General features: G+C 61.6%; 111 protein-coding genes, 1 tRNA gene and 1 pseudogene (2 of these 113 running past the window's edge). 53 read left to right on the top strand and 60 right to left on the bottom strand.

Annotated elements, in window-relative coordinates; all coding sequences use genetic code 11:
• The 5 genes from JO965_RS06735 to JO965_RS06715 all read right to left on the bottom strand — a co-directional run.
• Nucleotides 1-154: the 5' end (the start) of a tRNA-binding protein gene (locus JO965_RS06735; RefSeq protein ID WP_203442921.1), read on the bottom strand. It extends 206 nt beyond the left edge of the window; the window shows 154 of its 360 coding nt (coding positions 1-154); it begins with the start codon at nt 152-154; its stop codon lies beyond the left edge, outside the window.
• An 18-nt stretch (nt 155-172) separates the two neighbouring features.
• On the bottom strand, nt 173-898 hold the full coding sequence (locus JO965_RS06730; protein WP_246776766.1) for a TetR/AcrR family transcriptional regulator: 726 nt from the start codon (nt 896-898) through the stop codon (nt 173-175).
• 46 nt (nt 899-944) lie between these two features.
• Entirely contained in the window at nt 945-1,772 is an 828-nt protein-coding gene (proC, locus tag JO965_RS06725; protein WP_203442919.1) for a pyrroline-5-carboxylate reductase, read from the bottom strand.
• 163 nt (nt 1,773-1,935) lie between these two features.
• A complete protein-coding gene (locus JO965_RS06720) occupies nt 1,936-2,436 on the bottom strand; it encodes a YbjN domain-containing protein (protein WP_203442918.1) in 501 nt (166 codons plus the stop codon).
• A 243-nt stretch (nt 2,437-2,679) separates the two neighbouring features.
• Nucleotides 2,680-2,958 (bottom strand): accessory factor UbiK family protein, encoded by a 279-nt coding sequence (locus JO965_RS06715; protein WP_203442917.1) that lies wholly within the window; start codon nt 2,956-2,958, stop codon nt 2,680-2,682.
• A 137-nt stretch (nt 2,959-3,095) separates the two neighbouring features.
• On the opposite strand from JO965_RS06715, the gene lgt reads away from it, so the two are divergent.
• Genes lgt through pgeF form a run of 3 tightly spaced genes read left to right on the top strand, consistent with a single transcriptional unit; the run spans nt 3,096 to nt 5,803 of the window.
• Nucleotides 3,096-3,953, top strand: coding sequence for a prolipoprotein diacylglyceryl transferase (gene lgt / locus JO965_RS06710; protein ID WP_203442916.1), 858 nt, complete (start codon nt 3,096-3,098; stop codon nt 3,951-3,953).
• Nucleotides 3,950-5,026: a class I SAM-dependent methyltransferase gene (locus tag JO965_RS06705; RefSeq protein ID WP_371826840.1), complete on the top strand. Its 1,077-nt coding sequence runs from the start codon at nt 3,950-3,952 to the stop codon at nt 5,024-5,026. Before lgt ends, JO965_RS06705 begins: the two co-directional genes overlap by 4 nt.
• Before the next feature lie 9 nt (nt 5,027-5,035).
• Nucleotides 5,036-5,803, top strand: a complete 768-nt coding sequence (gene pgeF, locus JO965_RS06700) for a peptidoglycan editing factor PgeF (RefSeq protein WP_203442915.1) — start codon at nt 5,036-5,038, stop codon at nt 5,801-5,803.
• Here the strand turns inward: pgeF and JO965_RS06695 are convergent.
• A complete protein-coding gene (locus JO965_RS06695) occupies nt 5,793-6,548 on the bottom strand; it encodes an SDR family oxidoreductase (RefSeq protein WP_203442914.1) in 756 nt (251 codons plus the stop codon). The genes pgeF and JO965_RS06695 overlap by 11 nt on opposite strands.
• Nucleotides 6,549-6,841: 293 nt before the next feature.
• Between JO965_RS06695 and JO965_RS06690 the strand changes: the two genes are divergently transcribed.
• Complete coding sequence (locus JO965_RS06690) at nt 6,842-7,489, top strand: outer membrane protein (protein WP_203442913.1); 648 nt, start codon at nt 6,842-6,844, stop codon at nt 7,487-7,489.
• A gap of 55 nt (nt 7,490-7,544) precedes the next feature.
• On the opposite strand, the gene JO965_RS06685 is transcribed toward JO965_RS06690, so the two are convergent.
• The 10 genes from JO965_RS06685 to uvrC form a co-directional block, all read right to left on the bottom strand.
• Nucleotides 7,545-8,150, bottom strand: a complete 606-nt coding sequence (locus JO965_RS06685) for a glutathione S-transferase N-terminal domain-containing protein (protein WP_203442912.1) — start codon at nt 8,148-8,150, stop codon at nt 7,545-7,547.
• Nucleotides 8,151-8,215: 65 nt separating this feature from the next.
• Entirely contained in the window at nt 8,216-9,064 is an 849-nt protein-coding gene (locus JO965_RS06680; RefSeq protein ID WP_203442911.1) for a 23S rRNA (adenine(2030)-N(6))-methyltransferase RlmJ, read from the bottom strand.
• 89 nt (nt 9,065-9,153) lie between these two features.
• Nucleotides 9,154-9,720 (bottom strand): ribonuclease T2, encoded by a 567-nt coding sequence (locus JO965_RS06675; protein WP_246776765.1) that lies wholly within the window; start codon nt 9,718-9,720, stop codon nt 9,154-9,156.
• A 92-nt stretch (nt 9,721-9,812) separates the two neighbouring features.
• A complete protein-coding gene (locus tag JO965_RS06670; protein WP_203442909.1) occupies nt 9,813-10,244 on the bottom strand; it encodes a hypothetical protein in 432 nt (143 codons plus the stop codon).
• 82 nt (nt 10,245-10,326) lie between these two features.
• Nucleotides 10,327-11,370 (bottom strand): extensin family protein, encoded by a 1,044-nt coding sequence (locus tag JO965_RS06665; RefSeq protein WP_203442908.1) that lies wholly within the window; start codon nt 11,368-11,370, stop codon nt 10,327-10,329.
• Nucleotides 11,371-12,665: 1,295 nt separating this feature from the next.
• The gene (locus tag JO965_RS06660) at nt 12,666-12,920 is read right to left on the bottom strand and encodes a hypothetical protein (protein WP_203442907.1); all 255 of its coding nucleotides are present in this window, start codon (nt 12,918-12,920) and stop codon (nt 12,666-12,668) included.
• 66 nt (nt 12,921-12,986) lie between these two features.
• On the bottom strand, nt 12,987-13,442 hold the full coding sequence (locus tag JO965_RS06655; RefSeq protein ID WP_203442906.1) for a molybdenum cofactor biosynthesis protein MoaE: 456 nt from the start codon (nt 13,440-13,442) through the stop codon (nt 12,987-12,989).
• 22 nt (nt 13,443-13,464) lie between these two features.
• The gene (gene moaD / locus JO965_RS06650) at nt 13,465-13,716 is read right to left on the bottom strand and encodes a molybdopterin converting factor subunit 1 (protein WP_203442905.1); all 252 of its coding nucleotides are present in this window, start codon (nt 13,714-13,716) and stop codon (nt 13,465-13,467) included.
• A gap of 5 nt (nt 13,717-13,721) precedes the next feature.
• Nucleotides 13,722-14,318, bottom strand: a complete 597-nt coding sequence (pgsA, locus tag JO965_RS06645; protein WP_246776764.1) for a CDP-diacylglycerol--glycerol-3-phosphate 3-phosphatidyltransferase — start codon at nt 14,316-14,318, stop codon at nt 13,722-13,724.
• A 127-nt stretch (nt 14,319-14,445) separates the two neighbouring features.
• The gene (gene uvrC, locus JO965_RS06640) at nt 14,446-16,449 is read right to left on the bottom strand and encodes an excinuclease ABC subunit UvrC (protein ID WP_203442903.1); all 2,004 of its coding nucleotides are present in this window, start codon (nt 16,447-16,449) and stop codon (nt 14,446-14,448) included.
• Between the two features lie 111 nt (nt 16,450-16,560).
• Between uvrC and JO965_RS06635 the strand changes: the two genes are divergently transcribed.
• The 3 genes from JO965_RS06635 (at nt 16,561) to JO965_RS06625 (ending at nt 19,392) form a co-directional block, all read left to right on the top strand.
• Nucleotides 16,561-17,721, top strand: a complete 1,161-nt coding sequence (locus JO965_RS06635) for a benzoate/H(+) symporter BenE family transporter (protein WP_203442902.1) — start codon at nt 16,561-16,563, stop codon at nt 17,719-17,721.
• Nucleotides 17,722-17,783: 62 nt separating this feature from the next.
• Entirely contained in the window at nt 17,784-18,305 is a 522-nt protein-coding gene (locus JO965_RS06630) for a hypothetical protein (protein ID WP_203442901.1), read from the top strand.
• 154 nt (nt 18,306-18,459) lie between these two features.
• Complete coding sequence (locus JO965_RS06625; RefSeq protein WP_203442900.1) at nt 18,460-19,392, top strand: ribose-phosphate pyrophosphokinase; 933 nt, start codon at nt 18,460-18,462, stop codon at nt 19,390-19,392.
• Nucleotides 19,393-19,447: 55 nt separating this feature from the next.
• Here the strand turns inward: JO965_RS06625 and JO965_RS06620 are convergent, their stop codons facing one another.
• Nucleotides 19,448-20,350, bottom strand: coding sequence for a DMT family transporter (locus tag JO965_RS06620; protein WP_203442899.1), 903 nt, complete (start codon nt 20,348-20,350; stop codon nt 19,448-19,450).
• Nucleotides 20,351-20,444: 94 nt separating this feature from the next.
• On the opposite strand from JO965_RS06620, the gene JO965_RS06615 reads away from it, so the two are divergent.
• The 5 genes from JO965_RS06615 to JO965_RS06595 all read left to right on the top strand — a co-directional run bounded on the left by JO965_RS06615 (nt 20,445) and on the right by JO965_RS06595 (nt 23,879).
• On the top strand, nt 20,445-20,984 hold the full coding sequence (locus JO965_RS06615) for a MarR family winged helix-turn-helix transcriptional regulator (RefSeq protein WP_203442898.1): 540 nt from the start codon (nt 20,445-20,447) through the stop codon (nt 20,982-20,984).
• A 202-nt stretch (nt 20,985-21,186) separates the two neighbouring features.
• Nucleotides 21,187-21,804, top strand: a complete 618-nt coding sequence (locus JO965_RS06610; RefSeq protein ID WP_203442897.1) for a 50S ribosomal protein L25/general stress protein Ctc — start codon at nt 21,187-21,189, stop codon at nt 21,802-21,804.
• An 86-nt stretch (nt 21,805-21,890) separates the two neighbouring features.
• Entirely contained in the window at nt 21,891-22,502 is a 612-nt protein-coding gene (gene pth, locus JO965_RS06605; RefSeq protein ID WP_203442896.1) for an aminoacyl-tRNA hydrolase, read from the top strand.
• A gap of 52 nt (nt 22,503-22,554) precedes the next feature.
• A complete protein-coding gene (gene ychF, locus JO965_RS06600) occupies nt 22,555-23,652 on the top strand; it encodes a redox-regulated ATPase YchF (RefSeq protein ID WP_203442895.1) in 1,098 nt (365 codons plus the stop codon).
• A 74-nt stretch (nt 23,653-23,726) separates the two neighbouring features.
• Nucleotides 23,727-23,879, top strand: a complete 153-nt coding sequence (locus JO965_RS06595; protein WP_203442894.1) for a hypothetical protein — start codon at nt 23,727-23,729, stop codon at nt 23,877-23,879.
• Nucleotides 23,880-23,886: 7 nt separating this feature from the next.
• Here JO965_RS06595 and JO965_RS06590 read toward each other — a convergent pair whose 3' ends face one another.
• Nucleotides 23,887-24,312, bottom strand: coding sequence for a group III truncated hemoglobin (locus JO965_RS06590; RefSeq protein ID WP_203442893.1), 426 nt, complete (start codon nt 24,310-24,312; stop codon nt 23,887-23,889).
• A gap of 273 nt (nt 24,313-24,585) precedes the next feature.
• Here JO965_RS06590 and nfi point away from each other — a divergent pair, with 273 nt between their 5' ends.
• From nfi to JO965_RS06575, 3 genes are all read left to right on the top strand, one after another.
• On the top strand, nt 24,586-25,254 hold the full coding sequence (nfi, locus tag JO965_RS06585; protein ID WP_203442892.1) for a deoxyribonuclease V: 669 nt from the start codon (nt 24,586-24,588) through the stop codon (nt 25,252-25,254).
• Nucleotides 25,255-25,386: 132 nt separating this feature from the next.
• Entirely contained in the window at nt 25,387-28,341 is a 2,955-nt protein-coding gene (locus tag JO965_RS06580; RefSeq protein ID WP_203442891.1) for a PQQ-dependent sugar dehydrogenase, read from the top strand.
• A 106-nt stretch (nt 28,342-28,447) separates the two neighbouring features.
• Nucleotides 28,448-29,458, top strand: coding sequence for a MaoC family dehydratase (locus tag JO965_RS06575; RefSeq protein ID WP_203442890.1), 1,011 nt, complete (start codon nt 28,448-28,450; stop codon nt 29,456-29,458).
• Here the strand turns inward: JO965_RS06575 and JO965_RS06570 are convergent.
• Nucleotides 29,455-30,033 carry an HD domain-containing protein gene (locus JO965_RS06570; protein WP_203442889.1) on the bottom strand — a complete coding sequence of 193 codons (579 nt, stop codon included), beginning with the start codon at nt 30,031-30,033 and terminating at the stop codon, nt 29,455-29,457. The two genes, JO965_RS06575 and JO965_RS06570, sit on opposite strands and share 4 nt — an antisense overlap.
• A gap of 12 nt (nt 30,034-30,045) precedes the next feature.
• Nucleotides 30,046-30,591: an adenine phosphoribosyltransferase gene (locus JO965_RS06565; protein ID WP_203442888.1), complete on the bottom strand. Its 546-nt coding sequence runs from the start codon at nt 30,589-30,591 to the stop codon at nt 30,046-30,048.
• A 52-nt stretch (nt 30,592-30,643) separates the two neighbouring features.
• Here JO965_RS06565 and JO965_RS06560 point away from each other — a divergent pair, with 52 nt between their 5' ends.
• Nucleotides 30,644-30,832, top strand: a complete 189-nt coding sequence (locus JO965_RS06560; protein ID WP_203442887.1) for a hypothetical protein — start codon at nt 30,644-30,646, stop codon at nt 30,830-30,832.
• A gap of 1 nt (nt 30,833) precedes the next feature.
• Here JO965_RS06560 and JO965_RS06555 read toward each other — a convergent pair whose 3' ends face one another.
• A complete protein-coding gene (locus JO965_RS06555) occupies nt 30,834-31,709 on the bottom strand; it encodes an S-methyl-5'-thioadenosine phosphorylase (RefSeq protein ID WP_203442886.1) in 876 nt (291 codons plus the stop codon).
• A gap of 185 nt (nt 31,710-31,894) precedes the next feature.
• Here JO965_RS06555 and JO965_RS06550 point away from each other — a divergent pair, with 185 nt between their 5' ends.
• A complete protein-coding gene (locus JO965_RS06550) occupies nt 31,895-32,395 on the top strand; it encodes a cupin domain-containing protein (protein WP_203442885.1) in 501 nt (166 codons plus the stop codon).
• On the opposite strand, the gene JO965_RS06545 is transcribed toward JO965_RS06550, so the two are convergent.
• The 4 genes from JO965_RS06545 to petA all read right to left on the bottom strand — a co-directional run bounded on the left by JO965_RS06545 (nt 32,396) and on the right by petA (nt 35,855).
• Nucleotides 32,396-33,004 carry a hypothetical protein gene (locus tag JO965_RS06545; protein ID WP_203442884.1) on the bottom strand — a complete coding sequence of 203 codons (609 nt, stop codon included), beginning with the start codon at nt 33,002-33,004 and terminating at the stop codon, nt 32,396-32,398.
• A 73-nt stretch (nt 33,005-33,077) separates the two neighbouring features.
• Nucleotides 33,078-33,962 (bottom strand): cytochrome c1, encoded by an 885-nt coding sequence (locus JO965_RS06540; RefSeq protein ID WP_203442883.1) that lies wholly within the window; start codon nt 33,960-33,962, stop codon nt 33,078-33,080.
• Between the two features lie 24 nt (nt 33,963-33,986).
• Complete coding sequence (locus tag JO965_RS06535) at nt 33,987-35,267, bottom strand: cytochrome b/b6 (protein ID WP_203442882.1); 1,281 nt, start codon at nt 35,265-35,267, stop codon at nt 33,987-33,989.
• Nucleotides 35,268-35,291: 24 nt separating this feature from the next.
• On the bottom strand, nt 35,292-35,855 hold the full coding sequence (petA, locus tag JO965_RS06530; RefSeq protein ID WP_203442881.1) for a ubiquinol-cytochrome c reductase iron-sulfur subunit: 564 nt from the start codon (nt 35,853-35,855) through the stop codon (nt 35,292-35,294).
• A gap of 262 nt (nt 35,856-36,117) precedes the next feature.
• Between petA and JO965_RS06525 the strand changes: the two genes are divergently transcribed.
• Together JO965_RS06525 and hemF are read left to right on the top strand one after the other, a co-directional pair.
• Nucleotides 36,118-36,597 (top strand): tRNA (cytidine(34)-2'-O)-methyltransferase, encoded by a 480-nt coding sequence (locus JO965_RS06525; protein ID WP_203442880.1) that lies wholly within the window; start codon nt 36,118-36,120, stop codon nt 36,595-36,597.
• A 12-nt stretch (nt 36,598-36,609) separates the two neighbouring features.
• Complete coding sequence (hemF, locus tag JO965_RS06520) at nt 36,610-37,506, top strand: oxygen-dependent coproporphyrinogen oxidase (RefSeq protein WP_203442879.1); 897 nt, start codon at nt 36,610-36,612, stop codon at nt 37,504-37,506.
• Between the two features lie 252 nt (nt 37,507-37,758).
• Here hemF and JO965_RS06515 read toward each other — a convergent pair whose 3' ends face one another.
• From JO965_RS06515 to JO965_RS06500, 4 genes are read right to left on the bottom strand one after another with little or no spacing between them, the layout of a single operon-like run.
• Nucleotides 37,759-39,003 carry a CCA tRNA nucleotidyltransferase gene (locus JO965_RS06515; protein ID WP_203444086.1) on the bottom strand — a complete coding sequence of 415 codons (1,245 nt, stop codon included), beginning with the start codon at nt 39,001-39,003 and terminating at the stop codon, nt 37,759-37,761.
• Nucleotides 39,003-39,260, bottom strand: coding sequence for a DUF6111 family protein (locus JO965_RS06510; RefSeq protein ID WP_203442878.1), 258 nt, complete (start codon nt 39,258-39,260; stop codon nt 39,003-39,005). Before JO965_RS06510 ends, JO965_RS06515 begins: the two co-directional genes overlap by 1 nt.
• On the bottom strand, nt 39,257-39,895 hold the full coding sequence (locus JO965_RS06505) for a CoA pyrophosphatase (protein WP_203442877.1): 639 nt from the start codon (nt 39,893-39,895) through the stop codon (nt 39,257-39,259). The genes JO965_RS06510 and JO965_RS06505 overlap by 4 nt, the downstream gene beginning before the upstream one ends.
• A complete protein-coding gene (locus JO965_RS06500) occupies nt 39,895-40,494 on the bottom strand; it encodes a DUF1285 domain-containing protein (RefSeq protein ID WP_203442876.1) in 600 nt (199 codons plus the stop codon). Before JO965_RS06500 ends, JO965_RS06505 begins: the two co-directional genes overlap by 1 nt.
• Nucleotides 40,495-40,692: 198 nt before the next feature.
• On the opposite strand from JO965_RS06500, the gene JO965_RS06495 reads away from it, so the two are divergent.
• Genes JO965_RS06495 through JO965_RS06480 form a run of 4 tightly spaced genes read left to right on the top strand, consistent with a single transcriptional unit; the run spans nt 40,693 to nt 47,539 of the window.
• On the top strand, nt 40,693-41,709 hold the full coding sequence (locus JO965_RS06495) for a MoxR family ATPase (protein ID WP_203442875.1): 1,017 nt from the start codon (nt 40,693-40,695) through the stop codon (nt 41,707-41,709).
• Nucleotides 41,710-41,719: 10 nt separating this feature from the next.
• A complete protein-coding gene (locus tag JO965_RS06490; RefSeq protein ID WP_203442874.1) occupies nt 41,720-42,643 on the top strand; it encodes a DUF58 domain-containing protein in 924 nt (307 codons plus the stop codon).
• 6 nt (nt 42,644-42,649) lie between these two features.
• A complete protein-coding gene (locus tag JO965_RS06485) occupies nt 42,650-45,454 on the top strand; it encodes a DUF4159 domain-containing protein (protein WP_203442873.1) in 2,805 nt (934 codons plus the stop codon).
• A gap of 12 nt (nt 45,455-45,466) precedes the next feature.
• On the top strand, nt 45,467-47,539 hold the full coding sequence (locus JO965_RS06480; protein ID WP_203442872.1) for a hypothetical protein: 2,073 nt from the start codon (nt 45,467-45,469) through the stop codon (nt 47,537-47,539).
• Nucleotides 47,540-47,557: 18 nt separating this feature from the next.
• Here the strand turns inward: JO965_RS06480 and JO965_RS06475 are convergent, their stop codons facing one another.
• Together JO965_RS06475 and JO965_RS06470 are read right to left on the bottom strand one after the other, a co-directional pair.
• Complete coding sequence (locus JO965_RS06475) at nt 47,558-48,067, bottom strand: GNAT family N-acetyltransferase (protein WP_203442871.1); 510 nt, start codon at nt 48,065-48,067, stop codon at nt 47,558-47,560.
• Nucleotides 48,068-48,222: 155 nt separating this feature from the next.
• Nucleotides 48,223-48,702 (bottom strand): NUDIX domain-containing protein, encoded by a 480-nt coding sequence (locus JO965_RS06470; RefSeq protein ID WP_203442870.1) that lies wholly within the window; start codon nt 48,700-48,702, stop codon nt 48,223-48,225.
• 338 nt (nt 48,703-49,040) lie between these two features.
• Here JO965_RS06470 and mbfA point away from each other — a divergent pair, with 338 nt between their 5' ends.
• The 9 genes from mbfA (at nt 49,041) to JO965_RS06425 (ending at nt 57,363) form a co-directional block, all read left to right on the top strand.
• Nucleotides 49,041-50,012 carry an iron exporter MbfA gene (mbfA, locus tag JO965_RS06465; protein WP_203442869.1) on the top strand — a complete coding sequence of 324 codons (972 nt, stop codon included), beginning with the start codon at nt 49,041-49,043 and terminating at the stop codon, nt 50,010-50,012.
• 53 nt (nt 50,013-50,065) lie between these two features.
• The gene (locus JO965_RS06460) at nt 50,066-50,980 is read left to right on the top strand and encodes a metallophosphoesterase (protein WP_203444085.1); all 915 of its coding nucleotides are present in this window, start codon (nt 50,066-50,068) and stop codon (nt 50,978-50,980) included.
• Between the two features lie 283 nt (nt 50,981-51,263).
• Complete coding sequence (locus tag JO965_RS06455) at nt 51,264-52,082, top strand: DUF4142 domain-containing protein (protein ID WP_203442868.1); 819 nt, start codon at nt 51,264-51,266, stop codon at nt 52,080-52,082.
• A gap of 163 nt (nt 52,083-52,245) precedes the next feature.
• The gene (locus tag JO965_RS06450) at nt 52,246-52,944 is read left to right on the top strand and encodes a fumarylacetoacetate hydrolase family protein (protein WP_203442867.1); all 699 of its coding nucleotides are present in this window, start codon (nt 52,246-52,248) and stop codon (nt 52,942-52,944) included.
• Nucleotides 52,945-53,068: 124 nt separating this feature from the next.
• Nucleotides 53,069-53,914 (top strand): lysine/arginine/ornithine ABC transporter substrate-binding protein, encoded by an 846-nt coding sequence (locus JO965_RS06445; protein WP_203442866.1) that lies wholly within the window; start codon nt 53,069-53,071, stop codon nt 53,912-53,914.
• A 220-nt stretch (nt 53,915-54,134) separates the two neighbouring features.
• The gene (locus JO965_RS06440) at nt 54,135-54,980 is read left to right on the top strand and encodes a lysine/arginine/ornithine ABC transporter substrate-binding protein (protein WP_203442865.1); all 846 of its coding nucleotides are present in this window, start codon (nt 54,135-54,137) and stop codon (nt 54,978-54,980) included.
• A 133-nt stretch (nt 54,981-55,113) separates the two neighbouring features.
• Nucleotides 55,114-55,836: an ABC transporter permease gene (locus tag JO965_RS06435; RefSeq protein ID WP_203442864.1), complete on the top strand. Its 723-nt coding sequence runs from the start codon at nt 55,114-55,116 to the stop codon at nt 55,834-55,836.
• Nucleotides 55,836-56,561 (top strand): ABC transporter permease, encoded by a 726-nt coding sequence (locus JO965_RS06430; RefSeq protein WP_203442863.1) that lies wholly within the window; start codon nt 55,836-55,838, stop codon nt 56,559-56,561. Before JO965_RS06435 ends, JO965_RS06430 begins: the two co-directional genes overlap by 1 nt.
• Nucleotides 56,554-57,363 (top strand): ABC transporter ATP-binding protein, encoded by an 810-nt coding sequence (locus tag JO965_RS06425; protein WP_246776763.1) that lies wholly within the window; start codon nt 56,554-56,556, stop codon nt 57,361-57,363. Before JO965_RS06430 ends, JO965_RS06425 begins: the two co-directional genes overlap by 8 nt.
• A gap of 197 nt (nt 57,364-57,560) precedes the next feature.
• Here the strand turns inward: JO965_RS06425 and JO965_RS06420 are convergent, their stop codons facing one another.
• On the bottom strand, nt 57,561-57,941 hold the full coding sequence (locus JO965_RS06420) for a hypothetical protein (protein ID WP_203442862.1): 381 nt from the start codon (nt 57,939-57,941) through the stop codon (nt 57,561-57,563).
• The gene (locus JO965_RS06415; RefSeq protein WP_203442861.1) at nt 57,941-58,378 is read right to left on the bottom strand and encodes a DUF4112 domain-containing protein; all 438 of its coding nucleotides are present in this window, start codon (nt 58,376-58,378) and stop codon (nt 57,941-57,943) included. Before JO965_RS06415 ends, JO965_RS06420 begins: the two co-directional genes overlap by 1 nt.
• 325 nt (nt 58,379-58,703) lie before the next feature.
• On the opposite strand from JO965_RS06415, the gene JO965_RS06410 reads away from it, so the two are divergent.
• Nucleotides 58,704-59,231: a D-Ala-D-Ala carboxypeptidase family metallohydrolase gene (locus JO965_RS06410; protein WP_203442860.1), complete on the top strand. Its 528-nt coding sequence runs from the start codon at nt 58,704-58,706 to the stop codon at nt 59,229-59,231.
• Nucleotides 59,209-60,144 (top strand): alpha/beta fold hydrolase, encoded by a 936-nt coding sequence (locus JO965_RS06405; RefSeq protein ID WP_246776762.1) that lies wholly within the window; start codon nt 59,209-59,211, stop codon nt 60,142-60,144. Before JO965_RS06410 ends, JO965_RS06405 begins: the two co-directional genes overlap by 23 nt.
• A 53-nt stretch (nt 60,145-60,197) precedes the next feature.
• On the opposite strand, the gene JO965_RS06400 is transcribed toward JO965_RS06405, so the two are convergent.
• The 5 genes from JO965_RS06400 to JO965_RS06380 form a co-directional block, all read right to left on the bottom strand.
• Nucleotides 60,198-60,968: a LamB/YcsF family protein gene (locus tag JO965_RS06400; RefSeq protein ID WP_203442859.1), complete on the bottom strand. Its 771-nt coding sequence runs from the start codon at nt 60,966-60,968 to the stop codon at nt 60,198-60,200.
• 5 nt (nt 60,969-60,973) lie between these two features.
• On the bottom strand, nt 60,974-62,266 hold the full coding sequence (gene pncB / locus JO965_RS06395) for a nicotinate phosphoribosyltransferase (RefSeq protein WP_203442858.1): 1,293 nt from the start codon (nt 62,264-62,266) through the stop codon (nt 60,974-60,976).
• Nucleotides 62,267-62,357: 91 nt separating this feature from the next.
• Nucleotides 62,358-62,687, bottom strand: coding sequence for a cytochrome c (locus JO965_RS06390; protein ID WP_203442857.1), 330 nt, complete (start codon nt 62,685-62,687; stop codon nt 62,358-62,360).
• A 55-nt stretch (nt 62,688-62,742) separates the two neighbouring features.
• Complete coding sequence (locus JO965_RS06385) at nt 62,743-64,008, bottom strand: sorbosone dehydrogenase family protein (protein ID WP_203442856.1); 1,266 nt, start codon at nt 64,006-64,008, stop codon at nt 62,743-62,745.
• Between the two features lie 175 nt (nt 64,009-64,183).
• Nucleotides 64,184-64,687, bottom strand: coding sequence for a pyridoxamine 5'-phosphate oxidase family protein (locus tag JO965_RS06380; RefSeq protein WP_203442855.1), 504 nt, complete (start codon nt 64,685-64,687; stop codon nt 64,184-64,186).
• Between the two features lie 215 nt (nt 64,688-64,902).
• Between JO965_RS06380 and JO965_RS06375 the strand changes: the two genes are divergently transcribed.
• From JO965_RS06375 to JO965_RS06365, 3 genes are read left to right on the top strand one after another with little or no spacing between them, the layout of a single operon-like run.
• On the top strand, nt 64,903-66,030 hold the full coding sequence (locus JO965_RS06375; RefSeq protein WP_203442854.1) for an Mrp/NBP35 family ATP-binding protein: 1,128 nt from the start codon (nt 64,903-64,905) through the stop codon (nt 66,028-66,030).
• 11 nt (nt 66,031-66,041) lie between these two features.
• The gene (gene mobA, locus JO965_RS06370; protein WP_203442853.1) at nt 66,042-66,668 is read left to right on the top strand and encodes a molybdenum cofactor guanylyltransferase MobA; all 627 of its coding nucleotides are present in this window, start codon (nt 66,042-66,044) and stop codon (nt 66,666-66,668) included.
• Entirely contained in the window at nt 66,665-66,895 is a 231-nt protein-coding gene (locus JO965_RS06365; RefSeq protein WP_203442852.1) for a sulfurtransferase TusA family protein, read from the top strand. Before mobA ends, JO965_RS06365 begins: the two co-directional genes overlap by 4 nt.
• Nucleotides 66,896-66,936: 41 nt before the next feature.
• On the opposite strand, the gene JO965_RS06360 is transcribed toward JO965_RS06365, so the two are convergent.
• A complete protein-coding gene (locus JO965_RS06360) occupies nt 66,937-67,113 on the bottom strand; it encodes a CsbD family protein (protein ID WP_203442851.1) in 177 nt (58 codons plus the stop codon).
• Nucleotides 67,114-67,559: 446 nt separating this feature from the next.
• Here JO965_RS06360 and JO965_RS06355 point away from each other — a divergent pair, with 446 nt between their 5' ends.
• Nucleotides 67,560-68,249: a sensor histidine kinase KdpD gene (locus JO965_RS06355; protein ID WP_203442850.1), complete on the top strand. Its 690-nt coding sequence runs from the start codon at nt 67,560-67,562 to the stop codon at nt 68,247-68,249.
• Between the two features lie 18 nt (nt 68,250-68,267).
• Here the strand turns inward: JO965_RS06355 and JO965_RS06350 are convergent, their stop codons facing one another.
• Entirely contained in the window at nt 68,268-69,521 is a 1,254-nt protein-coding gene (locus JO965_RS06350) for a glycerate kinase (protein ID WP_203442849.1), read from the bottom strand.
• A 162-nt stretch (nt 69,522-69,683) separates the two neighbouring features.
• On the opposite strand from JO965_RS06350, the gene JO965_RS06345 reads away from it, so the two are divergent.
• Nucleotides 69,684-70,484, top strand: coding sequence for an HAD-IIB family hydrolase (locus tag JO965_RS06345; protein ID WP_203442848.1), 801 nt, complete (start codon nt 69,684-69,686; stop codon nt 70,482-70,484).
• Nucleotides 70,485-70,549: 65 nt separating this feature from the next.
• Here JO965_RS06345 and JO965_RS06340 read toward each other — a convergent pair whose 3' ends face one another.
• Complete coding sequence (locus JO965_RS06340) at nt 70,550-72,037, bottom strand: NAD-dependent succinate-semialdehyde dehydrogenase (protein WP_203442847.1); 1,488 nt, start codon at nt 72,035-72,037, stop codon at nt 70,550-70,552.
• A gap of 364 nt (nt 72,038-72,401) precedes the next feature.
• Here JO965_RS06340 and JO965_RS06335 point away from each other — a divergent pair, with 364 nt between their 5' ends.
• The 6 genes from JO965_RS06335 to JO965_RS06310 all read left to right on the top strand — a co-directional run bounded on the left by JO965_RS06335 (nt 72,402) and on the right by JO965_RS06310 (nt 78,731).
• Complete coding sequence (locus JO965_RS06335; RefSeq protein WP_371826867.1) at nt 72,402-73,565, top strand: ABC transporter substrate-binding protein; 1,164 nt, start codon at nt 72,402-72,404, stop codon at nt 73,563-73,565.
• A 124-nt stretch (nt 73,566-73,689) separates the two neighbouring features.
• Nucleotides 73,690-74,448 carry an ABC transporter ATP-binding protein gene (locus JO965_RS06330; RefSeq protein ID WP_203442845.1) on the top strand — a complete coding sequence of 253 codons (759 nt, stop codon included), beginning with the start codon at nt 73,690-73,692 and terminating at the stop codon, nt 74,446-74,448.
• Complete coding sequence (locus tag JO965_RS06325) at nt 74,441-75,148, top strand: ABC transporter ATP-binding protein (RefSeq protein WP_203442844.1); 708 nt, start codon at nt 74,441-74,443, stop codon at nt 75,146-75,148. Before JO965_RS06330 ends, JO965_RS06325 begins: the two co-directional genes overlap by 8 nt.
• Before the next feature lie 6 nt (nt 75,149-75,154).
• On the top strand, nt 75,155-76,042 hold the full coding sequence (locus JO965_RS06320) for a branched-chain amino acid ABC transporter permease (protein WP_203442843.1): 888 nt from the start codon (nt 75,155-75,157) through the stop codon (nt 76,040-76,042).
• Between the two features lie 4 nt (nt 76,043-76,046).
• Nucleotides 76,047-77,021 (top strand): branched-chain amino acid ABC transporter permease, encoded by a 975-nt coding sequence (locus JO965_RS06315; protein WP_203442842.1) that lies wholly within the window; start codon nt 76,047-76,049, stop codon nt 77,019-77,021.
• Nucleotides 77,022-77,090: 69 nt separating this feature from the next.
• Nucleotides 77,091-78,731 carry a GMC family oxidoreductase gene (locus tag JO965_RS06310; RefSeq protein ID WP_203442841.1) on the top strand — a complete coding sequence of 547 codons (1,641 nt, stop codon included), beginning with the start codon at nt 77,091-77,093 and terminating at the stop codon, nt 78,729-78,731.
• An 86-nt stretch (nt 78,732-78,817) separates the two neighbouring features.
• Here JO965_RS06310 and JO965_RS06305 read toward each other — a convergent pair whose 3' ends face one another.
• The 11 genes from JO965_RS06305 to JO965_RS06255 all read right to left on the bottom strand — a co-directional run bounded on the left by JO965_RS06305 (nt 78,818) and on the right by JO965_RS06255 (nt 98,636).
• Nucleotides 78,818-79,561, bottom strand: coding sequence for a response regulator transcription factor (locus JO965_RS06305; RefSeq protein ID WP_246776761.1), 744 nt, complete (start codon nt 79,559-79,561; stop codon nt 78,818-78,820).
• 867 nt (nt 79,562-80,428) lie between these two features.
• Entirely contained in the window at nt 80,429-81,199 is a 771-nt protein-coding gene (locus JO965_RS06300) for a response regulator transcription factor (RefSeq protein ID WP_203442839.1), read from the bottom strand.
• A gap of 432 nt (nt 81,200-81,631) precedes the next feature.
• A complete protein-coding gene (locus tag JO965_RS06295; RefSeq protein WP_203442838.1) occupies nt 81,632-82,981 on the bottom strand; it encodes an SEL1-like repeat protein in 1,350 nt (449 codons plus the stop codon).
• 69 nt (nt 82,982-83,050) lie between these two features.
• Nucleotides 83,051-85,864 carry a tetratricopeptide repeat protein gene (locus tag JO965_RS06290; protein ID WP_203442837.1) on the bottom strand — a complete coding sequence of 938 codons (2,814 nt, stop codon included), beginning with the start codon at nt 85,862-85,864 and terminating at the stop codon, nt 83,051-83,053.
• A gap of 104 nt (nt 85,865-85,968) precedes the next feature.
• Entirely contained in the window at nt 85,969-88,689 is a 2,721-nt protein-coding gene (locus tag JO965_RS06285) for a tetratricopeptide repeat protein (protein ID WP_203442836.1), read from the bottom strand.
• A gap of 203 nt (nt 88,690-88,892) precedes the next feature.
• On the bottom strand, nt 88,893-89,990 hold the full coding sequence (locus tag JO965_RS06280; protein WP_203442835.1) for an alginate lyase family protein: 1,098 nt from the start codon (nt 89,988-89,990) through the stop codon (nt 88,893-88,895).
• 7 nt (nt 89,991-89,997) lie between these two features.
• The gene (locus JO965_RS06275) at nt 89,998-92,721 is read right to left on the bottom strand and encodes a right-handed parallel beta-helix repeat-containing protein (protein WP_203442834.1); all 2,724 of its coding nucleotides are present in this window, start codon (nt 92,719-92,721) and stop codon (nt 89,998-90,000) included.
• Between the two features lie 379 nt (nt 92,722-93,100).
• Nucleotides 93,101-94,519: a mannose-1-phosphate guanylyltransferase/mannose-6-phosphate isomerase gene (locus JO965_RS06270; RefSeq protein ID WP_203442833.1), complete on the bottom strand. Its 1,419-nt coding sequence runs from the start codon at nt 94,517-94,519 to the stop codon at nt 93,101-93,103.
• A 53-nt stretch (nt 94,520-94,572) separates the two neighbouring features.
• Complete coding sequence (locus JO965_RS06265; protein ID WP_203442832.1) at nt 94,573-95,781, bottom strand: PilZ domain-containing protein; 1,209 nt, start codon at nt 95,779-95,781, stop codon at nt 94,573-94,575.
• Between the two features lie 31 nt (nt 95,782-95,812).
• The gene (locus JO965_RS06260; RefSeq protein ID WP_246776760.1) at nt 95,813-97,354 is read right to left on the bottom strand and encodes a glycosyltransferase; all 1,542 of its coding nucleotides are present in this window, start codon (nt 97,352-97,354) and stop codon (nt 95,813-95,815) included.
• Nucleotides 97,326-98,636: a nucleotide sugar dehydrogenase gene (locus JO965_RS06255; RefSeq protein WP_203442830.1), complete on the bottom strand. Its 1,311-nt coding sequence runs from the start codon at nt 98,634-98,636 to the stop codon at nt 97,326-97,328. The genes JO965_RS06260 and JO965_RS06255 overlap by 29 nt, the downstream gene beginning before the upstream one ends.
• Nucleotides 98,637-99,342: 706 nt before the next feature.
• On the opposite strand from JO965_RS06255, the gene JO965_RS06250 reads away from it, so the two are divergent.
• Both JO965_RS06250 and JO965_RS06245 read left to right on the top strand, forming a co-directional pair.
• Complete coding sequence (locus JO965_RS06250; RefSeq protein WP_203442829.1) at nt 99,343-99,825, top strand: lytic transglycosylase domain-containing protein; 483 nt, start codon at nt 99,343-99,345, stop codon at nt 99,823-99,825.
• A 318-nt stretch (nt 99,826-100,143) separates the two neighbouring features.
• Nucleotides 100,144-100,761 carry a transcriptional regulator gene (locus JO965_RS06245; protein ID WP_203442828.1) on the top strand — a complete coding sequence of 206 codons (618 nt, stop codon included), beginning with the start codon at nt 100,144-100,146 and terminating at the stop codon, nt 100,759-100,761.
• A 14-nt stretch (nt 100,762-100,775) separates the two neighbouring features.
• On the opposite strand, the gene JO965_RS06240 is transcribed toward JO965_RS06245, so the two are convergent.
• The gene (locus JO965_RS06240; RefSeq protein WP_203442827.1) at nt 100,776-100,997 is read right to left on the bottom strand and encodes a hypothetical protein; all 222 of its coding nucleotides are present in this window, start codon (nt 100,995-100,997) and stop codon (nt 100,776-100,778) included.
• Between the two features lie 690 nt (nt 100,998-101,687).
• On the opposite strand from JO965_RS06240, the gene JO965_RS06235 reads away from it, so the two are divergent.
• Both JO965_RS06235 and JO965_RS06230 read left to right on the top strand, forming a co-directional pair.
• Nucleotides 101,688-102,422, top strand: a complete 735-nt coding sequence (locus JO965_RS06235; protein ID WP_203442826.1) for a TerC family protein — start codon at nt 101,688-101,690, stop codon at nt 102,420-102,422.
• A gap of 310 nt (nt 102,423-102,732) precedes the next feature.
• Nucleotides 102,733-104,247 (top strand): sensor domain-containing diguanylate cyclase, encoded by a 1,515-nt coding sequence (locus JO965_RS06230; RefSeq protein WP_203442825.1) that lies wholly within the window; start codon nt 102,733-102,735, stop codon nt 104,245-104,247.
• Nucleotides 104,248-104,398: 151 nt separating this feature from the next.
• On the opposite strand, the gene JO965_RS06225 is transcribed toward JO965_RS06230, so the two are convergent.
• The 4 genes from JO965_RS06225 to mnmA all read right to left on the bottom strand — a co-directional run bounded on the left by JO965_RS06225 (nt 104,399) and on the right by mnmA (nt 106,757).
• Nucleotides 104,399-104,475: transfer RNA gene (locus JO965_RS06225), tRNA-Met, on the bottom strand.
• Between the two features lie 144 nt (nt 104,476-104,619).
• The gene (locus JO965_RS06220; protein WP_246776759.1) at nt 104,620-104,826 is read right to left on the bottom strand and encodes a hypothetical protein; all 207 of its coding nucleotides are present in this window, start codon (nt 104,824-104,826) and stop codon (nt 104,620-104,622) included.
• Nucleotides 104,827-104,938: 112 nt separating this feature from the next.
• Nucleotides 104,939-105,580: a class I SAM-dependent methyltransferase gene (locus JO965_RS06215; RefSeq protein WP_203442823.1), complete on the bottom strand. Its 642-nt coding sequence runs from the start codon at nt 105,578-105,580 to the stop codon at nt 104,939-104,941.
• Nucleotides 105,581-105,602: 22 nt separating this feature from the next.
• Nucleotides 105,603-106,757, bottom strand: a complete 1,155-nt coding sequence (mnmA, locus tag JO965_RS06210) for a tRNA 2-thiouridine(34) synthase MnmA (protein ID WP_203442822.1) — start codon at nt 106,755-106,757, stop codon at nt 105,603-105,605.
• A 383-nt stretch (nt 106,758-107,140) separates the two neighbouring features.
• Between mnmA and JO965_RS06205 the strand changes: the two genes are divergently transcribed.
• Both JO965_RS06205 and JO965_RS06200 read left to right on the top strand, forming a co-directional pair.
• Nucleotides 107,141-107,416: a DUF1153 domain-containing protein gene (locus JO965_RS06205; protein WP_099510864.1), complete on the top strand. Its 276-nt coding sequence runs from the start codon at nt 107,141-107,143 to the stop codon at nt 107,414-107,416.
• 245 nt (nt 107,417-107,661) lie between these two features.
• Nucleotides 107,662-107,865: pseudogene (locus JO965_RS06200) on the top strand (helix-turn-helix domain-containing protein); the annotation flags it as partial.
• A 14-nt stretch (nt 107,866-107,879) separates the two neighbouring features.
• Here JO965_RS06200 and JO965_RS06195 read toward each other — a convergent pair.
• The gene (locus JO965_RS06195) at nt 107,880-108,707 is read right to left on the bottom strand and encodes a class I SAM-dependent methyltransferase (protein WP_203442821.1); all 828 of its coding nucleotides are present in this window, start codon (nt 108,705-108,707) and stop codon (nt 107,880-107,882) included.
• Entirely contained in the window at nt 108,704-109,717 is a 1,014-nt protein-coding gene (locus JO965_RS06190; RefSeq protein ID WP_203442820.1) for a lysylphosphatidylglycerol synthase domain-containing protein, read from the bottom strand. Before JO965_RS06190 ends, JO965_RS06195 begins: the two co-directional genes overlap by 4 nt.
• A gap of 256 nt (nt 109,718-109,973) precedes the next feature.
• On the opposite strand from JO965_RS06190, the gene JO965_RS06185 reads away from it, so the two are divergent.
• On the top strand, nt 109,974-110,597 hold the full coding sequence (locus JO965_RS06185) for an N-acetyltransferase (RefSeq protein WP_203442819.1): 624 nt from the start codon (nt 109,974-109,976) through the stop codon (nt 110,595-110,597).
• A gap of 57 nt (nt 110,598-110,654) precedes the next feature.
• On the opposite strand, the gene JO965_RS06180 is transcribed toward JO965_RS06185, so the two are convergent.
• Nucleotides 110,655-111,044, bottom strand: a complete 390-nt coding sequence (locus JO965_RS06180) for a flagellar export protein FliJ (RefSeq protein ID WP_203442818.1) — start codon at nt 111,042-111,044, stop codon at nt 110,655-110,657.
• A gap of 518 nt (nt 111,045-111,562) precedes the next feature.
• Here JO965_RS06180 and ctrA point away from each other — a divergent pair.
• Nucleotides 111,563-112,237, top strand: the 5' portion of a protein-coding gene (gene ctrA / locus JO965_RS06175; RefSeq protein ID WP_114944720.1) for a response regulator transcription factor CtrA. Its footprint extends 27 nt past the window's final position; only the first 675 of its 702 coding nucleotides appear in the window; the start codon lies at nt 111,563-111,565; the stop codon falls past the right edge of the window.

The following is a 112,237-nucleotide window of genomic DNA, read 5'->3' as shown; positions in this document are numbered from 1 at the left end:
TGCCGATCTCGGGGCCGAAATCGATGGTGAGCTTGAATGCCGGTTTGCGCGCCTGTGGAAACGGCTCGACAGCGACGATGCGGCCGACACGAATGTCGACCTTCAGGAAATCGTCGAACGTGATGGGCGCTGTTGCCGAACTCACCTGATCCATCTTTGCCCCTAACCTCTTTTAGATCGCCGCGGCAGGATTCTGCGTATCGCCGTTGTCTTCACTCGCGCGGCGTGCCCCCGTACGTGTCGATCTGCGTCCCTGCATCAGGGCGCGTCCGACCGCACGCAGGGGGGCACTCAAGCGCCGCAGATCCTCAGCCCCTTCTAGGATGCGCTCGGCGCGGCGCAGCTCGCGGTCGAGCCGGGCCATCGTCTTGGCGAGCGTCGGATCGTCATCATCAAGCCATGTGCGCATAGTGTTGGCATAGACGAGAACAGCCCCCTGGACCTTCAGCTTTCCAAGTGGCCCTTCCGTGTTGATGCCGGCGGCCGCAAGCATGAAGCGCTGGGAATTGAGCGAGACCTGATTGAGGGCGGCAATCGCGACAGGATCGTATTGCAGATCCTGGAAAGCTCGCCGCAGGGCCTGCCGATAAGGCTGCAGCGCATCGAAGCGGCGCATCAATACCTCGAAGATGCGTTCGCGCGCGGGCTCTCCCGCAAGATCGTCGGTCGTTCCCTCCAGCACCTGCCGGTCGATCTGGCGTGACAGCGCGCCGAGCACGGCGCCCTTCGACGGAAAGAGATCGCGAAACTCGGCAAGGGACACATTGGCGGCCTTCGCGACGTCAGTGATCTCGATCTCATGCCAGGGGCGCCGGGCAGCCAGATCCATGAGCGCTTCGACGATAGCCTTTTTCTTATCCGTGGGTGCTTCTGCCGTCACGACCAACCTCCTGAGCATCTTCCTTTGAGGATTAATCTAGGGGCCGAGAGCAGCATTCCCAAGATTAGCCCGCAAGTTCCTCCGCCCGCCGCTTGGCGGCTGCCACGGCCTCGCGCATGAGTGCCTTCAGACCGTTCGGATCGCGCATGAGGACTTCCAGCGCGGCGGCAGTCGTACCTCCGGGCGAAGTGACGTTCTGCCGGAGTGTGGCCGGCGGTAGATCGCTCTGGAACAGGAGTTCCCCTGCGCCGGTCACCGTGGCGCGCGCGAGACGCTGTGCCAGATCCGGCGGAAGACCGGCAGCCGCTCCCGCTTCGGCGAGACACTCCACGAGATGGAACACATAAGCCGGACCGGAACCCGACACCGCGGTAACGGCATCGATCAGGTCTTCGGACGGCAGCCATTCGACGATGCCGTTGCTGCTCAAAAGCGCGTCCGCCATCAGGCGCTGCGTCTCGCTGACCTGGTCGTTGGTCGCAGCTCCTGTCGCGCCACGTCCAATGCTCGCGGGCAGGTTCGGCATGGCGCGCACGATGGCGCCGGCGGCCGGAAGCCGGCTCTTCAGGTCGCCGATGGTCTTGCCGGCGAGGATCGAGACGATCAGGGTCTGGTGCCCGAGACAAGTGTTGAGCGCGGGCGCGGCGTCGTCCAACATCTGCGGCTTGATCGCCAGCACCAGCACGTCCGCAGCGGTAGGGTTGGCCGGATTCAGGGCGATTCCCCTCTCCCGGCAGAACTGCGTCATCTCCTCGGACGGGCGCGGATCGATAACGGTTACGCCCTCGGGCCTCATGCCGACCTTGAGCCAACCCTCGAGCATGGAACCGCCCATTTTGCCGGCGCCGACGAGGATGAGGGATGACGGCAGATGGGACATGTTCGACGGCATGGGCTTAACCTGACGGAATGGAGAGGAAAGGTCGCACTCTATTCACGCCTGCCCTGCCCTGTCGAGGCGGGTTTAAGAGCATTCTTCGGCGAAGTGGCTCCGGTTCGCCGTCAAGAATGCGGCAAACCAAGAAGAGAGTTATTTCCATGCAAGTGGAAATAACTCAAGCCTCGCCTTCGGTTTCGAACAGGACAGAATCGAGAGCCTCTCGGGCGGACTTGCCGGCCCAGATCACGAACTGGAAGGCCTGGAAATAGCGCTCGCAGGCTTCGACCGCGACCCGCAGCATGGTCTCGCACTGCCCATCTGTCGGATCGGCCCCGCCCGCCAGCAGCAGGGCATGGCGGAACATTACGACGTTTTCCGTGCTCCATAGGTCGAAATGCCCGACCCAGAGTTGCTCGTTGACGACGGAGATGAGCTGGATGACCTCCTGCCGCCGCCGCTCGGGCACCTTGAGGTCGAAGGCGCAGGCCATATGCAGGGCTTCCACGTCCTCGATCCACGTGAAGGCGATGTCGTAATCCGCCCAGCGGCCCGCCACCGAGATGGACATCTCATCCGTTTCGGCCCGGTCGAAGATCCAGTGCCGCAGGGAAGCGAGACGCTCGACCACATCGAGGGGATGTTCCGAGCGATCGATTTCAAGATGAATCTGCGACATGTCGATCCTGGACGCTCAATTGCCTGAATATGGTAAACATATCCGGGCAATACCATTGCGTTGACCCGGGCCTTATTCGGAAGAAGTACTCAGAATACTTCGATATTCGGAGATTCCGCCGCCACGGCCTCGAATCAGCTCATGAATCGACAGTCGTAGATTTCGACCTCTGTCACAATGCGCCGGATTCATCTGTCCACAACAGGAGACCCGCGCCGGGCGCAGACCGGTTTCCCGCTTGGATCAAGGCGTCGCGTGGCTTTTGCGGCCGGAGGAAGCCAGCTTCGCCTCGAGTTCTTTCACCCGGACTTCGAGCTTCTCGTTCTCCTCGCGAGCTGCCGTCACCATCTCGCGCAGAACCTCGACCTCCTCGCGGGTGGCGACATCCATGTCCTTGATCAGGCGCTCGAACTGGCTGCGGACCACGCTCTCAACCTCCCGCCGGACACCCTGGGCCGCCCCGGCGGCATCGGTGGCGAAGCGGGCGAGTTCATCGAAGATCCGGTTGGACGATTGGGTCATGGGGCAAATCCGCAGCATTCGACGGGCTTTTAAAGCCCTGGAATGTCACACATGAGCGCATTCGCCGCAAACTGCAACAGGGTTGACGATCCGCGCCTGGCGGGTCCAATGGCAACCTGTTCGATCAAGGCCCGCTCATGCCGCTCTCCTTTCCCATCATCGATCCCGTGGCGATCTCCATCGGCCCCTTCGCGATCCGCTGGTATGCGCTCGCCTATGTGGCTGGCCTCCTGGGCGGCTGGTTCTACGCCAAGCGCCTCGCAGCCAAGGCCGATCTCTGGGGCGGCTTGAAGCAGCCGAAGCCCACCGATGTCGACGATCTCATCGTCTGGGTGGCGCTCGGTGTCGTGCTCGGCGGGCGGATCGGCTACGTGCTGTTCTACAATCTGGGCTCCTATCTCACGCACCCGCTGGAGATCTTCGCGATCTGGCGTGGTGGCATGTCCTTCCATGGCGGCTTCCTCGGCGCGGTGCTCGCCATCGTGCTCTTCGCCCGCTCGCGGGGGCTCAACCCGCTCGCCATGCTCGACATGGCGGCGGTGGTGACGCCCATCGGCCTGTTCTTCGGCCGCATTGCCAATTTCATCAACGGCGAGCTCTGGGGCCGCCCCGCTCCCGACTTTCCCTACGCGGTCGTCTTTCCCCATGCGGGTCCCGAGCCGCGGCATCCGAGCCAGCTCTACGAGGCCTTCGGGGAAGGCCTGATCCTGTTCATCATCATGGCCATCGCCGCCCGCCGCTTCGGTTTCCAGCGTCCTGGTCTCCTCGGCGGCATCTTCGTGCTGGGTTATGCAGTGGCCCGCATCGTCTGTGAGTTCTTCCGCGAACCGGACGCGCAACTCGGCTTCCTGTTCGGCGCCTCGGTTCAGGCGCTCAGTGGCGGCATCACCATGGGCATGCTGCTCTCCGTCCCCATGGCGCTCGTCGGTGCAGGCGTCATCGTCATGGCCGTGCGCGGCTATACGCGGCCCTCCAAGACCGTCGAGGCCGCGTGAAGCCGCTGAAGGATATCTTGCGCGAGATGATCGCGCTCGAGGGCCCGATCACGGTCGAGCGCTACATGAGCTTGTGTCTGAGGCACTACTACGCCACCCGCGACCCGCTGGGCTCAGGCGGCGATTTCACCACGGCTCCCGAGATCAGCCAGATGTTCGGCGAGCTGATCGGTCTGTGGATGCTGGAGGTTTGGAACGGGATGGGCCGCCCTGCTCCATGCCGGCTCGTCGAGCTGGGGCCGGGACGCGGTACGCTCATGGCCGATCTGCTGCGGGCGACAAAGCTCCTGCCTGATTTCAAGAACGCCGCCACCGTGCATCTCGTCGAGACGAGTCCGTCCTTAAGGCGGAAGCAGCAGGAAGCCCTCACCCCATCAGGCTTCTCCCTGCACTGGCACGACCGGATCGAGGATGTACCTTCTGGCCCCACCCTTCTTGTCGCCAACGAGTTTTTCGACGCGCTACCCGTGCGCCAGTTCGTCGGCACCGAACGCGGCTGGTGCGAGCGGCTGGTGGGTCTCGACGACGAGCGCCTGATCTTCGGTCTGCGGTCGGAGCCGGAACCTGCTCTCGGCAAGCCGCTTCGCCTCGGCGATATCCTCGAATGGCCGGCTGCTTCCATCGACGTCATGAGCGAGTTCGCCCGGCGTTTGAAGCACGATACGGGCGCTGCGCTGATTCTCGATTATGGTTATTGGGGCCCGGCTTTTGGAGATACGCTGCAGGCGCTCAAGGGGCACAGATTCGCCGATCCCCTGGAGGAGCCTGGAGAGGCCGATCTCACCACCCATGTGGACTTCCATCGCCTCGCCCAGGCAGCAGTTGCCGGGGAGGCCCGGGCACATGGCATCGTCACCCAGGGCGATTTTCTCCAGGCGCTTGGCATCGTGGCCAGGGCCACCACCCTGAAAGCACGCGCCACGCCCGCACAGGCCGCCGGTATCGACCACGCGCTCGCCCGCCTGACGGAACGCGGGCCGACCGGCATGGGTGATCTGTTTAAGGTTTTAGCCGTTACACATGAAGGGATCGCAACCGTCCCCGGATTACCCACCCTGTCTCCCTCTTCCTAAGACCGAGCCATGTTCATTCAAGCGCCCGCCCTCGCCTCCCAATCCGGCATCCGCCATGCCTTCTTCACCCGCCAAGGCGGTGTGTCCGATGGGATATATGCCTCCCTCAACGGCGGCATCGGCTCGTCGGACGAGCCCACGAAGGTACAGGAGAACCGCCGCCGCATGACGGAGGCGCTGAGCATCAAGCCTGATGCCCTGATCAGCGTCTATCAGGTCCATTCACCGGATGCGGTCATCGTCGAAGGTCCATGGCATGGCGAGCGCCCCAAGGCGGACGCCATGGTCACGGCCACGCCGGGCCTTGCGCTCGGCATCACCACGGCGGATTGCGGGCCGGTGCTGTTTGCGGATCCGGAAGCGCGGGTGATCGGAGCAGCCCATGCGGGCTGGCGCGGCGCGGTGACCGGCGTGCTCGAAGCCACCATCGAGGAGATGGAAAAACTCGGTGCCCGACGCTCGAACATTGTCGTCGCCCTTGGGCCGACGATCAGCCAGACGGCCTATGAGGTCGGTCCCGACTTCATTAAGCGCTTCGCAGAAGAGGCGCCCGGACACGAGCGCTTCTTTAAGGAAGCCGAGAGATCGGACCATGCCATGTTCGACCTTCCCGGCTTCATCGGCGCGCGCCTGGAAGCGGCAGGGATCGGAGCCTTTGCCGATCTCGGCCTTTGCACCTATTCCGACGAGGAGCGGTTCTTCAGCTATCGCCGCACCACCCATCGCAAGGAACCGGATTACGGCCGGCTGATCTCGGCGATCGCGCTCACTCCTTGATACCGGCGACGTCCGGTGTCTCCCAGGCGAGATGCTGACCGCCATCGACGGCGATCATCTGCCCTGTGACGCTGCGCGCCTGTGCCAGATAAAGCACCGCATCGGCAATCTCGTCCGGCGTGCCGCCGTGCCCCAGCAGCACTGCCTCGTTCTGCTTGGCGAAATCCTCATCGCCCTGGCGCACGTTCGACAGGGTGGGACCGGGCCCGATTGCATTGACGCGGATGCGCGGTGCCAGCGCCTGCGCCATGGTCTGCGTGGCCGAGAACAAAGCCGCCTTGGTGAGCGTGTAGGAGAAGAATTGCGGCGTGAGTTTCCAGACCCGCTGGTCGATGACGTTGATAATGCAGCCGTGCATGTCGGCAGGAAGCTGATGCGCGAAGTCGCGGGCGAGGAAGGCCGGCGCGCGCAAGTTGACGGCAAAGTGCCGATCCCATCGATCCTGCGAGAGCGTCTCGACCTCATCCGGCTCGAACTCGGAAGCGTTGTTGACGAGAAGCGTCAGCGGCCCCAGTGCCCGAACCGCCTCCGGCACCAAGCGCTCGACCGCATCGCCATCGGCGAGATCGCCCTGCACGACTGCGGCCCGCCCTCCCGCCTCGCGGATGCGGTCTGCGATTTTCTCAGCCTCATCGGTCGAATTGCGGCAGTGGATCGCCACCACATAGCCCTCTGTCGCGAGCCGTTCGACGATTCGCCACCCGATGCGTTGCGCACCGCCGGTCACGAGAGCGGCCTTGTTCATGATCAACCTCTTGAAATGTAAGCACATCACAGCGCTTCAGTGCTTCGGACAAGAAAATGACATTTTTTTGCTTTGTCGTCGAACCAACGGCCAAGCTGTGCGTTTAGGACTCCGGCAATGCGCAAGGGGGAACTCGCACATTGCCGCCACAATCCTGCCACGGTGGTCTTCGGCGCTGTGGTTGTCAGGTCACAGCCCTCGACCGGTTGTCGCTCTATAAACGGGCAGTGCTTGGCTTGACCCAATGGGAAACCGGGTCGGGCACGCATGACATCGATTAGGAAAGAGAAACCATGAAGAAAATTCTTCTCGCCAGCGTCGCTCTCTTCGGCTTTGCCGGAGCCGCTTCCGCTGCGGACCTCCCGGTTCGCGCCGCTCCTCCGGCTCCGGTCATTGCTGCTGTTCCGGTCTTCACCTGGACCGGCTTCTACGTCGGTGTGAACGCCGGCTACGGCTGGAACACGAACGACAGCATCACGACGCTTGATGGCCGTCGTTTCGACCTGAACGACGAGGGCGGCTTCGTCGGCGGCGCCCAGGCTGGCTACAACTACCAGATCGGTTCGTTCGTGGTCGGTCTCGAAGGCGACATCCAGTACGCCGATTTCGGCGGCGATGACCGCTTCGACTTCGACGGCGACGGCATCCTCGACGACGACTTCAACCGCAGCGACTGGTTCGGCACGGTGCGCGCTCGCGCCGGTGTGGCCTTCGACCGCGCCCTGATCTACGCCACCGGTGGTTTCGCCTTCGCGGACGATGCTACCGGCTGGACCGTCGGTGGTGGTCTCGAGTACGCCTTCACCAACAACCTGTCGGCCAAGGTCGAAGGCCTGTACGTCAACCTCGACCAGGACGACAACAGCATCTTCGGCATCGACAGCGACGCCGAGTTCGGTGTGGTGCGCGCTGGTCTGAACTACCGCTTCAACACCTACTAAGATCCATCGCCTCTGGCGATGATCAAGGCCCGGTGGCAACACCGGGCCTTTTTGTTTATGGCGTCACCCTGGTCTTGGCATAGGCCGGAACGCGGGATTCGAAATCCGCAAGCCAGGCGACGAGCTTGGGATAGCTCTCACGCCAGCGACCGCCGAAGCGCAGGTCAAGATAGCCCAGCGCACAGGCAAGAGCGATCTGGCCGATGTGCAGATTCTGGCCGGGTTGTGCGAGATGGGCCTCAGCGTGATCGAGGCCGCGGCGGACCTTGTCGGCCTGGTGGCTGACCCATTTCGGCTCGTGCCTGTCTTCCGGCCGGAAGCGGCCCTCATAGACCTGCAGCAGGGCCGCATCCATGATGCCGTCGGCGAGCGCCTGATCGCGCAACGCGGTAAACCTCTCCGGGCCATTTGGAATGATGCCCCCGCCCCCGACGAGATGATCAAGGTAATCCACGATCACGCGGGAGTCATAGAGCACATCGCCGTTCTCCAGAATGAGCGCGGGGATCTTGCCGAGCGGATTCTGCTGACGGATGGAATCTTCCGGGTTCAAGGTATCCGCGTCGACGATCTGAATGCGATCGGTCAATCCGAGGATCGAAGCCGAGAGTTTGACCTTCCGGCCGAAGGGCGACGCAGGCGAGGAACGGAGAACGAGCATGACGTGCATCCTGTTAGAAGAACGGCAGGAGTCATGAACGCTTAGGCATCGATCGGCAATCCGTTTTAAGCAGGGGGCCCGAAGGCTTCACAGCGATAAGCGCCGTAGCCGCTGCGCGACAGGCGCCCTGCGAGTGCAGGCAAAAGCGTTTCCGCCTCCTCTCTCAAGGACCAGGGCGGGTTGATGACGAAAAGCCCACTGCCGTTGAGCCGTGACGGATCGCGCGGATCGTCCACATAGAGTTCGAGACGAAGGCCCGGGCGCGGGCTCTCCTCGTGCAATCGTGCGGCCACAGTATCGACGGGGCCGACATCCTTGACAGGATACCATCCGGCATAAACGCCGGTCGGCCATTTCTTCAAAGCGGTGAGCAGTTCCGTTCCGAGGCGTTCCAGTTCATTCGGCTTCTCATAGGGCGGATCGATGAGCACGAGCCCGCGCTTCTCCTTTGGCGGGATCAGCGCATGAAGCGCCGTCCAGCCGTCGAGATGCATCACCTTGAGATTCGTGACCTCATTGAAGGCCTCGCTCAGCACCGCGTGGTCGGCCGGATGCAGTTCCACGAACACGCCCCGATCCTGGCGCCGCAGCAGCTCGCGCACGATTCCGGGCGAGCCGGGATAGATGGTCTCGCCGTGGCGTGCGCGCACGTCCGCAACCACGCTCCGATAGGGAGCGAGGATGTTCTCGACCTCGGGCGAAAAGGCCTCGTCCAGGCGCCCGATGCCGTCGACCCACTCCCCGGTCCGTCCGGCCTCGTCGCCGCCGAGATCGTAAAGCCCGATCCCCGCATGGGTGTCGATGACGCGCAGTGGCGTTTCCTTGCGCTGCAGATAGACGAGGATGCGCACCAGGAGAGCGTGTTTCATGACGTCGGCGAAATTGCCGGCGTGGAAGGCATGGCGATAATTCATTGTCGTCCTATAGCATCGGATCCAAAAGTGGGCTCCACTTTTGGGATCAATCTGATGCGCATATCATTTCAGTGTATCGGACTCAGGCGCTATCTCACCGCCGGGACCGTAATTTCGCCCGCGCGGCAACCGTCGCGGTCGACCTCGGGACACTGGCGAAAGCCGCGCAGATCCCTGGCAAGGCAGATGCGCACTTCCTGAAAGATACGCCGTCCGCAGGAAACCGAAATCATATCGGGACGCAAGCCCGGATTGGCGTTCATGAAGGCGCGTTCAATCTCGCTCGGCAGCACCTTGGACCGGCTGTCCAGAGACTTGAAGCCGTTGGGAATGCGCACGAACTCGCGCGCCTGCCGCACTGCTCGGAAATAGCCGCTTGGGCTTTCGCCCGTGCAGGTCCCATGCTTGCGCCATTGATAACGCGCCAGATTATCGTCCGGGAACAGTCCGCTGGCGTCTGCCATCGCCGCCTGGGGAACGAAGCGGCCATTGGGTTCGCAGAAGCTGGGATAGCCCTGCTCTCGCTGGGGCCACAATCCGTGGGTCACGAAGCCGAGACTGCTGCCGGCATCGCATTGGCGGCTCCGGCTGCCGCTGCTCTCGCAGAAGCCGGGCGACCACGACAGGGCCAGCACATAAAAGTCGAACTGCCCCATCGGGGCACCCCTCGCCTCCCGGGGGCCCTGGGCCGCGGAAGGAAAGATTGAGAGAAGGCAGGCGCCTGCGAAGGCAAGCCACCGGCGCAGGATCAAGGGGCCGCCTGCTTGCAATGCGGTGCAAAGGCATAATTGCGGTCGAGGCCGTCGACGCAGGCTTCCGTGTTCCAGCCGATGCCGATGAAGCCGAGATCCTCACGGATCGAGAAGTTGATCCTGCGCTTGTAGCCGTCGGACACGATCACGGTGCCGGTGCAATAGCGGCGGGGAATGAAGTCGAGCCCCCAGGGACGCCAGGCGACTTCCTGAACGCGCTCGAAGCCGATCAGCTTGAGGTCGGAATTCCAGAACCGGCCTTCCTTGCGCGCAAATCGCGAGCTGATGTCCTGGAGCACGGACGGATCGGCGCAGGTCGGCAGCGAGGCGTCGAAAGGCTCGTCCCGTCGTTCCGCGGGCGTGATCTCACGCGCAAGCGCAGGCGCGCTCAACAGCGCACAAGAGATGATAGCCGCCAGCCACTTCATGTCGAATGCTCCACCAAGTCTTCAGACCGTGTAACAGCGACCATGTGGGCGACGCCCGCGAAGGTCAAGATGCGCTTACGGTTTAATAGATGGCGTGGCTGTTGAGCATCATCGGCTGGCCCGCGGATCGCCCCTGCTGCCTCTGCGGAGCATAGGTCTGTTCGAGCGGGCGGCCCACCGGGGGAAGCGGCGCCTGGGAATAGGATGGGGACGCGGGGGCCCTTGAATATCCTGCGTTCGGCCCCGGCAGATCGGTCGCGTATCCTCCGCCGGACGAGTAGCGCGCTGGAGGAACCGGGGCAGAGATGACAGGAGACGGCGGCGGAGGGGCTGGCGGGATATAGGCCTCTCCATCCGAGACGTCCTGCTCCAGATCGACGGGCGCCAGATCGCCGGACGCCGCGGCGCTTTGCAGAACCTCGCGGCTGCGCTCCGGATCGATTCGCGGAGCGAATTTCAGAATCGGCTTGCAGATGCGCCGCTCGCCGCGGGGATCGTGGCGCGCCAGGTCGATGTGGAAGTGATCGTAATGGAAGGCGTCGGAGCCAGGTCCCAGCACGGTCGTGAAATAGCGGCAGGCGCCGACGAAGGCTTCGCGCAGGAATTCCTGTTCAGTGGCATCCCTTCCCCGCCACCCCTTGACCACGGAGATTTCCCGACCGTCGGCCAGGACGAAGCCCATGACGTCGAGGGCGTTGCCGAACGAATGCTCCGAGAGCTTGGCGCCCATCTGGTTGTTCCGAGGACGGCAGGAATAGGAACCGGCCTTGATGTCCGCCAGAGGCACGCCGAAATACATCTCGGCGGCAGGCTTCACGATCTCGTTGAGCCAGGTATCGATGCGGGGAATGATCGGGCAGGCCAGCGTGACCTTCGATTTCAGCCCCACTGCACCGTCGTTGAAGGCCGAGACCTTGAACGGATAATCCATGCCGCAGACACCCGGCCCATCGATCTTGGAACTGAGAGACATATAGGCGGAGGGCTGTACGAGGCGCTGCGAGAGGCAGGCTTCCTCGGCCTGCGCGCGCCAAGGCTCACGCTGTTCGAACCGAAACAGCCCGCAACCGGTGAGCCCAAGTCCGGTGAGCGATAGGGCAAAAAACGCAACTAACCCACGACGCATGGGCGCGAGACTGGCTCAAGGACGTAAACATCCCGTCAACGGGAAGACGCCTTCTTCAGCGCAGCGCACGAAAACGACGGATCGCACCTGGCACTGTGCATTCAAGGAGTGAGGGCCCCTTTGCATCTTCACCGGCATTGTCCCGGGGATCCACGCCTTGGGGCGCTGTGGTTCCCAAGGCGTGGATGGCCGGATCAGGTCCGGCCATGACGCGTGGGTGTCACACAGCCAGCACCGTGGGGCCCGCAGCCTGCGCTGCGAGCCTGACGGTTGATCGAGGGTGGCGCGACGGGCAGCCCGGCTCGATGTCTGATGGGAGATGGAAGAGCCGAACTGCCTCTTCGCGCACGGCTTCTTTAGGCGGACAGGAGAGGCCGGCTCAGTCAACCGCCGCAGGCGGTGACCGTCTGCGCGACGGCGGCCTGCGACCGATCCCGACCACCAACCCAAACATCCTGGGCCTCCCGTCGAAGCCGATTGCGAGTCAGCCTCACGGGACCGTGCCTGCTCCCACACTGCGACGCCTCGCGAGCGCGCCCTCGATAGGAGCAGATCTGAGGCAATGATATAGCTAAGGCTAGGAACCTTGTCAAGAACAAAAGATGAACATAACATTGCTCTGCTCTGCCGACCCTCTCCCCGACGTCATGGCCGGCCTCGTGCCGGCCATCCCGTCTTCGGAACCGCAGCGCTGCAAAGGCGTGGATCCCCGGGTCTGATCCCCGGATCAAGTCCGGGGACGGGGATGACGGCGGAGGGGGCGGGAGTTGGTGTCTTCCCCGCCGGAGCGCAGCGGAGGGAAGAGATCCTCCTGCATGTTCAGCGCTCTCGATCCTGTGCTCCAGTGAGTTCGATTCGAGAATTTCGGGCGCCTTTTGCAACTGATTCACGTTGACAGTGGGTGCGACAGAATTGAGCAGGAACTTTTTTCGCCGAGAGTTTCGCAAAAATTTTGCGTAGAAAAACAATGGCTTAAATTTTTGTTAACGATTACATCGACCGCAGCTAAGCTCCCTATACCCCCTGCGAGACGCTTCTCAGGGCCGTAGAGGTTTGATAGCGTACCTATCCATTCAGAGAGGGGGTCCAAACCCCTTCAGAGATAGGGGCTCCGATGAACCTGACATCGAATCTGGACTGGGCGTCCAAGCTCAACATCGCGGCTGTCTGCGTATCCTTTTCCTATATTCTCGTTGTCGTAACCGGTCTCTTTTAAGGCAGCACCTTATCGCCTCGGATCGGGCGAAAAAGCGATCCTCCCTTGCCTCCACGCTGCCGAGCCCCGGCAGCGTTTTTCATGTCTCCGGGCAGGGCACTTCCGTGATGCTCCAGGACATCACGTTGATTTCCATCTGGCACTGCGCCAGCTTGGGCCCCTCGGCGGTCTTGAGGCAGACCTTCTCCCCAGGCGCGAACATCTTGCCCTGGGCACGGCAATAACAATCGAGCGGGTTGTGAGCAGGAGCCTGAGCCGTGTGGGACATCGGCACCTCATGGGCCAGAGCCGGGGCTGCGGCGATCAGGCTTAGAAAGACAACGACGCTGCGCATGAGACGCCTCCGTATGTCATTTCACGGAAGATGCTCATCCTGTCGCGAGGCCGCGTCAAGCGCAGATTAGCACCACCTCTCCGCCGCCCGGTCGTCGGCCTCCTTGGCCTCGATCCAGGCTCCGACCGTTCCGTCCTTGAGATGCTCGCGCTTCCAGAACGGTGCGTGGGTTTTCAGGTAATCCATCAGGAACGAGGCGGCCTCGAAGGCCGCCTGACGGTGGGCGCTGGCCGTAAGCACGAGCACGATCTCCTCGCCCGGCATGATCCTGCCGAAGCGGTGGATGACAGTGAGGCCGAGAAGCGACCAGCGGGTTTGCGCCTGCGCGGCAATACGGGCGATCTCGGCCTCCGCCATGCCGGGATAATGCTCAAGTTCGAGGGCCGCGAGCCGCCCGCCCTCATCCCGACACAGGCCGGTAAAGGCCACTACGGCCCCGATATCCGCCCTCCCTCCGGTGAGGGCTGCCGTCTCGACGGCGGCATCGAACGGCTCAGCCTGAATGCGGATAGTGGCTGCCATAGCGTTCGGCCCCTCGCAGGAGCTAGCCGCCCGTCATCGGCGGAAAGAAGGCGATCTCGCGCGCCCCCGCGACCCGGGCCTCGGGTTTGACGTGAACATGGTCGATGGCGGCACGGACGATGCCTTCGTTCTCGAAGGCATATTCGTATTCCTCGCCCCGCCCCCTCAGCCAGCGCACCAGCTCCGCGACGGTGTCGATGCCTTCGGGAAGCTCGATCTCCTCGTCCGTCCGGCCGACCCGCTCCCGCACCCAGGCGAAATAGACGAGCTTCATAGGCTCTAGCCCTCGTCCATGAGGTGGTGGATGCCGTTCTTGAAGTAGTCCCATCCGGTATAGATCGTCAGGATGGCGGCGATCCACAGAAGGATCGTGCCGATAAGGGTGTTGTTGGGCAGAACGGTCTCGCCCGCCGGTCCCGCGATCAGGAAGCCCAAGGCCACGAGCTGGAGGGTCGTTTTCCACTTGGCGACCCGGCTGACGGGGACGCTGACCTTCAGCTCGGCGAGGAACTCGCGCAGGCCCGAGACCAGGATTTCGCGGCAGAGGATGACGATGGCGGCCCAGATGGACACCCCTTGGATCGTCCCGTCCGACACCAGCATGAGCAGGCTTGCGGCGACCAGAAGCTTGTCGGCGATGGGGTCGAGCATGCGCCCCAGGGCCGATTGCTGGGCGAAGGCGCGCGCCACATAGCCGTCGAGGTAATCGGTGATCGCCGCCAGGGCGAACACGATCAGGGCCAGCCAGCGGGACCAATGGTCTTCCGGCCAGAACAGGAGACCGACCACGGCCGGGACCGCAGCGAGCCGACCATAGGTCAGCATGTTCGCAAGGTTGAAAGCCTTCGAGCGGCTAAAGGCGGAAACAGTCTTCATAACACCTGCAGGAAGCATGAGGACGGTCCGTCCGTCAATCGGACAGACCCCGGTTGCACACCATCGTCATTCGGCAAACACGGCAATGTGAGATCAGCCTGTCTTTCCCGGAAATCGACGTTCATGCCTATCCCCGCTCGTGGAAAAAGTCATAGATCGCGCGGGCCGTTGCGGCATTCACCCCGGGAGCCTTTATCAGGTCCTCCAGGGCCGCGCGCTGGATTGCCTTGACGGTCCCGAAATGGTGCAGGAGTGCCCGCTTGCGCGTCGGCCCGATACCGGGGATCTCGTCGAGCGGATTCTTCACCAGTTCCCTCTTGCGTTTGGCCCGGTGGGCGCCGATGGCGAAGCGGTGAGCCTCATCCCGCAGGCGCTGCACGAAATAGAGCGCTGGGTCGCGTGGCGGCATCTTGAAGGGCGGCTCGCCCGGCTTGAAGAAAGTTTCGCGCCCGGCGTCCCGATCACGGCCCTTGGCGATGCCGATCAGGGCGACGTCGTCCTCGCTGACGCCAACTTCCGCCAGGGCTTGCCGGGCGGCCTCAAGCTGTCCCTTACCGCCGTCGATCAGGACCAGGTCCGGCCAGGCGGGAAACGAATCATCGCCTACCTGCCCATCTGTTTCCGCGCCTCGCGGCTCCTCCTTCACCAGCCGGGCGAAGCGGCGCTGCAGCATCTCGCGCATCATGCCGTAATCGTCGCCTGGCTTCAGATCTTCGGACTTCATATTGAAGGTACGGTAATGCTGCTTCATGAAGCCATTGGCACCAGCCACCACCATGGCGCCGACCGCGTTGGTGCCCATGATGTGGGAGTTATCATAGACTTCCACGCGCTTCGGCACCTTCGGCAACCCAAAAGCCTGGCCCAGAGACACGAGAAGCTTCTGCTGCGAGGAGGTATCCGCAAGCCGCCGGCCGAGCGCCTCACGGGCATTGCGCAGCACATATTCGATGAGCTGGCGCCGCTCGCCGCGCTGGGGCGTATGGATCTCGACCCTGGTCTCGGCGCGCGTGGAAAGCGCCGCCGCCATGAGCTCGGCATCCTCGATCTCGTGCGAGAGCAGGATGAGGCGCGGAGCCGGCTTGTCGTCATAAAACTGCGAGAGGAAGGAGCCCAGAACCTCCTCCCGGCTCATGGACTTGTCGGCCTTCGGAAAGTAAGCGCGGTTGCCCCAGTTCTGCCAGTTGCGGAAGAAGAACACCTCGACGCAGAACTGCCCCGCCTGCTCGTCGACTGCAAAGACATCCGCCTCCTCGACCGACTGGGTATTGATGCCCTGCACGCCCTGAATGGCCGACAATGCGGCCAAGCGGTCGCGGCAGCGCGCGGCGCGCTCGAATTCGAGTTCTTCGGCCGCCGCTTGCATCTCATCCGTGATGCGTTGCTTCACCGCGTTGGACTTGCCCGACAGAAAGGCGCGCGCCTCGGAGACGAGTTCGGCATAATCCTCCGACGAAATCTCGTTCGTGCAGGGCCCCGAGCAGCGTTTGATTTGGAACAGCAGACAGGGTCGCGTGCGGTTCTCGTAATAGCTGTCGTTGCAGGAGCGCAGCAGGAACGCGCGCTGCAGCGCATTGATGGTGCGGTTCACCGCCCAGACACTGGCGAAGGGGCCGTAATAATCGCCCTTGCGCTTCCTCGCGCCGCGATGCTTCACGAGCTGCGGCGCCTCGTGATCGGCGGTGAGCAGGATATAGGGAAGCGACTTGTCGTCCCGCAAAAGCACGTTGTAGCGGGGCTTGAGCTGCTTGATGAGATTGGCCTCGAGCAGCAGAGCCTCGGTCTCCGTCGCCGTGGTGACGAATTCCATCGACGTGGTTTCGCCGATCATGCGGGCGATGCGGTTCGAATGCGCCTGGCCCCGCGCATAGGAGCCGACGCGGTTTTTTAAACTCTTCGCCTTGCCGACATAGAGTACGTCGCCCTTCGTATCGAGCATGCGATAGACGCCGGGCGCATTGGGAAGGGTATTCCAGAAATGCCGGATGACCTCGGTGCCGCGCTGGACCGAGCCCGGATGGGCCTCCAGATCGAATTCGACATCCGAGCCGCTTTCGACGGCGACCGTCTCATCGTCTTCCTCATTGTCCAGGATATCCGGCGGGACGTCATTGGTGGTGTTGCGACTCATGGGAGAGATTTAAGGGCTCGGGAGTCCGGGGGAAAGTGCCGCCGACGAACTGGCGTAGCCCTGTCATTCGGTCTAAACGGCTAAGCTCTTGAGAACTCAGCGGAGTCCGTCATGCGCCTGTCGATCGTCACATCAGCCGTCGTCGCGGCCCTGGTGGGTTTCGGCAGCACGATCGCCATCATCATCGCGGCTGCCCAGGCGGTGGGTGCCGATGCGGCTCAGACCTCGTCCTGGGTCGCGGCCCTGTGCCTGGCGACGGCGGCCATCAGCGGGATCCTCAGCGTTCGCTATCGCATTCCCGTCGTTGCCGCATGGTCGACGCCCGGTGCCGCGTTGATCGCGGCCTCCAGCGGCATCTCCATCCATGCGGCGGTCGGCTCGTTCATTCTGGCAGGCGGGCTGATCGTGCTGACTGCTTTCATCAAGCCGTTCGGGCAGCTGATCGGGCGCATCCCCACGCCGATTGCCGCTGCCATGCTGGCAGGCATTCTCATCCGCTTTGTCCTGGCGGTGTTCGAAAGTGCGCAAGCCGCGCCCGGTCTCGTCCTGCCCCTGGTCGGTCTTTTCCTTGTCGTTCGCCTCTACAATGCCGCCTTCGCGGTCCTGGCCGTTCTGTTCGTGGGCCTTGGGCTAGCCTTCGCGGGCGGCCTGGCTCAACCTCTTGCCTCCAGCCTGAGCCTGTCCTCCCTCACCTTCATCGAACCGGCCTGGGAACCGACGGCCCTGATCGGCCTGGGAATTCCGCTCTTTCTGGTGACGATGGCCTCGCAGAACCTGCCCGGCTTCGCGGTTCTGCGGGCCTACGGATACACCCCGCCATCGCGGCCGATCCTGGCCGTTTCCGGCCTTGCCTCGATCGTCACGGCCTTCTTCGGCGCCCATACTAGCAATCTCGCAGCGATCTCGGCGGCAATCTGCACCGGACCGGACACCCACCCCGACCCGGCCAAGCGCTGGATGGTCGGGCCATTCTATACCCTGTGCTATGTAATCATCGCCGCGTTCGCCGCAGCCCTGATCGGTCTGATCGCCGCCCTGCCTCCCGAGCTTATTCGGACAGTGGCGGGACTTGCCCTCATGGGTGCCTTCGCAGGCGCCTTGAGTTCAGCCCTTTCAGACACCTCGAAAATCTTTCCGGCAGTCCTGACCCTGGCCGTCACGGCCTCCGGCCTGACGCTCTTCGGCATCGGCTCTGCCTTCTGGGGCTTGGCGGCGGGCCTTCTTGTCCTTGGGCTCGATGCTCTCGCACTTCGGCTACGCAAGCCCGCCTGATCTGGACGGCGGCCTCCGTTAAGCTTAAGACTTCGTTACGAAGAACAAGAACGGGGGCCCTCATGGCCGGGATGAAGCATGCGGGGCGGTTTGCCGCTCTTGTCCTGACGGCAGCTCTGGGAGCCTGCCAGGGCTCGTTCAGCGGGTCGCCCGAGGGCGTCCCGGTCGCCCTTGAGAGCATCGACGGCGCCCCGACTCCCATCCGCACTGCTCTCGTCGACGAACTGACCAGCGCCGCCACCGACCGCAAGGTCGACCTCGTCGGCGCCAGTGCCGAGGCTCGCTACCGGGTCCGCGGCTATTTGTCGACCTCGACCGAGGACGGGGAAACCAAGGTGGCCTATGTCTGGGACGTCTTCGATTCCCAGAAGCGCCGGGCCAAGCGCCTTGCCGGATCGAGCCCGGTCCCTGCAACCTCCATCTCGGATCTCGATAAGGCGACGCTCGCGAAGCTGGCGCAGGCCAGCATGGACGAGATCGCCGAATTCCTCACCGCGTCCAAGTCCGAGACGACGGCCACACCCGAAGAACCTATTCAGACAGCAGAGATCTCAGGGGAGGAGCCGCCTGTTGCGATGCAGTGATTGCATGGCGACACGCCAAACTTGCCGCACATTGGAAGCCTTCCATGTATTGTGACGGTCTCATATCGCTGCTAAGAGCCTTGCGCCCAGCCGTGCAGGGATTATGGCATTGCGCAGCGGGTGTTATCGGTCACTCGAAGCCAAAGTTGCTTGCATGAAGCTCGTTGCGGGAAATTCCAATCGTCCGCTGGCGGAGGCTATCTCCGCCTATCTCAATGTCCCGTTGGCCAAGGCTCAGGTCAGGCGCTTCGCGGATATGGAAGTCTTCGTGGAGATTCAGGAGAATGTGCGCGGCGAGGATGTGTTCATCATCCAGTCGACCTCGTTCCCCACGAACGACCACCTGATGGAGCTTCTGATCATCACCGATGCGCTGCGCAGGGCCTCGGCCCGCCGCATCACGGCGGTGATCCCCTATTTCGGCTACGCGCGGCAGGATCGCAAACCCGCCGCCCGCACCCCGATCTCAGCTAAGCTTGTTTCCAATCTCATCACCCATGCGGGCGTCGACCGCGTCCTGACACTCGACCTCCATGCAGGCCAGATCCAGGGCTTCTTCGACATCCCGACCGACAATCTTTTCGCCGCCCCCACCCTGGCACGCGACATCAAGGATCACCTCGACGGCGGCAACCGCATGGTGGTCTCGCCCGACGTGGGCGGCGTCGTGCGCGCCCGCGCGCTCGCCAAGCGCATCGATGCGCCGCTCGCGATCGTCGACAAGCGCCGTGAGCGCCCCGGTGAATCCGAAGTGATGAACATCATCGGCGACGTGTCCGGCCGCTCCTGCATCCTCGTCGACGACATCATCGATTCCGGCGGTACCCTGGTGAACGCAGCCGACGCCCTCCTCGCCAATGGGGCGAAGGAGGTCTACGCCTATATCACCCACGGTGTCCTGTCCGGCGGCGCAGTGGCGCGCATTGCCAGCTCCCGACTGAAGGAGCTCGTGATCACCGACTCCATCATGCCGACCGAGGCCGTGAAGGTGGCGCACAACATCCGCGTCATCTCGATCGCCCCGCTCATGGGCGAGGCCATCGGACGCACGGCGACGGAAAGCTCAGTGTCGAGCCTGTTCGACTGACCAAGAAGCGGTGACGGCTCAGACAAATCCGTGACCGTTCGTTGCTCGCAAAGTATCACGCATCCTTGCGGCGGTTGGCCAGGATGCCGCCGGCCATGATGCAGGCGAGTCCCATGAAGGACAAAGCCGTCAGCACGTCTCCGAACAGGACGGCGGCGAGCAGCACGCCGAAGCCCGTGCCCCAATAGCCGATCTGGCTGAACACCACTGGCCCGGCGATCTGCTGCAGGCGAAAGTTCATCACCTGCGAGAGCGCCGACATCGCTCCCAAGCCCACGAGCCAAGAGACGATTGTGGGGTCGTCGAACCGCCACTCCATCGGTGTCTCGAAGACGGGTGCCATCAGGGCCACCATCACGCTGGAGCTGAGCGATGCGCCGCAGGAGAACGCGAGCGCCGACGTGCCCTTCGGCCACCAAGCCGAGCGGATGATATTGCCCGCTGCCGCACAGACCGGGATCACGAGGCCTACAGCCACCCAAACCGGCTGCCCGATATCGATCTGCAAAATCTGCTGCTGAACCAGGGCGATCATGCCCGTGAAGCCGATCACAATCCCGAGGAAGCGGCGCAGGAACATCCGCTCTATTCCTAAGCCCGCCGCAAAGGTCATGGTGAGCAGCGGCGACAGGCAATAGACGATGGAGGTGTAGGCAGGCCCTACCCTCTCGACCACGAAATAGGACAGGACGCTCGGTACCGCGAAGCTGACGAGCCCCAGGACGACATACAGCACGAGATGCTCCGGCGCGGTCGGGATCTTCTGCCGGAAGGCCGCGAGCCACGGCAGCAGGAACAGGCCGGCTGCGAGGTTGCCGAAGACACCGAGCTGAAAAGGCTGGATCCCTGCATCCAGCGCCACCTTGTTCATCATGATCCGGCTGGCAAAGAGGAAACCGCACAGGCCCAAAAGACCAATGGCGGATTCCGAGGCACTGGAGAGACGTGCTGCGATCATAGACGCACCTTCGAGGAGGCTTCCTGCGGCGGGGCATTGCAAGAAGCGTGACAGGAAATTATCTTGATATAAAGATAAATAGGCGATTATCTCGATGTCAAGACAAATTGAACTCCCCTCCTCGACAGCACCTCAGGATGGAATCGACGAACGCCGCGCCCAATGGGCAAAAGAACTCCCGGAGGTCGATACACGTGGCATGGCGATCCTGGGACGCGCGCGCTGGATCACGCTGACCGCGCGCCCGCCCATCGAGGCCGTATTCAAGGCTCATGATCTGGACAGCGGGGAAGTCGACGTCCTGTTCTCGCTCCTTCGCTCCGGCCCACCCTACCGGTTGCGCCCGACGGAACTGTTCCGCTCCCTGATGATCTCGTCGGGCGGCCTCACGGACCGCCTGAACCGTCTCGCCAAGGCCGGCCTGATCCGGCGAGCCACTGCTGAAGGCGACGGGCGCAGCCTGCCGGTCGAGTTGACGGATGACGGGATTCGGCTTGCGCAAAAGGCCTTTCGCGAGGATATGGCCATCGAGGCTGCCATGCTTGAGGGACTGACCGAGGAAGAGCAAATTCAGTTGGCCGACCTTCTGAGAAAGCTCGCATTGACGATCACAGCCTCGCGGCCGTTCAGCTGAGCTTCTCCGTCTCTGCCAGACTGAAGATCGGCCGAGAGACCGAGCCAACTTGTTGCATTTCGGGTGGTTCTTCTCTATAAGCCGCCTCGCGCCCGCTCGACACCCTTGGAGGCACGGGCGCGGACCTCATGGCCGCCGGCAGGTTCTTCACAGAACCCGGGCGGCCATCGGTTTTTCAACCCATTTATCAAGGACCACGACCATGAGCGAAGTAAAGCAAATCAAGGCCGTGGCGCGCGACCGGGCCGGCAAGGGGGCCGCCCGGGCCGTTCGTCGCCAAGGCCAAGTTCCCGCCGTCATCTACGGAGCCGGCCAGCCGGCCCAGGCGATCGCCCTCGACTTCAACCAGACCAAGCAGCTGATCTTCGCCGGTCACTTCCTGACCACGATCTTCGAGATCGACGTCGACGGCAAGACGGTCCGCGCCATCCCGCGCGATTACCAGCTCGACCCGGTGAAGGACTTCCCTGTCCACGTCGACTTCCTGCGCCTCGCGCAGGGTCAGGCGATCAAGGTCGTGGTTCCGGTGCACGTGGTCGGCCAGGAGAAGAGCCCCGGCGTGAAGCGCGGCGGCACGCTCCAGATCGTCGAGCACTCGGTGGAACTGCTCGTTCCCTCCGACGCGATCCCGGACTACATCGAGGCTTCGGTCGAGGGTCTCGACATCGGCTCCTCGGTCCACCTGAACGACATCAAGCTGCCGAAGGGCGCGAAGGCGACCTCCACCGAGAACGCCACCCTCGTCACCGTCGTGGCTCCGACCGGCCTGAAGGAAGAGGCTGCAGAGGCTCCGGCCGCTGAGGTCGCCCCTGCGGCCTAATGGCCTGAACGGGCGTTCAAGCCCATCGATCGGCTTCAACGCTCCGACCGAAAGGCCGGAGCGTTTCTTATGAGCAGGACCACGCGATGCGCCTCTTCGTCGGCCTCGGCAATCCCGGATCCCGCTACGCCAGGAACCGCCACAATATCGGATTCATGGCCGTGGACGAGATTGCGCGCGTGCACAACGCGGGTCCTTGGCGCAAACGCTTTCATGCGGAAGCGGCGGACGCGGTAATCGGCGGCGAGAAGGTTCTGCTGATCAAGCCGCAGACCTATATGAATCTGTCCGGCCAAGCGGTGGGAGACGCGCAGAACTTCTTCAAGATCCCGCTGCATGACGTGACGGTCTTCTACGACGAGCTCGATCTTCCCCCCGCCAAGCTGCGCGTGAAGATCGGCGGTGGCAATGCCGGCCACAACGGCCTGCGCTCGATCTCGGCCCATTGCGGCAACGAGTATCGCCGCGTGCGCCTCGGCATCGGCCATCCCGGCCACAAGGCACTGGTGCAGAACCATGTGCTGGGCGATTTCGGAAAAAGCGAAGAGCCCTGGGTCGACGACCTGTGCCGGATCATCGCGGACAACTCTGCCCTTCTCGCAAAAGGCGAGGATGGAAGTTTTCAGAACAAGGTCCACCTCGCCATGGAGGCGAGAGGCTGGACGGATGTGAAGCGGCCTGGAGAAAAGGCCACGTAATTTTAAGAACAACACCAGCGGCATGCGCTGGCTATGGACAAGGAGTGAGGCCATGGGCTTCAAGATGGGCATCGTCGGTCTGCCGAATGTGGGCAAGTCCACCCTCTTCAATGCGCTGACGCAGACAGCGGCCGCACAGGCTGCCAATTACCCGTTCTGCACCATCGAACCCAATGTGGGCGACGTGGCGGTGCCGGACGAGCGGCTCGATCAGCTCGCGGGCATCGCCAGCTCGGCGCAGATCATTCCGACACGCCTCACCTTCGTGGACATCGCCGGCCTCGTGCGCGGCGCCTCCCGCGGCGAAGGTCTCGGCAACCAGTTCCTGGCCAATATCCGCGAAGTCGATGCCATCGCCCACGTCGTGCGCTGCTTCGAGGATACGGACATCACCCACGTCGAAGGCAAGATCGATCCCGTCGCCGATATCGAGACCATCGAGACTGAGTTGATGCTGGCCGACCTCGACAGCCTCGAGAAGCGCGTCACCGCGCTCGAGAAGAAGGCCAAGGGCAACGACAAGGAAGCGAAGGAAACCCTCGACCTCGTCAACCGTACCCTGCCGCTGCTGCGCGACGGCAAGCCCGCCCGCATGGTGGAGCGCAAGCCCGAGGAAGAGCGCCTGTTCCAGATGCTCGGCCTCCTCTCCTCCAAACCCGTGCTCTACGTGTGCAACGTGGAGGAGGCCTCCGCCGACAAGGGCAACGAGTTCTCGGCGAAGGTCTTTGAGCGCGCCAAGGAAGAGGGCGCCAAGGCCGTCGTCGTCTCGGCCAAGATCGAGAGCGAGATCGCGGTTCTCCCCCTGGAGGAGCAGCGGGACTATCTCGATGCCGTCGGCCTCGAGGAGCCCGGCCTCAACCGAGTGATCCGCGCCGGCTATGATCTGCTCGGCCTCATCACCTATTTCACCGTCGGCCCGAAGGAGGCCCGCGCCTGGACGATCACCAAGGGCACCAAGGCCCCGGGGGCCGCCGGCGTGATCCACACGGATTTCGAGAAGGGCTTCATCCGCGCCGAGACCATAGCCTATGCGGACTATACCTCGCTCAAGGGCGAGGCCGGTGCGCGCGATGCGGGCAAGCTGCGGCTGGAGGGCAAGGAGTACACGGTGCAGGACGGCGACGTCATGCACTTCCGGTTCAATACCTGACAATTTCCTGAACGGCTGCTTTTTCGTCCGTTCAGGACCGTTCTGCGACAAAGCCTGCATGAAGGATGTGATTCATGCAGGCTTTTTTTGACAACTTCGTCTCTCCCGGGCTTGGCAATGCCGAATTCTTCGTCGGCGTGCTCGTCGCCTGCGGCTTCCTCATGATCGGGATTTCGTCCCTGCTCCCGAAGCGCGGCAACGACAAGCTTGAGTGGTGGGAGCGCTAATTTAAGCCTATGGCAACCGGAGCGCCTTCGGTCCGATCCCGAGGCCGATCTGCAGGCTCTCAGCGATACGCTGCGCACGATCGAGGAAGAACGCCGCCACATCCGGCTCGCAGATCTCACTTGCCGTCTTTTCAAACAGCGCCAGCCAGCGGATGAACAGCTCCGGTGTGAGATCAAGGCCGAAATGCGCCGCCTGCGGCTTACCGCTGTAGCGGCCGGTCCTGAGTGCAATCGAGGACCAGAAATCCACCATCAGGGCCAAATGCTGGCTCCAGCGGCCGGACAGCTCCTCGTGGAAGATCGGCCCAAGCTCGGGATCGCGGATCACCCGGTCATAGAAGGTTTCCACAAGCCGGCGGATCAACTCTTCCGAGACGCCCTCGGCCGGGCTGATGATCGGGATACTGCGGCCGGTAGTGGCTGAATGAGCCAATGCCTCTCTCCTGCTCAAACCGGCGCATCGTGCGGAAAAGTGGGCCCGGTTTTCCGCGCCTGACGATGCGCCACTTAAGGGATTGAGCATCGGATCGATCCCAAAAGCGCAAATCCACTTTTGGGTCCGATGCTCGACCGGACATGAACGCAAGCGCCAGTCCGGGTCAACCTGGACTTTAAAGGCGAATTGTCCCTCCGGGGATGATCCAGATCAAAGCGGATCGTTCCTGAACCTTGAGCGTTGAAGCCTTGTCACCTTCAATGCTCCACCATGAAGCTACATCATCGTCACGCTTGGAATCTCACCCCCTCCGAGGCCATCGCCCTTCAGCAGCAGCTTCGAGCGGAAGTCGTCTCCGACAGCCCCATCGATCTCGATGCTGTGCAGCTCGTGGCCGGCGTCGATGTGAGCGTGAAGAACGAGCAGTCGCAGGCGGCAATCGTGGTGGTCACCTATCCGGGCTTTCTGCCGGTGGAGACCGTGCTGGCGCAGCGCCCTACCCCTTTTCCGTATGTTCCGGGTCTTTTGAGCTTTCGCGAAGGCCCGGTTCTCGAAGAGGCATTCGAGAAACTGAAATCCGAACCGGATGTCTTCCTCTTCGACGGCATGGGCATCGCGCACCCTCGCCGCATCGGCATCGCCAGCCATATGGGCCTGTGGCTGCAGCGCCCGACCATCGGCTGCGGCAAGACGCTGCTGTGCGGGCGCTACAAGGACCTCGGCGAGGAGAAGGGCTCCGCCGCCCCGCTCGTCGACCGCAAGGAGGTCATCGGCGTGGCGCTGCGCACCCGCACCGCCAAGAACCCGATGTTCATCTCCCCCGGCCATCTGGCCGACATCCCGAGCGCCGCCGAACTCGTCCTGCGCTGCTCGCCAAAGTATCGCCTGCCCGAGCCGATCCGGTTGGCGCATAACGCGGCAGGGCAGTTTTTGCCCTGAACGCCACCAAATGCCGCAGATCGGATGGAAACCTGACGTTTCGTCAGGAATCCTCTCCGTTCAGAGAGTTGTCGCCCGCAAGGGCCTCCGCAAGAGATTAGGGCGGGACTCTTTCAATGCGGGGCATTCATCATGGCAATTATTTACGGCACTTCTGGCTCCGACGATCTTAGGAGTCGAGCGACAAACCAGGACGACACGATCTATGGGTACGACCCCAATGTGCCCGAAATCGTCGGCACGCGGATCGCGGCGGGCCTGACCCAGCCACTCTTCGTCACCGGTGCCCCGGACAATTCAGGCCGCCTGTTCATCGTGGGCAAGCAGGGAACCGTTCAGATCGTCGGCGCGGACGGGATGATTGCCGCAACGCCGTTTCTGGACGTAAGGGATCAGGTCTCAACAGCCGGCGAGGTCGGCCTCCTGGGCTTCACCTTCCACCCGGACTTTGCCAACAACGGCAAGGTTTACGTGTTCCTGTCGCTCAAGGGAGAGAATACCAGCGATCCACGGCACAACGAGTCGCAAATCCGGGAATACACTGTCGATCCGAGCTCGCCGAACGTACTCGACCCCGACAACTACAAAGTCATCCTTGAGACAACCGAATATACCGAGGGCTCAGGGAACCATCGCGCGGGCTGGATCGGCTTTAGCCCGACGGACGGCTATCTTTATGCCGCAATGGGCGATGGCGATCAGAATTGGAATGCGCAAAACCCGACCAGCCTTTTGGGCAAAATCCTGCGGCTCGACGTGAATGGACCGGACGCTTTTCCCGACGACGCCAAGAAGAACTACGCCATCCCGGCGAACAACCCGACCGTTTTCGACAATGCGGACGATTTGGCGCAGCCGTCCGAGGTTTACGCCATCGGTTTCCGCAACCCGTGGCGCGCCAGCTTCGGGCCAGACGGCCGGCTCTTCGTGGGCGATGTCGGCGCAGATACGGCGGAAGAGATCAATCTCGTGGTCGCTGGCGCGAACTACGGTTGGGGGCGACAGAACAACCATCCCGGCGATCCCGACGACGGGCCGACCCCTGAAAACAACGACGGCTACACGGACGCGATTCATTCGTACTTTCACGACGAGGGCATCGGATCGTCGGTCACAGGCGGGTATGTCTATAACGGCCCCATAGCCGCCTTGCAGGGCAAGTACGTTTTCGGCGACTTCGGCAGCGGCCGGATCTGGACGCTCGAACAAACTGGCTCCGGCTGGGTGAAAACTGACATCACCGCCATGATTCGCCCGAGTGGTGGCACGATCGGGGGCATCGCCTCCTTCGGCACCGACAGGAACGGCAAACTCTACGTGGTCGACATCGGTGGCGAGGTGTTCCGCCTCGATGCAGGCGGCGGCGGGTCAGACTTAGGCGATACCCTTGATGGCGCTGGCGGCAGCGACACCATTTATGGCGGCGATGGCAACGACATCATTAATGGCGGCACAGACGATGATCATCTGTATGGCAACGCCGATGATGATGATCTTTATGGCGATGCTGGCGCAGATACGCTCAATGGTGGTGCTGGCGACGATATCTATCATGTCGACAGCGCCGACACGATCGTCGAGGCCGCCGACAATGGGCACGATATCGTTCAGGCTCTCGCATCGTTCACGCTACAGGCCGACCAGGCCGTCGAGGTCCTCCAGGTACAGGTTGAAGAGAGCGAGGATGCACTCGATCTGACCGGAAATGAGTTTGCGCAGGAGATTTACGGAAATGCCGGCGCCAACCGACTCGACGGCAGGGGCGGCGCGGACAGGATGGAAGGTTTTGACGGCGACGACACCTATGTCGTGGACCGCGCGGACGACATGATCGACGAGGATGAGGGCAAGGGCACCGACACATTGATTGCAAGCGTCTCCTACGAGCTTGCTGACGATGCCGATGTGGAAATCCTCAAGGCTGCGGACGGCACCGATGACATCGATCTGACCGGCAATGCCATTGGCAATATCCTCTACGGCAATGGTGGCGATAACCGTCTCGATGGCGGCGGTGGTGACGATACGGTCGTCTTTACAGGCAATCGTGCCGACTACACGGTCGAACGGAATGCGGACGGCTCTGTGACCGTCGCCGACAATCGCGATGGAGCGGACCAGATCTTCAACATGGAGATCTTCCAGTTTGCCGATCGCAGGGTGAGCCGTGAGGGGCTGCTCAACGTCGCACCGAAGGGTCTTTCACTCGATAGCGATGCGGTGGCGGAAAACAGCAGGACAGGGCAGCCTGTCGGCAAAATCTCCGTTCAGGATGATGACGGTGGCACGCATCAACTCACACTTGTCGACAGCGCCGGTGGCCGGTTCTCGCTCGACGCGACCGGCAATCTCCTCGTGGCGGATGGCGTCAGGCTCGATTACGAACAGGATGTCCAGCATACGATCACCGTGAAGGCCACGGATCCCCATGGCGAAAGCACCACCAAAAGCTTCATCATTCGTGTTCAGGACGATCCCGATGAAGAGGCGATCGGAAGTGCCGGGGCCGACGTGATGAAGGGAGGCAACGGCAACGATTCCTTCCGCGGTCTCGCAGGGAGCGACCGCGTCGATGCAGGCCTCGGCAACGACACCTTGATGGGTGGTTCCGAGAACGACACTCTCATCGGGAGCGCTGGCAAGGATCGTCTCTACGGCGACACCGGTAACGATTCGCTCGAAGGGGGGAACGACGCCGACCTGCTGAATGGCGGCACAGGCAACGATCGCCTTCTCGGCGGTCTGGGCCAGGATTCCCTCACTGGCAGCTCAGGTCGGGACGTGTTCGTCTTCGACGACAGGGAGACGGGCTCCTCCAAGACCAAGGCCGATTACATCACCGACTTCTCCGGCCGCAGCGGCGACCGCATCGATCTCAAGCTGGTCGATGCCGACACCAAGAAGCGTGGCGACCAGAAGTTCTCGTTCATCGGCGAGAAGGCTTTCACCAAGGCGGGTCAGGTGCGCTACGAGAAGACGAAGAAGGAAACTTACGTCTATCTCAACACCGACAGCGACAAGGCAGCCGAGGCGGTGATCAAGCTGAAAGGCGCCATCGACCTGCAGAAGAGCTGGTTCGTGCTCTAACCGGCTGCTGAGCAAGGACAGCACTGAACACAAACCACGATTGCGGCAGCGGGCCTCCCCTCCGGAGGCCCGCTGTGTTAGGGCAACCTCCAACAGGGGATTGCCCATGCGCACGTTCGAAGATCTTCCTCCGGGCCTGACCGAGACTTTTGGCCCTCTCACCGTCTCGAAGGACGACATCCTGGCCTTCGCGCAGGAATATGATCCGCAGCCCTTCCACGTGGACGAGATCGCCGCCAAGGACAGCTTCATCGGCACCCTGATCGCCTCGGGCTGGCATAGCTGCAGCCTCAACATGCGCCTGCTCGCCGATGGGCTGATTCTGGATTCTTCTTCCATGGGATCGCCGGGCATCGAGGAGGTGAAATGGGTGAAGCCCGTGCGGCCTGGCGACACCCTGCGCTCGCGCATGACGGTTGTGGAGAGTCGCATCTCCAAGAGCAGGCCCTCGCTCGGACTCGTGCGGTTCCATTTCGACATGATGAACCAGGCCAACGAGACCGTCCTGACCCAGACCAACTGGATCATGTTCGCGACCAAGAATGCCGAACCGTTCAGGGGCGAGAGCCGCAGCGCCCTTGCGGCCGCGGCGGATGCCCTGCCCAGCTCCGCACCTGAGCGGGAAATTCCGCCGATCTCGGCCAATCCCTATTTCGAGGATCTCGTCATCGGCGAGACGGAGGAACTGGGCTCCTACACCTTTACGCCCGACGACATCATCGGCTTTGCCAGGCAGTTTGACCCCCAGCGCTTCCATGTGGATGCAGAGGCCGCAAGGAGCAGCCTGTTCGGCGCCCTGTGTGCCTCAGGCTGGCACACGGCGAGCGTGTGGATGAAGCACATGGTCGGCTACCGCGATCGCGTCCGCGCCTATGCGCTTGCCCACGGCCAGCGGCCGGCACGGCTTGGCCCCTCCCCCGGCTTTTCCAACCTGAAATGGCTCAAGCCCGTCTATGCGGGCGACACGGTCACCTATCGTTCGACCGTCACCGCCAAGCGCGCCTCGGCCTCCCGCCCCGGCTGGGGCCTGGTGTTTCATCACAACACCGGCACGAACCAGCACGGGGAAGAGGTGTTTGCCTTCGACGGAATGGTGTTCTGGGAGCGGCGGGCTTAATCGGCCTTTGAGGCCTCCGCTCGCGCTCTTGTTTCCTCATCGAGCAGAGCGCGGACCTTGGCGAGGAATGGATGAGCCGATGTCTGCTTCTGCCCGTAATCGAGATTGAACGCGTAGTCGAAGCTTGCTGGGTTCTGCCGCTGGTTGTGCTGGAGAATCGTCTCCAGTTTGTCGAGCCCCTTGGCAAGAATGGCCTCGGGCGATGAGGCCGCCTCATATTCTTCCCACAAATCCAGGATCTCGGCCCGCTTTGTCGGATGAAGCGCTTTGGTCAGGACCTCGAGATCGGCCCTCTCCTGCGTAGACTTATTGAAATCCTCCGTCTGCAGCACGGCAGGAATGTCACCACTCAGGGCTTCGCCGAGATCATGAACGATGCAGAGCTTGATGAGGCGTAAGGGATCGATGTTCTCGAATTCATCGGAGAACACCAGCGCCATGAGGCACAAACGCCATGTATGCTCGGCCACGCTCTCGGGGCGGCCGGTCGAGGTATAGCCGCTGCGCAGGGTGCTTTTGAGCCGCTCCGCTTCACGCAGGAATTCCAACGCTCCGGTAAGGCGGTCGCCCGACATCGCCGGTGCTCCTCAATGCCCTTCGAAGCTCACGAGGCTACGGACCTCGACGCCAAGATCACGCAGCTTCTGCGCCCCGCCGAGATCGGGCAGATCGATGATGAAGCAGGCGGCGACGATGTTGGCACCGATCTGGCGAAGCAACTGAGTGGCTGCGACTGCCGTGCCGCCGGTGGCGATGAGATCGTCGACGAGGATCACGCGCTCATCCTGACCGATAGCATCGGTGTGAATTTCCATCTCGTCAACGCCGTATTCCAGCGAATAGGCGATCCGCACCGTCTCGTGGGGCAGCTTGCCCTTCTTGCGGATCGGCACGAAGCCGGACGAGAGCTGGTGTGCCACCGCGCCGCCGAGGATGAAGCCGCGCGCTTCAATGCCTGCCACTTTGTCGACCCGGCCGCCTGCGAAGGGATGAACCAGTTCGTCCACGGAACGCCGGAAGGCCCGCGCATCTCCGAGCAGGGTCGTGATGTCCCGGAACACGATACCGGGCTTCGGATAATCCGGGATCGAGCGAATTGCGGCCTTCAGGTCGGTGACGAGACGCTGGTCCATGTGTGAGCCTGCCATAGGTAGAAACTGTTGAGGTTATTCGAGGAGCTGTGCCATGGCCGAACAACCCTCCCGAACCGTTCTGACCGACATCGACATTCCTTTTGGAAGCCTAGTTCTGTTCTTCGTCAAGGCTTCACTCGCGGTGATCCCGGCTGCCATCATCGTGAGCTTCATTCTGGCCTTTATCGGCTGGCTCCTCCGCTTGATCTTCGGCTTCGGCCATATGGGCTGGCCGGGCTAACTCAAGCTTTCAGGACCCTACCCGCCACCGCATCCAGCTTTCTCAGAAGTTCCGGATCACGGGCTGAAGGCGCCGTCATGATGGCGCCGTCGAGCGCCCGGTCGGAGCCTACCGGGCACGGCTCGTGCTCGGCCGGGAAATCCTTGGCAACACGGGCGACGAGGCGGGCCACTTTCGTGGCGTTCTGGTGCGCAACGGCGACGACGGAGGCGACATCCACATTGTCGTGCTCCGGATGCCAGCAATCGTAGTCGGTCACCATGGCGATGGTGGCATAGGTGATCTCGGCCTCGCGGGCGAGCTTGGCCTCCGGCATCGCCGTCATGCCGATCACGTCGTAGCCGAGCTTCTTGTATGTCATCGACTCCGCATAAGTGGAGAATTGCGGCCCCTCGATGCAGACCAATGTGCCGCCGAGGGCGAACGGGATCTTCTCGGCCACCGCCGCATCGGCGATGCGCTGGCGCAGCAGCGGACCGACCGGATGCGCCATGGGCACATGGGCGACGCAGCCCTGTCCGAAGAAAGACGTTTCGCGCTTGTGGGTGCGGTCCACGTATTGGTCCACCAGCACGAAGAAGCCGGGATAGTACTCGTCCTTGAACGAGCCGACAGCGGAGACCGAGATCAGGTCGGTGACGCCCACGCGCTTCATTACGTCGATATTGGCGCGGTAGTTGATGTCGGAGGGTGACAGGCGGTGTCCGCGCCCGTGGCGTGGCAGGAATGCGATGGTGGTCTCGCCAATGCGCCCGATGCGCAGAACGTCGGAAGGCTCTCCCCAGGGAGAAACGATGCGTTCCTCGCGCATATCCTCCAATCCCGGCAGATCGTAGACCCCCGATCCACCGATAATGCCTAGAACTGCCTTCGTCATTGTAGTCCTCGCCTGATTGGGCACTGGCCACTGTCATAGCCGAGGGCTGGTCTCGCCCCAAGCCCGGCCCTCACATCCTTGGGGATTCGCTTGAGGATCGCTCCCTGCCAGGAAAATATGTGGCCGGTTCGTCGAAACGCCTCATATAGACCCTCGACTGTCATCGATGGAAAGGCAGATTGTCCATGTCCGAGACCAAGCGCCCCTCCTTCATCCGGCACTACGAAGAGCTCCAGGGCGACGGCACCGCCGTCTTTCGCGGCACCAAGGAATTGCGGAGCATCAACTCGCCCTTCTCCGAAGCTCTCGGCCTGACGGCGCTCGGCATTCATCACGAATTGCTGCCGCCGGGCCGCCGCACCTCGTTTCCCCATGCGGAAAGTTCGGAAGAGGAATTCGTCTATGTGATCGAAGGTACGCCCGACGCGTGGATCGACGGCGATCTCTTCCGCCTTCGCCCAGGCGATGCGGTCGGTTTTCCCGCTGGAACCGGGATCGCGCACAGCTTTCTCAACAACACGGACGAGCCCGTCCGGCTGCTGGTCGTCGGCGAGGCGAACAAGGACGAGAACCGGATCGTCTATCCGGTCAATCCGGAGCTGCGCGCCCATCGCACGGATTGGTGGGACGATGCACCCATGCGTCCCCTCGGCCCGCATGACGGCAAGCCGCGTCGGCCGGGCTGATCAGCCAAGCGGAAACGAGGCGATCTCGTCCGTCATGAGGCAGGGAAAGAGCGTCTCGCGAACGAGCCTGATCCGTTTCACGGGAGCCGTGATGGAGACGGGCAAACTTTCGATGCGCGCGATCACATCATCCGAAATGGCGGTCTTCGTCCGGTAGCGCACCAGGGTCGAGTGGATCAGATCGTAGATAAGCGGCTTCTGGCCGGGCGGCGGGGGAATCTCGCGGACGATCCGCTGGCGGATGGCCTCGATCAGGCCGCTTTCCTCGGTCGCCGTCACGATGATGGCCGTCTCGGTGACCTTGAGACGGGAAAAGCACAGCTTCAAGGCCCGGTGGCCGGTGCAGAGTTCCTCCAGAATACCCTCGCCTCCTTCGGCGATGCTCCGCCAATAGGCATCCTTGTCGTAGCCGCCCTTGACCGTCAGCAGCGGATAGATCGTGACATGGAGCCCGTGCTTCGGCCCGACATGCAGAGGTTCCGGCCAGAGTTCGACGAGGGCCCGCTGCAGGCCTTCAAAAGCGCTCCGGGTTTCAGGCTCGAGGCTGGGCTGGACGTGATAGGCGAGGCACGGCTGCCCCCAGATATCGTCGGCGATCGTCTGCAACATGGATGTCGAGATAAAGTCCGTCCCGCATCGTGTCATCTCAAAAGAAAAAGGCCCCGAAGCGGGGCCTTGATCCTCAAGGATTGTGCGTCATCGGAGGAGTGGCGTGGCCTTCGACCTCGCCGCCCACCCGGGCCCAGACCTTCTTCTTCGTGAAGTAGAGCAGGCCGGACAGGACGATCAGGAACAGGATGACCTGGAAGCCGAGGCGCTTGCGGGCTTCGAGATGCGGCTCTGCCGTCCACATGAGGAAAGCCGTGACGTCGCGGGCGTATTGGTCAACCGTCTCCGGCACCTGAGGCTGGCCGGCCTCATTCTTCGGATACTCGACCTGGCCGTCGCTGAGCGGCTTCGGCATCGCGATCACGTGGCCCGGATAATAGTGGTTGTAATGACCACCCTCAGGGACCGTGAAGCCCTGCGGGGCCTCCTCGTAGCCGTTGAGCAGCGCGACGAGGTAATCCGCGCCGTTCTCCGAGTACTGACGGAACACATCGGTGATGAACCAGGGGAAGCCGCGCTCATAGGTGCGGGCCTTGGGCATCAGGGACAGGTCTGGCGGAGCCTTGCCGCCATTGGCCGACGCAGCCGCGTTCTCGTTCGGGAACGGAGACGGGAAGCGGTCGGCCGGCCGGCCGGGACGCTCGAACATGTCGCCGGCGTCGTTCGGGCCGTCCTGGATCTTGTACTCGGCCGCAAGCGCGCGGACCTGCGCCTCGGAGAATTGCGGGCCGCCCGGCTCCGACAGGTTGCGGAAGGCGACGTAGCTCAGGCCGTGGCAGGAGGCGCAAACCTCCCGGTAGACCTTGAAGCCGCGCTGGAGCTGGGCCCGGTCGAAGGTGCCGAACGGACCCTGGAAGCTCCACTTGAGCTGCGGCGGGACCGGGGTCTCGCCGGCGGCGAAGGCCGGAGCGGCAAGGCCGAGAACGGCGGCTGCGATGAGAAGAGTACGCTTCATCATTGGTCTGTTTCCTCTACTCTCGCATCAGCCCTTGGAATGCGGCTCGGCATTGGCACCGGCCGGAATGCCAGCTCCGCCCTTTTGCACGCCCATGACGGATTCGAGAATCGAATTCGGCAGCGGCAGCGGACGCTCGACGAAGCCGAGCACCGGCAGAACGATCAGGAAGTGGGCGAAGTAGTAGACCGTGCAGATCTGGGACGCGATCACGTACCAGCCCTCAGCCGGGCGGGACCCCAGCCAGCCGAGCAGGACGCAGACAAGCACGAAGACCCAGAAGAACTGCTTGTAGAGCGGACGGTAAGCCGTGGAGCGCACCTTCGAGGTGTCGAGCCAGGGCATGAAGCACCAGATCACGATGGCCGCGCCCATGGCGATGACGCCGCCGAGCTTGTCGGGGATGGCGCGCAGGATCGCGTAGAACGGCAGGAAGTACCACTCAGGCACGATGTGTGCAGGCGTGACGGCCGGGTTCGCCGGGATGTAGTTGTCCGCATGGCCGAGATAGTTCGGCATGTAGAACACCCAGTAGGCGAAGAAGATCATGAACACGACGACGGCAAAGATGTCCTTGATCGTGGCGTAAGGCGTGAACGGAACCGCGTCCTTGCCCGATTTGATCGGGATGCCGGTCGGGTTGTTCTGGCCCGGCACGTGCAGCGCCCAGATGTGGAGTGCAACCACGCCCACGATCATGAAGGGCAGAAGGTAGTGTAGGGAGAAGAAGCGGTTTAGGGTCGGGTTGCCCACTGAATAACCGCCCCAGAGGTAGTGCACGATCGTCTCACCGACGAGCGGGATCGCCGAGAAGAGGTTGGTGATCACGGTGGCGCCCCAGAAGCTCATCTGGCCCCAGGGAAGTACGTAGCCCATGAAGGCGGTTGCCATCATCAGCAGGAAGATGATCACGCCGAGGATGTAGAGAACCTCACGCGGCGCTTTGTAGGAGCCATAGTAGAAGTTCCGGAAGATGTGGATGTAGACGGCGACGAAGAACATCGACGCGCCGTTGGCGTGCAGATAGCGGAGCAGCCAGCCGTATTCCACATCGCGCATGATGTGCTCGACCGACTGGAACGCGAGAGACGCATTCGGCGTGTAGTACATGGCCAGGAACACGCCGGTCACGATCTGCGAGACGAGCATGAACGCCAGGATGGCGCCGAAGGTCCAGAAATAGGTCAGGTTCCGCGGCACCGGGAAGGCGATGAACGAGGAATGGACGAGACCGGCGATCGGCAGACGGCTCTCGAACCACTTACCGAAGGCGCTCTTAGGAACATAAGTTGTGGAATGCTGGCTCATGGATATCGCCTGATCGTCGCTGGGTTACGCCGTGGCTTCTTGGCCGATGATGATCTTCGTGTCGGACGCGAAGGTGTAGGGCGGGATCGGCAGATTGGTCGGAGCCGGACCGCCGCGGACGCGGCCGGAGGTATCGAACACCGAGCCGTGGCACGGGCAGAACCAGCCATGGTACTCACCCTGCTGGCCGAGTGGCACGCAGCCCAGATGGGTGCAGTTGCCGAAAACGACCAGCCAAGGGGCATGCCCCTCTTTCACGCGGGCCGAGTCGGCCTGGGGGTCGCGTAGGGAGGCCACATTCACGTCCTCGGCAGCCTTGATCTCTTCAGGCGTACGGTGACGAACGAAGACCAGCTTGCCGCGCCAGAAAATCTTGACGATCTGCCCTTCGGCGATCGGGCTCAGGTCGACCTCGACGGGCGCGCCGGCAGCCACCGTCGCCGCGTCGGGCGCCAGGGACTGGACGAACGGCCATACCAGGGTGGCTCCGCCGACAGCGGCGGCTGCGCCTGTGGCGATGTAGAGGAAATCGCGCCGTGTCGGCTCAGCGACATGAGTGGTGGTCTCGGCCACTTGGCTCTCCAGCATTGATCAAAAAACGAGAACCGCGCATCGGCAATACCTTGGAAACCCAGGCATTCGACACACGAGGTCCAAAATGGAACAAGCATGCGTGTCGACGCGCGCGCAATGCGACTGGGAGTCGCCACGCGGTGGCTCTTTGGCACGGCCAAGCCCGCCTGTCCATAGCCGGATTGGAGTTGTTCCAGCCTGTGGCGCAAATGCCGCCGGCTTACCAGCCTTTGAGAGCTCCCTTGACGGCAAGGCTGGTTGCCCCGATGACGGGCGCATGCCCCGTCTTGCCATCTATCAGCCGGACATCCCGCAGAATACCGGCACCATGCTGCGCCTCGCTGCGTGCCTCGGCGTGCCGGTGGAGATCATCGAACCTGCGGCCTTCGACGTCTCCGACCGAAACCTGCGTCGCTCCGGCATGGATTACCTGAGCCATGTCACCATCACGCGGCACATCTCCTGGCGCGCCTTCGAGTCCTGGCGACAGGAGGCCAAGGGCCGTCTGATCCTGACCACCACCAAGGGGGCCACCCCCTACGCCGATTTCGCCTACCGGCCAGACGACATCATCCTGGTCGGGCGGGAATCCGCCGGTGTGCCGGAGGAGGTCCACCAAGCGGCTGATGCCAGGATCGTCATTCCCATGCAGCAGGGGATGCGCTCCCTCAACGTGGCCGTGACCGCCGCCATGATCCTCGGGGAGGCTCTGCGGCAGACGAACGCGTTTCCCCATCCTGCACTTTCAGAAACCTGAAGCGATACCATCATGACCGATACGAAAGCCGTCGAGCGCCTGCAGACAGAGGCCCCCCTTTGGTTCGCTCTGCTGCGCGACAGGATCTGCACCGCCTTCGAGACCTTGGAGGACGAGGTCACGGCTCCCCTCCCCATGGAGGCCTCCGAGCCCGGCCGGTTCGCGCGCACCCCGTGGGAGCGCAAGGACCACAGCGGCGCTCCCGGCGGCGGGGGCACCATGTCCATGATGCAAGGTCGCGTGTTCGAGAAGGTGGGCGTGCATGTCTCGACGGTGCACGGAGAATTCGCGCCGGAATTCCGCGGCCAGATCCCTGGCTCGGACCAGGACCCGCGCTTCTGGGCTGGCGGCATCTCGCTCATCGCGCACCCTTGGAACCCGAACGTTCCAACGGTGCATATGAACACCCGCTTCGTGGTCACCACGAAGCCCTGGTTCGGCGGCGGAGCGGATCTCACCCCCGTGCTCGACCGGCGGCGAACAAAGGACGATCCGGACACCGTCGCCTTTCATGAGGCGATGGAAGAAGCCTGCCGGACCCATGCGCCGGAAGGCTCCTACGAGAAGTACAAGAAGTGGTGCGACGAGTACTTCTTCCTCAAGCACCGCAACGAGCCGCGCGGCATCGGCGGCATCTTCTACGACTATCACTGGACCGGGAACCCGGACGAGGATTTCACCTTCACCCGCAGTGTGGGCGAAGCGTTCCTCAAGATCTATCCGGAGATCGTCCGGCGCAACGTCACCAAGCCTTGGACCGAGGAGGACCGCATCGAACAGCAGGTGCGCCGCGGACGCTATGTGGAGTTCAACCTGCTCTACGACCGCGGCACGATCTTCGGCCTGAAGACAGGCGGCAACATCGCGTCGATCCTCTCCTCCATGCCGCCGACGGTGAGGTGGCCTTAAGAACGAAGTGTCATCCCGGACGGCGAAGCCGATCCGGGATCGGGTGACGAGGATGGCGCTAGAACCCTCCTCTCCCTTGTGGGGAGGAGTTGGAGGTGGGGGTGTGAGCGGTAGCCTATGAAGGCTTCGCGCCAGCACCCCAACCCTTTTCCCTCCCCCTTGTGGGGAGGGAAACACGCGCTTTATTTTGGAAACGATCCCGGATCTTCGCTGCGCTTTGTCCGGGATGACACAAAGGTCGACGGAGCAGTCTTAAACCTGCCCCAGCACCCGCCCGAGCAAATCCCTCGCATAAGCCTCGTCCATCCGGCAGCCTTCCGCCAGCCACGCCTGTCGGGCCCGGGCGAGCAGCTCGCCGACCTTCGGCCCCTTGGGAACGCCGCCCTCGATCAAATCGGCGCCGCGCAGGGGAAAGACCGGAATCGGCTCAGCGCCGCTGCGGAAGCGTTCGAGAGCTTCACAGGCATCGGCATGGACAACGGGGAATGGCTCGCCAGCTGTGGCTGCCACGACAATGCCGATGGCCTCGATGTCATGATCCGCGGCCATACGGCGGATAGCCACCGCATCGACTGACGAGGTCTGAGTCTTGAGCAGGCACAGGAGCCGCGCATAGGCGGTAAGCTTCTTGTGCTCGTCGTTGGAAAGCCTCAGGCGCTCCCGCAGCCGCTCGGCATCCTCCTCGACCATGACGGCGAGCGCTGCCAATCGCCAGATCGGGACTGGTTCATTCTTGTCATAAGCCGCCACCCGACTGAGGCGCCCGAACTCGGCGGCACCGCCCAAAAGCCATGTCAGGAATCCATAGTTGGCCAGGATACGGATCGTATCCTTTGCCCGCCGAGCGACGAGGAGCTTGAGAAGCTCGTGCCGGATCCGCTCCTTCGAGAGGATCGTCAGGCCCTGCCGTTCGGCGCCTGAGGCGGCAAGCCCGTCTGGATCCGGATCGGCGTCCGCATACTCCGCATGGAAGCGGAAGAAGCGCATGATCCGCAAATAATCCTCGCGGATGCGCGTACGGGCGTCGCCGATGAACCGGACGCGCCGGGCGGCGAGATCGGCCACGCCGTCGGTATAATCGTAGAGCTGTCCGTCGAGGCCGAGCGAGAGAGCATTGATGGTAAAATCGCGCCGCTTGGCATCGAGCGCGAAATCGCGGCCGAAATGCACGACCGCATAGCGTCCATCCGTCTCCACATCCTCGCGTAACGTGGTGATCTCGAAGGGTTCGCCAGCGACGATCACCGTGATCGTGCCATGCTCGATCCCGGTCGGCACGGCCTTGAAACCGGCCTTCTTCGCGCGTTCGATGATGGCCTCGGGCAGCATGGTGGTGGTGCAATCCACTTCGGTCACCGGCCGCCCGAGAAGAGCATTGCGCACGGCTCCGCCCACGATGCGCGTCTCCTCCGCATCGTCATTGAAGGCCTCCAGGAGACTGCGCAGCTCGGGGCGCTCAAGAAGGCTCGCCAGCGCCTGTCGGTCGAGGGTTTCCATCACTCGAAATGCCCTGGGACGACCCGTCCGTTTTCCACATGGGTCGGTACATAAGTGCCGGTCTGGCGCTCGGCCAAGAGGCCCGTCGCGATCAGCGAGACGATGACGAAACTCAAGCCTGCAATGGCAAGCCAGAGCGATTGATCGCTCCAATGCGACCAGATCAGGGGATTGCGGCGACGGACGACGAGATATGCGGCGAAGAGGACGAACGGCAGGAGGAACAGCACCAATCCCTGAACAACCGCACGCGTCATGAACCGTAGAGCCTCTCGTACAAATTGCGGATGATGCCCGCCGTCACCCCCCAGATGTAGCGCCCCTGATAGGGCATTGCATAGTAGCGGCGCACCCTCCCCTTCCACTCGCGCGAATGGAGTTCGTGGCGCGCAGGGTCCATGAGGAAGCTGAGTGGCACCTCGAACGTATCGGCGACCTCATCATGATTGAGGTTGAGGGTGTAGGAAGGCGCGATCCGCGCCACTGCCGGGATGACGAGATAATTCGTGGTGGATAAATAAGCGTCGAGATAGCCGAGCGGACTGATGAAGCGGCTGTCGAGGCCGATCTCCTCCATTGCCTCGCGATAGGCCGCCGCCAGGACGGAAGCATCCTCCGGGTCGACCCGACCGCCAGGAAAGGCGATCTGCCCGGAATGCTGGCGCAGATGGGCCGCGCGCTCGGTGAGGAGCAGCATCGGTTCCTCGCGCATGACGACGGGCACGAGCACCGCGGCTGGCTTCGGGGTCAAGGGATGGACGAGGGGCTCGTTGTCGAGGCTGTGATCGCCCCTCGGATTGGCCAGGACTTCGTCCGGATGCGGAGGCTCGGGCCGCAGCCGCTCGGCCGCCAGCGTCAGAAAATCCGGTGCGTCATGGGGTGCAAGCCGCATCAGGACGCGCCCAACTCGCTGACCGGAGCGATATGGAAGAACAGACCGCTTGCCGTGATACCGAAGGTGGAAACGCCTTCCTCATCCTTTTCTTCACCCAGCGCGATCAGATCTAGCGCCAGAGCTCGCGTCACCCGCGCCCACAGCTCGCCCCGAACCTTCACGTAAGGCTTCACACCGCCATTGGCGTCCCGCTCGAAGCGTAAGGGGTGCTCAGCACTCACCGGCACGAGATCGTCCACATTGGTGCGGAAGGCGATCTGGCGGCTCTCACCCTCTCCATCAACAGCCATTTCGACCGCAAGGAAAGGTGCGTCCTCGACCGTGATCCCGACCCGCTCGACCGGCGTCACCAGCACGTAGCGCTCCGGATCCTTGCGCAGAACCGTCGAGAACAGCTTCACGAGAGCGGAGCGGTTGATGGGAGTGCCCATGTAGTGCCACGTCCCGTCAGCTGCGATGCGCATGTCGATGTCGCCGCAATAGGCCGGGTTCCAGCGCTCGACCGGCGGGGGACCTTTGCGCTTGGCTTCAGCGCCGAGCGCCTCGGTCAGGCGGGCCAAGGCATTCCCGGAAATGGCGGGTGAGGGATCGGTCATGACGCAAGCGTGAACAGGATTTTGAACTTTATGGATCGACGAACAGCCATCGATTGTTACTTCCTAGAGCATAGAGTCCCCGGCGGTCCCGTCCACTCCATATCGGTCCTTTGCTGCGGCGCAACGACCCTTGCGTCTCGACACGGATCGAAGGCAGACTAGCTACCGGGGGCAGTTGCGAACGAGGAGAGTGACCTCATGACGGCCAGCATTGCTCAAGCGCCCACCGCCCTGGACGACGCGATCATCCGCAGCGCGGAGGCGACCCTTGAGACTGTCGGCCGTGCCCGCGAGGCCATTCACACGGTCATTTTCGGCCAGGAAGACGTAGTCGACCTGACCCTCATCACCCTTCTCGCCGGCGGCCATGGCCTTCTCGTCGGCGTCCCCGGCCTCGCCAAAACGAAGCTCGTGGAAACGCTGGGCATTGTGCTCGGGCTCGACGCCCGCCGCATCCAGTTCACACCCGACCTGATGCCCTCCGACATTCTCGGCTCCGAAATCCTCGACGAAGGCGCCGATCGGCGCCGGTCCTTCCGCTTCGTGAAGGGCCCGGTCTTCGCGCAACTCCTGATGGCTGACGAAATCAACCGCGCGAGCCCTCGAACCCAATCCGCCCTGCTCCAGGCCATGCAGGAGCATCACGTCTCCGTGGGCGGCGAGCGGCACGATCTGCCGCAGCCCTTCCATGTGCTCGCCACGCAGAACCCCATCGAGCAGGAGGGCACCTATCCCCTGCCCGAGGCCCAGCTTGACCGCTTCCTGCTCGAGATCGACGTCGGCTACCCGACCCGCGATGCCGAGCGGCGCATCCTGATCGAGACCACGGGTGCCGAGGAACACAAGCCCCAGGCCGTCATGAATGCGGAAGCGCTCATGAACGCGCAGCGCCTTGTCCGCCGCCTGCCGGTCGGCGAAAGCGTGGTCGATGCGATCCTCGATCTCGTCCGCTCGGCCCGTCCGGAAGGCGACGGGGTCGATGGCGTGACCGACAAGATCCTGTGGGGGCCGGGCCCCCGCGCCAGCCAAGCCTTGATGCTGGCGGTGCGGGCCCGCGCGCTGATCGAGGGTCGTGTAGCCCCCTCCATCGCCGACGTGGTGGCGCTGGCCGAACCGGTGCTCAAGCACCGCATGGCGCTGACCTTCTCCGCCCGGGCGGATGGAGAGACGATCAAGAGCGTTGTGGGCCGGCTCACCGCGCGGCTGGCAGGCTAGGATCTCAGTCATGGCCCGTGTCCGGGTCCTCCCCGAAAGTGCCCGCTCGCCAGGTCGCCGCGAAACCGAGAGCGCGCTCTCCCTGGCCAGCCGGATGCCGCATCTCGTGCTCGAGGCGAGGCGTGTCGCTGCGAACCTCGCCCACGGGATCCATGGCCGCCGGCGCGCCGGCACCGGAGAGACCTTCTGGCAGTTCCGACCCTTCGTCGCCGGAGAGGCCGCGCAGCGCATCGACTGGCGCCGCTCGGCCCGCGACGACCGGCTCTACGTGCGCGAGCGCGAATGGGAGACGGCCCAGACCGTCTGGTTCTGGCTCGACCGTTCCGCCTCCATGGGCTACGTCTCGGATCTCGCGCAGGCACCCAAGATCGAGCGCGCCATCGTGCTCGGTCTGGCGCTCGCCGACTGCTTCGTGGAAGCCGGAGAGCGGGTCGGCATGCTGGGTCTGATGCCGCCACGCGCCACACGGCGGATTGCCGAGGCCATGGCACAGACCTTGGTGGCGGATCGCACCTCGCTTGAAGAGGATCTGCCGCCGCAGGCTCCCATCGCACCGCAACACGAAGCGATCCTGATCAGCGATTTCCTGTCGCCCGTCAGCGACATCACGGCCATGGTCGAAGCCATTTCGTCGCGCGGAGCGCGCGGGCACCTCGTGATGATCGTCGATCCCGTCGAGGAGACCTTCCCGTTCCAGGGTCAAGCGGTTCTGCACGATCTCGAGGACGGCCTTTCGCTCCGCATCGGCGATGCGATCTCCTGGGGGCAAGCTTATCGACTGCGGATCGAGCACCATCGGGAGGAACTTCAGCAGCTCGCCCGCCGCCGTGGCTGGACGCTGACCATCCATCGGACCGACCGGCCTGCCAGTGAAGCGGCGCTGCGCATCATGACGCTCGTATCGACCTCTCGCGGCACAGCATTGGGAGGGTGATGAGCGATGCTGGGCCTTCCTCTCACCTTCACCGTTCCGCTCGTCCTGACGGCCCTGGCAGCTCTGCCGGCGATCTGGCTGCTCCTGCGCATCACGCCGCCGCAGCCGAAGCGCGTCGACTTTCCACCCCTGAAGATCATGGCCGACCTAAGGCCAGAGGAGGAAACGCCTGCCCGTACACCCTGGTGGCTTCTTCTGCTGCGGCTGCTGCTCGCCGCCTTCCTCATCCTCGCAGCCGCGGGTCCGATCTGGAATCCGCTCGCGGAGGACAATAACCGTTCACCGCTTCTGATCATGCTCGACAACGGCTTTGCCTCCGCCCATGACTGGCGCGATCGCCTGAACCTCGCCACCGAGCGCATCGAGGCAGCGGGACGCGACGGACGCACCGTTGCTCTGGTTGCAACGGCGGAAGCTCCTGCCGCTATCGAACTCGCGAGCCCGGCCGCCGCGCTTGAGCGGCTGCGGTCCTTAAAGCCTCTGCCGCATCTTCAGGACCGTCAGGCTCATCTCGATTCCATCAGGCGTTTCATGGAATCCACGCCTGAGGTAAATATTGTCTGGATCAGCGACGGGGTGGCCGGCGTTGATGGACAGGGCTTCATCGACGGCTTAGCGCAAATGGCGAGCGGGCAGCGGATTACCGTCCTGAAAGCGGAACGTGCTCCGGCGCTCGCCGTTGCCGGTGTTGAGAATGCCAGCGGCCAACTCAACGTCAAACTGGTACGACCCGAACCAAACGGACGCGATGCCGGCACGGTGCGCGCGCTCGATCTGAGGAGCCTGCCGCTCGCCGACATGCGCTTCTCCTTCGATCAGAACGCCACCGAGACGAATATCGCCTTCGATCTGCCGACCGAGATCCGCAACGCCATTGCCCGCATCGAGATCCTCGGCGAGGGCTCGGCTGGCGCAGTGCATCTTCTCGACGAGCGGGGCAAGCGCCGCCGCGTCGGCCTCGTCTTCGGCGGCACGTCCGATCAGGCCCAACCCCTTCTCTCGCCGCTCTATTATATCGAGCGCGCACTCTCGCCTTATTCCGAAATCCGCAATGGCCGTGGCGCGGTCGCCGATGCGGTGAACCAACTGATCGACGAACAGGTTTCCGTTCTCGTGCTCGCCGATGTGGGCGGCCTCGACCGCGAGACGCTCGGCAAAGTGACGGCCTTCGTCGAGCAGGGCGGCATGCTGCTGCGCTTCGCCGGCTCCAGGTTGGCCGCCGGCAATGATGAACTCGTGCCCGTGCGCCTGCGCCGGGGCGGCCGCAGCCTCGGCGGCACGCTGTCCTGGGACACGCCGAAGACCTTCGCACCGTTCACCCGCGAAAGTCCCTATTTCGGCCTCGCCGTGCCGGAGGAGATCGGCATCCGCCGCCAGATCCTCGCGGAACCGGATGGCGACCTGCCGTCGAGAACCTGGGCGTCGCTCGCCGATGGCACACCCATCGTCACGGCGGACAAACGCGGCGACGGTATGATCGTGCTCTTCCACGTCACCGCCGACACCACCTGGTCGAACCTGCCCCTGTCGGGCCTCTTCGTCGACATGCTGCGCCGGACCACGGCTCTTGCCGGGGCACCAGGCGATATGAATGCGGAAGCGCGCAACGCGGAGAACGAGACGGTGGCCCCTCGATTGACCCTCGATGGCTATGGCATCTTCACCTCGCCTCCGGCGAATGCCCGTGCTGTGCCGCGCAACTATGCCGACCGTGCGACCGGGGAGCATCCGCCGGGCTTCTATGGCCCCGTGGATTCGAGCCTTGCGGTGAATGCGCTTCTGCCGGGCGACCGGCTGGCCCCACTCAATTATGCGCCGCTCAGTGCGCGGATCGCGCCGCTCGCCGGTGCACAGACCATCGATCTACGCATGCCGCTCTTCATGCTCGCACTCGCGCTCCTGCTGATAGACACCCTCGTCTCGCTCTGGCTCGGCGGCCACCTGTCGAACCTTACCGGACGCCTGCGCCGAGCTGGTGCTGCGGCTGCCATCATCCTCGGCGCGTCGTTTGTCCTCAATCCGGTCTCCGATGCGAGCGCGCAGGAACGCCGGTCGTCCATGATGATGGAGAGCACCAATCCCGCTCTCGTGACGCGACTGGCCTATGTTGTCACAGGAGACTCGCAGGTCGATGAGACGAGCAAGGCGGGACTGGCCGGACTGACGCAGGTGCTGAGCCAGCGGACTGCCCTTTCGCCCGGCGAGCCCATCGGCATCGATCTCTCGCGCGACGAGGTCGCATTCTATCCGCTGATCTACTGGCCCATCGTCGCGTCGCGTCCCATGCCGTCCGAAGCTGCGATCCGGCGCCTTGATGCCTTCATGAAGGGGGGCGGCACGGTGATCTTCGACACGCGCGATGCCTTCGGCAATCGCCCGGACGGAGCGCCCACCGCCGAGGGACAGTACCTTCGCCGGATGCTGGCAAGCCTCGACATTCCCGAACTCGAGCCCGTGCCGGCCGATCACGTGCTGACCAAGACCTTCTACATTCTCGACACCTTCCCCGGCCGCTATGCCACGGGACAGACCTGGGTCGAGGCTCTGCCACCCGCACCCGAGGGTGAAGCAAACCGTCCGGCCCGCTCGGGCGATGGCGTCTCACCGATCATCATTACGTCCAACGATCTCGCCGCCGCCTGGGCTGTGGGCGCGCGGGGCGAATGGATCTATCCGGTCGTCGGTAGCGATCAACGCCAGCGGGAATTCTCGTATCGCAGCGGCGTCAACATCGTCATGTATGCGCTGACCGGCAACTACAAGGCCGATCAGGTGCACGTGCCGGCCCTGCTCGAACGCCTCGGGCAGTAAGGGGAGATCGCGTTGCTCTCGATCAGCTTCTCCCCACTCATCCCGACTTATGCCCTTTGGGTCTTTGGCGCAGTCGTCGCGCTGCTCGTAGTGCTTGCGCTGGTCTCCCGCGGACCGGTTGCAATCCTCAGAGCCATCGCCCTTGGCCTCGTTCTCCTCGCTCTCGCCAACCCGGCGCTCGTGCAGGAGGATCGGGAGAAGGTGAAGGATATCGTGGCGGTTGTCATCGACCGCTCGACGTCGCAGACCCTGGGCGACCGCTCACCCATGACCGATCAGGTGCGAGCGGAACTGGAGCGCCGCTTCGGCTCGCTGGCCGATGTGGATCCCCGCTTCATCGAGGCGGATGACGGCAACGGCGATGACGGCACGCGCCTGTTCGCCGCCCTCTCGAACGGCCTCGCCGATGTGCCGCCGGACCGGCTCGCCGGTGTTATCTTCGTCACCGACGGCGTAGTGCACGACATTCCGCCCTCCGTGGAAGGCCTCGGCTTCCGGGCACCGCTTCATGCGCTCATCACCGGCCGCCCCGACGAGCGCGATCGGCAAATCAAGCTGCTGGAGGCGCCCCGCTTCGGCATCGTCGGCAAGGATCAGACCATCCGCGCACAGATTATGGAGCGCGGCGGCACGGGGTCGGCTCTCGTCACCGTGCGCCGGGACGGCCAGGTCCTCACCCGCCAGCAGGTGCGGGCCGATACCCCCTTCTCGCTCGATGTGCGTATCGAGCATGGCGGCACCAATGTGATCGAGCTCGAAGTGGAGGGCCTGCCGAACGAACTGACGCAGACCAACAATCGTGCCGTCGTTCCGATCGAAGGCATCCGCGAGAAGCTGCGCGTGCTGCTGGTCTCCGGCGAGCCGCATGCGGGCGAGCGCACCTGGCGCAATCTGCTGAAATCCGATGCCAATGTGGACCTCGTCCATTTCACGATTCTTCGGCCGCCGGAGAAGCAGGACGGCACGCCGATCAACGAGCTCTCGCTGATCGCCTTCCCGACTCGCGAGCTGTTCCAGCAGAAGATCAAGGAATTCGACCTGATCATCTTCGACCGCTATGCGAACCAGAGCATCCTGCCATCGAGCTATTTCGAGAACATCGTGCGCTACGTGCGCGAAGGCGGCGCGATCCTCGTGGCAGCGGGACCGGAATTCGCGAGCTATGGCAGCCTCGCGCAGACGCGGCTTGCACCGATCATTCCGGGTCAGCCCAACGGCAGCATCGTCGAGCAGCCCTATAAGGCCGAGATTACCGATACCGGCGACCGGCATCCCGTCACCCGCGACCTACCAGGCTCCGAGCAATCGCCACCCGCCTGGGGCGAGTGGCTGCGCATCATCGGCTCGCAGGTGCAATCGGGCGACACCCTCATGTCGGGTGCAAACGATCTGCCGCTTCTCGTGCTGCGCCGGGAGGACAAGGGCCGCGTGGCACTGCTTCTTTCCGATCATGCCTGGCTCTGGGCCCGCGGCTATCAGGATGGCGGACCGCATCTCGACCTGCTGCGCCGCCTCGCCCATTGGCTCATGAAGGAACCGGCCCTCGAAGAGGAGGCGCTACGCGCAAGTGCGCAAGGGCGCGATATCCGAATCGAGCGGCAGACCATGGCGGAGACAACCGATCCCGCGACCCTCATCGCGCCGAGCGGTGCGGAGAGCAGCGTGCCGCTCACCGAGACGCGCCCCGGCCTCTTCACTGCGCAGGTGGCAAGCCGAGAGCTTGGATTGCACACTGTCCGTTCGGGCGATCTCATCACCTTCGTCAGTATCGGACCGGCCAATCCGCGCGAGCTGACGGACGTGTTCAGCAATACCGAGGCCTTGAGTTCGATTGCCGAGGCGACGGGTGGATCGGTGCGGCGGGTCGCGATGGCAGGCGATCAGAGCATCACGGTGCCACGCATTCTCGCGGTGCATTCTGGCACACGCTTTTCCGGCGGCGACTGGATCGGCATCAAGCCAAGCGACAGCGCCATCGTGCGCGGCGTGTCCGTCTTCCCGATGGCGCTCGGCTTCGTCGGTCTGGCGCTCCTGATCGGCTCGACGCTCGTTGCCTGGCTGATCGAAGGACGCCGCAGGGCCTGATCAGGAATTCTGGCCTGATCAGGAATCCTGCGGCAGCGGGCTCACCAGCCCCTTCGCGCCGGCCATCGCCCCCTCCGCCAGCTCCAGCGCCAGGAAACGGGCAGGATTGACCGGACCCGGAAGCTGCAGTTGCTGTGGCGGGATGCGCTTGAAGCCGAAGCGGCTGTAATAAGGCTCGTCACCAACGAGCAACACCAGGGTATGGCCTTTCGCCTTGGCGGCATCGAGCGAGCGCTGCATCAAGGCCGCACCGATGCCACGGCTCTCGAAGGCGGGCTCCACGGTGAGCGGTCCCAGCATCAGGGCGGACACCTTGCCGGCCTTCACCGGCGTCAGGCGCACCGAGCCGACGAGCAGGGTGCCGACCAGGGCGGTGAACGACAGATCGAGCAGATGGGACGCCCCTTCCCTCAGGCGAGACGCAGTGCGGGCAAAGCGGCCCGGGCCGAAAGCGCGCTCGTGCAGGCGCTCGATGGCCTCGGAATCGATGGGTTGTTCGGTGCGGATCAGGAGCGAGAGCTCGGTCATGAACGGACTCACGGAAGGACGAGAAACGACAAATGGCGGCTGGACGTGATGTCAGCCGTGTCGTCGTCGCAGAATCCGGGTGTTGCTCATGGGGCTCGGCGTTTCCTTTATGGCTTAGGCCATAGCAGCGTCGGGAACGCGGCGCAAATGCTCTCTCACCAGTTCGCTGAGAGAGATTGCCCCTCGAGGATTTCGGCCAGACGGTTGCGGGTGGCTGCCGTCGTCTCTTCTGGCAATCGGTCGAGCGGGAAAAAGCCGGCCTCGGCGATTTCCCTGTCCGGCTGTTTGACCTCCAGCACCGTGAAGCGCCGGATCACATAGACCAGCACGTGATCGCGCTGGGAGATCCTGTTGTTGAAGAAGATGCCGAAGAGATGAGGTGTCTCGTCGAGGGCGATGCAGGCTTCTTCCCGAAGTTCGCGATCAAGCGCATCCAATGCCGCCTCCCCGGTCTCGACGCCGCCGCCCGGCAGATGCCAGCCGGCAACATAGGTGTGTCTGATGAGAAAGACCCGGTCCTGCTGGTCGAGAACGACTCCGCGAACACCCAGGGTCAGGCCGCGGGAGAAGCGCCAATAAGTATGAAGAGCCCGGGAGATGAGGCGCGGCGACCGGCGTGGCTGGGAGTCAGACATCGAACCACCCAATCAGAACAAGATTACCGGACGATGAACGTGGCCATTCATGAAATGCATAGCTGTTCTCGCAATTTGGCGCGTGACCCGCATTATACGAAGGTCTAAGACAGCGCCAACCAAAGGTGCTCCAATGTTTCTCGCGCTGATCCTGTCCCGTCTCAACCGTTCCGCCCGCTTCTCCTGGTCCCCGGCCCTCAACCTTGAGGACCGCTCGATCTATTCGACCCTGATCCCGGGCGCGCAGTACTGAGTTTCGCGCCATTCTCCCTGCCCACACAGGGAGACTTGGCGGCAGCCCGCTTTCTTGTTTAGAATATTTCTAAATAGGAGCGGGTATGAAGTCTCTGTCTGAATTGTCCGAGCGCGAGGTTATCGCGCTCGCCATCGGCAACGAAGAGGAAGATTCGCGGATCTACCAGCATTTCGCGGATCGCCTCCGTCCCGATTTCCCCGCCTCGGCCGAGATCTTCGACGGCATGGCCGAGGAAGAGCGAGCCCATCGCAATTCCCTCTACGGCTTCTATCGCTCCCGTTTCGGCGAGCATCTGCCTCCCATCCGCCGGGAGGACGTGCGCGGCTTCCTGAAGCGCCGCGCCTTTTGGTGGAGCCCGCATCTCGATCTCAACCGCATGCGCCGCGAGGCGGAGGTCATGGAGCTGCAGGCGGCGAATTTCTATGAAAAGGCCGCCCAGCAGACCCTGGACGTATCCGTGCGGGAATTGTTCACGAAGCTCGCGGAAGTCGAGCGCGGTCATGAGCGCAAGGCGAGCGAGTTGCATGCTGCCCACCTGACCGAGAACGTCGAAGCTGCCGAGGAGCACGCCCGCCACAGACTCTTCGTGCTGCAATATGTGCAGCCAGGTCTGGCCGGGCTCATCGACGGCTCGGTTTCGACCCTCGCGCCCCTGTTTGCCGCGGCCTTCGCCACCCAGAACAACTGGGAGACCTTTCTGGTCGGGCTTGCAGCCTCGGTCGGCGCCGGCATCAGCATGGGCCTGACGGAAGCGCTCTCCGACGACGGTGAGATCACCGGCCGCGGTTCGCCCTGGCTGCGCGGCCTCGTCTGCGGCGTCATGACGGCAGCCGGTGGCATCGGCCATACCCTGCCCTATCTCGTGCCGGATTCCTGGCCCAATGCATTCATTCTCGCGACCAGCATCGCAACGCTCGTCGTGGCGGTCGAACTCGTCGCCATTTCATGGATCCGCACGCGATACATGGAGACGCCGTTCTGGCGCGCGACCTATCAGGTCATCGTCGGCGGCGTTCTGGTGCTTCTCGCCGGCATCTTCATCGGCAGCGCTTGACGGATCGGGCCACGCGCGCGAACTCTCGCTTCCCTCGCATCAACCCGGCCGCCATGTTCCGCATCGCTCATCTGACCGACCCCCATGTGGGCCCGCTTCCCCGGCCGCGCCTGAAGCAGCTTTTGAGCAAGCGCCTGACCGGCTGGTACAACTGGCACCGCAGCCGGCAGGATCTGCACGACATGGAGCTCCTGGCCGAGCTCGTCGCCGACATCCATGCGCAGAAGCCCGACCACATCACCTGTACGGGCGACACCTGCAATATCGGCCTGCCAGACGAATGGAAGACATCACGCGTTTTTCTCGAAGGTCTGGGCGATCCGTCTCGTGTCACCTTCGTGCCGGGCAATCACGACGCCTATGTTCGCGGGTCCCTCGAAGGCCTCATGCGAGAGATTGCGCCCTGGACCCGCGGCGACGACGGCCGTGAGGCCGTCTTTCCCTATCTGCGTCGCTACGGGCGCATCGCCATCATTGGCCTGTCATCGGCGATCCCGACCCTGCCCTTCGTGGCCTCGGGCCGGGTCGGCTCGAAGCAATCGAAGGCTGTCGAGCAGATTCTCGGAGAGCTCGGGCGCGATCCAGACTGTTTCCGCATCATCCTCATTCACCACCCGCCGCATGTCGGCGGGGCCGAGGCCGGGCGCAATCTCACCGATGCGCGCCGCTTCGAGAAGATGCTGGGCCGAGTCGGCGCCGAACTCGTACTCCATGGCCACAACCATGTCGGCTCGCTCGCCCATCTCGACGGTCCGCGCGGTCCCATTCCGGTCATCGGCGCGCCGTCCGCCTCGGCCCGCAGCGGGACGCTGACCCACAAGGCTGGCTATCATCTCTTCACCATCGACCGCGACGACACCGGCTTCCTCCTGACGGCAGAGCTGCGCGGCCTGAAGCCTGACGGTACGGTCGGCGGGATGGGCATGCTATCGCTTGCACGCATTCGTCAGCCAAAAGATAAGCTTTGATTCTGCTTTTCGGCCCAGCTTCTTGGGACGCAAAGTTTATGACAAGGCCTCACCCACCACCTGAAATGAGGAACTTCACTGGAAACCGTTGTTTTGACTGGGATTGACGAACTATCTTCCTGACAGTTGCCATCCGTTTCATCCTTGATGGCAGCATATCCTTATCTCTTCTGGAACCGCTCAGATCGCCCTCCGTTGAAGGGGTGCAGCAGACACCATGAGCTTGCAAGCCCGATTGGCTTCGCTTGGCGTTCTGCGCCCCCCTGACAACAGGAGTCATCCCATGAAAAAATATCTTTCCCTTGCGGCCTTGCTTGCATCCGTTTCGGCCGTCCCGGCCACTGCCCAGATCATGGACAGTCAGACCTATCGCAGGATGGCGGCTCAATCGGATGCCTTCGAGATCGCCTCGAGCCAGCTTGCCCTTGAGCGTTCGCGCAATCCTGCCGTGCGCCGCTACGCAGAAGACATGATTAAAGACCATGCCATGACCAGCCAGGCCCTCAACGGCGGTCGCCCGGTCTATACCGCGTCCGGTCAGTTCATCGGCGGTTCGCTCGGCGGCGGTCTGGCCGGTGCGGGCATCGGCGCCTTGGTGGGCGGCCCCGTAGGTGCAGCCGTCGGTGCCGGCGTCGGCGCAACTACGGGCGCGGCAGCCGATGCTGCGGCGAGCGGAACTCCCGGCACGGCCGGCGGGACTGCGACCGGTGCCTTGGCTGGAGCCGGTGTCGGCGCCGTGGTCGGTGGGCCGGTAGGCGCAGCGGTTGGCGCGGGTGTCGGCGCGACCACGGGCGCTGCGGCGGGCCGTGCGGCCGATGTGCAATCGACCGGCTCGGTCACTCCGATCCGTCTCGGCATGCCGCTCAGCCCCGAGAAGACCGCCATGCTGAACCAACTCGCCGCCGCTTCGGGCCCGCAATTCGACCGACTCTATGGCCAGGCCCAGCGCGAGGCTCACCAGGAAGCTCTGGCTCTGCATTCGGGTTATGCCCAAGCCGGCAACGATCCGTCCCTGCGCCAGTTCGCAGCCTCGGTCGTGCCGCATATCGAGCAGCACGCCGCGGAAGCCCGTCGCCTTCCCGGCGGCACGGCGCGCCGTTAAACGGCAGCACAGAGACAAGGACTTCACGGCGGGCTCACGGCCCGCCGTTTTCGTATTCGCCGAAAGCGGCATCGCGAACCTGACCGTGCCGGCTTGTGGTGCGCCTCCTAACGTGTAGGAAGGAGCCATTCGGACCTTATTCGCCGACCTATCGCGAGCTTCCATGGCCTACATCATTCCCGCGCCTTCGATTCCCGCCCTCCCCGTTGCCGGCAGCACCGACCTGTTTCCGATCCGCCGCGTCTATTGCGTCGGCCGTAACTATGCGGCCCATGCGCGGGAGATGGGCGGCGATCCGACCCGCGAGCCGCCCTTCTTCTTCATGAAACCGGCGGACGCTCTCCAGCCTGTCCCGGAAGGCGAAACGGCGGATCATTCCTATCCGCCGAAGACCGGGAACTACCATTTCGAAATCGAGATGGTCGTGGCGCTGGCCAAGGGCGGCAAGGACATTCCTGTCGAGCGGGCCCTCGAGCACGTCTTCGGCTATGCGGTTGGCCTCGACATGACCCGCCGCGACCTCCAGGACGAAGCCAAGCAGCTGCGCCGTCCCTGGGAACTGGGCAAGGCGGCGGATCACTCAGGCCCGGTCGGTCCGCTCCACCCGGCTTCGACGATCGGCCATCCAGCGAGCGGAACCATCTCCCTGGCGGTGGACGGCACCCTCAAGCAGAAGGCGGATCTGTCCGACATGATCTGGTCCGTCGCCGAGCAGATCGCCTATCTCTCCGCCTATTTCGAGCTTGCCCCGGGCGACATGATCTTCTCCGGAACTCCGGATGGCGTGGGGGCTGTGACGCAAGGTCAGACCATGGTGGGCGCCATTGAGGGCCTCGGCGAGATCAGGCTGCGGGTTGTGTGAGGCCTTCCGGCCACCTCTTGCCTTTTTGCTAAGTTTGGCTGTTACTGCGTCACGGCGCGGCCCGAACGGCCGCGGTTAAATCAGGCCTCAGCTGCAGCCGGGGCCCACAAACAAGGGAACGACTATGAAATTCGTTAAGTCCGTCGGCTTGGCTCTCCTCGGCTCGGCTCTCGCCATCGGCGGAGCGGCCGCCCAACAGAAGACGGTAAAGATCGCCACGGAAGGCGCCTATGCCCCGTGGAACTTCACCGGTGCGGGCGGCAAGCTCGAGGGCTTCGAGATCGACCTCGCCAACGACCTGTGCAAGCGTATGAACGTCACCTGCGAGATCGTGGCTCAGGACTGGGATGGCATCATCCCGGCGCTCACTGCCAAGAAGTACGACGCCATCATGGCCGGCATGAGCATCACCGACGAGCGCAAGAAGACCATCGACTTCGCTGGTCCTTACGCCAACTCCCCGAATGGCCTCCTGGTGGCGAAGAACTCTCCGCTTGCCAAGGTCCCGGGCACGGGCGAGGCCTATAACCTCTCCTCGCAGCAGGCTGCCGCCGAGAAGGCCATCGAGGCCTACAAGCCGCTCCTGAAGGGCAAGACCGTCGGCGTCCAGACCTCGACGATCCATTCGAACTTCGCCGACAAGTACCTGAAGGGCACGGCCGAGATCCGCGAGTACAAGGCCACCGAGCAGCACGATCTCGATCTGGCTGCCGGGCGCATCGATGCGGTTCTGGCTGACTCGACCGCTATCATCGGCACCCTCGAGAAGCCCGAGTTCAAGGACTACACCATGGTCGGCCCGTCCATCACCGGCGGCATGCTCGGCGCCGGCGTCGGCGTCGGCCTGCGCAAAGGCGAAACCGAACTCAAGAAGAGCTTCGAGGACGCGATCCAGGCCGCGATCAAGGACGGCACGATCAAGAAGCTGTCCGAGAAGTGGTTCAAGATCGACACCACCCCCCGTTCCTGATCCCATCGGATCGAACATCCAAGGCGCGGCTTCGGCCGCGCCTTTTTTGTATCGATCCACCTCAACTGCGACCGAAATCGCCAGCTTGGGCGCTTTATTCAGCATGTTTAGGACTTGCGCCGGCTTGGCTTTTGAATGTTAGCTTCTGGGCGCGAGATGGGGGTCCCTGACGGCCTTCATCCGACAATAGGATCAGTCGAAGCTGACCAGAGGGATGACAATGAAACTCTTTCAAGTTCTGGGTCTCGGCCTGCTGGCCTCAACGCTCGCCATCGGCGGAGCGACGGCGCAGGAGAAGACCGTCAAGATTGCCACGGAAGGCGCCTATGCTCCGTGGAACTTCACGGGTGCGGGCGGCAAGCTCGAAGGCTTCGAGATCGACCTCGCCAACGACCTGTGCAAGCGCATGAACGTCAAGTGCGAGATTGTCGCTCAGGACTGGGACGGCATCATTCCGGCGCTTCAGGCGAAGAAGTACGATGCCATCATGGCCGGCATGAACATCACCGACAAGCGCCTCGAGACGATCAACTTCTCCCGTCCCTATGCCTCGGGCCTCCACGGCTGGGGCGTGATGAAGGACTCGCCTCTGGCGAAGCTCGCCGGCGAGGGCAAGCGGTTCAGCCTCGACAAGGATGCGGCCGCGTCGAAGGCGATGATCGAGGAATGGAAGCCGCTCCTGAAGGGCAAGACCATCGGTGTCCAGGGCTCGACCGTGAACTCGCAATTCCTGGAAAAGTACCTCAAGGACACGATCACTATCCGTGAGTACAAGACCACGGAGCAGCACGATCTCGATCTCTCCGCCGGTCGCGTCGATGCGATCTTCGCCGCCCATTCTTCGCTCAAGGCGACGACCGAAAAGCCGGAATTCAAGGACATGGTCATCGCCGGCGGTGGGGTGAGCGGCGATGTGCTCGGGCGCGGCGTGGCCGTCGGCCTGCGCAAGGACGACACCGAACTCAAGGCCATGTTCGACAAGGCCGTTCAGGCTGCGGTCGATGATGGGACCATTCCGAAGCTCACGCAGAAGTGGTTCAAGGTCGACATGACGCCGCAAAGCTGACAAGAGCGTGTCCCGTCCGGCCTGGCGAAAGCTCGGGCCGGATGGGCGCCGGCATGGGCGGTACCGGATGTGACGGATGGCGGCTTCACCTTCAGCCCTTTTCGAAGGTGAGCCTATTCAGGAAAGTTAAAGCGTGCAGCAGCTGAGCTATTTTGAGCTCGTCGGGTTCGGCCCCAACGGATGGGGATGGGCCCTACTCACCGCGACGGGGATGACGATTGCCGTCGCCACATGCGGCTTCCTCGCGGGCTCCGTTGTCGGGACCCTGGTGGCCTGGGGGAAGATCGGAGGCAACCTGGTGATCCGGAGTCTCGCGGACGGTTACACCACCGTCCTGCGCGGCATTCCCGATCTTCTCGTGATCTATCTCTTCTATTTCGGCGGCAGCGCGGCGCTCGGCGCCATCGGCAGCCTGTTCGGGGCCGAGGGCTTCATCGGCGTGCCCGCGTTCGCGACCGGCGCCATGGCCATTGGCATCGTGTCGGGCGCCTATCAGGCCGAGGTCTTCCGCGGCGCCTATCAGGTCGTCAGCCGCGGCGAGATCGAGGCGGCCCGGTCGGTCGGCATGCATCGCTGGCTGATGTTCCGTCGCATCATCGCTCCGCAGGTCCTGCGCTATGCCATTCCGGGCCTCGGCAACACGTGGCAGCTGGTGCTGAAGGAATCCGCCCTGATCTCCGTGACGGGCCTCGTCGAGCTGCTGCGCCAGTCGCACATCGCGGCGGGCTCCACGCGCCGTCCGTTCGACTTCTACATCACGGCGGCGGTTCTCTACCTGCTCATCACCTGGGTTTCGACCTACATGTTCCAGCGCGCGGAGACCCACTCGATGCGTGGCATGCGGAGGGCTGCCTGATGGATTTCGCCTTCATGCGCGACAGCTTCTTCACGCTCCTGGGCGGCGTGCCGCTGACGCTGAATCTCGCCTTCATGTCCGTTGCGTTCGGCGCCGTCTTCGCCATGCTCCTGGCGCTCATGCGCATGTCGAGGATCAAGGTACTCGACTGGCCGGCTCAGGCCTATGTCTTCGTGTTCCGCGGCACTCCCCTGCTCGTGCAGATCTTCCTGATCTATTACGGCCTCGGACAGTTCCGACCGACGCTGCAGGAATGGGGCCTGTGGACGTTCTTCCGCGAGCCCTATTGGTGCGCGGTCCTCGCGCTCACCCTCAACACCGCGGCCTATGCCAGCGAGATCATGCGCGGCGGCCTGCAATCCGTGCCTCACAACCAGGTCGAGGCGGCACGGGCTTGCGGCATGTCGGGTTTCCTGCTCTTCCGCCGCATCGTCTTCCCGATCGCCGTCCGTCAGGCTCTCCCCGCTTACGGCAGCGAGATCATTCTCATGGTGAAGGCAACCTCGCTTGCCTCCATCATCACCATGATGGAAGTGACCGGACTTGCCGCGAAACTCATCTCGCAGACGTTCCGCGCGGTCGAGGTCTTCATCGTCGCGGGCCTGATCTACCTCATCCTCAACTTCATCATCACGCGCATCATCATGGCCATCGAATGGTGGCTCTCGCCCCATCTGCGCCGCCCCCCGGCCATCGAGCCGCGTCTGGAGGCCGCCCATGTCTAATGGAGTTGCATCCTTGTCGATCCAACCTGCCTCTGCCGAGGCTGCTCCCGCCGTCTCCGTCAACAATCTGCGCAAGAGCTTCGGCAATCTCGAGGTGCTCAAAGGCGTGTCGCTAAGCGCGAAGGAAGGCGACGTGATCTCGATCCTCGGCGCCTCCGGCTCCGGCAAGTCGACCATGCTCCGCTGCATCAATATGCTGGAAGTGCCTGATTCCGGCGAGATCCGCATCGGCGGAGAGACCATCGGGCTCCGGAAGGGTCGCAAGGGCATGGAGCCTGCAGACCAGCGTCAGGTCGACCGCATCCGCTCGCGCGTCGCCATGGTGTTCCAGAGCTTCAATCTCTGGTCTCACATGACGATCCTGGAGAACGTGATCGAAGCGCCCGTGCATGTGCAGAAGCGCCCGAAGGCCGAGTGCATCGCCGAGGCCGAGGAGCTGCTGAAAAAGGTCGGCATCGTCGACAAACGCAATCAGTACCCTTCCCACCTTTCCGGCGGCCAGCAGCAGCGCGCAGCGATTGCGCGGGCGCTCGCCATGCATCCCAAGGTGATGCTGTTCGACGAACCGACCTCCGCACTCGATCCAGAGCTCGTCGGTGAGGTTCTGCGCGTCATGCGCTCGCTCGCCGAGGAAGGCCGCACCATGCTGGTGGTGACGCACGAGATGGGCTTTGCCCGCGATGTGTCGAACCGGGTCGTGTTCCTGCACAAGGGCGTAGTGGAGGAAGAAGGTGCGCCGGCGGAGGTGTTCGGCGCTCCGAAGTCTGAGCGCTTCAAGCAGTTCATCTCAAGCCATCGCTGAGCATTGGCATCGCGAGGTTGGTGACAACACTCTCTCACGTCATGGCCGGGCTTGTCCCGGCCATCCCGATGCTGTGAAGCACTGCGCTTTTCCGATCGGGATCACCGGCACAAGGCCGGTGATGACGGGAGTGTTGTTCGACGCGCTAAGACTTGAGACACAAAGGGCGAAGCGGATGCCGCTTCGCCCTTTTCTCTTTATCGCTTTTCAATCCGCCGGATCGGATGCTGTCCTGAAGAAGGCGGGTATGGAGAGCGAGGATCGATCCGAGGCCCGCGCCAGCCCTCGACATAGGGCTCACGCCTCGTTCCGCCGAGGAACAGGCCGAGCACGGCCGGAACGGCGAGGATCACCAGCGAGACCAGCCCCCAGACCACGACGATGGCGCCAAGCCCCAGGCTTCGCAACGTCATCAGCGCCCAGGACAGCCACTCGACGGTCTCGGGATGGCCGGTGACGATATCCGCATTGCGCGCGGCAACGCCGCCGAAGAAATCGAGAAGGCCGTAGGCACCCCAGGCGAACAGCGACCACACCGCAACCGCGATCCACGCCAGAATCCAGAGGAGACGTTTCATCAGCGCTCCTCCACCCGAACGGCCGTTCCGTCGATCTCGCGCGGACCGCGCCTGGGCGTGCCCAGATGCTCGTGAATGATCCGCAGATTGCGCTGATTGGCCTTGAAGAAGACGTCGAACACGTCGCCCGCGAACGGAATCGCGCCGATGGCCGTATCGACTGCGACGTTGCCGATCATGCGCGCGATCTTCCAGCGCGGCAATCCGAGCTGACGGGCCTCCCAGATGATGTAGCTGGCGAGAGCCGCCGAAATCACATCGCCGACGCCCGGCACGAGGCCGAGCACGGCATCAAAGCCGACGCGCCGGTTCAGGCCGGGAATCAGCACGGCGCTGTCCAGCATTTTGGCGACGAGCGTGACGCGTGCGATCGCGTCGGCCTTTGTCGGGCCTGCGGTCTTGATAGCGTCGAAAACGGCGCTACGGGCAGTGTTCATTCCTGTCTCCGAGGGGCCAATCCCGATGATTGGCACAACGGGCTTTGATGTGTGAATTCAGACAAGGTTCTGCAAGATCGGAAGCTTGTTATGTCATAACTCACCCAAAATTTCCTCTCATAGGATTCCTTGCAAAATAAAGCTTTGCCAGCCGGGCACGATCCCTGATGGCTTAGGTGTTCTTGCCTATGGTCAAGCTTACCTTAGGTAGCCATGCCTAACGTTGCGCACTCAACCGTCAGTTATTGAGCGACAAGCAGCGGGTGCCGTTGGGAGGACCATTCGGCGGCAGTGACTTTGTGGGGGCTCAGAACGGGAGAACCCGATGAGCACTGATGCCCGAGTTCGCCATATGTCTATGATAGGTATGTTTCTATTGGGCCTCTCACCGGCTGCGCTCAAGGCCGGTGGAGATGGAGGGGTCATCCCTCCTACGCAATATGCCAGCTTGCCTTCCGGCGATCAGCTTAAGGATCCCGAAATCACCGGAAGCCTGCCGAGCGCCAAAACTCTCTCCGGCTTCGCCTCGTTGGTGTCGGAAGGAACGATCACCTTACGCGCGAGCGCTCCGACCAACTGCACCCCCGGGAATCTGCGCGACGTCGTGGCATCGGTCGCAGAGAAATTCGGACCCGTCAGCGTCGAGTCCACCCACCGGACCAGGGGACGCAACTGGCGTGCCGGCGGCGCTCGCCACTCCCTGCACCTCTCCTGCCGCGCCATCGACTTTCGCGTGCGCGCCCGCGCGCGGGGCATCATGGCCTATTTGCGGGCGCATCCCCAGGTCGGCGGTCTCAAGATCTATCGAAACGGCATCATCCATATCGACAATGGCGAGCGCCGTTCCTGGTGACGATCCACACCATCCCCGGTACAACATCAGGATGTTCGAGAATTTCACGCATCGCCAAATCGAAACCTCCGGCGCCGTCATCAACCTCCGCCATGGCGGAAGCGGACCGCCCGTCCTTCTGCTGCACGGGCATCCGCAGACTCATGTGATGTGGCACAAGGTGGCACCGAAGCTCGCCGAAACCTACACGGTGGTCTGCGCAGACCTGCGCGGCTACGGCGACAGTTCCAAGCCTCCAACGACAGAAGATCATGAACCCTATTCCAAGCGGGCCATGGCGCGCGATCAGGTCGAGGCGATGCAGGCTCTCGGCTTCGAGCGCTTCGCCGTCGTCGGGCATGACCGTGGCGGGCGCTGCGCCTATCGCATGGCGCTCGATCACCCGGAGCGGATCGTCTCGCTCTCAGTTCTCGACATCATTCCCACCGCAGAACATTTCCAGCGCACGGACATGGCCTTCGCCATGGGCTACTGGCACTGGTTCTTCCTCGCCCAACCGTATCCCATCCCCGAGCGTCTGATCGCGTCGGATCCGGACGTGTTTTATCTGCGTCGAGGCCGCTCGCTCTTCGATGAAGCGGCGCTTGCCGAATACCGCCGCTGTTACACCGATCCTGAGACGGTCCACGCGATGTGCGAGGATTACCGCGCCGGCGCCAGCATCGATATGCGCCTTGATGAAGATGACCAGAAGGCCAGCCGCCGCATCGCATGCCCTGTGCAGGCGCTCTGGGGCCGGAGGAACGGCCTCGACCGCTGGTACGACGTGCCGGCCGTGTGGCGCGACTGGGCCGACCATGTGGAAGGCTACAGCATCGATTGCGGACATTACCTTGCCGAGGAAGCGCCGGAGGAAACGCTGGCGGCTTTGGAGCCTTTCCTTGCCAAGGCTTTTGCGCGTGAGCGGGACTAAGCCCTCATCCTGAGGAGCAGACGCAATCTTCTCCTCAGGATGAGGTGAGAGCTTTATGAAGCAGCCTTTGCAAATGGCGCGATGGTGATGCCGTTCTCCTCCAGCTTCGCACGGACCGTGCGGGCCATGGCGACGGCGCTCGGTTCGTCGCCGTGCACGCAGATCGTGTCGAACTCGACGGGAATGCGCTTACCTGAGGTCGTCGTCACTGCCCTGTCCTGCACGGCGCGCAGCACGCGCTCGGCGGCAGCATCGGCATCGTGCAAGACGGAACCTGGCTTCTTGCGGCTCGTCAGCGTACCGTCATCCTCATAGGTGCGATCCGCAAAAAACTCGCGCGCCACCTTTACGCCAATTTGCTCGGACGCTTTTTCCATCAAAAGGCCGGGCATGCAGACATTGATGAGGCTTGCATCGACGCTCTTGATGGCACGTGCGATGGCTAGCGCGAGATCCATATCCTCGTTCGCCATGTTGTTGAGCGAACCATGCGCCTTCACGTAGGTGACCTTATGTCCGGCAAGAGACGCTACGGCCTGCATCGCGCCGATCTGGTAGGCGACCATGCGCTCGATTTCCGCCGGGGAGTCACCGCGAATGACACGGCGGCCGAAGCCGTGCAGATCGTTGAAGCCCGGGTGCGCGCCAATGGCGACGCCTTTGCGCTTCGCGATCTCCGCCGTGCGAAACATGATGGACGGGTCGCCCGCGTGATAGCCGCAGGCGATGTTGGCGGAGGAGACGATGTCGAGCATCGCCTCGTCGTCGCCCATCGGCCAGGGACCGAAGCCTTCACCCATATCGCAATTGAGATCGATCATCATGGTCGTCATACCAGAACAGGTTGGGCCGTTTGCTGCCCCACATGGAATATGCGCTTGTAGCGTTCGATTTCCACCTTCGGCCCCATAGCCTTCGTCGGATTGTCGGAAAGTTTCACCGTCGGTCGCCCATCGGCCGAGATGACCTTGCAGACAATCGAGATCGGGTCGAGCGCTCCATCCGGAGCAAGGCCACGGAAGTCGTTGGTCAGGAGCGTACCCCAGCCGTAACCGATGCGCATGCGGCCGCGAAAATGCTGGTGGATGCGCTCGATCACATCCACGTCGAGACCGTCGGAGAAAATCGCCAGCTTCTCCTTCGGGTTCTGCCCGCGCCGATGCCACCACTCGATGGCTTCCTCGCCACCTTCGATCGGATCCTTCGAATCCACGCGAATACCGGTCCACGACGCCACCCAATCGGGCGCGTTCTGCAGGAAGTTCGTGGTGCCGTAGGTATCGGGCAGAATGATCCGCAGATTGCCCTCGTAATCCTGCTGCCAGTCGGCCAGCACATGATATGGCGCCTTGGCCAGCTCCTCGTCGCTGTCGGTCAGCGCCGCATAGACCATGGGCAGTTCATGGGCATTCGTACCCACGGCCTCGACCTCACGGCGCATCGCGATGAGGCAGTTGGACGTGCCCAGGAAGGATGAACCTAAGCCCTCGATCATCGCCTGCACGCACCAGTCCTGCCAGAGGAAGCCATGACGTCGCCGCGTGCCGAAATCGGAGATGGACAGGTCGGGCAGCTGCTTGAGCCGCTGGATCTTCTCCCAGACCCGTGTCATGGCGCGGGCATAGAGCACTTGAAGCTCGAACTTCGCCATGCCCTTGAGCACGCCGCGCGAACGTAACTCGTTGAGAATCGCGAGCGCTGGGATCTCCCACATGGTGGTTTCGATCCAGGGACCGTGGAAGGTCAGCACATACTGGCCACCCTCTTTCTCGAGCAGATATTCCGGGAAGCGGAAGGTCTCGAGCCAGTCCATGAATTCCGGCGAGAACATCTGCCGCTTGCCGTAGAAGGTATTGCCGCGCAGCCAGGTGGACTCGCCCCGCGTCAGCGACAGGCTGCGCACATGGTCAAGCTGCTCGCGCAATTCGCCGGCATCGATGATGTCCGCCAAGCGGATGCGGGTGGTGCGGTTGTGAATGCCGAACGTGACCTGCACGTCCCGGTGGCGGCGAAAGATCGTCTGCGCCATCAGGAGCTTGTAGAAATCCGTATCCAGAACGGACCGGACGATCGGATCGATCTTCCAGGTATGGTTGTAGACCCGGGTTGCGATGTCCGCCATCGCCTGCTCCTTGCCACTCAAAGGAGGCGAGACAATAGCGAAGGGGCGTCCGGGATGAAAGAGTGCCGGCTACAAGACTTTCATAGGCCTTTCAGGGCGGCAGGACATCAACCTGGATCGAGGCGTAGTAAGCCGACACATCGGCGATATCCTCGTCGGACAGCTCCTTCGCAACTATGTTCATGGCGTCGTTCTTGCGCTCGCCCGAACGGTAGGCCTGTAAGCTCCTGGTGAGGTAACTTTCGATCTGCCCAGCCAGATTGGGCGATTCCGGGTTCTTCGAAAGACCATCGAGCCCGTGACAGGCCTGACACGTGGTGATCTTCTGGCGCCCTGCCCTGGCATCTCCGGCATAGGTTGGATCGGAAGCAAAGCCGCCCAGGACCAGCCCCGTCAGGGCGAGGATATGGATCATCTTCATAATTGACTTTCCCGAGAGGACGGGCGTGCCTTGCGGCACGCCCGTCGGACGGTGCTTAGCGGCCTTCGTAGGAGATGCGATAGATCGCACCAGCCGTATCGTCCGATACGAGCAGAGAGCCGTCAGGCAGCATGGCGACATCGACCGGGCGTCCGAGATATTCCCCGTTTTCCGTGAGCCATCCTTCCGCGAAAACCTGCGTCTTGTCCGCCGTGCCGTCCGGCTTGACTGGGGTGAACATGACCCGCGCACCGACCGGCTTGGTGCGGTTCCAGGAGCCGTGCTGCGCCGAGAAGATGCCGCCCTGATAGGTCTGTGGGAACATCTTGCCGGTGTAGAACATCATGCCGAGATCGGCCGCATGCGGATCCATTTCAGCCTGAGGTCCGACAACGCCCGCCGGAACCGGATCGTCCTTGTACTCGACCGTGCGGACGGTGCCGCCGCCGTAATAGGGAAAGCCGAAATTCTGCCCCATATTGGCGATGCGGTTAATCTCCCCTGGAGGCTGATCATCGCCCATGCCGTCGACCTGGTTGTCGGTGAACCACAGCGACTTGTCGGCCGGGTTGAAATCCATGCCGACGGAGTTGCGAATGCCGGTCGCATAGACCTCGCGATTCTTGCCGTCCTGATCCATGCGGACGATGCCGGCAATGCCGGTCCGCTTGTAGAGATCCAGCTTGTCTTTCGGTGGCACGTTGAAGGGTTGGCCAAGCGCGATGTAGAGCTTGTTGTCGGCTCCGATCCGACACACGCGGGCCGTATGGTTGTAACTCTCCTCCGTCGGCGGAATGAGATCGCCCTGCTTGGCTACGACGAAAGCCGCGACGTCCGGCCCTTCATAGAAGAACTCGGCGGCCGGGAACTGCAGCACCCGATTCTGCTCCGCCACGTAGAGAACGCCGTCACGTGAGAAGCAGACGCCATTCGGGATCTTGAACGAAACCGATGGCGCGAACTGCTTGACCTCATCGGCGATCCGATCCTTGTCACGGTCCGTGACGGCATAGACATTGCTCTTGCGGGTACCGACAAAGACCACACCGGCATTAGGACCGACGGCCATGTGGCGAGCATCAGGCACGATCGCATAGAGATCGATCTTGAAGCCGGCCGGAAGTTGAATCCCCTCGAGGTTCTTCCGGATGGCATCGGCACGGCGCCCTTCCTGTGCGATGGGCCGCGGCTCGGCGGTTCCGGTGCTTTGGAATGATGAGAGCTTTTCCAGATTGCCGGTTGGCGTCTGGGTTGCAGGCTGAGCGAAACTCGAGGACGCAAGAGCAACAATCGAAACTGCGGCAAGCAGGACGGACTTCATTGTTTCCTCCCTAAGACTGCCCCCGATAGATTGTTGTTATGAATGCCGAACGGTTTTTCCCGAACTATTTTTATCTCTCGAACATACTCAAGCTTGTGACGTAAAGGTAGATGAAATTGAGCCAAAGAAAAGGGGCCGCGTACGGCCCCGAAATATTTCGCGCTGCAGCGAAAATTCAGCTCAGATTGACCTTTGACTGATCGCCGGGATTAGGCTGCTGGCCGGTGATGGCGGCTTTCGCGTAGCCGTAGAGATGCACCAGCGTCGAGGACGGGCTATCCCAGTATTCGCCCTTGGCTGGATGAACGCGGATCAGGGCGATTTGCGGATCGTCCACACCTTTCGGAAACCACGCACGCAGAGGCTCCGACCACTTTTCCTCGACCGTCGCCTTGTCACGCACGATCTCTGCCCTTCCGGTCACCGACACATAGGTCTGGCTGCTCGGATCCGAATAGGCCAGGTTGACCTCGTTGTCGCGGGAGAGTTCGGCCGTTTTGGGTGACTGGATCTGGGTGAAGAACCAGAGGTCCCCATGCTCATCCGCCTCGTGGTTGTGCATGGGCCTGCTGTGAAGAGTCCCGTCCGTATCGACGGTAGTCATCATGGCGATCTTCACGTCCTTGATCAGCTCATAGAGTTTCCCGGCATTCGGATCGTTATGGCCGTGTTGATGCATCCTTGTCTCCTCATTCATTTTGCTAGGCTCTCGGGAATGATCTGCGAAGGCAGTAGCTCGGCCGGTCGAACCGGCACCCGAGGGATCGGGTGAACAACGGACAGGGTGCAGTTTTGTTCGGGATATTGCTTCTGACTCGCCGGAACGTCTTAACGTGCAGGCTCTTGCTCTATACATGAGAGGCGGAAACCTCGGAGCCATCAGGAGACTACATCGTGGCAATTACCCGTGAGCACGTGCTGCAGGCTCTGTCGACCGTTCCGGTCGATGCAAGCGGAACCAACCTCGTCGCCTCCGGGCGCCTGTCGGACGTGGTGGTGGACAATGCCGGCCGGGTCATGTTCTCGATCACCATTGAACCGTCCGAAGCCGCAAGCATGGAACAGGTGCGCCAGGCCGCCGTCGCGGCAGTACAGGGCCTGCCGGCAGTGAAGGGCGTCTTTGCCAGCCTCACCGCCGACCGGCCTGCCGGCTCCGGGGCATCCGCCCCCTCCCCGGCCACGCCTCAGCGGGCCCGGGCAGCGGCCCAGCCCAAGAACCAGCGCATTCCCGGCGTGCAGCATGTCATCGCTGTCGCATCCGGAAAAGGCGGCGTCGGCAAGTCGACCACCGCCGCCAACCTGGCCCTCGGGCTGAAAGCGTTGGGACTGAAGGTCGGCCTGCTCGATGCGGACATCTACGGCCCGTCCATGCCGAAGCTTCTCGGCATTCACGGCAAGCCGCGCGTGCTCGAGAACCGCGTTCTGGAGCCCATGGAAGCCTACGGCATCAAGGTCATGTCCATCGGCTTCCTTGTGGAAGAGGAAGCCGCGATGATCTGGCGCGGACCGATGGTGATGTCGGCGATCACTCAGATGCTGCGCGAGGTGGCCTGGGGCGATCTCGACGTGCTCGTGGTCGACATGCCGCCCGGCACGGGCGATGCGCAACTCACTATGGCGCAGGCCACACCGCTCGCCGGCGCCGTGATCGTGTCGACGCCGCAGGATCTCGCTCTCATCGATGCGCGACGCGGCGTCTCCATGTTCAAGCGGGTGGAGATTCCGATCCTCGGCATCGTCGAGAACATGGCGACGTTCATCTGCCCGCATTGCGGCCAGAGCTCCCACATCTTCGGACATGGCGGCGCGCGTGAGGAGGCCAAGCGCCTCGAGGTCCCCTTCCTCGGCGAAGTCCCGCTCAACATGACGATCCGCGAATTGTCGGATGCCGGTCGGCCGGTCGTGGTCGCCGATCCGGAAGGGCCGCATGCCAGGATCTATAAGGATATGGCGCAGCAGGTGTGGACATCGCTTTCAGGTGGTACGGCGGCAAGGCCGGCACCGCGCATCGTGATCGAGTGAGCAGCCTCGGCATGATGATGCCTCCTACCCTCGGCGTCATTCTCGCAGGTGGTCTTTCGCGGCGCATGGGCGGAGGCGACAAGCCTCTGCTCGTCCTTGAGGGGCTCACGCTTCTCGAGCATGTGGCGCAGCGTCTCGCTCCGCAATGCGATAGCATCATCGTCAACGCGAACAGCGATCTCTTCCGCTTCGAGAATATGCGCTTCCCCGTCGTGCCGGATTCGATGGCTGGTTATCCGGGACCGTTGGCCGGTATCCTGACAGCTCTCGAATGGAGCGCCGCACATCGCCCCAATGTCGAATGGGTCGTGAGCGCTCCGGGAGATACGCCATTCATCCCACAGGATCTGGTGCGGCGACTGCATGAAGCACGCCATGAATCCGACCGGCCTCTTGCCTGTGCGGCATCGGGCTCGCAGGTTCATTTCGCTATCGGCCTCTGGCCTGTGTCTCTGCGGCACGATCTACATCAGGCGCTCCTGGACGACGGCATCCGCAGTGTGAGGGAGTGGACGAGACTCCATGGATATGCCGAAGCCTCCTGGCCCATCGAGCCGGTCGATCCTTTCTTCAACATCAACACGCCGGACGATCTAGCCACGGCGAATGTTTTGGCGCAGCGGGAACGAATGCGATGACAGAACTCGATCTATCCGGCCTGAAGTGCCCGCTGCCGGTTTTGCGCACGCGAAAAGCCCTGCTCTCCCTGTCTCCTGGCGAAAGACTGCGTGTCATCTGCACGGATCCGCTGGCGGGCATCGACGTTCCCAATCTGATCCGCGAAACAGGCGATGTTCTTGAAGAGCAAAAACAGGAAACTTCAAGAATAAGCTTCCTGATCCGCAAGGCGGACAATCCCATGTGAAAAGGCCCGGCTCACGCCGGGCCCTTTTTCGTGCGCCACAATCAAGGATTCTTGCGGAGAGAATCCTTGATATCGCCGATGGCGTTCTGGATCTTACCCTCAGTCTTCTCCATCTTGCCTTCCGCTTCTATCTTCGAGTCGCCCAGGGCCTTGCCAAGGCCTTCCTTGAGGCGGCCCTTCATGTTCTTCATGCTGCCTTCGGCGCGATCGTTATCCATGACGTTTCTCCTGAAGTCGATATCCAGACAGGGCAACGTCATCCAAGACGGTTAGTTTCAAACAAACCGCAGCCCGTAAAACAAAATAGTCGGCTCTGAATAACCTGATTATTCAACAAATCGACTTTATAATAATATTTAATGCGACAATTTATTATATTATACTTTATTAATAATAAAATATTCTTAATATAATATTATATGTATTTCATTTTTCGACAAAACAACAACCTTCTACACTAAATTATGATTCCGCCCGTCCACTAACGAGGGGGATGGACAACGGCTTTGGGTGCACTAATTCGGATCAATCCAGACTTTAAACGTTATAAAGTTATATAGGTATCGCGTCCGTGCCCGCAGCCACTCGACGTCCTCCCCGACCATCATTGAGGCCTCCCCGCCGTGCGACCCGTCGTACAACGGGGAGGAACTCGGCTCACCCATTGGATCGTGTCGCCCTCCTGGCGCATCAACTGAGAACGCCTCTCTCCACAATCAATGCCTTGGCCCAAGGCTTGATCAGGCGAGCCGATCGACTGGGCACCAACGATATTCGGGCGAAAGCCGAGAAGATCTGGCGGGCCAGTCTGCGCCTCGACGAGCTGATCGAAACGATCCTGTCCTATACAAGGGCCACGGCCGGCGGAATCGTACTCAACCCAAGCGAGTTCAACCCGGATGAACTCGTCCGCCGGGTCTGCAGGGAACAAGGCGGGCAGGAACCCAACCGCCCCTTCCAGATCCAGATTCGCGGATTGCCGGAGATCGTAATCGGCGACCCGATCCTGCTGGAACAGGCCCTCGTCATTATTCTCTCGAATGCCATGAAATATTCCCGGACGGACCAGCCGATCGATGTCACCGCCCGCAAGAGATCCGGCATGATCCGGATTATCGTCAACGACCAGGGAATCGGCATCCCGGAACGTGATCTGCCCTTCATCATGCAACCCTTCTTCCGCGGCCAGAACGCGAAGAAGCTGCCCGGCACCGGCTTAGGACTGAGCCTCGCCTGGTACATCCTCAAGCTCCATGGCGGAGACCTGGAAGTCGAGAGTCAGGAAGGGCATGGAACCAAGGTCACGATGATCGTACCGGAGACGAACACGACAGGGTTCAGCTATTCCATCTGAGCCGGCACTCCGCTTCGCTCAGGAGCGAATGAGAATACAGCGAAAGTCGTTCACGTTGGTCAGCGTCGGGCCCGTCACGACGAGCCTGTCGAGTTCGGCGAATGCCGTATAGGCATCGTTTCTATCGAGATGGGCCGTGAGATCGATGCCTTTCTCACGAGCGCTCTCGAACAGGCTACCGTCGAACCAAGCGCCCGCATTGTCCTCGGAACCATCGATGCCATCGGTATCGCAAGCGATAGCCGAGATCCTGTCTTCATCCTTTAAAGCAACGGCCAGAGACAACAGGAACTCGGCGTTTCGTCCGCCTCGCCCCTGTCCGCGCACCGTCACCGTCGTCTCGCCGCCGGAGAGCAGGACACACGGTGCTTTCACCGGTTCTCCATGCATCAGGGCGGAGCGCGCAATGCCGGCCATGACACGCCCGATCTCCCTCGCCTCTCCCTCGAGCGCATCGCCGAGCACGAGCGGCGTCAGCCCCAGCTCACGGGCTTTGGCGGCAGCGGCATCGAGCGCCATCTTGGGCGTCGACAGCATATGCACCGCGCCGCCGGCTACGGGCTCGGTGATGGCGTTGGAGCGGATGGTCTGCAGGACATGATTAGGCACATCGATGCCGTATTTGCGCAGGATGCCGAGTGCAACGTCCGGATCGACGCGCTCAGGGATCGTCGGGCCGGAGCCGATGCTGCCGGGATCGTCGCCCGGAACGTCCGAGATCAGATAGGTGACCAGCTGCGCCTTCCCGGCCGCCGCAGCAAGCCGCCCGCCCTTGATGGCGGAGAGCGACTTGCGCACCTGATTCATTTCTCCGATGGGAGCGCCCGATTTCAGGAGCGCCCGGTTCAGATCCTGCTTGTCGGCCAGCGTCACGCCTTTCGCGGGAAGTGACAGGAGGGCCGAGGCTCCGCCGGACATGAGACAAACGACGAGATCGTCGGGGCCGGCCTCCTGGGCCAGGGCCAGGATCCGCCCCGCTGCCTGCAACCCGGCCTCATCGGGAACCGGATGCGCGGCCTCGATGATCTCAATGGATTGCGTCGGCACCGCGTGCCCGTATCGCGTGACCACAAGGCCGTCGCAGGTTCCTCCCGCGCGAGCCCAGGCCTCCTCGAAGGCCGCCGCCATGCGGGCTGAGGCCTTGCCGGCGCCAAGGACGATCGTCCGCCCCTTCGGCTTGGGTGGCAGGCGGCCGTCGAATTGGCCATCCGGCAGAGCCGCCTTCAGAGCGGCATCGAACAGGGCGGTGAGGATTTCAGCATCGTTTGGCATGGCGTCACTTTACGTCAGAAATCCCAGGCGTGAAGCCCAGGACCACAGATTGCACACAGGGTGGCCTGCCCATGCATCGAAGGTCTTGGATCTCGGCACAGGATCATGCTTAAAGACAGACCATTAGCCGTCTCACGATTTTCCAATAGCCCAAGGATGACCATGAAGCCCCTAGCACAGATGCCGCTGGAAACGGCGCGCTCCATTCGTGTGGTGCTGACCGATATCGATGACACGATCACCACGGAAGGAATGCTGACGGCCGCTGCCTACGGCGCACTGGAAGAGCTGCATCGCGCGGGCTTCCTCGTCATTCCCGTGACCGGACGACCAGCAGGCTGGTGCGATCACATCGCCCGCATGTGGCCGGTCGATGCGGTGGTGGGAGAAAATGGCGCCTTCTATTTCCGCTATGATCGCGAGCGCAAGAAGATGCAGCAGCGTTTCTGGGCGAGCCCCGGGGAACTGGCACGGAACCGTGCCAAACTCGATGCCATTGAGGCGGACGTTCTGGCACGCGTGCCAGGTGCGGCGCTCGCCAGCGATCAGGCCTACCGCATGGCGGATCTCGCCATCGACTTCTGCGAGGATGTGCCTGCTCTGCCGGAATCGGAAGTGGACAGAATCGTTTCCATCTTCGAACGCGCGGGCGCGCAGGCCAAGGTTAGTTCCATTCACGTGAACGGCTGGTTCGGCGATTACAACAAGCTGAGCATGGCCAAGACCCTGCTCGCCGACGTGTTCGGCATGGACTGGGAAGAGGCGAAGAAGGTCGTGATCTATGCGGGCGACTCGCCGAATGACGAGCCGATGTTTGCAGCCTTTCCCCTGAGCGTCGGCGTCGCCAATATCCAGGCCTTCACACACCGCCTGACCAACAGACCGGCCTACATCGCGAATGGTCACTCTGGCGATGGCTTCGTGGAACTGGCCAATCTGCTGCTCAGAGCAAGAAGCGCATAGGAACGCAGTGAGATTCGGCAGCTTCCATCAACAAAAAAGCCCGGCAATGCCGGGCTTTTTCATGCTCATAATCCAGCGATGTTGATGTATTTGATTTCGAGGAAGCCCTCGATGCCGTATTTCGAGCCCTCACGGCCCAGTCCCGACTGCTTCACGCCGCCAAATGGCGCCATCTCGTTGGCCAAAGCCGGCGTGTTCACCCCGACCATGCCGCTCTCGAGCGCCTCGGCCACGCGCCAGACGCGGGCCATGTCCTTGGCATAGAAATACGAGGCCAGCCCGAACTCCGAGTCGTTCGCCATCGCGATCACCTCCGCCTCGTCGGTGAACGAGATGATCGGCGCCAGAGGCGCAAACGTCTCCTCCTTGGTCACCTTCATGGCTTGTGTAACCCCTGTCATCACCGTGGGCTCGAAGAACGTGCTGCCCAAATCCGAGCGCTTGCCGCCCACCAGCAGCTTGCCGCCCTTGTCGAGCACGTCCTGAACATGCTCCTCCATCTTGGCCACGGCCCGATCGTCGATGAGCGGCCCCATGCTCACCCCGGCCTCGGTGCCGCGCCCGAGCTTGAGCGCCTTGGCCTTGGCGGCGAGCTTGTCGGCGAAAACCTCGGCCACGCCCGCCTGGACATAGATCCGGTTGGCGCAGACGCAGGTCTGGCCGGCATTGCGGAACTTCGACGCCATCGCGCCCTCCACCGCCGCGTCGAGATCGGCATCGTCGAACACGATGAACGGCGCGTTGCCGCCGAGCTCGAGCGACAGCCGCTTGATGCCGTCGGCCGCCTCCTTCATCAGCCAGCGCCCGACCCCGGTCGAGCCGGTGAAGGTGATCTTGGCCACCTTCGGGTTGTGGCAGAACTCCTCGCCGATCGGCTTGGCCTCGCCGGTGATCACCGAGAACGCGCCCTTCGGCACCCCGGCCCGCTCGGCCAGCACGGCGAGCGCCAGCGCCGAGAGCGGGGTTTGCGCGGCCGGCTTCAACACCATGGTGCAGCCCGCGGCCAGCGCCGGGCCGACCTTGCGGGTGATCATGCCATTGGGAAAGTTCCACGGCGTGATCGCCGCGCACACCCCGACCGGCTGCTTCAGCACCACGATGCGCTGGGACGGGCTGGCGCCGGGAATGACGTCGCCGTCGATGCGCTTGGCTTCTTCCGCGAACCACTCGATATAGGCCGCGTTCGAGATCACCTCGGCCTTGGCCTCGGGCAAGGGCTTGCCCTGCTCGGTGGTGAGGATCAGCGCCAGATCGTCGGCATTGGCGATGATCAGGTCGTACCATTTCCTCAGGATGGTGCTGCGCTCCTTGGCGGTGCGCCTGGCCCATTCCTTCTGCACCGTGTGCGCCGTGTCGATGGCGCGCTTGGCGGCGTCAGGGCCGAGATCGGGCACGCTCAGGATCAGCGCGCCGTCATACGGATCGGTGACCGGGATGGTCTTGCCGTCCGGCGCATCGATCCACTCGCCCGCCACATAGGCCTGAGACACCAAGAGCGACGGATCCTGCAGATCGAGGGTACGGCGGTCGGCGGGCTTCTGGTGAACGGTCATCGCAAGGCTCCAACCTAGACAATAGGGGGACAGAAAGCTGAGGCAGATATAGGCGCTGCCTCCAGCACTGTGAACAGCGAGAGATGCGGAGCAGGGTTACCGACAAAGCGGCCAAGGTCTCAAGGGTCAGCGACACCCGATGCCTGAAAATGAGGCAAAAACTTGAAGCTTAAAGAGATCTGCGACTTAAGGATGACCCCCTCTCGCATTGCACAAGGCGTGAAGGGCTGTACTTTTCTGACCATCGCCGGGCGCACCCTCACGCCGCGGTTCGAACAATGCTGGATCAACTGGCTTCGGAACGAAGGGAAGGAAATCGATGCGAGTTCTCAATAAAATTCTGTTCGCCCTCAGCTGCACCGTCATGGCGCAATCGGCCTATGCACAGCAGGCTTCCGACGGCGTGGTCAAGATCGGCATCCTGAACGATCAGTCCGGCGTCTACGCAGATTTCGGTGGCAAGTCCTCGGTCGAGGCCGCCCGTATGGCGGTGCAGGATTTCGGCGGCAAGGTTCTTGGCGTGCCGGTCGAGATCGTGAGCGCGGACCACCAGAACAAGCCTGACGTGGCGGCGAGCATCGCCCGGCAGTGGTATGATACGGAAAAGGTCGATTCCATCATGGAACTGACCACCTCGTCGGTCGCTCTCGCTGTCCAGGGCCTGTCCAAGGACAAGAAGAAAATCACGATGACGACCGGTGCGGCGACGACCGATCTCACCGGCAAGCAATGCACCCCCTACGGCTTCCATTGGGCCTACGACACTCACGCGCTCGCAGTCGGCACCGGCGGTGCGCTGGTGGAGAACGGCGGCAACAAGTGGTTCTTCCTCACCGCCGACTACGCCTTCGGCTACTCGCTTGAAGACCAGACTTCGAAGTTCGTGAAGTCGAAGGGCGGTCAGGTGCTCGGTGCTGTCCGCCATCCGCTGGCAGCCACTGACTACTCGTCCTTCCTGCTGCAGGCGCAGAGCTCCGGTGCCAACGTGGTCGGCATGGCCAATGCCGGCCTCGACACTGCCAACGCCATCAAGCAGGCTGCCGAGTTCGGCATCACCCAGGGCGGCACGCGCCTCGCAGCCCTGCTTTTCACCCTCGCCGAAGTGAAGGGTCTTGGCCTCAAGGCCGCACAGGGCTTGACCCTGACGGAAGGCTGGTACTGGGATCAGAGCGACGAGAACCGTGCCTTCGCGAAGAAGTTCCAGGAAAAGACCGGCCGCATGCCGAACATGATCCATGTCGGCACCTATTCCGCCGTGACGCAATATCTCAAGGCGATTCAGAAAGCTGGCACGGACGCTACCGAGCCGGTCGCCAAGCTCCTGCACGAAATGCCGGTCGAGGACGTCTTCGCCAAGAAGGGTAAGGTGCTGCCGAACGGCCGCATGGTCTACGACATGTACCTCTTCCAGGTGAAGAAGCCGGAAGAGAGCAAGAGCGAGTGGGACATGTACAAGCAGCTCGCCAAGGTCCCGGGCGATCAGGCTTATATGAAGCTTGCCGACAGCGGCTGCCAGCTCACGCAGTAATATTCCAACCGAAGTGGGACGGCGCGAGCCGCCCCGCCTCTTCATCGTCTGACAACGGCTGGTATCGAGCTTTGCGCGCGAACCAGCCGTTGCCTCCTCACCAAGAGAGTGTCGGCCGGTTCATATGGTCAGTACGCAACCTATCTTGAGCGCCACCGGGCTCACCATGGAGTTTCGCGGCTTCCTCGCCGTGAAGGACGTGACCCTGTCCGTCAATGAGGGCACGATCCATGCCCTGATCGGCCCGAACGGTGCCGGCAAGACAACCGTCTTCAACCTGCTCACGAAGTTTCTCACGCCGACGCGCGGGCAGATCAGCTTCAAGGGCTCGGACATCACCGGCCTGAAGCCTGCCGAGGTTGCCCGTCTCGGGCTCGTCCGCTCATTCCAGATTTCGGCGGTATTTCCGCACCTGACCGTGCTCGACAATGTGCGCGTGGCGCTGCAGCGTCCGTCCGGACTTGCCACGCAGTTCTGGCGCCCGGCTTCCGCTCTTTCGACACTCAACGATCGCGCAATGGAGCTCATCGATGCCGTTGGCCTCCGAGCCTACGCGCATTTGCCGGCCGTTGAATTGTCCTACGGACGCAAGCGCGCGCTTGAAATCGCCACCACATTGGCCCTCGATCCTGCCATGTTGCTTCTCGATGAGCCGATGGCCGGCATGGGACATGAAGATATCGGCCGCATTTCCGATCTGATCCGACGCATCGCCCGCAATCGCACGGTGCTGATGGTCGAGCATAACCTGAACGTGGTTTCCGATCTTTGCGATCGCGTCACCGTTCTGGCTCGCGGCGAGATTCTCTCCGACGGATCATACGAGACCGTCAGCCAGGATCCGCGCGTGCGTGAAGCTTACATGGGAACCGAGCATGAGTAGCGCTCCCCTTCTCGAAGTCCGCGGGCTCAATGCCTGGTATGGCGAGAGCCATGTTCTCCATGGAGTCGATCTCGACATCCGCGAGGGCGAAACCGTCACCCTGCTCGGCCGCAACGGCGCGGGCAAGACAACCACCTTGCGCGCGATCATGGGCATCCTGCGCCGCCGCGAGGGCGTTATCCGCCTGCGCGACAAGGATCTCCTGGGGCTACCGCTCCACAAGGTCGCGCAGGCCGGTCTCGGCTATGTGCCCGAGGAGCGCGGCATCTTCGCGAGCCTGAACGTCTCCGAGAACCTGATGCTGCCGCCGACCGTCGCGGAGGGAGGCATGAGCCTGGAGGAGATCTACACTCTCTTCCCCAACCTCCATGAACGCCGTTCGAGCCAGGGCACGAAACTTTCCGGCGGCGAGCAACAGATGCTCGCCATCGCCCGCGTGCTGCGCACGGGCGCGAGGATCATCCTTCTCGACGAGCCGACGGAGGGTCTAGCTCCCGTGATCGTCCAGCGCATCGGCGATGTGCTGGTCGCCTTGAAGAAGCGCGGCATGACCATCCTGCTCGTGGAGCAGAACTTCCGCTTCGCGAAGAAAGTCGCCGACCGCTTCTACCTCATGGAGGATGGGCGTATGGTGAACTCGTTCCCCGGGCATGAGCTCGACACGCGCATGGACGAACTCCACGAAGTTCTTGGGGTGTAGAGCATCATGAGTACGATTTTCGGCATTCCCACCCCGGCCCTCTTTGGCCAGATCCTCATCGGCCTGATCAACGGCTCCTTCTATGCCATGCTGAGTCTCGGCCTCGCCGTGATCTTCGGCCTGTTGCGGGTCATCAACTTCGCCCATGGCGCGCAATATATGCTGGGCGCCTTTGCCGCCTACCTCCTCCTGAGCTGGCTGGGCATCGGCTACTGGCCGGCGCTCATTCTCGCCCCTCTGATCGTCGGCGCCATTGCGGTCGTGATCGAAAGGACGATGCTGAGTCGCCTCTACGGCGTGGATCCGCTCTATGGATTGCTGCTGACCTTCGGCCTCGCGCTCATTCTCGAAGGCGCCTTCCGCTATTGGTTCGGCGCAGCCGGCCAGCCCTATGCCCCGCCGCCGCAACTGACGGGAGCTCTCAATCTGGGCTTCATGTTCATGCCGATCTACCGCGGCTGGGTGGTCGTTGCCTCCCTCGTCGTCTGCCTGGGCACGTGGCTTCTGATCGAAAAGACGCGACTTGGCGCCTACCTGCGGGCGGCTACGGAAAATGCCACGCTCGTTCAGGCCTTCGGCGTGAACGTGCCGCTGCTTCTGACGCTCACCTATGGCCTGGGTGCGGCGCTGGCTGCTCTCGCGGGCGTGCTGGCAGCTCCGATCTATCAGGTGAGCCCGCTGATGGGCTCGAACCTCATCATCATCGTCTTCGCCGTGGTCGTGGTCGGCGGCATGGGCTCGATCCTGGGCGCCATCGTGACCGGGTACGTGCTCGGCGTGCTCGAGGGACTGACGAAGGTTTTCTACCCGGAAGCCTCGAGTATCGTTATCTTCGTGATCATGGCCATCGTTCTGCTCGTCAGGCCAGCAGGTCTCTTCGGGCGGGAGGAGTAATATCATGGCTGTCGGAACCGAATATCTCACGGAGCAGCCCAAGCTGAGCACATCTTCCATGGTGCTTGGGGCAATCGCCATTACGGCTTTGCTGGCGGCTCCCTTTTTCTTCTATCCCATCATGCTGATGAGCGTGCTCTGCTTTGCGCTCTTCGCCTGCGCCTTCAACCTTCTCATCGGCTATGTGGGCCTTCTCTCCTTCGGCCATGCCGCCTTCTTCGGCGGGGCGGCCTATTTCACAGCGCACGCAGCCAAGGTGTGGGGCTGGGAGCCCCTGACCGCCATCCTGCTCGGCGTGGCAGGAGCCGCCGCCATGGGCCTCATCATCGGCTTCGTGGCCATTCGCCGACAGGGCATCTATTTCGCCATGATCACGCTCGCCCTGTCGCAGATGTTCGCCTTCATCTGCCTGCAGGTTCCTTTCACCCATGGTGAGGACGGCATCCAGGGTGTGCCGCGCGGCTATCTGCTCGGCTTCATCGACCTGAACCAGCCGCTGACGATGTATTACCTTACGCTGGCGATCTTCCTATTCGGCTTCTTTGCGATCTGGCGCATCGTAAACTCGCCGTTCGGCAATATCCTCAAGGCCATCCGCGAGAACGAGAAGCGGGCAGTCTCGCTAGGCTATCGGGTCGACCGCTACAAGCTCGGCGCCTTCGTCATGTCGGCGGCATTGGCAGGACTTGCCGGTGGAACGAAAGCTATCGTCTTCCAGTTTGCCACGCTCACCGACGTGCAGTGGCAGATGTCCGGTGAGGTCATTCTCATGACCCTGCTCGGCGGCATCGGCACGATGATCGGCCCCATCGTCGGCGCCGGACTGGTGATTGCCCTGCAGAACTATCTGGCTGCGTCCGACTTCCCCGTGACGGTGCTGATCGGCATCATCTTCGTGATCTGCGTGCTGCTGTTCCGCCGCGGAATCGTGGGAGAGATTCTGGAACTGATGAGGCGCCGAGGCAAAAGCGCCTCTTGAGATACGAGCGAAGCAAACCTTTCCGGCGCTCGTCGGATCGAGCGCCGGCCCATGTCATTGAGCCATACCATGTCAGGCAGCGATACATTCGATTACGTGATCGTCGGAGCCGGTTCGGCGGGCTGCGTGCTGGCGAACCGCCTGTCCAAGGATCCTCGCAACTCGGTCTGCCTTCTCGAAGCGGGCGGCAAGGACAACTGGATCTGGTTTCACATTCCGGTCGGCTATCTTTTCGCCATCGGCAATCCCCGCGCCGACTGGATGTTCAAGACCGAGGCCGAGCCGGGCCTGAACGGCCGTATTCTGAACTATCCCCGCGGCAAGGTTCTGGGCGGCTGCTCGGCCATCAACGCCATGGTCTACATGCGCGGCCAGCGCGAGGATTACGACAACTGGCGCCAGATGGGCCTTCAAGGCTGGGGTTGGGACGATGTGAAGCCGATCTTCCGCCAGCATCTCGATCACTATCTCGGCGCCGGCGAGCACCATGGCGTGGGCGGCGAGTGGCGTGTCGAGGCCCCTCGGACCCGCTGGGATATCCTGGACACCTTCATCGAGGCCGCGATCGAGGCCGGCATTCCTCGCGTCAGCGATTTCAATACGGGCAGCAACGAGGGCATCTCGTATTTTCACGTCAATCAGAAGAGCGGGCGGCGCTGGTCCGCGGCGCGCGGCTTCCTCAAGCCGGCCCTCGCCCGCCCCAATCTGAAGGTCGAGACCCAGGCCCATGCCACGCGCATCCTTTTCGAAGGCAGGCGCGCTGTCGGCGTCGAAATCCTCCAGAATGGCGCTTTGAGGCGTATTCTGGCGCGGAAAGAGGTCGTGCTGTCGGCAGGCGCCATCGCCTCACCCCAGCTCCTGCAATTGTCCGGGATCGGGGACAGCACCCTCCTCCAGCAGCATGGAATCGATGTGATTCACCATCTGCCGGGAGTGGGTGAGAACCTGCAGGACCATCTGCAGCTGCGTCCGATCTACAAGGTTCACGGGGTGCGGACGCTCAACGAGGATTACCGGTCCCTGTTCAAGAAGGGACAGATGGCGCTCGAATATGCCCTCTTCCGCAAAGGACCCCTTACGATGGCGCCGTCCCAGCTGGGCGCTTTCACACGTTCATCGCCGGAATATGCAACGCCGAACCTCCAGTTCCACATCCAGCCGCTGTCGCTCGACAAGTTCGGGGACGATCCACATCCCTTCCCGGCCTTCACGGCGAGCGTCTGCAACCTGCGGCCGACCAGCCGGGGCAGCGTCAGGATCCGCAGCGGCCAATCGGGCGAGGCGCCCTTCATCCGCCCGAACTATCTGTCGACTTCGGAAGACCAGAGAGTGGCCGTGGATGCGCTGCGCCTCGTTCGGCACATCGTCTCGATGCCGGCGCTTCAGAAATACCGGCCCGAGGAGTACAAGCCTGGAGCCGAACTGACGACGGATGAGGAGCTTTTGAATGGAGCCCGCGATACCGGAACCACGATCTTCCATCCCGTCGGCACCGCAAAGATGGGCATCGACAACGATCCGATGGCAGTGACGGATGCGCGCTTGCGCGTGCGTGGGATCGAGGGCCTGCGCGTCATCGACGCCTCCGTGATGCCGACCATTACAAGCGGAAACACGAACTCGCCAACTTTGATGATTGCCGATAAGGGGGCCGCGATGATCCTGGAAGATCAGACGAACCTCTCTACGCCTGTGCTGCGCTCGGCCTGACGTTCTCGAAGTACCGCCCTCGCACCCCCGTAACGAACAATGGGAGCCAGTGGCTCCCATTGTAGAAACGCGCTTAAGCAACACGATCAGCTGACGGGCGTGCCGCGCGTCGCGGGCAAATGACTTGCCGCCCAGATTGCAGCCTGCGTCCGGTTCTTTGCCTGGATCTTGCGCAGGATCGCTTTGACATGAACTTTGACGGTGGCTTCCGTGATGTCGAACTTTCGAGCGATGATTTTGTTCGAATCGCCATCCATCAAACAGCGCAGAATGACCGTCTCGCGAACCGAAAGACCTTTCGCCGGAAGGGTCACCTCATGTGGCTCTTCGGCAACTAGCGCTTCCTTGGCATGATCGGCGCGAGCTTCCCGCTCCCGCAGCAGATCGAGGATCGCACCGGGGAAGATAGCTTCTCCCAGCATCACGAGATCCAGCGACTTTACGAGTACCTCATGCGAGATTGACTTTTTGAGGTACGCATCCGCGCCAGCTTGAAAGGCTGCGACCACCTGCTTAAGGTCGTACTGCTCGATCAGCATGACCACTTTGGCGCTAGGATTGCCCTCTTTCAGCATCCGGGCCTGACGACAGGTCTCATCATGATCGCGGCTCGCATCAATGATGAGGACGACAGCGCTCGTATCGAGGCCTGGCACCGAGGCCATTTCCTCAAGGCTCGCAGCTGCCGCGGAGGGCGAATACGCCGTCTCGGCGAGAATTCTGCGCAACCCTTCTCTCAACAGGGCATTCGGCTCGACAAGCAGCGTCTTGATAGAGCGAACAGCGGCATGCTCTGCCGAAGAGGGCTCAACCGAACGTGCCAGTTCCATATATCTTGAGTACGCAACATCCTTAGCCGAAGAAGCCCCTGGATGTGGAAGGCTATCAAGATCGTAGGTGTTCCGCATCTCAGATGCCTTTCTGGTCTTGATTCGGTCAGAAAAACAACAAAGTTCCCCAGAAATGTTTAGCTTATAATCTCATTAGAGACAATCATTACCCATTCAAATCCTTTTAACAATCTTTAATCAAAAGGTATTAACATGATATAAAGTATCATTGATTGTATCTCTCGCTATGAGAGCGCTCAATGAAGCGCGCAGATACAATAAAACATTAAATATTCGGGATGATCTTAACTACCCACCGAAGCATTCAGCCAATCATTAAAGCTCACGCCTTCTTTGCCGGAGCCACATTCTGAGGAGACAGCCGACAGGCTCTCTAAACAGAAAGCAGGGAGAAGGTTTCGCAGAACTGTAGTCTGTTGATGAAGGATATTTCCCGTGAGCGAGGATCAGGGCCAAGCCTGCATCTGCTACCGTCTCATAATCCGACGGATTAGCGCATTGTGCGGAACCGAAGGTCCAACCGGTGCGAAGGCATTGAGCATCGGATAGATCCCAAAAGTGGCTTCCACTTTTGGAGCAAATGCTCTCGACACAGCTTGCTGTCAAAAACTCCACCCCATCGCGAGGGATGTTTTGCGCAAGTGAAATACCTCTGGAGGGAGCAAGATCCAATATTCTTGCGAGAGCTTCCTCAAACACAGAGGGCTCGCCGAACGACATTGATCCGGCAAGCCCGCGACGTTGAACAATCGACACCGGAAGCTTTCGCTCGTTGTTGCGTGGTGCTGATTCAGCCGGGAATCATCAGCTCTCCGATCTGCTCCCTTGGACAATTGGCTAACAGCGTCAGCGAAGACTGTGTATAGCCAGCCTGTCGCTTGACTGCACCCACGATGCATCCGCTGAATTTGAAGACAAGTGGTTGACGGCCCACATGGCAGCCTGCGTGCGGTTTGCAACGCGAATCTTGCGCAGGATGGCTTTGATGTGCACTTTGACGGTTGCTTCAGCGACATCAAGTTTGCGCGCGATGACCTTGTTCGGAGCGCCCTGCATCAGGCATTGCAGAATCTCGGCCTCTCTGCTCGACAAGGTCCGAATGGGAGAATCGTGCCCCTCCGGAGCCGAGGCGACTTGGAGAGAAGACACCTTGATGGCAGGGGCCTCTTTCGAGAGGTCCATCTCTTCTCCGTGGGTCGATATGGCCGCCAGGAAGGCAGCGGATGGGAAGACGACTTCGCCCAGCATGACAAGGTCGAGATACTTGATGAGGGCCTCGCATCCTGTTGTCGCAAGGCAATATCCGTCTGCGCCGGATTGAAAGGCGGCTTTCATGCCCTCAAGATTGAAGCTGTCCGACAGAACGACGATCCGGGCTTGCGCATATTGCTGCTTCAGGGACCAAACTCCCTCAGCCAGCCCCGACGGATAAAGATTCGCGTCGAGAATGAAGAGAAGTGGACCCGCCTGAGCCGTCTCGTCCAAAGCGACTTCCCCGTGTGTCAGGCTTTCCGCATGCAATCGGAAACGGGTACTTGAGAGGATGTGCCTCAAGCCCTCACGCAACATCGAATTCTTGCAGCCTAAGATCGTGGTGACTGGCAGAAGGTGTGACATGCGAGGGAGCCTTTCCGCAGAGGTTACCTCGAATTGTACAAGTTAACGGTTTGTTATCCATCCTTAATAAAGGGGTATCTAATTATGCTTAGGAGGTAGAAATAGATACCTCACCAAGGATAACTCATCTTGAGCCTAAATCGATACAAACAACCGGGGCAGTTATTCTTGCCAATCTGCTACACTATTGCGGCAAACATAACGGCCAAAATAGTTGTCAGAATCAAACCACACTGACCTGCGCCATCCATCATGGCCAGAATCCCGGTGTCCTTGGCGACCGAATCGTATGCCGCTCTGCGTGATATTGAATCAATCCGACGCCGCAGGAAAGAGAGAGCCCCTTATATCGCTGCCATCGTACTTGGCTCTCAAGCGCGCTTCAGGTCGAAGATCCCTTGGGTCCGACGACACGCTCCATCCATATATCCATCACTGAGCAACAGCATTTGGCGCCCCAGATGGCCCATTTCGGGTGTCATCGACAGAGCTAGTCATTTCTGATTCCGTGATGGAACGGAGAGCGACTGCTGCGAGAGGAAAGCCGCTTTCCCTAGCGCTGCTGATGAGCTCGATCGCCTTGTTGAGATCAGCGGTAACGCCGGTTCCGGACTTGTACATCAGGCCGAGCCGATATTTGGCTTCGGGGATGCCTGAATCGGCAGCGGCCTGCAGAAGGCTTACTGCCTTCTCGGGAGATGCACTCAAGCCGATTCCATCCGCATAGGCATGAGCCAAACCGATGAGCGCCTCGCTGTTGCCCGCCTCTGCAGCCTTGTCGAGGCCCGCGACAATGAGTGAGATCAGCTCATCTGACGGTCTCAAAGCAAGAAGCCGTGCAAGGGTTTGCCCGGCAACAAGATTGGTCTTGTCCAAAGCAGCAAGACTGTACCACTGCACCGCCTGCCGCTGATCCTCGACGTTGCTGCTGCCTGAGAGCGCACTGGCCATGTGCATGGCGGCAGCAGAGTCGCCACGCTCGGCCGCGACCTTGATCAGCTGCCCCGCCGCGTCGCGGTTCTGGATTCCCCGCGTTCCTCTCTCCAGATCGAGCGCTACCTGATACGCGATGCCAGGCTTGAGTTGAGCTGCCTGCCCGAAGAACCTGAGAGCCGAAGCCATATCCGTCACTCCTTCGGTCCCCAGGGCAAGCGCCCAGCCGATCTCAAGAAGCGTGCTGCGCCGACGGCCCTCGTTGACACCGTCAAGCCATTTCAGGGCGGCAGCCTCACTGCGTTCCAAGCCACGACCGGTGCCATAAGCATAAGCCGCATAAGCCATGGCACGTTCGTGCCCGACGCGGGCCGCCCACAGATACCACTCGGCGGCCTTCCTCGTGTCTGCAGGAACGCCTTCACCGCGATCGTACATGCCTGCCACGGCCAGCACCGAACTCGATGCGCCACGAAGAGCTTCGAACCGAAGCCGCCGCTCGAGTCTGGCGCGGTCTATACCCTGCAGAGCCACCTCGTGACGAGCCATGATCTTGGCCATGAGGCGCGTTGCCTCCCGGTCTCCGCGGGACGACGCGATTTTGGCCGCATCCAATCCAGTTGCGAAATCCTGCGTATCCATCTCGGAATCCAGCGCCTTCTGGCCGAGCCTGAGAAGCCTCAATGTGGACATGGCACGAAGTTGCGCCTGAGTCGGTGGTGCAGGCTGCGTTGCCGCCGATGCCTGGGGTGCGGAAACCTTCGCATCGTGCGAAGGAACTGCCATCGCCGCCAGAGAAACACTGGTGAAGAGGCAACTCAGGAAAACGATACGGGTAGCTTTGATCATCTCGCCTCTCCCACACATCGACTATGACACCCGCGATGTACTTCAAACTCCGACACGGCAGCCCAGATATTACTTCTTGGCGGCTCCTTCAGCTGTCTTCAGCCAATCCTGGGCTGCGCTTGCGTTCACATCAGTGCCGAAACCCAGGGTCATGGCGAGGCTGAGCCCGTACATGGCCTCCGAGTCACCGGCCTGTGCGGCCCGCTGTAACCATTCCGTGCTGGCTCGGGCCGAGAGCTCTACGCCATATCCCGATGCGTAGGCGCGCGAGAGCTCCTTCATCGCGATCGTATCGCCGGCCTCCGCGGCCCTCGTCAGCCATATCGCCCCGGCTTGTGCGTCCACAGGAACCCCGAATCCAAGCTGCAGGCTGCGCCCATATTCTCGCATGGCTGGCGCAAAACCACTCTCGGCGCTCTCCTTGAGAGGCACCACCGCTCCGGCTCCCTCTTCACTCGGCGTTGCCGCAAGCCTGGAAAGATCGGTCGCTACCGCGGCATCGCCTTTCTGCAATGCCTTGGAGAGCCATTCGATTGCCGCCTGCGTGCTGCGCTCGCCAGTCTGTCCGGACACATAGCCACGCCCAAGATAACGCATCGCCTCGACGCGACCTGCTTGTGCAGAGAGTTTGATGTAACTAACGGCGTCTTGCTTGCTGACAGAGTTGCCTACGCCCTCGAGCATTGCCCGTCCGATGAGAAACAATGTGCTCGGGTCCTGTGCATTGCTCCGGACCTCGACGAGTGCTTTTTGCATCCAAGAACGCGCGTGCTCCTTGTGATCAGAACCTGGAACCCTGTGATAGACCTGCGCAAGCTCGACCATGTCTCTCGCCGTGCAGACCGGCAACGCCTCCACACGGGAAAGCCACCGAGTAGCATCGGCTTCATTCTTTGCACTCGATGCCAATGCAATGGCCGCTCGCACATTGCCGGCCTCTGCTGCAGCCTGTCGCCATTCCAAGGCGTTCTTGCCGGTCGGCTGCAGCTGCGCGCCCGGAAGTTCGGCCAGTGTCGTCATCGCAGCGGCATTGCCGGCCGATGCGGCTTTCTGCAGGAGCTGCATACCGTTCAGCACATCCGTATTCTGAACGCGCTGCGCGATCAGAAGACGCCCCAATTCAAGCTGTGCGCCAGAATCTCCCTCTTGGACAGCCTGCTCGAGAAGAGCCCGAGCACCGGCTTCGTCCCGGCTTCCATCCTGCCCGTTCAGCATCCGGCGCGCCAGGAGAAGCATAGCGCGGGATCGCCCCTCCCCTGGTGCGAGAGCCGCCTCGTGCCATCGAGTCGACGCAGCTTCATCCGCAGTAACGCCCTGTCCTGAACGGTAGGCATAGGAGAGAAGGACCATGCTCTCGCGATCACCATGCTCGGCGGCATTAAGGAGAGCCCTTATATTCCTTTGTGCGGCCGCCGAATCTTTGTCCGCTTGGGCAACGAGGGCCGTGATGCTGCGCACGTGCCCAGCCTCCGCTGCGCGCTCCAACCAGGCTTTGGCCTGCGCCGGATCCGGAGCGACAACGGTGCTGCAGGCATAAAGCTCGGCGAGCGCACCCATCGCATCGGGATTGCCCCGTGCAGCGGCCTCCTTGAGAAGCCGAAGAGCTTCGTCCGGCCGTCCCGCCTGCGGATATGCCAGCAGGAGTTTCGCCATTTCCGTGAGGGACCCGACATCGCCGCGAGCCACCGCACGGCGATAGAAGGTCAAGGCCGCATCGATATCCGGTCTGCCGTTCATGCCAGCGGCATGCAGCCGTGCAAGTCCGACAAGAACGCTGGTAGTGTGCCCGGGCAAAGCGCTTGCCTTCGTCAGAGCCTCTGCAGCCTTCGGCAGATCCTGCGCCGCCCCGAACTCGCCGCGATAATGCCGTGCAAGGAGCTTGTAGGCCTCGGTATCGGCATTCAGTCCGGCCCGCTCCAGCCAGGCGATCGCCTTCGGCACATCCTTCGGCACTCTGTCCCCAAGCAGAAGCCGCTCGCCCAGCAATGTCATGGCCCGCGGCTCCCCAGCCTCGGCCGCTCGGGTGAGATGGATCAGGAATTGATCCGGGGTCGCTTTGATGCGGCCCTGCATGTAGATTTCTGCAAGAGCTAAGTCTGCCTTGGAATCGCCCTGACGGGCCGCCGCTTCAAACCATTTGACCGCGTCGGTCAGACCGCCCGGAACGAGCGAATCTTCGCTCAGGATTGCCCCGATCTCGAAGAGTGCGCCGCACTTTCCCTTCCCGAGATTGTCATAGAGTGTCTGCAGGGCAAGCTTGATCAGATCGTCTGCCGCGACCTGAGGCACAGGACCGATTTTCCCGCTGCGCTGCAACTGGGCCAACCCGATCATCCCATCGACCTGACCAGCCGTCGAAGCCGCGCGAAACAACCGTTCCGCCTCGCGAACATTGGCAGCAGCAATCCGGCCCTGCGCATGCAGCTGAGCGAGCAGGACAGTTGCATCCATGTTCAGCATGGACGAGGCAGTCGCAAGATGAATCGCTGCGCGCTCGGGATCGACAGGTCCTGCCACGGGATCGAGAAGCAGCTTGCCGAGCCGGAAATGAGCCCGGCCTCTCCCAGCCCATGGCCGATCTGCCAAGTCTTCGAGAAGCCTGCGGGCCGTCAAGGGGGATCGATGGATGTCGGCACGTCCCTCGGTGTAGGCGATCGCAGCCTCGTACATCTCCTCGGGATCGTTGACCGGCTGCGACTTGTCCCACTTGCCCCAGTCCCGGGACAGGCGCGGTTTGGAGACCGGTAAGCAGATCTTGCTGAAATCTGCATTGGGCGAGAGAGACCGCGGCGGAGGTGTTTGGGCCGCGCTCGATGTAGCCACTGCCAGCGACATGGCAAATCCCGCGACAGCAGCGCCGCTGACGCGGACTGCTTTTGTCATCGGCAACCTGCCGGTAGACTTAGGGAAGATCGCCATTCTTGTTCTCCGCCCCATCCCCATTCGTCCAGTCTTCTGCCATCCGGTTTCGGTCATTCTTCAAGCTCTTAACCCGGCGTCGCATTTGTTTGCTTTGCAAGAGCTTTCGCAGCCTGCGAATGACCGGCAAGAGCTGCTTTCTCGAGCCACCCCCGAGCCATCGCTCGATCTTTATCGGATGATGCTTGCTGGTAGCGAAGTGCCATCCTGTACATGGCGCCGGCATGCCCATTCTCGGCTGCCTGCTTAAGCCAACGGTCGGCCTCGCGCGCATTCGGCTTTGCGCCAATGTCGTTGAGCCGGTAGAGCTCGAACATCGCGTCGGACGAATTGAGACTCGCTGCTCTCTCCAGCCATGTCTTGGCAAGAGCTGGATCAGCCTGCGTACCGACCCCGTTCATCAAGGCACGCGCAACCTCGATCATGGCGATGGGGGATCCGCCCTCTGCCGCTCGCAGATAAGAGGCGAACGCTCCCTCGGCATCGACAGCTGCACCCAGGCCGGATAGTTTGGCGCTGCCGAGTTGGATCTTCGCTTCGTTCTGTCCGGCCTCACCAGCCACCGCTAGCCATTGCTCAGATTCTCGGCTGTTGCGCTCCACTCCCGCGCCATAGAGATACGCCATACCAAGGCGCATCTGCCCATCCCGATCGCCCTGGCGCGCAGCCTGGGCATAAAACTCAGCTGCCAGCTTGCGATCCTGAGTGACGCCCACGCCGCGGGCATAGGCGTCTCCCAGCGCAATTTGCACCTTGGTATCGCCCGGTTCCTCGTTATAGATCTCCCGATAAAGGGCTATGGCCCGGACAGGATCGCGAGGAACGCCATCGCCATCACGATAGGCCTTGGCAAGGATGAAACGTGCCCCGTCGTGACCGAGCTGTGCGGCTCGCCGGAGGAGAGATTCTGCCCGCACAGGATCGCGCTTCATCCCTGTCCCCCGCAGGAGAGCTGTTGCCAGAAGCGTCATGGCCTCCGCGTTGTTTCTTCGAACCAATGTTTCCAATACGGACCCACCATGCTCGATCGAGCCGGCATCAGGGAAATTGAGATATAAAAGGGCGATCTTGCCCAACTGTCCGTCATCGCCAACCATCGCCTTCTCGGCAGCGGCAAGCCACCGGCGGGCTGCATTCTGCTGTTCTGCCGTCGGCTGATGTAAGAGATAAACCTCGGCGAGCTGCAAGGCCGCTTCAGGACTTCCGCTCTCGGCCGCCTTTCTGAGCGTCGCTTCAGCCAACGTGCGCTCGCCGCGCGCAAGATAGAGTTTGGCCAGTGCGATCGGAGCACGGGTATCACCGGCCTTGATCGCCTTCTCGAGGGAGTCGCGCGCCAGATTGAAATGGCCCGGACCTCCAGCCCGTGAATAAAGTTCGCTCAGCTCTACCATGGCAGAACCGCTACCGGCTGCCGCCGCGCGACTGAACCAAGTCGCAGCCAGCGCCTGATCCTGCGGCACTCCCCTGCCATCGTTGAACATCTTGCCCAGCCGGGTCATGGCAATCGCACTGTTGGTCGCGGCGCCCTTGCGATACCATTCCAGGGCCTGTGGCGCTTCCATGCCGGAAGATCGGCTGGCATAAAGATCGCCAAGACGGACATAGGCGACCGGCGATCCGCTTTCGGCTGCCCTCAGATACCAGCGCAGGGCCTCGGCCTGGGGTTCCGATCCTCCACTGCCCCGCAAAAGGGCGTCTCCCATGGTGACCGCCGCTTTCACATGGCCGTGCTCAGCCGCTACCCGAAGGCGCTCGATCGCCGTCTTGCGCATACTGTCCGCCGCATCATCCTGATAAGCGAGTGCAGTGCGCGCGAACTCGTAGAATGCTGTTAAGTTGTCGTTGGTCGCCGCCCTGTCGAATAGCTTAAGCGCCAGAGGCACGTCACGGTCGATGAGAACGCCATCGCGAAGATGACGGCCGAGCGCAAGCAGAGCCGTCACGTCATCATCAACACGTCGAACGGCTTCGGCGAGAAGCCCTTTCGCCACCTCGCGTCCATCAGGTCCGTACTGGCTGCGGATTTCTGCCGCGAGGACCAGAGCCCGGGGAGCCTTTGTCTCGATGGCTCGATTGAGCCAGAGATCGGCCACGCCAGCCTGCACGCCGAGCGCTGCGCCGTTGTAAGGATCCTCCGCAAGGATCATGGCTGCCTCGATGGATCCGCGCTGGGCAGCCTTCTCGAAGGCAATTCTCGCCTCCTGCGGCTGGCGCAACGCCGACTTCGGATCGGCGCGAAGGCGCCCCAAGCGCAAAGCAGCCTCGCCGTCGTCCAAGTCTGTGGCGCGCTGATACCACTCGACGGCGGCGCTCATCCTTTCCGGCCCGTTAGCGGTCGTCCGATAATGATCGGCCAAAATCCTGGCCGCCTCGGCCGATCCTTGCTGCGCCTTTTGGAACAGAAGCCTTAGTCCCTGAGACGCGAAGATGTTCGCCTTTGTCGGGTCAGTCTCAAGGCGAGCGAGTTCGAGACCCGCCGGACCGTACTCGGACCGAAGAGCGATCTGATAGAGATTCTTGGCCCCCTCCGGGTCCTGCTTGCCTCCGATCCCGGCTTCCATCAGGCCGGCGAGGACAAAGGCTGCCTCATGGTTCTGCAGGGCTGCGGCACGACGCAGCAATTCGGCTGCTCGCTCTACGGAAGCCTGATCCCTGTCGCGCGCCAGCATCAATTTGGCACGCCGCAACGCTGCCGAGGGCCAGTGAGTCCCTGGCATCGTCAGGGCCTGATCGTAGAGCCGAATTGCGTCATCCACCTGCGGGACTTTGAGCGGATTCGTCTCGCTCACGGGCAAGCCATCTTGAAGCAGCTGAGCTCGTTCCATGAGAGCAGCCGGATCGTTGCGCTGCTTCAGCTGTTCAACTCTCTCCATGAGGCTGCGAAACCGATCTCGCAGTTCAACCTCGGTCACTCCTTGAGCCGATGCCGGAAGGGGCGAAAGACACGTCAGCACTATGAGAATGCTGAGCAGCCGTAGAGGTGATCGGTCCATCAACGCCCCCAAAAGCATGTGGCGTTGCCGCCGACGAGTTCGTCGATGAGAGGCCGGTCAGGCCGGAGACTGCGCGTCAACAGCGTCTTGAGTCTTTTCGTGGCAAGTCCAGCCCGCTCCCGAGCCACGACAGGCTCTACCCAGGCCATGTAATGACGTCCTTGATTGCGCTTCGTCATGAAGCTCATGTCCTGGCGGCGAAAATCCGCTTCCGTACCTGGGTTATCGTTCTCCGAGGCATAGGCCATGATCACCTCAGGCTCTGCAATTCCGTTGAGGAGATATGAAAGAAGGCGATCATAGTTCGCGGCGCCTTCACGAATGCCGTAGAGATCCGTCCCGCGCGTGGCAGCGATCTCGGCCATGACGGTCAGGCTCGTCAATGAGTAGCGCATGAACCATAGGGCACGGGCGCCCCGACGCGTTTCCAGGGCCAAGCTTCCATCGGGACGCGCCTCTGCCAGGACAGTGCGATATCCGCGGAGGCCTTTGTCATAGAGAGTATCGTCCCCCGCGACGGCGCCCCAGGCCATACGAATGCTGTCGGTCAAGGGATGCTGATGGTCCTGACCGGCATCGGTGTCGAAAGCCTGATCGATCTTGCGAACGAGAGAATCGATCCACGCCGAAACGATCCGCCATTGACTCTCGTCCAAGCCACGATTCAAGACGGAATAGGCCGCGATGGTCGGCAGAAGTGCGCGCTCCAGCCCATAGTAGCTATCACCGTCGACTTCTGTGTTCTCGAAAGCTCTCGCTCTAGCCCAGGAGAGCAGAATATCTCGCAGAGACATCTCCGAGACAGGATCTCCAGCCAGGGTCCGTCCGGCCAGCACCATCACGGCCCACGCATAGTTATTTGCGCCTCCATCTGTACCGGAGACATCGGCTGCTTTGAGTCCGTCGACTGGTTTGAGGTTGGTCCAAGCAGGATCGCGAGGAGTCGCAAGGCACGCGGCTCGGATACTCGCGAGGGCCGGCTGGGCAAGTGCGGCGCGCCGGGCGTCCACATTGAACAGCCCCTGCCCGCCCGTCTGGGCGTAGGACGGCACCGTTGCAAGGAGGCTCAAGGCCGAGAAGACAAGAATCCGTCTCATGCTGTTCCTAGGTCCCTTGAGACGAACTGGAGAAGGCCCGGTGTTGAACGCTTCCATTGATATCGGTGCAGTCGGATCCGGCGTGAGCGTTGAATATCTGAAGATCGGCCTCTCCCTCGAAGTAACCCATATCCCTGAGCCGACAGGACGATACGGGCTTCGCTGGCCGGCAGGCGCTGGCGATGAGCACATCGGCCTGGGAGGCAAGGCGCAGGATCGGCCCCTCCAACCCACGGATATCCCCACCGAGCAACCGTCGGGATTGCGTCACGAAACGATTGGAAAACATTGTCAGGCCCGAAACGCCCTGCGTATTGATTCCGACCCCGTTCGAAGAGAAGCTGTTGTTTCTGAGAGACAGACTGGTCAAGGGAGCGTAATGCCCGGCATCGCCTCCCTGGCCATCCGATCCCTTGGATTTGGGAATGTTTGCGATATAGGCGCTGACACCGGCATTGGCGTTCGCGTCGATCCTGTTTCCGTATGCCGCAACATCAAAGCTGTTGCGAATCTTCAATCCATCCCGCCTGTTTCCTGCAAGATGGTTGTTCGTCAGTACATTACAGGAACTCTCGAAGAGGGTCACTCCATCCTGGGTATTCTGGAATGAACTGTTGGCGTAGAGGATATTGTTCGTGCTGTTGCGGTCGAGAATGATTCCTGATCCTGCATTGCCGAATGATAGATTGCCGACGATCAAGCTGTCATCAGCATCACGAGACACTGTAATCCCATGTCTGAGCATGGTTCCGTAGACTGTATTGAAGGCAATGACGCCCCTTTCCGATCCATCATGGGCGTCCACTCCGTAGACGATGCTGTCCCGATATTCGTTTCCGACAACCTGAATTCGTTCGGCTTCATAGGAGTGGAAGCCGACATAGAGGTTCCGAAACACGCTATCGACGATGGTTCCAGTAGGACGCGCCTGGTCCCGCAACTCGGCAACACGATCCGGACCTGACGAATAAGTCAACCCAAATGACTTGACGCTGTCATAGCCTAGGGCGGTCAGAACAGAGGATGCCACATTCATGCGGCCATCCCCCCAGGTCAGAAGGAAAGGACGAAACAGGCCCGACTTCTCATTGTCGGACCATAAAGGCTGCCCCGTCTTTTCGTCGTAACCTACGATCTCCGCATCGACGATGTCGACTTCGCCCGCATTGGCGATGAAAGCTCCGGCATTAGCGCTTAATTTGTAAACCGGCATGTCCAAGCGCGACAGGATGAGCGTCGCACCAGGCGCAACGAGGATGGGTGCTCGTATGATGAGGGCATCGCCGTCATGTGCGATCAGATCGCGTGCATCGGTTCCCTGCAACTGACGCGCGACCATGCCCAAGGTCGCAGTTCCGCTCTGAACGACGATGATCCGCGGTGAGGGCAAACCCTGATACCGGATCGCCTGTTCGAGACGCGTGCCCCCACCCTCGCCATCTTCGAGGAATTTCGCAATATAGAGATTATGATTGGCAAAGGTGCTCGCGACAACGGCACCGCCAGGCCAGGGCGTGTTTGCTCGTATATCGGCCGAGGTTGCAAACTTGCTCGGCATCGAAACTCGAACAATTGTCGGCTTGGCCGCATCCATCTTGATCAGCGCAAGACCTCTGCGGGTCTGGATCTCCTGATCGGTCTCCTCCGCCGGGGAAACAGCGGCACCGACATCCTCAGGATGTTCACCGAGCTGATCGCTCTTAGGCATCATGAGTTGATTGGCCCGGATCTCGGCCACATGTCGAAAGGCCTTCGATCGAACCCGATCGTCTCCGACGGAGCGGAGAAGATCAGCAGCATGCATACCGGCGTCAGGCAGCGCGGCAAGTTCAAAGGCGATGTTTACCTTGTCATCGTCGTTGGACACCTGACTGAGAGTATCTCTCAACAATGCATCGGAAACTTGGTTGCGATGTCTCCGCTCGAGAAGATTTCTGACTTCCGAAGGAATGCGCAAATCGCCTTCGGTCTTCTGCCCTGTCTCGCTACTCCCAGTCTTCCTGACAGAATCGTCATTGCTTGAAGGGGCAAGCTGTTCCGCCATTTTGTCATAGCCGCCCTTCTTCAGTTCGGTGGCAACGATGAGCTGGAATGAGGTTTTTCCCGCCCCTTCCTCCATGCTATTGACGAGTTCGGCGGCTCGGAGCGGCGCCCCGCGTTCCACGTCATTCTTTATGATGACCGCCAAGGCCGCCTGCTGCCTGGAGCTATCGAAGAAACCTTGTGCCGCCGCAAGGGCAACCTCTCGCTCCTGACGCTCGATGGCGGTCTCAAGTAATGTTGAGAGAATTTCATCTCGATCCTTGCTGTCCGGCAATGCGAGGGCCAAAGAAACACCGGCAGTTCGATCTCCCATCGCCATACGCTTCTTGGCTTCGACCCTCAATTTGGCTTCTGTCGCCTTTTCCAAAGCGGTGCCCTTGAGTTGCTCCCGTGCCAGCGCGTGGCGCGCATAGGCCTGGCCACGGGCAGTTGGAATTAAACCAATGGCGCGGTTTGCCAAAGCTAACCCAGGAGTGCCGAGACCCGATGCAGCACGAGCCGCCGCATTCAAGGCACCCGAGCGCGTACCGGCTTCTGAGATCGACCCAGCCGTTTCCAGCGCCAGAGATGCATACCTTAATGCGCGGCCTTGAAGACCCGCTTTGGTATACGCATAAGCGACTTCAACAAAGGCCGCGGCCCGGTAGGCCGGCGACCTCTGCTCGCTTGCGATCTGGTGAAGGGTCACCCCGGCTTCCACTCGATCAGCCCCGGTCTGGCCCCCCGCGAGGTCCCCGAGCGAAGCCTGGAGAAGCATTGCGCTAACCATGTCGTGATCGAGCCCCTCGTCAGCCAGACGGGTGAGCTCCGCACGGGCCCCATCCCTGAGCTCGCCTGAGCCAAGAGTGCCTTGGCCGGCGAATTTTTCCAGGAGTTTGATCCTTGCCCGGACTACCTGATAAAGAGCGGCTTTCTGCTTCGAGCTGGCGTTGTTCTGCTCGGCGGCGACGAAGGCTTGGCGAGCCTCCTCCGCCAGGCGCATGACCTCATTGCCATCCTGTGCCATGGCGCCGGAAGCCAGCACCATCGACAGGATGAGAGAAGTTATCTTCAGGCGACGTTGACCGTCAGCTCGTGACGATACGGTCATACTGATCCTCCAGACGCACGATGTCGTCCTCGCCGAGATACGTGCCGCACTGAACCTCGATCAGGTGTAACTCCTCATCGCCGATGTTCTCGAGCCTATGGACATCTCCCTTCGGGATATAGACTGACTCGTTTGCCGTCATGACGAAGACCCTCTCGCCGACGGTAACCCGTGCGGTTCCCGAAACGACGGTCCAATGCTCCGAGCGATGGTGATGGTATTGCAGCGATAAACGTCCCGCCACATCCACGACGATGTGCTTGACCTGGAAGGTCTCACCTACACGCAAGGACTCATAGGATCCCCAGGGGCGGCGCACTTTCCGGTGAAGAGCCGCCTCCGAGCGCTTCGAAGCGGCAAGCTCAGCCGCCAGGCGGCCGACGTTCTGAGCCTGATCCAACGAACCGACGAGAACGGCATCAGCGGTGTCGATCACGACAATCTTCTCGACGCCCATGACTGCTACAAGGCGGGAATTTCCGTGAACATAGCTGTCGCGCACATCCTGGAGCAGCGTATCACCACGGGACACATTCCCATTCCCGTCCTTAGAACCAATATCCCAGAGCGCGGACCACGAGCCAAGATCCCTCCACTCGGGCGCGACGGGAATGCAGACGAGTCGATCGCTGCGCTCCATGACGGCGTAGTCGATTGAGATGACGGGCGCCGTATCGAACTCTGCCGCGAGGCGAATGGTATCATTGCCCCGTTGAGCCGTCGCGAGAGCGCGACGGGCACAAGCCAGAACTTCAGGCGCATGTCGATCGAGTTCCTCAAGGATCGTGCGAGCGGTGAACATGAAGATCCCGCTGTTCCAGAGGTGCCGCTCCCCGGCGACCAGCGCCTCGGCGACAGCGCGTCCCGGCTTCTCGACAAAGCCTGCAACCTTGAAGCTCGCTTGGTCGAAAGCTTCGTCGAGCTTGATATAGCCGAACCCCGTTTCCGGATGCGTAGGACGGATGCCGAAGAGTACGATCCGTCCCTGACGCGCGGCTTGTGCGGCCTGCGCAACGGCCTGAGAGAAAATGTCGGCTTTCTCCATGATGTGATCGCTTGGAGCGACAAGCATCAGCCGATCCGGATCCTCCTCCGCGATCAAAGCCGCTGCGGCTGCAATTGCCGGTCCCGTGCTGCGAACGCATGGCTCAACCAGCAACCGTGCGGCCCCCGTGCTCAACTGCCTGATTTCCCGCAAGGCGAGATCACGATGATTCGTATTCACGACGATGATCGGCTCTGCATACTGCTCGGTGCGGAACCGCTGAACAGTCTGCTGGAACAGGCTGACCTCGCCGGAAAGGGCATGAAACTGCTTTGGCTCGCTGGAACGTGAAACCGGCCAAAGTCGGGTGCCGGAGCCACCGCACATCAGAACCGGGATGATGTTGTCCATTTCTAATCTCCAAGATCTTCAAGTATGACCTTCGAAACGTGATCCGGAGCGGATCATTCCTGGGGTCTAAGTCCGGCAAGGCGCCTCCCACTGTCGACATCCGGCTCTCTGGCCTTTTTTGCTGCCGCTGCCACTTCGTTATCTTGTCCGAAGACGGCACTGATCTTTTCCCCGGCCCACATCATTGCCGCTTGAAGTTTGCTGGCTGTAGCGGCAACTGAAGATCCGGAGAAGGTATTGAAGACAACCGATACCGGTTGCCCGATGGAGGACATTTCGAGTTCGCGGCCCGGCGCGAGCTTCACGATGAAAGGGCCGGTCGAGGCGGCGTCGCTGGCGAGGGAGGGTAAGCGCTCGATCTGGCTCTCCCGCACGCGTGTGCCATCGGCATATTCGATCACGGCGCTGGCTCCACGGTAGAAGCGCAAAAGCTGATCATGAGGAATGCTGGCGGTGACGTAAGGAGTGCTCGTCTTCTCGCGAAGTGCCAGGATCGGTGCTCCCTCTCGGACGAAGTTGGCAGCCCGGCTATAACGAGTCTGAACGATGCAGTTGCAGGGACTGTCGATGACGACGCTGGTGCCCTGCGGCCCCTGGATCGTCAAAAGCGGCTCTCCTGACTTTACTTCGTTGCCAGCCGCAATGAATGTGACCTGACCATTCGAAGGGGCAGGCACGGTGACAAGATCAGCGGTGATCTGGGCCGATTGAGCCGGAATGATATACATCCGCTCGAAGATCCCCATGCCGATGAAGCCGATGAGAAGTATCGTCGCGACGCCGACGCCGACATAGCCTGCGGCACTGCGCCCATGATGGGTCAGCTGGGCGAAGAATCCCTGAGGTTGAGGACGCTGGGGAACATCACGGGTTTTCCCCTCATTGCGTCGCGCGGCGACATCCAGGACATCACCCGCATCGACAATCTCGCCGGCAAGATAGGCGTCGAGGACGAACCGGAGAAGATTGTGTTGCCGCGGTGAGACATCGACGAATCGAAGGCCGGCTCTGCTATGCTCTTCGGCGACATAGCGGACCTCGGCGTTTATCGGCAGGGAGAGTTCATAGCCGCTGAACGGAAAGACGAGCGTGAGCTCAAACACACGACCGGGCTTGACGCCAAACGATCCTGTCCTCAGGCCGATCCCTCCGACAGAAACGTCGATAACGGAAATCTGCGTCCCATTGTGGATGCATCGGATGGGGATCCGATATCGAGGATGCTGTCTTTGAACCTCAGCCTCGTGCGTGATCTTCGTCATTGCCTCAAGCTCCAAATCGATACCGTTCGCTTTAGGGGATAAAGAGCATCGGCTTCGGGGTCGGAAGCACGTCTATGCTCCAAGCAAGAACCGTCACAAATGCAACCAGTGCAAGGCTATGCATGCATGCCGACATGAAATTGCTCGCGATGAGGGGGCGCTTCGCCACCTTCGCCGAGGCTGTCTTCTGTCGTGTCCATTTCTGCCGATCCAGCCGGAACGTGACATGGACTTTGACCAGGGAGCCGAAAATCTGGTTGAAGTAGAGAAGGAAGGGATAGAATACGGATACCCTTGGCCGCGATGCCAAAAGAGACAGGGTGAGCACATACCGCGATGCCAGAATCCACAGAGCATAGAGGAGGAGCGCATAGCCGCTGATGAAGATTCCGGCGAGCAGAGCGATCACAAATCCGACAAGAGACGTCCACATCGACATCCGCTGATCAAGAATCGCCCACCACGTAAACAGCCCGATTTTCCTTGGACCGAGCGCGAGAGCCCGCGAGTTTGTGCGCAGCATGTTGCCGAACCAGCGCACCATCAGCATCGCGGCCGCAGAGATGAAGCTCTCGGATGGAGGATCCTCGACGGTCAAAACGACGACATCGGGCACATAGAGCATCTTATAGCCATTCCGAAGTAGCCAGAACCAGCTTGACTTGTCATCGCCCGTTAGGAACTTGAACCGGCCAAGGCGCCAGTGATCGATATAGTCGAGCTCGACCTGGCGTATGAATTCGGGGTTACAGATGATGCTCGCGCGAAACATTGCCATGCGGCCTGTCAAGGTCAGAACGCGTTCCGACAATCCGACCGATGACATCAGAGTATGGCGCTGAGCGAAGCGGAGAGAATACCATTCCTGAAAGATGCGGCGGCCACGGACCTCGCTCAGTTCATCCGTCGTCAGGGCTCCGACTTGAGGATCGAGCTGGAAGAACCCCGCACATTTCCGCACCAGATCGGACGGGACAATGCTGTCTCCGTCAATGACGGCGACGACGTCATCGTCGGCAGGAGCACGACGGGCGATCGCTCTGAATCCGTAGGCAAGAGCATCCCGTTTTCCTGTTCCTGCAATTCTCACCATCACAAGATCGACGTTGCCGGTATCGCCGCAAACTATCCGGAACAAGCTTTTGATGAGCCGCTGATCGCCGGCCTCCACCACCGAAGCAACGACCGTCGCTCTTCCGGGCGCCGCCAGCGCGGCCTCGAAGACGGCGCGATAGACACGCGCCGTGACCGCGCTGTCGATCCGAAATGTCGTCACCAGCAGAAAGGCATTAGGAGGCGCCTGGGCTACCGCCGCGTCTGCGGCCTCCCGCATTCGCGGGAAGCGCACTTTACGGAAGATGAGGGCACGGACGAAGTGCAGGAAGCCCCATCCATAGCGCCAGATGGCCAGGAACCCGATGGTCCCGATCATCCCGGCGCTCACGGCACTATAGGCCTGGGATGGGAGCGCAGCAGCGAATGCTGCTACGGCCACCACATAAAGCACATGTGCCCCCACCGACTCCGACAGCCGGGCGCCGCCGCTACCAGCAGATTCCTTGATAAAGGTCACCGGAACACCTTGTCTGGTCGATGCGCACGAGATCGATGAGCGGCCTATCGTCATTCAAGGCTGCCATGAGCCGCTTGGCTTCATCACGATTGCCGAGAACGAAGGCTTCCGCGTGATCGATGACTTCGTTGATATCGGCAGTCAGAAGGGAGGTAAGGTGAGGAAGATGCGCTTTGATGAACTGGAGGTTGGCTCCGGTTAGCTTCGAGACCTGGATGTTCGGATCGTAGATGCGAATGTCGTAGCCGCGCCCGTAAAGACGCTCTGCAAGCTCGACCAATGGACTTTCCCGCAAGTCATCGGTTTCAGGCTTGAAGCTCAGGCCAATGATGCCGATCCGACGCTTTCCGGTGGCTGCGACCATTGAGTATGCACGCCGCAGTTGCTCTTCGTTCGCCTCCATCGTGGCGTCGAGAATGGGTGTGGGCACGTCCAGCTTGCGCGCTGCGAAGCGCAAAGCCCTCAGGTCCTTGGGAAGGCATGATCCGCCGAATGCAAATCCCGGCTTCAGGTAAGCCTTGGAGATATTCAGCCGCGTGTCTGCGCACAGAACCTCCATAACGGCATGCCCGTCAATTCCAGCTTCCTTACAGATGTTGCCGATCTCGTTCGCAAAGCTGATCTTGAGAGCATGCCATGCGTTGTTCGTGTACTTGACGGCTTCCGCCGTACGAATAGAGACGATCCTCGGTTCGACTTTGAAGATCTTATGTAGCTCGAGCAGACGTTCGACCGTCGGCTGATCATGACGCCCGAAGATGATCGCGCCTGGATCATAGTAATCGGCGATGGCAGTACTTTCCCGCAGGAACTCTGGGTAATAGGCAATGCCGAAGCCCACGCCGGCCTGACGCCCTGAAGCACGCTCGATTGCCGGCAGAACAATGCTCTCCATCGTGCCTGGCAGAATGGTCGACCGCATGACGACGGAGTGAAAAGCGTTCTTCTCTCGAATGGCCGCGCCGATCTGCTCGGCGGCAGCGCTCACATAGGCCGTATCGAGAGAGCCGTTCGAGCGCGATGGCGTTCCGACGCATACGAAAGATAGATCCGTCCCTTGAATAGCCTCGCGCACATCGCTTGTCGCCATCAGGCGCTTGCTGCGGATACCCCCTTGGATCAGGTCTCCCAATCCAGGTTCGACGATCGGGCTAATGCCTTCATTGAGAGGGCCGACTTTCTGAGGATTTGGATCAACTGCAATGACGTTATGGCCATCATTGGCTAAGCATGCCGCGGAAACGGCGCCGACATAGCCAATTCCAAAAACACTAATTTGCATTAGGCTGTTCCTGCTGAATAACAGTGGAAGCGAGGCGCGAATTCTGAAAAGCGCCGGATACAGCCCAATTAAATACTACTGCTTCACCTAAAGTCGTTCCACTATTTCGGCTTGCGAGATACCCCCTAGGGACTAAACAAAGCATTACTACTTTCAAAAGCGAGCTTTAACTCATAAGAGCGTGGAATACCCCTTGCTTAATGATCCCTGCGCTCGGAGCTATTCTTACTTCTGATGCGGCGTAAGACTCGGGTTGGAATCTGGTATTTTGATCAAGTTGTCGCCGTTCGCACATGAGTATCTGCTGATCTCTGCTCGCTTGCGTGAAATATTTGACGCAGTTCGTTGGGCACGACAATTATTCACCAGTCCGCCCCCTGCTTTCATGCCAAAGACTGAACCGGATAAGTCAGCTACATTGACCTTCTGAACCTCAGCAATTTCTTGCAAAGCAATAAAAATCGATAATCTGCACGCACTGCCATACCGCCGTATCACTACCTCTTTGGGAGAGCAGCAATTGCATCTCTGAAGGGTGGTGTCTGCAAGGCATCTGCCAAACAGCTTACGCTTAAGGCGCTATTGCCATGATTGGCATCTTGGCGAGATGCATCGCATTGGTGGCTGCTCGACAGGTCCTTACAGCCAAGCTGACGTCCAATTGCCACGATTGATGACGAGAAATTTCCTCAACAAGGGGACCTTCATGATTTCTCGTCTTGTTCTCGCGTGTGCGGCGATCGCGTGCACCTTGCCTACACTGGCATCCGAACGAGCCCAAATTGATGCACTTGTTGCACAACACGCCAGGGCTCATGGCATTCCTGAAACATTGATACACCGCGTCATTAAACGCGAGAGCGGCTACAATCCACGGGCATCTAGTCGGGGCAATTTCGGCCTCATGCAGATCCGCTATGCTACAGCGCGCGGCATGGGCTACAGAGGAACGGTCTCAGGACTTCTCGATGCCAATACCAATCTGACTTACGCAGTCCCTTATCTGGCGAACGCCTACAACGTCGCAGGCGGCAATCCGGATCGCGCAGTCGCACTTTATGCCGGCGGCTATTACTACGAAGCCAAGCGCAAGGGCCTATTGCACACTCTCAGAACAGGCACCAGCGACCCCATAGCGACCGGTTCAGTATCCGCGTCCGCCGCATTCACATCGTCCAGCGCGCGCTAGCGCATCGTGCGGACCCAGAGGGCCGCGTCAGCGAAAAGTGGACCCAGTTTTCCGCGTCGAACGATGCTCTAGTCCACTGCTACGACAACGTCAGTCCTGAACCGTCAGAATCGTCGCACAGACCCTTAAGGATTGTGCGATATTGATGATGCGGGATTCTTCGAAAATCAGATCAGGCAGTTCCGTGTCGATGCATTTCCGGCTGATCGCCTGCATTCTGGACAGCGCAAGGGAACGACACACTCCTTCTGCATTTCCAGGTCAAGATAATGATTTAAACCAGTCGAACGAATGCAGACACGTGTGAGTTGATTCACGATGCCTGATCTGTCGAATATCGTGTTCCTTGATTTCGAGGCCTCCTCTCTCGGCAAACAGGGCTACCCAATCGAGGTTGCCTGGGTTTTCGCGAGTGGCGAGGAGGAGAGCTATCTCATCAGGCCCGCTGCATCCTGGACCGATTGGGATGTCAAAGCGGGAAGAATTCACGGCATTTCCAGAGAGCAGTTGAGAGCCAAGGGAACATCGCTCGAAGATGTCGCTCAACGCATGGTATCGGTCCTGACAGGACGTACCCTCTATGCGACGGCGCCATCATGGGATGGAAAGTGGCTGAGCAAGCTCCTGCGCACAGCAGGATTGCCGCGCCACGCGCTACGTCTTGAGGATACTGAAATGGCCCATAGAAGGATCATGCGCGACATATTGCGGGACGCTCACATTCCAGCCGATCTTCATCGCACACTCATGCGGGACATTCTTGTGCAGGCCCAACGCGGCTATGAGGAACGTGGGCCTGCGGCACACCGCGCCCTCGCAGATGCGCAACGAGCGCGTTGTCTTTGGCTCGACATCCGCCGTCGCGCAGAAGAGATCGCGGTACAATACCGACAGGACGTCGTTCAAGCTCCCGCACCAGCAGGCCAAACAAGTTAGCTGATCTCAGCCGCTTAGTAGCCGTCCGGCAATCCGGATGCGATATCCTGATCGGGACGAGTCAGGACATCGATCCGACGACCGTCAGGCAGTTGAATGGTTCGCAGTCGCATCACCTGAAGACCCGCGTCCAGCCCTTCCTGAACCGACCCGTAACGCATAACCCGCGCACGCCGTTCAATGGCGCTACGAGGCTGTGCCTGCGACACCTGCGTGCCGGTTGCGCGCCGGCGCACGACTTGCCCTTCCCTCCTCTGGCGTCCAGACGAGCTAGTCTGCTGAGAAGAAGCGCGCGTCTTGCGTTCAACAACTGGTTTCTGCTTCGTTTGATCGTCGGTTGCTGTTTTCTGCGATGCAGTCTCGTCAGCCGGCTGAGAGTCAGTAGCCTTGGCCTCTGTCGGATATGAGACGGGGGAAGGAGCCGAATTGGGACCAGCAGCTTGAGCGGGCGGCGTCGCGGGAAGGGCGGACGGCACCGACACTGGCGCCTGGGTCTTGGTGTCGGACTCGGGCGGAGGGTCAACCCAAGGGCGTCCCGCTTGGGCAAGAGCCGCCAAGGGACTTCCCAAAACTCCCACAAGCGAGGCAGTCACCAGCCAACGTCCTGAAAATCCTGCCATGACATGCCTCCAGATCATTCCATGAGGGAACGCTCCTCCTGCCATGGGCGGTTCCATTGCGCCGGCGCCGCATGGCCAACAAAGGAACTAAAGCACTGGAACCAAAGTCAATTTTGCATAGTCGACGGTGACGCGGCTTCAATGCTCATTGTTGGAAGATGTGGGTGCAGCCGCTTCCGCTTCAACGGCTCGGACATCGAGATCAGCCAATTGTGAAAGCAGCAAGCAACGACGGGATCCGGTCCAACCCCTTGCGCAAGCTCGGCAATAACCAAAATAAGGTCATGACATCATAGGAAGAGCTTCATGGACTACATATTGGCATTGACAGCGGATCCGACAGCTTGGGCTGCCCTGGCCACGCTTGTCGTGATGGAAGTCGTGCTCGGGATCGATAACCTGATCTTCATCTCGATCCTGACCAACAAGCTGCCCGCCCATCAGCAAACGAAGGCCCGGCGCATCGGTATCGGTCTTGCCCTTATCCTTCGCTTGGGTCTGCTTGGAACCATTGCGATCATCGTCCAGCTCACGGAGCCCATCTTTACCGCTTTCGGCCATGGTTTCTCCTGGCGTGACCTGATTCTGGTTGCAGGTGGTCTGTTCCTGGTCTGGAAAGCGACCAAGGAGATCCACCACAATGTCGATCCCGATCATGGACCTGACCTCTTTGAAAGCGGAAAGGCTCAGATGAGCTTTGCCTCAGCGATCGTGCAGATCCTGCTCTTAGACCTGGTCTTTTCTATCGACAGCATCATCACGGCCGTCGGCATGACGGATCATATACCGATCATGGTCGTGGCTGTCGTGGCCGCCGTGACCGTCATGCTTCTGGCCGCGGATCCCCTCGCCCGCTTCATCCAGGCCAATCCGACGGTGATCATGCTGGCTCTGGGCTTCCTGCTCATGATCGGCATGGTTCTGATCGCGGAAGGTTTCGGAGCCCATGTGCCGAAGGGCTACATCTACGCCGCGATGACATTCTCGGCTTTGATCGAGGCGCTGAACATGCTCTCGAGGCGACGCAAGAAAACACGATAAACGTCGAACCAATCGGGCGCAGTCGGCAAAGTCTCGACTGCGCCCAAGGTTTTTTCGCAAATCGGAGCGACCTACTCACCCGAGAAAGAAGCGGCAACCTTCAAACAAAGAACATACGCCTCACGAGACTGATCTATGTTAATAATCGATACAGGTATTGCAACGTTATCTCGCGTAAAACAGCACTGTGAAGCTTGAAGGCTAATCTTGTTAGAGCAATTGCCTATCAAATAGTTTCACACTCCCGCGTTGTAACAATCTATTAGGATCGTCTATAGAATATATTCTAACGAGATTTGTGCAGCGCCGAATGAAACGTCTGTTCTCAGAAGTCTACTTACACCTGATTGCAGGCGTGATCGCCCTGGGCATCCTCGGGATTTCGGCGCATACGCTTTGGATGGATCGCCAGAACACATGGCATGAGGCTGAAAAATCCTCGCGAAATGTGCTGACCACCATCGCGCGCGATCTCGACGGCAACCTCGAGCTGCTCGATCTGTCGCTGAAGGGAGCAATGGAGGGGCTGAGATATCTCAGCGTTCAGCAACTCCCTCCAGACCTTCAATACCGGATGCTCTTTGATCGCGCCGTCTCGGCCTCCTTCATGGGAACGCTGCTGGTTGTGGACCAAGATGGCAATCTCATCGCCGATGCCGGTCCTGTCATCGCCTCGCGGTCTCTCAATGTTTCGGATCGCGAGTATTTCGTCGCGCACAAAGAGAACAACCACATCGGTCTATATGTCAGCCGCCCCTTCGCAAGCAGAACACGGAGTGGCGACCTCAGCATCGGATTCAGCCGGAGGTTATCGGATTCTGCCGGACGCTTTGCTGGGGTTGTGATGGGATCGATGCCCCTGGCCACCATCAATCAACAGTTCGACAATCTGATCCTCGGCCAGCAAGGAGCTATCAATCTCTTCCGCTATGATGGCATCCTGCTGACGCGCTACCCTTATGATGCGGGCCAGATCAATCAGGACCTGGGTGCCTCTCCGCATGTCCAGCGCCTTCTCCAGGCGAAATCCGGCACCTTCGACTCGATCTCGCCGATCGATGGTGTTCGCCGCATCATCTCCTTCGAACGATTGAACAAGTATCCGCTCGTTCTCACCGTCGCTCTCTCTGTTGATGAGATCTTTTCGGCCTGGCAACGAAAGGCTCTCGTCCTCAGCCTTGCGACACTCGCGCTGTGTTGCGCCGTCGTCGGACTCACGTATCTGTTTCAGCGTGAATTGAAACGCCGCACGAGAGCGGAAACCAAGCTCCGGCGCATCGCGCGAACCGATGATCTGACGAGACTGCCGAACCGTCGTGCCTTCCGCGAAACCTTCGAGCGTGAGTGGCGTCAAGCCATTCGTTCCGGCTCAGTCCTGTCGCTTCTTTTTGTCGATGCAGACTATTTCAAGAGCTTTAACGACCGCTATGGTCATGGGCGAGGCGATGAAGTTCTCCGTGGGATCGCCAGCACGCTTGAGACCAATATCCGCCGCCCTCGCGATGTCGCAGCTCGGTATGGCGGAGAGGAATTTGCCATTGTCCTGCCCGAGACGGATCTTGCCGGCGCTCGGTTGATTGCCGAGAACATTCGCCAAACCATCATCGCCATGGGCATCGCGCATGAAGGCAGCCCGTACCAGACGGTGACGGCCAGCATCGGGATCGCCTCAGTCCAGCCGTCGCGCGGAAGCGAGCGGGCTGCTTTCCTCGATGCTGCGGACCAAGCGCTCTATCAGGCGAAAGCGGCAGGCCGGAACTGCGTGCGCAGTCCGGAGGACGGAGCCAAATTTCAGGGTGCCCTTCTCCCGCATGAAGCGGCCTGATCCGCGCTTGAGGGAGGTGTTGACCGTCTCAGAGACCACCGCGGCAAGTCCTAAAGACGAACCAAATTACAATTGCTCTCCGACTGCATCCGAGCATGGCCCCGGGCACGTCGCCGTGCGGACCGCACGTACATTTTATCTTGGAAAGGGATGGTAGCGGAGGAGGGATTTGAACCCCCGACACAAGGATTATGATTCCTCTGCTCTGACCAACTGAGCTACTCCGCCCCGGGAAGCGGGGCTTAGCCCCGCGTCAGGCATGGGCGATATAGGGAAGGTTGCCCCCCAGTGTCAAGAAAGACGCGCGCCTAAGCTGCGGATTTGTGAAAGCCGTCTTTTGAAAGGCTCCGAAAGTTCCAGCCCGCAGATCTGTCAGCCCTTCGGCTTCATGCGCCAGAGCTGAAAGCCATCGGTCGAAATCGCGTGTTCGATGGTCTTGCGGGAGAACTTGTGCGGCGGGGCCTCGCGGGAGCCCAACGTGCCGGTCAGCCCCCAGGGCGCATATTTGGCCGGAAGCTTGCTGCCTGCCTCATCGCCCGCAAATGCATGCAGGTCGTCCTTGGCTTGGGAGGTGAACATGAAGAGGCGCATGGGAATGGCTTTCGTGCTGAACAGGTCGCCGCTCCCATGCAAATAGGGCCCGAGCCCCGAAAGTCACCTCGGTCTCAAGCCCCCGCCAGTGTGGCAGCCCTTAGGCCTTCTTCCTGATTCTCATCAGCTTGAAGAACCCAACCGGGAACAGGGACCGCAGTTCCACGACCTCCATGCGGCCGGTCCCGCGCGCCCAGTCCTCGACCCGGGCCGCCTTGAAGGCCGAGCTCCAGCCGATGGCCTTGACGACGGGCGAGGCCAGTTCCTCCAGGGCCGCGATCGGGCCCGAAGGCTGGCCCCAATGGTTGGCGAGCACGATCTCGCCGCCCGGCTTCAGCACGCGCATGAACTCGCTGAGGGCCGTCTCGGGCTCCGGCACGAGGGTGATGATGAACTGGGCCGTGACCGCGTCGAAGCTCTCATCCGGAAAGCCGAGATGGGTGACGTCCATCACCTGCAGGCTCTTCACGTGGCTGAGCCCCCTCTTCTCGACCTTGTCCTGGGCGCGGCGGAGCATGTCCTTGGAGAGATCGACCCCGTAAACCTCGGCATGCCTGGGGTAGTAGCCGAGGGACAATCCCGTGCCGACACCCGCCTCCAGCACCCTGGGACCGCAGGCGACGGCGGCATCCACGGCCGCACGAGCCGCCGGCTCGGTCAGCTTGTCGTAGACGAGGTCGTAGATCGGAGCCCAACGCGCATAGGCCTTGCGCATCAGGACGGTGGTCGCTCCATCCGTCATAAACTATCCCTAGGTAAGCACCTCAGGCCGCGGCGGGTGCGGCTTCGGCTAGCGTGCGAGCAATGGTACCCCCGCCAAGCACGCGTGCCCGGGGAGCATCGCTCTCATAGATGACACAAGCTTGACCGGGAGACACCCCATCTTCGGCCGAAAACAGCTCGACCGTCGTGTGAGTTCCTGTGGATCTCAGCGTGGCCGGACGCGGCTCGCGGGTGGAGCGGACGCGCACAGCCACCTCCATCCCCTTCTCGCCCAAGGCTTCGAGGGGCACGTCACCGAGCCAGTTCATGTCCGTCACGCGGATCAGACGGGTGGCCAGAGCCTCGCGGGGACCGACCACCACCCGAGCCTCCTTGGCCTCAAGGCGCACGACATAGAGCGGCTCGCCGACGGAGAGGCCGAGCCCCTTCCGCTGCCCTACCGTGTAATGGATGATGCCCTCGTGGCGGCCGAGTACGCGGCCATCCACATGGACGATCTCGCCGCCCTGCACGGCACCGGGCTTCAAGCGCTCGATCACGTCGCTGTAGCGGCCCTGCGTCACAAAACAGATGTCCTGGCTGTCGGCCTTCTCCGCCACGGTAAGACCGAATTCGCGCGCCAGCTCGCGGGTCTTCTCCTTGGGCAACTCGCCTAAGGGGAAGCGCAGAAGGTCGAGCTGCTCCGGGGTGGTAGCATAAAGAAAATAACTCTGGTCCCTGTCCGGATCGGCTGCCCGGTGGAGCGCACGGCGCCCGTCTGACAGGGCGCGGCTTGCCACGTAATGGCCCGTGGCAAGCACATCAGCGCCGAGCTCCCTGGCAGTCTCCAGGAGATCGCGGAACTTGATGGAGCGGTTGCACTCGACGCAAGGGATCGGCGTCTCGCCCGCCAGATAGCTCTGGGTGAAGCGGTCGATCACGGCCTCGCGGAAGCGGGCCTCGTAGTCGAGCACGTAATGGGGGATGCCGATGGCCTCCGCCACCCGGCGGGCATCGTAGATGTCCTGGCCGGCGCAGCAGGCGCCCTTGCGGTGAGTGGCGGCGCCATGGTCGTAGAGCTGGAGCGTGATGCCGAGGACATCGTAGCCCTCGCGCTTGAGCAGGGCTGCGACGACCGACGAATCCACGCCGCCGGACATCGCAACCACGACGCGGGTCTTCGAGGGATCGGTGGGAAGGTCTAGCGAATTGAGCATGTTTCCATCCAGAGGCGCCGTTCAAGGCGGCGCACGGGAGGGGTTTCAAAGCCCTTCTATAGCGCATCGTGCGGAAAAGTGGACCCGGTTTTCACCGGCGTGGCCCTTCGGGTCGCTGATGCGGCCCCCTGGGTCCGCACAGAACGATGCGCCAGCTCAGAGGATGAGCATCGGAATGGATCCCAAAAGTGCAAGTCCACTTTTGGTCCGATGCTCTTGCGCCACAATTCTTAAAGGGAAAGTGCGCGGCAATAAGCCAACGTTAACGTTTATGGCTAAGCTTAGGCATTCTCGTAACCACCTGATGGGCTTAGGAAAACATTAAGTCCCGTCGCGTAGGTTCGAGCCTGTCAAAGGTCGTTGAATTTTTGTGTGAGCGTATCATGACCGAACCCCACCGCCCAAGGGTCAAGTATGTCATTGGGCCCGATGGCAGTCCCCTGACGATTGCCGACCTTCCCCCCTCCGGCACCCGCCGCTGGGTCATCCGTCGCAAAGCCGAGGTTGTCGCTGCCGTCCGCGGCGGGCTGCTGAGCCTCGAAGAAGCCTGTCAGCGCTACACGCTGACCACCGAGGAATTTTTAAGCTGGCAGATGTCCATCGACCAGCATGGCCTGGCCGGCCTGCGCACCACGCGCATCCAGCAATACCGGCAATAAGCACGTCCAAGAGTTCGCAATGAAAAAGGCGCTGCTCATCCGAGCCAGCGCCTTTTTCATTAGCCGGAAGCTAGGCCGTTAAGACCTTTCTAACCATACAATGAGCATAAACTCCTGAATCACTTCCCTTAAGGCAGGCTCACATCGTGCTTGGCATCCCGGTTTCGTTGGAACAGCAAGGTTCATCCCACGCGAATGCAGGTTCAGATACCCCCGCTGAAGCGGAACAGACCGTTGATGCCTTGAGGCGAATCCTGGTGGGGCGCACCATCGCCGATGTGGAACGCCACCTGATCCTCGACACCCTCGCCTATTGCTTCGGCAACCGGACCCACGCCGCGCGGATCCTCGGCATCTCGATCCGAACCCTGCGCAACAAGCTGAACGAGTACATGGAGGCAGGTATCGTGGTGCCGGAGCCGGGACAGAGGTCCACGGCCGTGGCTTAAGAGCGGTTCCCGCTTTATTGCTTCCGCAGCCAGAGGCTGGTCTCGTGCGCGCCGGAGACCAGCGGCAGCTCGGACAGGATACCCCGTGACAGGGCCGAGCTGACGTCTCTCACCACATAATGGCTCGCGAAGACGAGCTCGTAACCACCGCCCTGCAGGAGCGCACCGGCGAGTAGTTGCTCGTTGTACCCCCGCCAGTCCCAGATTTCCGGGTAAGCATAGGGCAGCGTGATGTCGTGAACGTGGACCAGCGTCCCGCTGGCAAGGCGCGGCAGCACGTCGAGGAAGAGGCGGTCCACATCGGTGCCGGGCATAGCAATGTGGCTGGAATCGATGAAGAGAATGTCTCTGGCTTCAAGCGCCTCGAACACGGCCGGGTCCACCTCCCGCAGGAGAGCCTGCTGATGCTCCACATTGAGCTTCTTTAACGTAGCCCGGGGAGCGGGATCGATGCAGGTGATCCGGGTGGACAACTCCCCGTCCAGCACCGCCTGGGCCATGAAACGCGTCGAGTGACCGGAGCCGATTTCCACGATCCGCTGCGGCTTCTCTCGGCGAGAGATGGCATAAGCGGCAGCCGCATCGAGACGGGGGAACCAGCTTTGATCGAAGCGTGCCGGTCCCCTGCCCTGCAGGATGGAACGCAGATCGTCCGCATGGCTCTCGATAGCCTCCAGCACCCCGGAAAAACGCGGCCGCGCTGCCTCGAACGACGGGCGCAGCGCCGGGTAATCCTGCGGCTCGACGCTATCGGCATAGCGATAGGGAATGAAGAAGCCGAGTTGCTTGACGCCAAGCAGCGTCGAGAGGCCGAAGCGCAGCCGTCGCCAGGAATGGGTCATTGATCGGAGGAGGACAGGGGCGGTGGCGGCACGGATCCGTCCGCGGCCGCTATCCGGCCGCGCCAGGCCTGCGCCAGTCGTGCTCGCTCGAACATCAGGACGACTACGAGCGAGAGGCCGAAGGGGATCAGGAGGTAGAAGAGCCGGAAGATTATCAGCGCCGCCAGCACGTCCGCCTTGGGGATGTCCGGCATGGCCGTGAGGAAGACGAGCTCGAACACGCCGAGCCCTCCGGGAGCATGGCTGACGAGCGCAGCCGAGAACGACGCCAGGAAGACGGCGAGCACGATGATGAAGCTAGGCTCGAGATGGGCCGGGAGCACGAAATAGATGATGCCGGCGGCCCCCAGAAGTTCGAGCGGAGCAGCAATCAGCTGGCGCGTCATGACGGCAGGACGGGGATATTCCAGCTTGGCCTTGCGGATGACGAGCGGCGGGAGATGCAGGATGGAACCGACCACATAAAGCGCAACAAAGCCGAGAAGCAGGAAGCCAACGACGCGGGCCGTCGCCGGATTGGTGAGCATCGACGGCATAAGGTCTTCGAGACGGTGCAGCAGGGTCGGATCGGCGACCAGCACGACGCCGCCGAGGAGAATGGTGCCGAGGCCGAAGGTGAAGGAACACAAGGCCACCAGCACGGCGATCTGCGGGGCGCCCAGGCCTTTCGAGGTGTAAGCCCGGTAGCGCACGACGGCACCGGAGAAGACCGAGGCGCCGATGTTATGGGACAGGGCATAGGTCGTGAACGAGGTGATCGACACGAACAACCACGAAATATGGCGTACGCCCAAGTGCAGCAGGGCGATCCGGTCGTACCAAGCGAGCGCAGCGTAGGCGACGAGGGTGGAGAGCGCCGCTAGGGCATAGCGCTGAGGCGGAACGGCGGTCAGGCTATCCCACACATCGTCGAGGGACATGCCGCGCAGCTCACGATAAAGAAGCCAGCCTGACACGACGACTGCCAGCAGCCCGATCACGGGCCAAATGAACTCACGCACATTCCTCATCGAGCCGGCAGAACTCCCTCATCGGTCTCCTCTGTGCCCACAATCCCTTTGCTCCGCAAGGGGATTATGCCTTGCTGCGGCATGACATAAGGTCCAATGCTGGCACCGGTCTGAAGGGATAGAGGCCGAGCAATTTTCGTGGAGGAATGCCGGGCCGGTTGGAAGCGCTGCCGGAAGAAGCGTGACGTTGGGAGGCAACGCCCTTATCAAGCATTACTTCTCCTATCTTTTACGACTTTGCAAAAGGCATAGGCACATGGCAGCGGAATCGGCGGTGACGCTCAACCTCAACGGCTATACGGACCTACCGCCGGGCAAGATCGCAACCATCGTCACCTATCTGGAGATGCGCGAGCGCCCTGCCCTCTCGCCGTTCCCAAAGCCGGACAACTGGAGTCTTCAGCGGATCAGCCAGGACCATCAACGCTACCGAGCGCTCTTCAAGACAATCGGCGAGCCCTGGCTCTGGTTCAGCCGGGCGGTGATGCCCGACGACAGGCTCGCGGCCATCCTCGACGATCCCAAGATCGAGGCCTACGCCCTTCACGACGGCGCAGCCGATGTCGGCCTGCTCGAACTCGACTTTCGATCCGAGGGAGAGGTCGAACTGGCCTTTCTCGGGCTCATTCCCGGGTTCATCGGCCAGGGGGCGGGACGGCTCCTGATGAACGAGGCGATCGACCGTGCCTTTTCCCAGCCGATCGAGCGCTTCTTCGTCCATACCTGCACGCTCGATTCCCCGAGCGCCCTCGCCTTCTATATGCGCTCGGGCTTCACGCCCTATCGGCGTGCCATTGAGGTAGCGGACGATCCGCGCCTCCTCGGATTTCTTCCGGTGGAGGCGGCACCCCATGTTCCGGTCCTGGGATCGCGAAAATAAGAAAGGGCGCGTCCGGTCAGGACGCACCCTTTCAAGAAACCCTCTTTGCGCGGAAGATCAGGCGGTTGCGCGAATGGCGCGCGCCTGTCCGGCCTGGCTGATGGCGGCATCCAGGCTCCGCTCGCGGTCTTCCAGGCTTTCGGCCTTCTTCAGTTCCTCGAAGGCTTCGCCAAGTTCGGCCTTCGCATCGTCGAGCTGGATGTGCAGGTTCTGAGCCGAAAGGCGAAGATTATCCCGACGCTGGGCTGCGGCGCGCGCGTAGGTTGGATAGGCAAAGTGGTTCGGGTCGGCGATGCCGGCCTTCTGCTCTTCTGCCGCGATTTCCCGGTCAAGGTCAGCCGCCATGCGGTCGAACTCGGCGATCATCATCTCGATCTGCGCCACGCGACGACGCTTCTCGTCAACCTGAAAGCGCTTGAGGCGGATGAGCGTATCCCGCGACTTCATCTTGATTCAACTCCACACGTCGCTGTTTCACTGCATCTCACGGATCGCTCAGTTACCCGCCAGACATGCGCACCTTCGCCGACGGAAGTTGAGCTTTCCTTACCGGCTGCGACAAAAAATTTCCTATCCCCTTCGGTCCCCTAGGATATGCCCTATCCCGGGGCCACCGCCTTCGGAGCTCGTAAACCTTTCGTTTACCGATTTCGTTAACACTGCCTCGGTCACGGGCACGGTCCCCTCGGATCCGAGTCCAGACTCAGTTGAAACGCTTACGGAATAAGCTTTTGGGATGGAGTAAGGCGGTTCCCTATGGTTACCCAGAATCCACAGGATAATTGCCTTCAGCGGATGATCCGGCTGTCAAGCTCGTTAAGCGCTTGCATCACAGAATCAGGGTTTGTTAACCATTCTGAATTAGCGTTTCGAATCAGTTCAAAAGAGCATCCGTCGCAGGCCTGGCGGCGGATGGGCAGCCAACCGCTGCTCACAAGCTCAAGGGCAAGGGCTGGGGATTGAACATGCGCGTACTTCTGATCGAAGACGACAGCGCGACTGCGCAAAGCATCGAACTGATGCTGAAGTCCGAGAACTTTAACATCTACACGACGGATCTCGGAGAAGAGGGCATCGACCTCGGCAAACTCTACGATTACGACATCATCCTTCTCGACCTGAACCTCCCCGACATGTCGGGCTACGAGGTTCTGCGGACGCTTCGCGTCGCGAAGGTGAAGACGCCGATCCTGATCCTCTCCGGCATGGCCGGCATCGAGGACAAGGTGAAGGGCCTCGGCTTCGGCGCCGACGATTACCTCACCAAGCCGTTCCACAAGGACGAGATGGTGGCCCGCATTCATGCGATCGTCCGCCGCTCGAAGGGCCACGCCCAGTCGGTGATCACCACCGGCGATCTGATCGTCAACCTCGACACCAAGACGGTCGAAGTCGGCGGCGCTCGCGTGCACCTGACCGGCAAGGAATACCAGATGCTGGAACTCCTCTCTCTTCGTAAGGGCACGACCCTGACGAAAGAGATGTTCCTCAATCATCTCTATGGCGGCATGGATGAGCCGGAGTTGAAGATCATCGACGTCTTCATCTGCAAGCTGCGCAAGAAGCTCGCCAATGCTTCGCAGGGCCGCAACTATATCGAAACCGTCTGGGGCCGTGGTTACGTGCTGCGTGAGCCGAAC

This window comes from Microvirga sp. VF16, assembly GCF_016864375.1.
Lineage (GTDB): Bacteria > Pseudomonadota > Alphaproteobacteria > Rhizobiales > Beijerinckiaceae > Microvirga.
This window is presented reverse-complemented; position numbering and strand designations above follow the sequence as displayed.

Excerpts from the sequence above, each read along its gene's own strand:
- JO965_RS06730 (WP_246776766.1), bottom strand. The coding sequence starts at position 898 with ATGCTCAGGAGGTTGGTCGTGACGGCAGAAGCACCCACGGATAAGAAA.
- proC (WP_203442919.1), bottom strand. The coding sequence starts at position 1,772 with ATGCCGTCGAACATGTCCCATCTGCCGTCATCCCTCATCCTCGTCGGC.
- JO965_RS06720 (WP_203442918.1), bottom strand. The coding sequence starts at position 2,436 with ATGTCGCAGATTCATCTTGAAATCGATCGCTCGGAACATCCCCTCGAT.
- JO965_RS06715 (WP_203442917.1), bottom strand. The coding sequence starts at position 2,958 with ATGACCCAATCGTCCAACCGGATCTTCGATGAACTCGCCCGCTTCGCC.
- lgt (WP_203442916.1), top strand. The coding sequence starts at position 3,096 with ATGCCGCTCTCCTTTCCCATCATCGATCCCGTGGCGATCTCCATCGGC.
- pgeF (WP_203442915.1), top strand. The coding sequence starts at position 5,036 with ATGTTCATTCAAGCGCCCGCCCTCGCCTCCCAATCCGGCATCCGCCAT.
- JO965_RS06695 (WP_203442914.1), bottom strand. The coding sequence starts at position 6,548 with ATGAACAAGGCCGCTCTCGTGACCGGCGGTGCGCAACGCATCGGGTGG.
- JO965_RS06690 (WP_203442913.1), top strand. The coding sequence starts at position 6,842 with ATGAAGAAAATTCTTCTCGCCAGCGTCGCTCTCTTCGGCTTTGCCGGA.
- JO965_RS06685 (WP_203442912.1), bottom strand. The coding sequence starts at position 8,150 with ATGCTCGTTCTCCGTTCCTCGCCTGCGTCGCCCTTCGGCCGGAAGGTC.
- JO965_RS06680 (WP_203442911.1), bottom strand. The coding sequence starts at position 9,064 with ATGAATTATCGCCATGCCTTCCACGCCGGCAATTTCGCCGACGTCATG.
- JO965_RS06675 (WP_246776765.1), bottom strand. The coding sequence starts at position 9,720 with ATGGGGCAGTTCGACTTTTATGTGCTGGCCCTGTCGTGGTCGCCCGGC.
- JO965_RS06670 (WP_203442909.1), bottom strand. The coding sequence starts at position 10,244 with ATGAAGTGGCTGGCGGCTATCATCTCTTGTGCGCTGTTGAGCGCGCCT.
- JO965_RS06665 (WP_203442908.1), bottom strand. The coding sequence starts at position 11,370 with ATGCGTCGTGGGTTAGTTGCGTTTTTTGCCCTATCGCTCACCGGACTT.
- JO965_RS06660 (WP_203442907.1), bottom strand. The coding sequence starts at position 12,920 with ATGCGCAGCGTCGTTGTCTTTCTAAGCCTGATCGCCGCAGCCCCGGCT.
- JO965_RS06655 (WP_203442906.1), bottom strand. The coding sequence starts at position 13,442 with ATGGCAGCCACTATCCGCATTCAGGCTGAGCCGTTCGATGCCGCCGTC.
- moaD (WP_203442905.1), bottom strand. The coding sequence starts at position 13,716 with ATGAAGCTCGTCTATTTCGCCTGGGTGCGGGAGCGGGTCGGCCGGACG.
- pgsA (WP_246776764.1), bottom strand. The coding sequence starts at position 14,318 with ATGAAGACTGTTTCCGCCTTTAGCCGCTCGAAGGCTTTCAACCTTGCG.
- uvrC (WP_203442903.1), bottom strand. The coding sequence starts at position 16,449 with ATGAGTCGCAACACCACCAATGACGTCCCGCCGGATATCCTGGACAAT.
- JO965_RS06635 (WP_203442902.1), top strand. The coding sequence starts at position 16,561 with ATGCGCCTGTCGATCGTCACATCAGCCGTCGTCGCGGCCCTGGTGGGT.
- JO965_RS06630 (WP_203442901.1), top strand. The coding sequence starts at position 17,784 with ATGGCCGGGATGAAGCATGCGGGGCGGTTTGCCGCTCTTGTCCTGACG.
- JO965_RS06625 (WP_203442900.1), top strand. The coding sequence starts at position 18,460 with ATGAAGCTCGTTGCGGGAAATTCCAATCGTCCGCTGGCGGAGGCTATC.
- JO965_RS06620 (WP_203442899.1), bottom strand. The coding sequence starts at position 20,350 with ATGATCGCAGCACGTCTCTCCAGTGCCTCGGAATCCGCCATTGGTCTT.
- JO965_RS06615 (WP_203442898.1), top strand. The coding sequence starts at position 20,445 with ATGTCAAGACAAATTGAACTCCCCTCCTCGACAGCACCTCAGGATGGA.
- JO965_RS06610 (WP_203442897.1), top strand. The coding sequence starts at position 21,187 with ATGAGCGAAGTAAAGCAAATCAAGGCCGTGGCGCGCGACCGGGCCGGC.
- pth (WP_203442896.1), top strand. The coding sequence starts at position 21,891 with ATGCGCCTCTTCGTCGGCCTCGGCAATCCCGGATCCCGCTACGCCAGG.
- ychF (WP_203442895.1), top strand. The coding sequence starts at position 22,555 with ATGGGCTTCAAGATGGGCATCGTCGGTCTGCCGAATGTGGGCAAGTCC.
- JO965_RS06595 (WP_203442894.1), top strand. The coding sequence starts at position 23,727 with ATGCAGGCTTTTTTTGACAACTTCGTCTCTCCCGGGCTTGGCAATGCC.
- nfi (WP_203442892.1), top strand. The coding sequence starts at position 24,586 with ATGAAGCTACATCATCGTCACGCTTGGAATCTCACCCCCTCCGAGGCC.
- JO965_RS06580 (WP_203442891.1), top strand. The coding sequence starts at position 25,387 with ATGGCAATTATTTACGGCACTTCTGGCTCCGACGATCTTAGGAGTCGA.
- JO965_RS06575 (WP_203442890.1), top strand. The coding sequence starts at position 28,448 with ATGCGCACGTTCGAAGATCTTCCTCCGGGCCTGACCGAGACTTTTGGC.
- JO965_RS06570 (WP_203442889.1), bottom strand. The coding sequence starts at position 30,033 with ATGTCGGGCGACCGCCTTACCGGAGCGTTGGAATTCCTGCGTGAAGCG.
- JO965_RS06565 (WP_203442888.1), bottom strand. The coding sequence starts at position 30,591 with ATGGACCAGCGTCTCGTCACCGACCTGAAGGCCGCAATTCGCTCGATC.
- JO965_RS06560 (WP_203442887.1), top strand. The coding sequence starts at position 30,644 with ATGGCCGAACAACCCTCCCGAACCGTTCTGACCGACATCGACATTCCT.
- JO965_RS06555 (WP_203442886.1), bottom strand. The coding sequence starts at position 31,709 with ATGACGAAGGCAGTTCTAGGCATTATCGGTGGATCGGGGGTCTACGAT.
- JO965_RS06550 (WP_203442885.1), top strand. The coding sequence starts at position 31,895 with ATGTCCGAGACCAAGCGCCCCTCCTTCATCCGGCACTACGAAGAGCTC.
- JO965_RS06545 (WP_203442884.1), bottom strand. The coding sequence starts at position 33,004 with ATGTTGCAGACGATCGCCGACGATATCTGGGGGCAGCCGTGCCTCGCC.
- JO965_RS06540 (WP_203442883.1), bottom strand. The coding sequence starts at position 33,962 with ATGATGAAGCGTACTCTTCTCATCGCAGCCGCCGTTCTCGGCCTTGCC.
- JO965_RS06535 (WP_203442882.1), bottom strand. The coding sequence starts at position 35,267 with ATGAGCCAGCATTCCACAACTTATGTTCCTAAGAGCGCCTTCGGTAAG.
- petA (WP_203442881.1), bottom strand. The coding sequence starts at position 35,855 with ATGCTGGAGAGCCAAGTGGCCGAGACCACCACTCATGTCGCTGAGCCG.
- JO965_RS06525 (WP_203442880.1), top strand. The coding sequence starts at position 36,118 with ATGCCCCGTCTTGCCATCTATCAGCCGGACATCCCGCAGAATACCGGC.
- hemF (WP_203442879.1), top strand. The coding sequence starts at position 36,610 with ATGACCGATACGAAAGCCGTCGAGCGCCTGCAGACAGAGGCCCCCCTT.
- JO965_RS06515 (WP_203444086.1), bottom strand. The coding sequence starts at position 39,003 with ATGGAAACCCTCGACCGACAGGCGCTGGCGAGCCTTCTTGAGCGCCCC.
- JO965_RS06510 (WP_203442878.1), bottom strand. The coding sequence starts at position 39,260 with ATGACGCGTGCGGTTGTTCAGGGATTGGTGCTGTTCCTCCTGCCGTTC.
- JO965_RS06505 (WP_203442877.1), bottom strand. The coding sequence starts at position 39,895 with ATGCGGCTTGCACCCCATGACGCACCGGATTTTCTGACGCTGGCGGCC.
- JO965_RS06500 (WP_203442876.1), bottom strand. The coding sequence starts at position 40,494 with ATGACCGATCCCTCACCCGCCATTTCCGGGAATGCCTTGGCCCGCCTG.
- JO965_RS06495 (WP_203442875.1), top strand. The coding sequence starts at position 40,693 with ATGACGGCCAGCATTGCTCAAGCGCCCACCGCCCTGGACGACGCGATC.
- JO965_RS06490 (WP_203442874.1), top strand. The coding sequence starts at position 41,720 with ATGGCCCGTGTCCGGGTCCTCCCCGAAAGTGCCCGCTCGCCAGGTCGC.
- JO965_RS06485 (WP_203442873.1), top strand. The coding sequence starts at position 42,650 with ATGCTGGGCCTTCCTCTCACCTTCACCGTTCCGCTCGTCCTGACGGCC.
- JO965_RS06475 (WP_203442871.1), bottom strand. The coding sequence starts at position 48,067 with ATGACCGAGCTCTCGCTCCTGATCCGCACCGAACAACCCATCGATTCC.
- JO965_RS06470 (WP_203442870.1), bottom strand. The coding sequence starts at position 48,702 with ATGTCTGACTCCCAGCCACGCCGGTCGCCGCGCCTCATCTCCCGGGCT.
- mbfA (WP_203442869.1), top strand. The coding sequence starts at position 49,041 with ATGAAGTCTCTGTCTGAATTGTCCGAGCGCGAGGTTATCGCGCTCGCC.
- JO965_RS06460 (WP_203444085.1), top strand. The coding sequence starts at position 50,066 with ATGTTCCGCATCGCTCATCTGACCGACCCCCATGTGGGCCCGCTTCCC.
- JO965_RS06455 (WP_203442868.1), top strand. The coding sequence starts at position 51,264 with ATGAAAAAATATCTTTCCCTTGCGGCCTTGCTTGCATCCGTTTCGGCC.
- JO965_RS06450 (WP_203442867.1), top strand. The coding sequence starts at position 52,246 with ATGGCCTACATCATTCCCGCGCCTTCGATTCCCGCCCTCCCCGTTGCC.
- JO965_RS06445 (WP_203442866.1), top strand. The coding sequence starts at position 53,069 with ATGAAATTCGTTAAGTCCGTCGGCTTGGCTCTCCTCGGCTCGGCTCTC.
- JO965_RS06440 (WP_203442865.1), top strand. The coding sequence starts at position 54,135 with ATGAAACTCTTTCAAGTTCTGGGTCTCGGCCTGCTGGCCTCAACGCTC.
- JO965_RS06430 (WP_203442863.1), top strand. The coding sequence starts at position 55,836 with ATGGATTTCGCCTTCATGCGCGACAGCTTCTTCACGCTCCTGGGCGGC.
- JO965_RS06425 (WP_246776763.1), top strand. The coding sequence starts at position 56,554 with ATGTCTAATGGAGTTGCATCCTTGTCGATCCAACCTGCCTCTGCCGAG.
- JO965_RS06420 (WP_203442862.1), bottom strand. The coding sequence starts at position 57,941 with ATGAAACGTCTCCTCTGGATTCTGGCGTGGATCGCGGTTGCGGTGTGG.
- JO965_RS06415 (WP_203442861.1), bottom strand. The coding sequence starts at position 58,378 with ATGAACACTGCCCGTAGCGCCGTTTTCGACGCTATCAAGACCGCAGGC.
- JO965_RS06410 (WP_203442860.1), top strand. The coding sequence starts at position 58,704 with ATGAGCACTGATGCCCGAGTTCGCCATATGTCTATGATAGGTATGTTT.
- JO965_RS06405 (WP_246776762.1), top strand. The coding sequence starts at position 59,209 with ATGGCGAGCGCCGTTCCTGGTGACGATCCACACCATCCCCGGTACAAC.
- JO965_RS06400 (WP_203442859.1), bottom strand. The coding sequence starts at position 60,968 with ATGATGATCGATCTCAATTGCGATATGGGTGAAGGCTTCGGTCCCTGG.
- pncB (WP_203442858.1), bottom strand. The coding sequence starts at position 62,266 with ATGGCGGACATCGCAACCCGGGTCTACAACCATACCTGGAAGATCGAT.
- JO965_RS06390 (WP_203442857.1), bottom strand. The coding sequence starts at position 62,687 with ATGAAGATGATCCATATCCTCGCCCTGACGGGGCTGGTCCTGGGCGGC.
- JO965_RS06385 (WP_203442856.1), bottom strand. The coding sequence starts at position 64,008 with ATGAAGTCCGTCCTGCTTGCCGCAGTTTCGATTGTTGCTCTTGCGTCC.
- JO965_RS06380 (WP_203442855.1), bottom strand. The coding sequence starts at position 64,687 with ATGCATCAACACGGCCATAACGATCCGAATGCCGGGAAACTCTATGAG.
- mobA (WP_203442853.1), top strand. The coding sequence starts at position 66,042 with ATGATGATGCCTCCTACCCTCGGCGTCATTCTCGCAGGTGGTCTTTCG.
- JO965_RS06365 (WP_203442852.1), top strand. The coding sequence starts at position 66,665 with ATGACAGAACTCGATCTATCCGGCCTGAAGTGCCCGCTGCCGGTTTTG.
- JO965_RS06360 (WP_203442851.1), bottom strand. The coding sequence starts at position 67,113 with ATGGATAACGATCGCGCCGAAGGCAGCATGAAGAACATGAAGGGCCGC.
- JO965_RS06350 (WP_203442849.1), bottom strand. The coding sequence starts at position 69,521 with ATGCCAAACGATGCTGAAATCCTCACCGCCCTGTTCGATGCCGCTCTG.
- JO965_RS06345 (WP_203442848.1), top strand. The coding sequence starts at position 69,684 with ATGAAGCCCCTAGCACAGATGCCGCTGGAAACGGCGCGCTCCATTCGT.
- JO965_RS06340 (WP_203442847.1), bottom strand. The coding sequence starts at position 72,037 with ATGACCGTTCACCAGAAGCCCGCCGACCGCCGTACCCTCGATCTGCAG.
- JO965_RS06335 (WP_371826867.1), top strand. The coding sequence starts at position 72,402 with ATGGCGCAATCGGCCTATGCACAGCAGGCTTCCGACGGCGTGGTCAAG.
- JO965_RS06330 (WP_203442845.1), top strand. The coding sequence starts at position 73,690 with ATGGTCAGTACGCAACCTATCTTGAGCGCCACCGGGCTCACCATGGAG.
- JO965_RS06325 (WP_203442844.1), top strand. The coding sequence starts at position 74,441 with ATGAGTAGCGCTCCCCTTCTCGAAGTCCGCGGGCTCAATGCCTGGTAT.
- JO965_RS06320 (WP_203442843.1), top strand. The coding sequence starts at position 75,155 with ATGAGTACGATTTTCGGCATTCCCACCCCGGCCCTCTTTGGCCAGATC.
- JO965_RS06315 (WP_203442842.1), top strand. The coding sequence starts at position 76,047 with ATGGCTGTCGGAACCGAATATCTCACGGAGCAGCCCAAGCTGAGCACA.
- JO965_RS06310 (WP_203442841.1), top strand. The coding sequence starts at position 77,091 with ATGTCAGGCAGCGATACATTCGATTACGTGATCGTCGGAGCCGGTTCG.
- JO965_RS06305 (WP_246776761.1), bottom strand. The coding sequence starts at position 79,561 with ATGGAACTGGCACGTTCGGTTGAGCCCTCTTCGGCAGAGCATGCCGCT.
- JO965_RS06300 (WP_203442839.1), bottom strand. The coding sequence starts at position 81,199 with ATGTCACACCTTCTGCCAGTCACCACGATCTTAGGCTGCAAGAATTCG.
- JO965_RS06295 (WP_203442838.1), bottom strand. The coding sequence starts at position 82,981 with ATGATCAAAGCTACCCGTATCGTTTTCCTGAGTTGCCTCTTCACCAGT.
- JO965_RS06290 (WP_203442837.1), bottom strand. The coding sequence starts at position 85,864 with ATGACAAAAGCAGTCCGCGTCAGCGGCGCTGCTGTCGCGGGATTTGCC.
- JO965_RS06280 (WP_203442835.1), bottom strand. The coding sequence starts at position 89,990 with ATGAGACGGATTCTTGTCTTCTCGGCCTTGAGCCTCCTTGCAACGGTG.
- JO965_RS06270 (WP_203442833.1), bottom strand. The coding sequence starts at position 94,519 with ATGGACAACATCATCCCGGTTCTGATGTGCGGTGGCTCCGGCACCCGA.
- JO965_RS06265 (WP_203442832.1), bottom strand. The coding sequence starts at position 95,781 with ATGACGAAGATCACGCACGAGGCTGAGGTTCAAAGACAGCATCCTCGA.
- JO965_RS06255 (WP_203442830.1), bottom strand. The coding sequence starts at position 98,636 with ATGCAAATTAGTGTTTTTGGAATTGGCTATGTCGGCGCCGTTTCCGCG.
- JO965_RS06250 (WP_203442829.1), top strand. The coding sequence starts at position 99,343 with ATGATTTCTCGTCTTGTTCTCGCGTGTGCGGCGATCGCGTGCACCTTG.
- JO965_RS06245 (WP_203442828.1), top strand. The coding sequence starts at position 100,144 with ATGCCTGATCTGTCGAATATCGTGTTCCTTGATTTCGAGGCCTCCTCT.
- JO965_RS06235 (WP_203442826.1), top strand. The coding sequence starts at position 101,688 with ATGGACTACATATTGGCATTGACAGCGGATCCGACAGCTTGGGCTGCC.
- JO965_RS06230 (WP_203442825.1), top strand. The coding sequence starts at position 102,733 with ATGAAACGTCTGTTCTCAGAAGTCTACTTACACCTGATTGCAGGCGTG.
- JO965_RS06220 (WP_246776759.1), bottom strand. The coding sequence starts at position 104,826 with ATGTTCACCTCCCAAGCCAAGGACGACCTGCATGCATTTGCGGGCGAT.
- JO965_RS06215 (WP_203442823.1), bottom strand. The coding sequence starts at position 105,580 with ATGACGGATGGAGCGACCACCGTCCTGATGCGCAAGGCCTATGCGCGT.
- mnmA (WP_203442822.1), bottom strand. The coding sequence starts at position 106,757 with ATGCTCAATTCGCTAGACCTTCCCACCGATCCCTCGAAGACCCGCGTC.
- JO965_RS06205 (WP_099510864.1), top strand. The coding sequence starts at position 107,141 with ATGACCGAACCCCACCGCCCAAGGGTCAAGTATGTCATTGGGCCCGAT.
- JO965_RS06195 (WP_203442821.1), bottom strand. The coding sequence starts at position 108,707 with ATGACCCATTCCTGGCGACGGCTGCGCTTCGGCCTCTCGACGCTGCTT.
- JO965_RS06190 (WP_203442820.1), bottom strand. The coding sequence starts at position 109,717 with ATGAGGAATGTGCGTGAGTTCATTTGGCCCGTGATCGGGCTGCTGGCA.
- JO965_RS06185 (WP_203442819.1), top strand. The coding sequence starts at position 109,974 with ATGGCAGCGGAATCGGCGGTGACGCTCAACCTCAACGGCTATACGGAC.
- JO965_RS06180 (WP_203442818.1), bottom strand. The coding sequence starts at position 111,044 with ATGAAGTCGCGGGATACGCTCATCCGCCTCAAGCGCTTTCAGGTTGAC.